The following is a 115343-nucleotide window of genomic DNA, read 5'->3' as shown; positions in this document are numbered from 1 at the left end:
TACCAGGCTTCGAGAATGTGACGCTCAGATCATGCCCCATCTGACCCGCAAAAGGCGTCGCGCCGTCGGGAATCATACCGGTGATTGACTGGGCGTTATGACCGGGATCACTGGCGATGAAATGCACCGTATCACCGGGCTGGATATGCACGATTGCAGGCTCGAACCCCCTGCTGCCGTTGGAGGCATGAGACAGCATCTTGACATCAATTGTCGCTGCCTGGGCCGCGAGGGGCATCATGGTGGCGCAGAGCGCCAGAGCGCGGATCATTCTGGACATAGGATTCTCCCTGGGCCCGCCAGCCCGCAAGGGCTGACGGTTTTTACGTATTCAGAACACTTAGTTGCGATGCAAATCGAAACGATCAAGCGTCATGACCTTGGTCCAGGCCTTGGCAAAATCATTCACGAACTTGGTCCTGGCGTCGTCCGAAGCATAGACCTCGGCTACAGCGCGCAGTTCGGCACTCGCACCGAAGACCAGATCAACCGATGAGGCCGTCCAGCGCTGCTTGTTCGTCTCGCGGTCGAAACCGTCATAGACGCCAGGCTGCGAGGCAGATTTTTCCCAGCGTGTGGACATGTCGAGCAGGTTGACGAAGAAGTCATTGCTGAGCGTGCCCGGACGCGTGGTCAGAACACCCTGTTCTGAATGAGCCGTGTTGATATCCAGCACACGCAGACCACCCAGAAGTACCGTCATTTCCGGCACGGAGAGATCAAGATTACTGGCACGATCGACCAGCATTTCAGTCGGCGATTTCTCATCCTGTTCGGCACGGTAGTAGTTGCGGAACGCATCAGCGCTCAGCTCCAGCAGGGCAAAGCTCTGCTTGTCGGTCTGCTCCGGCCCGGCATCCACACGACCGGGTGCGAAAGGCAGGTCAAGATTTACACCGGCTTTCTTTGCAGCCTGTTCAACACCGACATTACCTGCCAGCACAATCACGTCAGCCAGAGAGACCTTGCGACCATGATGATTGGCGCTGTTGAAGTGCTGCTGCACAGCTTCGAGCTTGGGCAGGACGATCTTCAGATCTGCCGGATCATTCACGGCCCAGTCATTCTCGGGGGCCAGACGGATACGGGCGCCATTGGCACCGCCGCGATGATCGGAGGTCCGGAAAGAAGCAGCTGAGGCCCAGGCCGTCTTGATCAGATCGCGTTCAGACACACCTGAAGCTGCAATGGCTTTCTTCAGCTCGCGAATATCAGCCTGGTTGATGACCGCACCCTGTGCATGGGGAAGCGGGTCCTGAAACAGGAAGTCAGCAGCCGGAACTTCAGATCCGAAATAACGCGACTTCGGTCCCATATCGCGATGGGTCAGCTTGAACCAGGCATGAGCAAAGGCATCGGCAAACTGCTCGGGATGAGCGGCCCAGCGCGTGATGATCTCGTGATAAGCCGGGTCGGTCTTGAGCGCGATATCAGTTGTGAACATCATCAACGGATGCGCCTTGTTCGGATCACTGGCATCCGGCACGATATTCTCGGCATCCTTGGGCATCCACTGGATGGCACCGGCAGGGCTCTTCGTCTTGACCCATTCATGGCCGAGCAGATTATCGAGATATTGCGACGTGAAGTGGATCGGATCAGCCGACCAGGCACCCTCAAGTCCACTGGTGATGGCGTCGGTCGCCTTCAGCTTGCCCTTGACGCAATGATTGGCCCAGCCCAGACCCTGCTGCTCAACAGGAGCGGCTGCAGGAGCATCGCCAACACATTTGGCTGCCGAGGCCGCACCATGTGCCTTGCCGAAAGTGTGACCACCAGCAATCAGTGCCACAGTTTCCTCATCATTCATGCCATACGGCCGAATGCAAGACGGATCATCTGGCTGCGGCGGCCGGATCAGGCACGCCATTCGGGCCTTCCGGATTTACATAGATCAGACCCTTGGTGGTCGAAGCCAGAGGCTTGGGCAGATGGCCACCAGGCTCGACACTGGATTTCTTGATCTGGGAATCCACGTTCGAGGCACCAAACTGCGTACCCGGACCCCAATAGACCAGCTCTGACTCCCAGTCATCGGGGCGGCCGCCTGCATAGCCAAGGGTCTTGAAGCCCATGGATTCGAGCGCAACGTTGCCTGTCAGCACCATCAGATCGCCCCATGAAAGATCGCGGCCATACTTCTTCTTGACTGGCCAGAGCAGACGGCGTGCCTTGTCCAGGCTGGCGTTATCGGGCCAGCTGTTCAGCTGTTCGAAACGCTGTTCACCACCTTCTTCACCGCCACGACCATCCATGGCACGATAGGTACCTGCCGCGTGCCAAGCCATACGCACAAAGAATGGCGCATAGGTGCCATAATCGGCAGGCCACCAGGGCTGCGACTGGGTTAGCGTCTTGCGGATATCAGCCTTGACCGCATTCAGGTCCAGCTTCTGGAAATAACGTGGATAATCGAAATCGGCACCGTAAGGATTCGATTGTGCATCGTGCAGACGAAGAGGAGCCAGACTTAAACGTGTCGGCCAGTAGAACTCGTGTGGCTTTTCAATACCATCCGCACGTGCGGAAGAAGGCATCGAGGTGAGGGTCGTAGAGGCAACCAGTGCCGCCATGCCGATCTTCAGAAGTTTCATCAATTTACTCCATGAGTATTTATAATGACCATTTCGATTGCGAAGATCACTATCGTTGTTCTGTCCTAGGGTTTTACCCGTTATTTATCAAACCGATAGTTTCTATATCTATAACAGGTAAAACCTGTCTTTTATCCGAAGAGTCCTTACCATCCGGGCTGACCGATTACGCGCTCGAACACTGCACTCGGTGTATCCCGACGCAGCATTACGCCCATTTCCACCCCCAGCCGGGCCGCATCAGCAGGGGAACCTTTGATTTTTCTTCTTACCAATACGCTGCCGTCTTCAGCCGCGATCAGACCATGGAGCACCAGATCCCCGTTCTCTATGCGAGCGAAACCACCAATCGGCGTGCGGCAGGAACCATCGAGTGTTTCCAGCAAGGTACGCTCGGCAATGGCGGCCAGGTGCGTGGTGGAGTCCGCAATCGTCTTTACCAGTGCGCGCAATCCGGTGTCGCGACGCCTCAGTGTGATGCCGATGATACCCTGGCCACAGGCGGGAAGCATTTCCTCAGGGTCGAAAATGACATCAGCACGATCAGCAAGACCAAGACGTTTCAGCCCTGCCAGAGCAAGAAATGTCGCATCACAGGCTCCCTCTTCCAGCTTGCGCAGCCGGGTCTGAACATTGCCTCGTATCAGACAGAAACGCAGATCCGGGCGACGGGCCAGAAGCTGGGCCTGCCGACGGACAGAGGCACAGCCAATCACAGCTCCCTTCGGCAAACAGTCAAGCGGCTCCCCAGTCTGGGCTACAGCATCACGATTGCGCAGTACCAGTGCATCGCGCGGATCCTCACGCTCCAGTGTGCAGTCCAGAACGAGGTCATCAGGCAGAAAGGTTTCGAGATCCTTGAGACTATGAACGGCAAAATCGATTGTTCCAGCACGCAATGACTCATGAATTTCTTTTGAAAACAGACCTTTTCCACCAATATCAGCCAGACGTCTCACCTGGTCCCGATCGCCACGTGTGGAAATCGGCGTTTCACACAGGGACCCGAACAGTTCGATAAACGGATGGGCCAGGCTGAGCTGGGTCATGAAGCTCCGTGCCTGAACCAGAGCCAGCGGAGAAGCGCGCGTACCTACACGCAACGCCTGACCGAATGCAGGGTGGTGAAGAAACTCCGGTGACAGAGAGACTGCATACGGAGCAATCGATTGGGGACGAGCGAGCGATAGGGTCATAAGGACGGGATAGCTTCGCATCCCTCTGAACTGTAACTGTTAGTTCCTCGGTCAGTGGCCGGTTTTACCTATATACAGAACTGTCAGACAACAGGCTGCCCTCCTGATTTGTGGCCTGAACGCAACAATCACATTTTCGCATCGAAATGCTTCACGAAGATACTTCCTGGATTTCTTCCATATAATAATGATAATCATTATCATATGGAAACTCCGAAGGCTTCTATTCCCATGATCCGCCGATACACCAGCCTGACCCGGGGGCGTAATGAATCTGCTACCGGATTCTTCTGCCTTGCCCTTGCAACAGGTTTTATCTGTCAGCCTGAAACCAGCTGGGCAGACGAAACCCGGAAAACCTCTCTGTCATCCATGACAACAGAGTCAAAAAAACAGATCGGGATCAGAAAGGAAAAAGAGAGCCCCAATCCGGCCGAGACAATCATTGTCGTTGGTGAGAAAATTGACCGACTGCAGAATACAAACAGCGCCACGACAATCCTGCGCCATCTCGATGCCAGCGAATATCGGTCGCTCTATGATGTAGTCAATCGGGTACCAAACATGATCGGCAATGCTGCCGATATTCCCACAATACGTGGAATGACCGGGTCGGGTGCAGCAGGCGGCATCTTCAGTCTGATGTCCGGCAGTCGACCAAGAACAGCCACCATCATTGACGGACTCCCTGAAACCTATTCCGGCCAGCGTTACGTCGATGCCGGGACCTGGGATATGGATCAGGTCAGCGTTCTCCGTGGTCCGCAAGCGACGACCCAAGGTCGAAATGCGATTGGCGGCGCCATCACTCTCAATTCGAAAGCGCCTACACAATACTGGCAGGCTGGTGTCAGAGGGGGTTATGAAAGCGCAGGCAGCAAAGGGGTCTTTGCCGGGGTACTTTCTGGCCCGATCATCAAGGACGAACTGGCATTCCGTATCACAGGCGATGGCGTACGCGGCGATAGCTATATACGCTACCCAGGCGATAACTGGCCCTTCAACCCGCATGAGGTAAGTCAGACTTCCGTACGGGGCAAACTGCTCTGGACACCGAAAATCCTGCCCGACCTCAAGGTGACTCTCATGGGCTGGCATCGCGAGCAGCATGGTGAATATCTCTATACCGCGGCAGGACCGGATCTGTTTCGATACCGGTTTGATAATCCGGATATGAATACGCGTATTTCGGATTCGAGCATTGATCAGGCAAGTCTGCGCGCCAGCTATCGGATCAGTCCCTCCCTGACCAATGAGCTGACCTATGGTCATGTCTGGTATGATGCGCTTTTCCATCAGGGTAATGCTCTTGGCAGCACCAACAGTCTTGGTCACCTCGCCCTGCGTGAAAAGAACAACACGGTTGAAGACAGAATCGTTCTTGCCCCTGCACAGGGCCGTCTGAATGGCGTTGCCGGCTTTTATTACTTCAACCGGGATCAGAATATACGGTCTGATATGGGCGTAAACGGCCCCGATGCCGAACGCACCTATGCGGGCTATCTCGATGGCACACTGCATCTGACCGGCGGACTGAGTCTGATCGCAGGCGCGCGCGTGGAGCGTGAGGAGCAAACACGCAACGTTGCCCTTTCATGGGGCAAGGTCGCGCTCGATACAGGCACAACCATGTTTCTGCCCAAGGGCGGATTGAGTTATCGTTTTACGCCAGTCACAAGCACCAGCTTCACCGTACGTCGTGGTTACAATCCGGGAGGCGGGGCTATCGACTGGGACAATGGTACCTATTACCAATACGGCAAGGAGACCGTGACGACCTACGAACTCGAAGGGCATACTGAATTGCTCAACCGGGCACTAAGTCTGAATACCAATCTCTTTTATAACGACTATCATGATTATCAGGATCTCCTGAACTACACCTTCGTCAATATTCCTCACGGGCGCAGCTGGGACTGGAGCTTGAAGCGATCTACCATGTCACGAAAAGTCTTGAGGTTTTTGGCGGTCTCGGCCTGCTGGACACAAAAATTCTCAATGCGCCAGAAGCCTATCATTCAGTTGAAGGCAAGAAATTCAGTAATGCTCCATCGGCGACACTGAATATCGGGGTGGAAAAAAGCTTTCATAATGGTCTGTTCATGGGAGCAAACTTCAACCGTGTAGGCAGCTATACCTCCCAGGTTGAAAGCGGTACCGGGGTGATCGCGGGAGATTATAATGTGCTCAACGCCCATCTGGGTTACCGGACACGCCATTATACGATCCGTTTTTATACAAAAAACCTGACGAATGAGAATATTCTTTATAGCGGCCGCACCAACTGGGCAGGTCTGCAAGCACAGATAGGGCAACCTCGCGCTTTCGGATTTACGATAGACGGGCGGCTCTGATTATCCGGTTTGCCCTGTCAGACAGGGCAGATTTTCTCATACGGTGCAAAGCGCACTGCGCAATCCTGTATGACGATTGCTGCTGGCACGATTCCTCAAGGCTCTCTCCAGATGCACCAGATGATCCTGCGTGATGCGTATGGCCTCATCCTTGTCACCACGCTCCATGGCGGTGATCAGCGCACCATGATCATCGCAGGAATGCTGGGCATCAGCCTCGGACTGGTAAAGGGCTGCAATGAGCACAGTACGTGCTGTCAGATTTTCAAGAATATCTGCTAGAATAGAATTTCCCAGCACATGTGCCATATGCACATGAAAATTTCCCAGCAGATAAGCGCGACGGGCCAGATCCTGGTCTGCAATGGCTGTTTGCTGGGCCAGATGATGCGCTCTCAGACGCGTAATGGCTTCCGCAGAGATGGCGTGATGATTCATGATCAAACCGGTCTCGACGGCTCGCCGCGCATTGATGATCTCACGCGCCTCGATTACTGAAGGTTCGATCACGAACCACCCCCGGCGTGGTGAAACATCGACCAGACCACGACTGCTGAGGCGTATCATTGCTTCGCGTACCAATGTGCGCGATACGCCAAAGATATCCCCGACTTCTTTTTCGCCAAAACGCTCGCCAGGCGCAATCCGCCCTGAAAGCACAGCGTGAATGATCCGCTCTTCGATCACATGGCCACTGGCACGTTCCGTTTCGACTTCTGGTTGCAGCATGCGTAACTTATGCGCTGATCAGATACCCAAAGCAAGCAGATCGCTTCCATAGCAGAGCGAAACGCCAGAAAATGAAATTACTGTTTTTATTGTGAATTTGTTCATGTATCATATTTTTATTGTATTTATTTCTATTTGCCTAATTAAGAGAAATTCGCCTCAATCAATAAAAATCGCTGAGCATATTTCGAAAACAAGGCGGATCTCTGACGATGGCAAACGTACAAATCAATAATAAAATCTATATTTCCTCGGGTGCTACACTGAGTAACGCTGATATTATGCGAAATGGGGGGCAGGTATATGTCAGCTCCGGAGGAACAGGGGTACGGCTTTCTGCATTCGGGATCGGCTTCGGAAATGTTTCTGAAGGATCCATTATTGTGGGTGGCGGTGGGCTTGTCACCGACTCATTTATCAGTGGCGGGTATATGTCCGTCGCTGGAGATCAGGCCACAGCCAGAAACACCACGATAACAGGACGCGGATGGCAGGACGTTGGTCTTAATTACGCTGGAGCCTCAGGAAACGGTCTGGTTATCGATACGCATATCGAAAGTGGTAGTTATCAGTTTGTCTATGGTACGGGTGTAGCAAGCAATTCCTATGTCTCATCCGGAGCCTTTCAGAATTTACAGGCTGCCGGAGCAAAAGCCTACAACACCGAGGTTTTTGCCGGTGGACTTATGACCGTCTTGAGTGGGACTTCAGCATTTAATCCTAATATTCATAGCGGCGGAACAGGATATGTCAGTGCCGGCGGGACGGTATTCGCATCAAATGGCAACGCTGCAGGGGTCACGATCAATAACGGATCCGGCGTTGCTCTGAGTGGTGGAATTCTCTCTGAGCTCACGGCCTTAAATGGTACGCGTGTGACCATATCCAGTGGGGGGACAATCGCGAATTCCGTAATGAGTGCCAATGCCTGGACGGTTGTCTCTGGCGGCGGCTTGGCCGACACGGTAAAAATTTCCGAAAATGCCAAGCTGATTATGAGTGGCGGAAGTGCCACCAATATCAGCGTCTATGGATCGGGTTTTATTCCGGCAGGAAATTCTGCCGCTGGTCGATTGGAAGTGGCCTCTGGAGCAGACGTTTCCGGCGCGCGGGTGGACGGAGGCTATATTGCTGTTCGTGGTAATTCCACAGACGTTACATTGACCAGTGCTGGCTGGATGGATGTGGGGTTGAACGTGTTCAACAGCGCATTCTCGACTGGCGCTGATACAGCCACTGCAACTCATATCGAAAACCAGTCAAAGCAGTTCGTCTATGGCACAGGAACTGCCCGGGAAACGTATATTTCTTCTGGCGGGACTCAAGACCTCCTTACGTCAGGTGCCAAGGCCTTTGACTCTACCATATTATCAGGCGGGGCTGTTCTGCTGAAGAGCGGAACCCTCCTGTCCGGCGGTACCGTGGCCTCAGGCGGTCTGCTCAGCGCCACTTCCGGCGGGTCCTATGCAGGAACAATCATTGTTTCTGGCATTGCTTCAGGCGGCACGATCCTCACTGCAGGATTGGTCGATATCGTTTCAGGTGGAACTTTTGCCGGCCCCGTCAGGGTGGGCTCAGGTGGCTCTCTCCAGATCGATAGCAGTGGAAAGTTAACCGGTGCGGCCCGACTGGATGCTGGCGCATCAGCGACAGTAAATATTCAGGCGGGAGGAACGGTCGTTTTACCTTCCGGTCAGGACTACACGGCCCTGACACTGACCGGAAGCGAAAAATCCAGTGTTGTGATATCCGGCTTCAAGGGATCTGACCCGAAACTGTCTGATCACATATTGCTCAGGGATATACCTCGCTCAAATATTATCGGTGTAGACTACCCTGATGCCGATACAGTCCGGTTCAGAATGCGCGATGGAACAGCATTGGACCTCAATATTATCGGGGTGCAGAAATATGGTTATGATCTTTCCGATAATGGCAGTGGGAGTACTGTTTTTTCAGTATGTTTCCTGTCAGGAACAATGATCAGTACCCCGTCAGGCGAGGTGGCTGTCGAAACTCTCAAAATCGGTGATTACATCACCGCATATGAAGGCGATAAGGAAAAAACCCGGAAAATCATCTGGACCGGGATGCGCAGTGTCTCGTCTGAAGAAACTGAAAATGCGGAACTGACGTCGTTTCCAATACGTATCAAGGCTGAAGCGTTTGGATTTTCCGAGCCAAGAGAAGATCTTCTGATAACACCAGAACACTGCGTCCTTATTGATGGTGCCCTGATTCCAGCGCGAATGCTCGTTAATGGAGTCAGTATTTTCCACGATACAACTCTGAGGGAATACACCTACCATCACTTCGAAACCGAGGCTCATTCCATTGTCAGATCAAACGGGATTCTGAGTGAAAGTTATCTGGATACTGGAAACCGCAGAATTTTTTCCGACAGGAGAATATCGTTCCTTCCACCGGTACAGGACGCAGCTGGGCTGAAAAAGCAGGCAGCGCCGCTGAACGTTACCCGTGCGTTTGTTGAGCCAATATGGTCTGCAATCGCCAAACGCGCAGGCATTACACCCCGGAAGGCTACAGTATCAGCAACAGACCCTGATTTTTACATTGAAACGGATCAGGAAGAAATTATTCGACCGATACGTGTATGCGGTGAGCGTTGGATATTCCAGATTCCAGCTTCAGCCAATCTGCTTTATCTTTGCTCCCGAAGCGGGCGACCAAGCGACGTCATCGGACCGTATGTGGATGATCGGCGCAAACTTGGCCTGCTGATTGGTGATATTACGATTTTTTCCTCCAGCAAAATAGAAACCGTGAATGTCGCAACATTCATGAATGAGGCTGAAGGGTGGCTGAAACCGGACAATGCTTTTTCGAGATGGACTTCCGGGCGCGCTGTATTGCCGCTTTTCACAACAGACACGGCTGATGTTTTGAGGATGTTATCCATACATGTTCTCGCATCCGGTCCTTATGCGATTGATCATGCAGAACCGTGTCAGCTGTTCCCGGAAGAAAGAATATCTATCAGAGTGTAAACATCAGTTGTCGTCGCATGAACCCAGAAAAATCATGCGGCGACGAATATGGTGATGATGCTTTCGGCACACGGCTCGCAGCCAGGCTGACAAGGTTTGCAACTGACTACTCATGTGGTCCGATGGCAGGCCAAGGCTTGTGATTGTTCGCAAGAGGTGAATGTATGCCCCGTCATCCGGACCTCAGGCAGATCTGCCCCTGCCGGGTTTTCCCAGACTGCGCCCTGCATCCCATACACGAAGCCCTTTCAGGGCCAGATCGGCAATACCCGGCAGCAAACGGGGCTGCATCAACCCCGGATCGAAGGCCGTCATGCGCCTTGCATTTTCGCGGTAGCAATCTTCGACGAAGCCGCGGAAAGAAAAGCCGTCGAGAAAGAGATTGGTCTGGGTCACGGCAAAATCACGCCCGTCATTGGGTTCCTGCCCACGGCGCACCATGCCAAGAAGGCGACTAAGCGCGCGCAGGTAGAAATGCAGCGACTTGAACGATCGCCTTGCACGCCCAAGGCCACGGCGTTTTTCGCGCCATGCCATATAGTTGATAAAGAAGACGATATGACGCGTCTCCTCGAACATCAGGATGTCGAAGATCTCGAACATCTTCTCAGGCAGAAATCTTGACTGACGCGCACTCTTGAAAGCCCCAAAGCCGAGAAAGGCATCGAGACATTCCCCGAAACCAAAATCGATGAAGGCTTTCTCGAGATCGGCAGGAAATTTTTCAATTGGCTGTTTTTCTGCCGTGAGGCCATAACGCTCGATCATGACCCGAATCAGATCGGCGTGACGGGCCTCTTCATAACCCTGGAGCCGAACAGCTTCTTTTACTTCAGGGTCAATAATCTGAGGCGTAAAAGCATCGACAATAGCCCCCGCCCGGCGTTCGGTGTGATACACTTCCTGCCAGAAAGGGACTGCACGAAGCCGGGTCAGCTCTTCTTCTGTCAGCTCGGGCCAGGGCAGGGTTTCGGGATTGAAAACCTGATGGGTGTCGATGAATTGCTGACAGAAATAGCGCTTATGTTCCTCTGACCCGGGTTCTATCATGCTCATGCAGGCGCATGCTGTGCTTTGTGACCTAGACGTGACCGCACAGCACCTGAAGCCTTTTCCCACAGACGATAGGCAAACAGACCGGTCTTCACGAGATTTGGCGTGGTGGTGGGGCGCAACAGGCGATGATCATAACCCGAAAAACGGCGGTCATTTTCATCAAGGCAAAGCTGCATGAGCTCAGGTACCTTGATGTCAATATCGGTCATTTCCTTCGCGCCGGTTACGGTGAAGTTGTTATCCTGCGTATGTTCATTACCTTCGGCATCGATCGATCGCGCCAGATCCATACGTTCATAAGCCAGAAAAGCCCATACACCGAGAACACGCGCTTCAAAGAGCGGACGTTTCCACCACGCATGGTGGCACGATGCCAGGCCAGCCAGTTGGCAAAAAGCAGGATGTGACGGCACTCTTCCTGCATGACTGGCTCGAAGGTCTCGATCAGCTCCATCGGGAACAGACCAGCGCGCTCGGCGAGTGCGAAGAGACCGAAAGCGAAGAAGCTGTCAACGCATTCCGAAAACCCGGTGACCAGATAGGCCCATTCCGTGTCTTTCGGCTCGATATAGGGCGGCTCGGGGGCCATCGGAATATTGTAGGCCTCAACCAGCTTGGAGAGCACCTCCTTGTGGCGGTTCTCCTCCCAGGCATTGCGACGCAGGGCGTCCTTCATGTCGGGATCATCGATCATGTCGGCATAGGCCGCCATGCGCAGACGCGCCTTACCCTCGGTCTGCACCGCAATGTCCCAGATTGGCAGGGACGTGATGCGATGCAGGGTATCAGGGTCCAGCCTCGGCCATTCTATGACCGAAGGCTTGTAAGGATTGAACGTCTCCCTGAACATGTCGGCCACTGCCCGCTTGTGTTCTTCCGTGCCCGGCTTGAGCGGGCCTGGAATGGCGCTGCTCCAGTGACGGGCTTCGAAATCGGCCTTGGCCAGGGTCTTGTCGGACGGCGCATCGGGAAGATGGCTATAGAGATCTTCAAGACGTGACATGAGAGAGATTTCCTCTTCTTATTCCTTGATGTCGCTCATTTTACTGATGACGCGCGAAACGAGGCCGTAAGCAATGGCTTCCTCTGCCGACATCCAGTGATTGCGGTCGGTATCCTTCGCGATCTTCTCATAGGACTGACCGGTCTCACGGGCAAAGAGACGGTTGAGGCGCTCGCGCATCTTGATGATTTCGCGGGCTTCAATGTCGATATCGGTTGCCGGGCCACGCACGCCACCCATCGGTTGGTGCAGCAGGAATCGTGTGTTCGGCAGGCACAGACGCCGTTCGGGGCGACCGGCGGCAAAAATCAGGCACCCGCAGAAGCCACCCAACCCGTACCGATCATGTTGACGGGCGCAACTGAATCCACAAAGCGGATCATGTCATGAATGGTATCGCCACTCTCGACATGACCGCCTGGCGAGTTGACATAGACATCAATCGGCTTGTCGGATGCCCCGGCAAGCGCAAGCAGACGCCCGGTCACGTCACGCGCAACCTTGTCGTTGATCCCGCCAAAAATCAGGACCTTGCGCTGCTCGAAGAGCTTACCTTCCAGCTCGGCACCAGGGAGCTTTTCAGCGGGCTCCTTCTGCTCGGGCGCGTCGGGGGATTGCGGATCGGGATCTTCATCGTCGAGACGTGGGGCGAGACGGGAGATATCCTGGGGTGTCGTTCCACGCATGCTGGGGTCCCTATATTGGTGGAGCCTGTTCATACACTCTATGTTGCGCTTGATGGGCGCCCCTCACAAGGGGCCCTCTGATTTTTGCCATGGATCAAGCATCTCGCCAGAGAAGGCGGGAACGGTTAGGGTAGTGACCGGGCAAGAGCGCCGTACAGGAAACACAAGTCGATCGGAAGAAATGCAGAAAACAGGCTGGCTGCGAGCAGGCTTTGCATGGCAGGCGTGATGACACTGGCCGGCTGCGGGCATCGGGATGCCGTCGATACGGTCGATAACTGGTACCATCAGTACCAGGGTGGTGAGATTGCCAAGCAACGTCCACCCGCACCGGGTGTACATGAGCCCTATCCGCATGTCGGCCTGACTCCCACAACAACCGTTGACCTGCCAAGCGCCCAGGCGCGACAGGCCCTGACCGATCGCCTCACGCTTCAGCGCAATCTGAGCCAGCACCTTGTCGTGGCCGACGGCCCTCTGATCATTGCGCCACCGCCGCCGCCACCGAAACCACGCCCTGCCAATGATGACAGCGGCTCTTCTATGAGCGTCGGCGCTCCTGGTCAGACGGCCCCGGCTGCCACCGTTCCACCTGCAGCATCGACCGCACCGGCAAACCAGGCACGACCGCACACAGCAGAAACCGGGTCACAGTCAAAACCCGTCAAGGCCGGAACTGATGCACAACCAGCTCCGGAAGCTTCCTTACCTGCTGTTACTGTCTTTACGCCGCCGCCCATCAAGCCAGGCGAACTACCCCAGATCAACGATCTGCCGCCCGTCGCACCCAGCTTTCCGGGCTTTGCCATTCCCCGTGATGCCTCACTGCCCGATATTGCCCCGCCCGCCTATGATCTGACAGAACCTCACGGCACCCTGATCCGCTTCAACCAGGCATCGGACCAGATGGCGAACGGGCAAGAAGGCACAATAGGCAAGATACTGGGTTCACGCCGCCCTCATGAGATCCTTTACGTAAAGGGATTCGGCGAGATTACCTCCTTCCGGCCCTCTGAACAGGTTCTGGGCATCAAGCTCGGCCTGCTGCGTGCACGGGTGCTGGCACAGAGCCTGATTCTGCGCGGCATACCGGCATCGGACATACGCATCAGCGCCGGTGCACTGGGTCATGGCGCAAGAATTGACCGCTCACCCTATTGAGGAAGGTTCCGCCGGTTCTGGAATCGGGTTAGTGAAGATTGTCGGAGTCGTGCTGACTTCGGCAATTTTATTTCAACCCTGTGCCCCCGAGCCCAAAAATGACCGAAGAGTTTCACCGTATCCGCCGTCTGCCGCCCTATGTTTTCGCCGAGGTAAACAAGGCCAAGGCCGCAGCCCGAGCGCATGGTGAAGACATTATCGATCTGGGCATGGGTAACCCCGACAGCCCGACGCCCCCCCATATCGTCAAAAAACTGGTCGAAACGGTCGCTGACCCCCGCAGCCACCGCTATTCTGTCAGCCGTGGCATTCCCGGTCTGCGCAAAGCGCTGGCAGGATATTACGAACGTCGCTTCGATGTCGGTCTGGACCCGGAAACTGAGGTCATAGCCACCCTTGGCTCGAAAGAGGGGCTGGCCAATCTGTCTGCAGCCATCACGAGCCCCGGCGACACAATTCTGGTGCCTAACCCGTCTTACCCGATCCATCAGTTCGGCTTCATCATCGCCGGAGCCTCGGTGCGTTCCATTCCTGCAACGCCGGATGAGGACATGCTCCGTGCCCTTGAGCGCGCCGTACGTCACTCCGTGCCCAAGCCGACCGCACTGATCGTGAACTTTCCCTCGAACCCGACGCATTCACAGCCTCGCTCGATTTCTACAAGGAGCTGGTTACTTTCGCCTGTCGCGAGCAGATCTGGATTCTCTCCGACCTCGCCTATTGCGAGATCTATTTTGGCAACGAGCCCCCGCCGTCAATCCTGCAGGTACCAGGTGCCAAGGATATTGCCGTCGAATTCACCTCCTTGTCCAAGACCTACTCGATGGCTGGCTGGCGCATGGGTTTTGCAGCAGGCAATCCGCGCCTGATCCAGGCACTGACCCGCATCAAATCCTATCTCGATTACGGCGCCTTTACCCCCATCCAAGTCGCTGCTGTCGCTGCCCTGAGCGGCCCTCAGGACTGTGTCACGGAAGTGCGTGAGATGTACCGCGAACGACGTGACGTGTTGATACGTGGCCTGCATGCAGCCGGTTGGGACGTACCATCACCGCAGGGTTCAATGTTCGCCTGGGCCCCCATCCCGGAACGCTTCGCTGAGATGGGCAGTGTCGATTTCAGCAAGCTGCTGCTAAAGGAGGCTGGGGTGGCCGTGGCGCCGGGACTTGGCTTTGGTGAATACGGAGAAGGTTTCGTACGTATCGGTCTTGTTGAAAACACACAGCGCCTGCGTCAGGCCACACGTGCAATCAAGACGTTTCTCAACAAACATGGTGTCAAACAGGCAGAGGCAGTTTCGTGAACGGTCACACTCTTCATCTTGGTATTGCGGGTCTTGGCACAGTCGGCGCCGGTGTCGTGCGTCTTCTGCGCGAAAATGCACAAGCCATTACAGCCCGCGCCGGGCGTCGTATCGAAGTGGTGGCTGTCTCGGCACGCGATCGAACCCGTGATCGTGGCGTCGATCTGTCTGGACTGACCTGGCATGACAATCCGGTCGCCCTTGCTTCCGACCCCGGTGTTGACGTGGTGCTTGAACTGATCGGTGGTGCAGAAGGCTCTGCACGCGCCCTGGTCGAGGCAGCACTCAAGGCGGGCAAGCCCGTGGTCACCGCCAACAAGGCTCTCCTTGCCGTCCACGGTGCCGCATTGGCGACGCTGGCAGGGGAAAACAACACCTCCCTGCTGTTTGAGGCCTCGGTGGCGGGTGGCATTCCCGCCATCAAGCTGGTGCGCGAGGGACTGGCCGCCGATCATCTGCTGCGCGTCGGCGGCATTCTGAACGGTACCTGCAATTACATTTTGACCGCGATGCGCGAAACAGGCCGCGATTTTGACGATATCCTCGCCGAGGCTCAGGAGCTCGGCTATGCCGAGGCCGATCCTTCCACCGATGTCGATGGCTGGGATGCCGCACATAAACTGGCCATTCTGGCAGGACTCGCCTTTGGCAGGCCGGTGCGTTTCGACAGCCTGCATGTCGAGGGCATCCGCAATATCGCAGCATGCGATCAGGCTTTTGCCCGCGAGATGGGCTATCGTATCAAGCTTCTGGGCAGCGCGCGCTGCGATGAAACAGGCCGGATCGAGGCTTCCATGCGCCCCTGCATGGTGCCGCAATCCGCGCCGATCGCGAATGTCGATGGCGTGTTCAATGCGGTTCTGACCGAAGGGGCCTTCAGCGGCCCCATGCTGATCGAAGGGCGAGGCGCGGGGGCAGGCCCGACCGCCAGCGCCGTCATGGCTGATGTGATCGATCTGGCCCGCGGCACGGCCTTGCCCGTCTGGGGCATGGCACCCCAGCCCGAAATCGCCTGTGCACCTCGCGAGACCCTTCGCGGTGCGTATTACCTTCGACTTTTTGTGCAGGACCGTCCCGGCGTTGTTGCTGACATCACGGCAGCCCTGCGTGACTACGGTGTCTCACTGCGCGCGCTGTCGCAGCATGGCGCCGAACCCGCAGCCCAGACCGCGAGTTCACAGACGGTTGTACCGCTTGCGCTCATTACCCATGAAACCAGTGAGGCGGCCATGCTTTCCGTCCTCACTGCCCTGAAACCCCTGGAAACCGTCGTTGGAACCCCATTGCTCATGAAAATCGAGACTGTGTGATGTGGCAAAGGCGGCACATACCGGCATAACAGGGCGTGTCGCAATTCCAGCTACGCTGGATAGAGTACAGATAGGATTTACCGGATGCCTTTCTCTCCAAAATACAAAGTGACGGATCGCAACCTCGCTCTCGAACTCGTTCGCGTGACCGAGGCCGCGGCCATCTCGTCATCGGCCTGGACTGGCCGTGGGGAAAAGAACGAGGCTGACGGTGCGGCCGTTCAGGCCATGCGGGCTGCGTTCGACACGGTAGCGATCGAGGGGACGGTCGTTATCGGTGAAGGCGAGATGGATGAAGCGCCGATGCTCTATATCGGCGAAAAGGTGGGCGCCGGTGGCCCGAAGATGGATATTGCCGTCGATCCGCTCGAAGGCACCAATCTTTGTGCGAAGGATATGCCCAATGCCATGACCATGGTGGCACTGGCTGAAAGCGGCAATTTTCTGCACGCTCCTGACATCTATATGCAGAAGCTGGTCGTCGGACCCAACCTACCACCCGATCTGATCGATATCGATGCTCCTATCGAGACCACATTGCGTGATCTCGCGAAGGCCAAGGGCAAGGATATTTCCTCGATCACCATGTGTGCGCTTGATCGCGAGCGTCATGAAGAACTCATTGCCCGTGCCCGTGAAGCCGGGGCGCGCGTCATGCTGCTGACAGATGGCGACGTGGCAGCTGCCATTGCCGCCTGCATGGATGAAAGTCGCGTTGACATCTATGCCGGCTCGGGTGGTGCTCCTGAGGGTGTTCTGGCTGCCGCTGCCGTTCGTTGTGTGGGTGGCCAGATGCAAGGTCGCCTGATGTTCGAGGACGAAAACCAGGTTGAACGCGCCCGGTCCATGGACCCAGGCAACGATCCTACACGCAAGCTGGGCCTGCATGACATGGCACGCGGTGACGTCCTGTTCTCGGCTACAGGAGTAACCACCGGTACGCTGCTGCGCGGCGTACGCTTCTATGGTCCGACCGTTGCCCGCACACATTCCATCGTGATGCGGTCGAAATCGGCACAGTGCGCTTTATCGAGGGGCGTCACGATTTCTCCACCAAGACATGGGCAGGTCACTGATCCCACACTATATGGGGGCGTATGTCTGACGCCCCCACTCTCATCATCCCGCCAGAACCGGTTCTTTCGGTCCATTCAAGTGGTAGTGGACGAAGCTGGATCTGGCGTGATGAACGTCTCGCGACCGGTGATGGCCGACTGGCTCTGGCCATGGCCCAAAGAGCCGCCATTCCGGAAATTGTGGCCCGCATACTTCATAGTCGTGACGTCGAAGTGTCGCGCGTTGCCTCATTTCTGGACCCCCGCCTGCGCGACTGGCTGCCCGACCCCTCCTGCATCCGCAGCATGGACGAAGCCTCCATGCGTCTGGCCAACGCTGTCCGGTCAAACGAGACTATCGGCATATTTGGCGATTACGATGTTGATGGCGCCTGCGGTACGACCATTCTGACCGAGACACTGCGCGAGCTCGGCTGTACCGTACATTTCCATATTCCAGACCGCCAGAAAGAGGGATACGGCCCTAACGGTCCTGCACTTGAGGCACTACGCCACCAGGGAGCCACGCTCCTGATCTGCGTTGATTGCGGAACGGCTGCGACATCGTTGCTCGATCAGTTGCGCAAGGATGGCGATATTATCGTACTGGATCATCACAAGCCTGAAGGCGCAACTCTGTCTGGCTGCATTGTGGTCAATCCCAATCGCCTCGATTGCACTTCCGGGCTCGGGCATCTCTGCGCCACGAGCGTGGCTTTCCTTGCCCTGATTGCGACCTGCCGCACGCTCAGACTGGCAGGCTGGTTCGAGACCCACGAAGAACCTGCCTTGCTGCGCAAACTCGATCTGGTCGCCCTCGCAACAATCTGCGATGTCATGCCACTGCGTGACCTGAATCGCGCCTTTGTCGCCCAGGGACTGCGAGTCATGGGAAGGGGGGAACGGCTCGGCCTGGCTACACTGGCTTCCGTTGCAGGCGTCAAGGAAACCACAAGCGCCATGGCCTGCGGCTTCGGTATCGGTCCACGTATCAATGCCGGAGGGCGCATTGCGCAGGCCGAACTGGGTGTAAAACTTCTGCTAAGCGACGATGCGTTCGAAGCGCGTGCACTGGCGGAGAAGCTCGACGAAATCAACCGACAGCGCCAGACGGTCGAGGCCGATATCCTGACCGAAGCCTATCAACAGGCCGAAGCCCAGCTTGAAGCGGGACATGCGGCCCTGTTTCTGCACGGGGAAGACTGGCACCCCGGCGTTGTCGGCATTGTTGCAAGCCGCGTGCGGGAACGAAGCAACCGTCCGGTTCTGGTAGGCGCGGTTCAGGACGGCCTGATCAAGGGCTCAGCACGCTCTGTGCCGGGCATCGATATCGGGGCGGCCATCATCGGCGCCAGTCAATCGGGTCTTTTACTGACAGGCGGTGGCCATGCCATGGCGGCGGGTTTTTCGCTCGCCGCAGACAAGGCAGAAGCCTTTCACGTCTTTCTTGACGAAACCCTCTCCGAAGCACGCCACCGCCCCCGTCATGATGCGCTGTGCATCGATGGTATTCTGAGCTTGCGAGGAGCAACGGCAGAAATTGCGACCCAGCTTGCGCGTCTCGGCCCGTTTGGTACGGGACACGAAGAACCGGTCATCGCCATCAGCCGGGTACGTGCAGTCAAGACAGAACGGATCGGTCGTGACGGCAATACACTGCGTGTCATCCTGCAGGGCGAAGATGGTGGAAGACTGCGTGGCCTCGTTTTCCGCGCCGGTGACAAGGATTATGCAGCCCTTCTCGAAGACCGCGCCATGCCTGTCCTGCATGTGGCAGGACAACTGCGCTGCGAACAGTGGCAGGGCCAGGACCAGCTCAGCTTTTTTATTTTGGATGCCGCCACGATTTAGGGTTGACCCCTCCCCCCTGCTGGGATAATCAGCCGCTCACGCCTCCAGTCCCGTTCGTCTAGAGGCCTAGGACACCGCCCTTTCACGGCGGTAACACGGGTTCGAATCCCGTACGGGACACCACAGCATTTACCGCAGTTTTCTGCGGGCTATAGTGGTTTAGGAGGAGTATCTCCTGCATAACGGAATCCCAAATCACATTCTTTTAATGGTTTTCCGTGTCGTGTATTATGATGCTTACCAAGCCTGACATACTTGTCAGGCTTACAAGACGCATGCCAGCCATTTCCTGACACCTTCCAATGTATCGAAATCCTCAAGACTTCGACTGCTCCGAAGCCTGTCTCCTGTCATGTTGGAAAGCGCCCGGCCGGGACCAAGCTCCAGAGCCACCGTTGCTCCTCTCTCGACAAGTGTATCAACACAAGCGGTCCAGTTTATTGTCTCGCTGATTTGCGCACACAGACTCTGGCAACCCGCTACGGGATGACGCACAAGACCGCCATCAAGACCAGAAAGAAGCTGGATGTTACGTGTCAGCTCGCCGGGCGGCGTAACATGCAACAAGGCCAGAAAATCCGCCGAAGCCTGTTTCAGGTAAGGCGTATGCGCCGGAACACTGACTGCCAGACGATGGGCTGACCGGGCACCATGATCGCGCACAGTCTTTGCCAGGGTATCAAGGGCCTTGTCTTTCCCTCCTGCAACAAAACCATCCTCGGAAAACTTGATTGCAAGATAATTCCCTGTTTCTGACAGGAGTCGATCAAGTATATCCCGGCGTATCCCCGAAATGGCCAGAAGGCCCGCTTTCTCCGGCGCAGCCCTGTCCATTGCCGCTGCACGCAGGGACACAAGATGCATGAACTGCTTCAGATCGAATAAACCGGCGCATCCCCAGGAGGCCAGTTCTCCAACACTGTACCCGGCAAGAAGAATATCCGGTTCCTCTGAAAGCCGGAGCGCATACCATGCAGCAAGAGCTGCCGTGCAACAGAGAATTTGCCCCGCATGGTTCGAGTAGAGTGATACCCTATCTGCTTTCTGTACAAATGAGCGCGGATCATCCCCGAGAACATGCCCGGCTTCACGAAAGACCGGCTCAGCAAGGGGAGATGAGGCCGTGAGCCGAAACATGGAGGCATGCTGCCCCCCCTGCCCGGAACACAGAATGGCAAGCGGATGGCTCATCCTGCCCCTCCAAACCAGGCAACACTCCCTGTAAGGGTCGCAATGCTCACGAGCGTGCTCAGCAATACAATAGCAGACGCCTCTCTAACATCCTGCTCATAACGCAAAGCAAAAAAGATACCGAAAAAACCTGCGGGAAGCGCCGTCAGTAGAATACTGGCTGCAAATGCCGATGGTTCCAGCCCGAACAGCAAACCCAGCCCTGCAGACAGCAATGGATGCAGAATGGTAACGCTTATAATACCAGAAACGATCGGCCAGGATACTCTTACCTGATAGGCACTCAACACCAGACCGGTAAGAAGCAGTGCGAGACCTGCTGCAGCTGCCCCCATCAGTCTGAAAATCTGTATGACTGATGAAGGTAACAGGATGCCAGCCATAACCAGAATAACTGCAAGACAGGGCAGGGCGACTAGTGGAGCTCTTGCAGCACGCGAAAAAGCCGCAACGAGACTGGCTATTCCCGATTTCTCACCAGAGGATTGATGAGTATCCAGAGCAAGGACAGTCAATGTCAGAGGAGACAGGGTAACGGCACCGACAGCAATGGCAAAACTCGCGCGCACATGACCAACAGGTCCCTGAAGAGCTTCCAGTAACGGCAGACCAGCAGCTGCAAAATTGGGTAACGCCACGGAAATTGCCGCTGTTGCGGCATTGGCTGCAGGACGCTTCAGTATTTTTCGCCAGATCAGAAATACGAGGCACCACAATATCAGCAAGCTCGCAGTCAGAGTGAGCACCAGAGGCATTTGCGTGAGAAGCTCATGACGCGTTGTCTGAACGACTGTCGTAAACATGGAAGCAGGAAGAGCAATATCCATCAGGATCTTGTTGAGCGACGTCACATTTCTGTTGTCGATCCGTCCGCTCCGACCAAGCGCGAAACCAAGAGCAATCAGGACAAATATCGGCAGAAGAGAGCGTAAAAGAATGGCTGTCATGATCTTTCCCCGGATGAAGGGTCGCTGTGCAGCGCATCCACAAACAGGGTCATGGCCAGAAGATCAGCGCAGCCCCCGGGAGAGAGGTTTTTGGCGACGAAGGCATGATGCAGCGTGACAGCGTTCTCGTACCAGTCCGGATCACGAATACCACCCCGGTCAAGAAAAAGGCGCGCCGTTCTGGCAGCCCATTGCGCCCCAGCCCTACCACCACGATGAAAAAGTGTCGTATCCTCCATTCTGCTTATGAAAGACATCAGTACCTGTAACGAACAGGCATCCTGATCGGACGTAATGGTTCTTGCCTGATGCAGTACCGGCAAACCGACAGCATAGAGGGTTGGAAAACCGGTCGCAGCCTCTTGTCGCGCACCACCAATACCGTATTTTTCCCGTACCTTTGTACCGTGACTGTCTGACACGGGAGCGTGCCGGAGTATTTCCTTACCCCAACGCATGGCAATGCAGGCCCCAAGATCAGACGCTCCGGTACCCGATGCCGCACAAAGAAGACCTACCCCGAATATTGCACCTCTATGGGTGTTGACCCCCCCAGTCGCTCGCAGCATCGCCATTTCTGCCGCAATGCCCACCTGTTGCAGTGCCCTGAAACCCTGGTCAGCAGCACCAATAGCCGCCATCTGTCTGAAAAAAGGGACAATCGCGTCGATACTGGCTGTAAAGCTCTGATAGTCCATGTCGCCATGACTACCCCCGTCAACCCGGCTTACGAGACCTGGTTTGGGATAGGAAACGACCTCCTGCAACAGGGCTTTACGTGCCAGTTCTGCAATGATGTCTGGCGACCTCGGGCTTGCGGAACTTCCAGGTACACTCACCATCATATCAGGCTCGATGTATGGCTGAAGAAGGCCTCCTGGCTCATGAGACAGACATTTGCAGCCGTTTTGACAAGAAGATCGGCCACCGGGCTTTCTTTTGCGATTTCCCGCCAATGGACTGCGCGTCCATCCGGCAGAACAATCTCGCCATCAAGAGAACAGGACAGCTGCTTTTCGACGACTATCAAACGTGCAACCAGATCAAACACGGCGTGTCTGCTCCAATCCGGCATAATCCAGAGCAGATCGAGATCGGAGGTATCTCTGAGATAGGGAAGGCCGGATATACCCTGCCACAAGACGCTCCCGAAAAGACGCGGCGTGAGTCCGGTTTCTGCCTTTATCAGCGTTGATATAGTCCAAGCCTGTTCCTGCTGGGCAGATGGAAGCCTGTGAGCAATCTGCTGAAGAGCGGGTGGCATCACAATATTTTCTATGTCGTCAGGATCGATCTGCAACCTCAGACGCGTCACCTTCCAGGAAGGAGGGAAAGCAATACAGACCGGAACAAGATCAGCACGATCCTCAGAACTCCGGCGTCTGCACATCAGGGGTAATGCCCTGTTCTGCCAGAAATACAGCGCGTTGCGTACTGCTTGCGACTTCTGGTTTTTTATCAGTTTCTGCCAGACAGAAGGCGAGAGATTGATCAGGTCATGACGCTGCCAGACGATCATTTTCTTTCTCCTGGACCAGAGCCATGACGGATCGGGTAATATCGGCGGCTTTTGTCCGACCTCCACGTTCCTTCCCCAGCTGATCGCGTCGATCACCGGGAAATTCCCTTTCCAGCAGGGCATCAAGCTGCCCCGGATACTCGGATGGTCTGGTCCATGTTTCTGTTACCGCACCTGTTGCTGCGAGAGCCTCGACACCAGGCGCAAATATCGGAGTAGTACGGGATAGCTCTTCGAGACGTTCCAGAGGAAGCTTGGTCACGCGCGCAATGGAGGGAAGATCCATGACACTGGGTTCTGCACCAGGAACCGTGATGAGCCAGTCAGTAGCCAGAGCTGTTGCAATAAATGCACCTGCTGCCGCTTTCCCGTAAAGAATGCCGATTGTCCGATGGCCTTTACCGGATGTCACGAGAATTGTTTTTGCCAGATGAGCAAGGTATTCGTTCAATCCAAGCAATTCATCCCGTCGGGTCATGCTCTGGGCAGATGTATCGACCAGTATGACAAGGGGCGCCCTGTCTTCGCGTTGGGCGAATGCCAGAACATATCGTGCCAGATCACATGCAATATCAATACTGACCGGCACACCGCCATCAATGCCAATCAGCCCCAGCTCCACCCCTTTTTCTGTTCTGGCATGGCCTGAAAAACGGCACCGCGACATTCCGTCAGAATAGCTCTGTCCGAAAACAACGCCTGCAACAGCTCATCGCGCGTCATGATGCACTCCCGTTTTTTCATGAAGAGTGATGAAGTCGCCTTCGGCAAGATCAGCGATATGTTCCGGATCAGGAATATTTCGCTTTTTCCAGATCTCAGGTGCATCGCGCGCTGATCCGTTTTCTGCCAGTCGCTGCTCAAGACGTTTCTGTTCCCGCAACAGCGTATCAGGCGTCAACTTCCTCCTTTGTGCCGATTGCAGGGCGATTGTCGTTGCGCGGAATGCCGCAATATCATCACAGACATATAAATCGGCTCCTCCGCACAGGACACGCGTCCGTCCGCCGGTTATACGCCAGACCAGTGCCTTGTCCCTTGAATCGAATTCCTCGACGCCCTTGTTCGTCTCGATAACTTCAGGTCCGGAGACGCCAATACGTCCATGTCGGGATATAACGATATGCGAGCATGTAGCCGCAATCAGACCCGCCCCGCCAAATGCCCCGGCTCTCCCACCAACCAGGGCAATGACTGAAATGCCGTGCATTCGTGCCTCGACAATAGCGCGGATGATTTCAGAAACAGCCATTTCACCTGCATTGGCTTCCTGCAGACGTACGCCGCCTGAATCCAGAGCAAGGATAATGGTTTCCGGCCCTTTACCAGCAACATTCGTGCGCGCGCCTCTCAGAAGGCCAAGAATTTTGGCGCCCGAAATTTCGGCAAAGGTTCCGCCCATAAATCGTCCCTCCTGGGCGGCAATCAGGACGTCACTCCCATCCAGCCTGCCTTTGCCAATGATAACACCATCGTCAAAAGCAGGTGGCAGATCGAACAGGGCCAGATGAGGCTCATGATGGCCTGAGAAGGACCGAGATATTCCCTGAAGGAATGCGGGTCGAGAAGCCCTGCAATTCTCTCCCGGGCAGAGGCCTCATACCAGCTTGCACCATTTCTGTGGAGTGAAGGGTTCATGATGTGCTCTCCATGAGGCGGGCTGCCTGCATAAGACGCAACATGACCGTATCAGGCCGTGCACCACCGTCATGAATGGTGAAACGCACTCCCCCCGGGGAAAGGCGATCTACAAAATCCTGAATTACGGCACGCCATATTTCCTCGTACCCTCTGACACTCGTCAGCAATTCGACAACGCACAGATCAGGTGATTCATTCCTCTGAGCCAAGACTTCGAGATTGCCGGAAGCCACAACACCGACAAGCGCCTCCTCTCTCAGCCTTGCAGGGCTGCCTGCGTCCTGAGAGAAATCGTAAGCTTTTCCATAGCAGCCCCCCTCACCAGTTGCGGAATTTCGATGGAGGCTCGTAAAGCCCTCCGGAACACGCGACGAGATCCTGAATTGAACGTGCGGCCAGAAGCTGACGCGTTGCCTCCAGAGGGTCAATCCCAAGATCCTCAGGCCTGCGGATAATGCCCCGTTCGCGGAGATTTGCGACCATGGCGCGGTCTCTCCGTCGCCCTATCTCGGTGTAACCAGCGACCCCTCTGATAGCCTGCTCACGCTCATCAGCGGAACGACACAGAAGCAGATTGGCAATGCCTTCCTCTGTGACAATATGCGTAACATCGTCGCCATAAATCATGACAGGAGCCAGATCGAGTTTGAGTTTTTCCGCAAGGGTGAGGCTATCCAGCTTTTCAACAAAGGCTGGTGCCATCCTGTCCCCGAATGTCTCGACAATCTGGACCACCAGTTTACGCCCACGCACCATATCACCCCGTGCATCGGAAGCCTGCCGACCTGCCTTGAGCCATGGGGCGCTTGGATGACGACGTCCATGCGCATCAGCCCCCATATTTGGTGCGCCGCCAAATCCGGCAATACGATCGGTTGTGATGGTGGAAGAATTACCGGCAAGATCGATCTGCAGGGTCGATCCGATAAACATGTCACAGGCATATAATCCTGCCGTCTGACACATGAGACGGTTGGATCGCAATGAACCGTCATGCCCGATAAAGTAGATATCAGGACGCGCCGACATATAGCGATCCATGCCGACTTCAGACCCGAAACAGTGGATTTGCTTGACCCATCCGTCTTCAATGGCAGGAATCAGCGTAGGATGCGGATTCAGAGCAATGTGTCGCAATCTTTCCTCTTAATCCGAGTTTTGCACCAAAACTTGGCAGAATGAGCTCAATTGCAGCCGTAGAAAAGCCAATGCCGTGGTTCAGTCTTTTTACACCATATTCGGCATAGATACCTTTGATCGCCATCATCGCCATCAGAATCTGGGTTTCGGTGACGTTTGCCGGGTCGCGTGTAAATAGAGGTTCAATATAGAAAGGCTTGGGCGACTGAACGATAAAATCCACCTGATCGCCCTGGATATCAACGCGAGGGAGGTGATCAACAATATCGTTGACCTGCGCAACCACCAGACCATTCTTGAATGCTGTGGCTTCCACGATTGTTGGCGTATCTTCCGTATTGGGGCCGGTATAGAGATTACCCTGCCTGTCTGCCTGCCGCGCAACAACGAGCGCAACATGCGGCGTCAGATCCATATAATAGCGACCAAAAAGTTCTATATAGGTATGGATAGCCCCCAGCTCGACATTGCCTTTATTGAGAAGCCGGGCGACCGCTGCGCCCTGAGGGCTGGAATAGGAAAAATCGAGTTTTTTTGCGATCCCTAGTTCAAACAGATCAAGATGTTCAGGCAGGACAATACCTGACTGCACGATATGCAAATGATTGATGACAGATGGATCGACTCTGGTAAGCGCGCGCGCCAGAAAATCTGCCTGTTTCTGATTATCCCCCTCAAGGCAGACCCTGTCACCAGCCTGAAGAACAGCTTGCAGGAAATTCGTCAGCTTCGAGGGGTCGATTACCTTGCCTCGGGAAAATCTCTCTCCGGCATCAACGCGCTTCTGTCGTGCTTTACGCTCTTTGTCCCAGGATCGGGTCACAGCAGAAGCTCCCTACAGCCAGTTTCCACAATATTAAACTGTCAGATGCCCTCATGTTTTCTTCACTAGACCGTTACCGCACACCTATCACGCATTGGTGTTTACTTTTTTGACAATAGAATTATCTTGTTTTTTATTTAAAATTATCCTGTTTTACACACATAAGAACCACCATGACATCCAATACCGAATTGACGGCACACCCTGTCTGGGGAAGCCGCAGAAAAACTGCGGAAAGACTCATTTTCACTTCCCTCAAAAAGAGAACAGGCCGTGCCTCATCTCAGGAAATTCGCAATGGCGTTGAACATGAGAGACGTCTCAAGAGGTCTGGTATCGAAAGATGGTTCTGCTTCCGGCCATGTGGACCACTGGACGATAACCAGATTTTCTTTCTGATCGACCGCGATAAACTGTCCGAAAATGCCGATTGCCCATTGCGAATTTTCATATTCGAGACCGTGAAGAGGCGCGGCGTCACGCGTTCCGGATGGTACAGAATTATTCCACCACTGATACCCATAGATACCTTCAGGGTGGCTTGCTGACACCGAATTCCTGGCCCGGACCCAATGACGCGCCTCTTCCATCCAGTGATCGGGCAGCATCTTGCGTCCATCCGGAAGAACGCCGTTGTTCAGCACGAAAAGACCGAATTTCCCCCAGTCTTCAAGGGTTGCGTTGAAGCCATGTGCACCAACATCGTGCTTTCCCTTGAGATAGCTATGCCACACACCATCCTGCGTCATACCATAAGGTTGCCAGATCATTTCCTGCAGGTTCTGCGACAGGGATTTTCCGGTTGCTTTCTCAAGGGTGTCGCCAAGCAACCATGCGCCACCGGAAGAATATGACCAGCTGCTTCCTGCTGGAGCATATGACTGACGTGCGGGATCCTCGACAAGTTTCCTGACGCACTCATAGGCGTCAGCACCCGCTTCGCACTGTGTAAGCCGGGCAAAATCGGATCCGGGTTTGGTATAATCCTCGTTCCAGGCCACACCGGAACTATGCTGCAAGAGCTGTCGGAGCGTCACGTTCTCCCATACCGTTCCTCTTACATCGGGATTGTATTTCACTATCGCATCATCGAGACTCTTTATCTTCCCCTGCTTCAGCGCAATACCGATCAGAGTCGAGACGACCGATTTTCCGACAGAGCGCGAAGTCCAGAGTGTGGTCGGGGTATTTCCCTGCCCGTAATATTCCCAGACTGTTTTTCCGTCCTTGATCACCATCATACCGGTCACGCTGTTGCGATGGAGATAATCTGACAGCCTGTAGTCATGTCGTTTATAACGATAGCTTATCCCATCCAGAGAACGCGGTGACCTGGGAATGGGATACGCCCTGCCTGCGCGAAAAACATCTCCCTCATAGGAACGATAATCATTGCGAAACCCGACGACGCGCTGTTTCTGGTCCCATGTCAGCATATCCTTTACGTCAGGAACTGTTCTATCCTCAGGACTCGGGCAGGTTTTCAACGCCAGACCATAACAGTTACTCTGTGACCAGGCGGTATTTTTCAGGAAAAAAAATCCCGTACATGCCGTTATCAGCCATAATTTTTTCGTATTGATCGGCATAATGCCTCCTCTGACAAAACGTCAGTATTTACGAGTCGACACGTTTATCTATTCACTTCCACTCTGCAAGTGCTAAATCTTCAGTTCAGTACCAGACGCGACTTTGTGATTATGACAGCAGGATATGATACTCTGTCTTTCCTTGTCCTGTCTCATGACAGCGATGAACCCTATCATCATCACTCTCACAGGCGGCCGTCGCCTGTGCCTGTTCACCGAACAGGCCCTTCAACCTGTCTCACCACTCTGACACGGTCTCGCGTTCACTACCTTGAACACGCTGTTCTTCGGGAAAAAATAATATGGAAAAAACCCCCGGTGATAAATCCGATCACCCACAGGAAATTCTGCAATCCTGACAATCCGGAGAGAAAAACCAGTGACAGGCCGAGCAGTACGGAAAGGCCTAGCGCTCCAAGAGCCCTGAAATTGATACCATTACGATACCAGTAAGGACCTTCTTGGCTCGTGCTGTAAAGCGCCCTGATGTCCAGCGGCGCTCTTTGCACGATGAGATAATCAGCAAGCAGGATACTTGTAACCGGCGCAATGAACAGCCCCAGTATATCAAGGGTCATATGGATAAGCTCGGGATGGGCATAGAGATTCCACGAGGTCAGCAGAATGGCGCCGACTGCAGCAATATTGCCTCCCTGACGCCATGAGATAAAAGAAGGAGCAATATTGGAAAAATCGAATGCCGCCGAGACAAAATTGGCCGAAATATTGATCCCGATCGTCGCTGCGACCAGTGTCAGTGTGCCAATCAGAAGAATTGTCTGGTTGTCAAAAAGGACGATCGTCTCCGCAGGATCCGTGAGCAGCCGACCCAGTGCGGGCTGCGTAAGAACGATTGTTGTCAGTACAAGCAGGACAAACGCCATGAAATTGATTGGCAGCCCCCAGAAATTACCGCGTCGCACATCGTCCATGCTCACACCATAACGGGCGAAATCACCGAAATTCGGAATAATTGCAGAGAAATAGGCCAGAGTGAGAGAAGTAACGCCCAACGTTCCCCGGATCATGCCCGACACAGAAAAATCACCGTGAGGCAAAACGGAGAAATGCCAGTCTCCATGGGTCTTTAAGAAAAGTGCCACATCGAGAAGCAGAATAACGGCATAAATGGCTGGACCAGCCCAGTCTATGAAATGACGTATTGCTTCCATACCGCGCCAGAAGACCACAAGCTGCACCAGCCAGACGAGGAGAAATGCCGCCCAGCCCAGCATCGACAACCCCAGCAGGCCATGATGATGCAGATCTGCATAAGCCCGACTATCGGGAAAGAAATGCAGAATGAACAGAACAAGGGCATTCGAAGCAAGCCATGTCTGAATACCATACCATCCGATAGCAATCAGACCGCGCACCAGTGCCTTGCGCGGACAGGGACAAGGTCTGCATTCGAAAGCGGACCTGACGGAACAATTGCCTCTAGCTGCTTCATCACGCTACGTTCCGCTTCCACAGAGTCCAATGAAAATCATGCGCTGTATTGATCATGTATTCAGGGTAATTCCATAATTTCGACAAGACAACGATATCCTGTTTCGGACCTTTCAGCGACGGAAACAAGCCTATGCTACTGATCAAGAACGGAATGATCGTAACCGCAGAGCAGCGTTTCAGATCAGACATCCTTTGCGACGACAGCGGTATAATTGCCCGGGTCGGGCCTGATATCGAAACTCCGACAGGGTGCCACGCCATTGATGCGAGTGGGTTGCTGGTCATGCCAGGGGGAATAGATCCGCATACCCATATGGAAATGCCCTTTATGGGCACCACGGCGAGCGATGACTTCTTCACCGGTACGGCAGCGGGTCTTGCTGGGGGGACAACAAGCATCATTGATTTCGTCATTCCTGGTCAGGGACAGTCGCTTTTCGAGGCCTGGTACGACTGGCGAGGCAAAGCCGAAAAGGCAGCCTCGGATTATGGCTTCCATGTCGCCGTAACGCATTGGGATGCGCAGGTTCATGAGGATATGGGACGTCTCGTCAGGGAAGGTGGGGTGAACTCCTTCAAGCATTTCATGGCCTACAAAAATGCGCTGATGATTGATGACTCAATCTTTCTGCGATCGATGCAGCGGGCGAAAGAATTGGGTGCGCTCTGTACCGTCCATGCCGAAAACGGCGATGCGATCGCTTTTCTGCAAGCGCAGCTTCTGGCGCAAGGTGAAACCGGCCCATCATCGCATCCACTTTCCCGCCCGGCTGCCATTGAGGGTGAAGCGGCGCGACGCGCCATTACTCTGGCCGAACTCGGCGACACCCCGCTTTATATCGTGCATGTCTCGACAGAAGAGGCAGTGCAGGCCATCGCCGCAGCGCGGCTAAGGGGTCTCAAGGTCTATGGAGAAGTCCTGCCGCAACATCTGGTTTTTAATGAGAGTGTCTATCATGGCAACGAATGGCTACAGGCGGCACGTCATGTCATGAGTCCGCCTTTTCGTCACAGAATCCACCAGAAGGCGCTCTGGGGTGGTCTGAGCTCAGGCCAGTTACAGACGACCGCAACGGATCATTGCTGCTTCTGTCAGGACCAGAAAATGCGTGGACGCGATGATTTCACCCGAATCCCGAATGGCGTCCCCGGCATTGAAGAACGTATGAGCGTGCTGTGGCATTATGGCGTGGTCAATGGCCGGCTGAGCGCTGAGGAATTTGTGGCCATTACCTCCACCAATACCGCACGCATTTTCAATCTCTATCCGCGAAAAGGCTGCATTGCACCGGGCTCCGATGCTGATCTCGTTCTCTGGGACCCCTCCGCCAGTCGGACAATCACTGCGGGCGCTCTGCACCAGAATGTGGATTACACGCTTTATGAAGGCATGACCCTGACAGGGCTTGCGGTAAAAACCATCAGCCAGGGCATGGTGGTATGGGATGAAGGCACCCTGCGTGCTGAACGCGGCAAGGGCCGCTATATCAGGCGTCCTGCTCTGGGCCGGGATCACCGTCTCTAGAGAGAAGAGAAGGTTTTATTCACCTGTGACCCTGGTCACGCTCATCACCTCATCGCGGAATAGAGCCGTCCTGCTTCAGCACCACACCTGCAAGATAAAGGCTGCCGCAGATCAGAACACGCGCAGGCGGTCCTTGCAGGCGAGGAAAAATAGCGGCGATGGTCGGCCCGGGCAGGGCTACACCGCCTGAAGCCGCCACGATATCATCCACGGGCAGGGCAAGATGCTGGCCCGCTTCACTCACGGCATGAAGTGTCGTCGCATGGCGCTGAACAGGGCGCAGAAAGCCCGAGGCATCCTTGCTCTGCTTCATGCCTACGATCACATGCAGGGGGCGGTCCGACCATGCGGCGAGACTGGGGGCAAGTGCTTCCCCGGCATTGGGGTTATGACCCCCATCCAGCCAGAGTTCCCAGCCTTCAGGCAGTTGCGCGGCAAGCCTGCCTTCAAGACGCTGCAGCCGTGCAGGCCATTGTGTGCGGGCAATCCCTGCCCAGGCGGTGTCAGGCACAGACAACCCGCTTGCGCGCAGCGCCGCTACAGCGAGAGTCGCATTGCCAGCCTGATGAATCCCTTTGAGGCCGGGGGCGGGCAAAGACAGAGTACCCAGAGGGTCATGATAGCAGAGGCTGCCATCGTCACGGGTTTCAAAGCCGATCTCGGATCCGACCTGCCAGAGCGGGGCGGTGCAACGCGCAGCCTGCTGCTCTATGATCTGCCTCGCCGCCTCATGCTGGGCAGCACAGACCACAGGCACTCCTGGCTTGATGATACCGGCCTTTTCGGCGGCAATAAGCGCCAGCGTGTCGCCCAGAAATGCCTGATGATCGAGATCGACCGGCGTGATCACGCAGGCAGCAGGGCGCGCCACAACATTGGTGGCATCAAGACGACCACCAAGACCGACTTCAAGAATGACCAGATCGGCCTTGTTGCGGGCAAAAAGCAGGAGACCGGCGGCCGTTAACACCTCGAACACGGTGATAGGATCGCCCCCGTTCACACGTTCGATTTCCTCGAGTGTGGCAACAAGAGCATCTTCGCTCACCAGTTTCCCGGCAATGCGGAACCGCTCGGTGACATCGACCAGATGCGGGCTGGTCATGACATGCACCGACCATCCAGCGGCCTCGGCAATGGCTCGCAGCGTCGCACAGGTGCTGCCCTTGCCATTGGTGCCCGCCACATGAATTACAGGAGGCAAGGAACGTTCCGGATTTCCCAGCTTGCCCAGCAGGGCATGAAGGCGATCAAGGGAGAGATCGATAAGCTTGGGATAAAGCGCCTGAACCCGGGCCAGAACGGCACCGGTCCGGCCCTCGTATTCATCGCTGAGCTTGGCCGGGGGTGCCTGGGTCGTCATGAATCATCCGATGGGCAGTAGCAACCCCGCTCCCTGACAGGGGCGGGGAGAGTCAATGGCTCAGGCTGCTTCCACAGGAGCAGCCACAACAGGCTTGTTCATCATCATGCCGATCAGGCTGCCAAGCTTCTCATGCAGATCGGGGCGCGCAACCACCATATCGACCATGCCGTGATCGCGCAGATATTCGGAACGCTGGAAGCCTTCCGGCAGCTTCTCGCGCACCGTATCCTGAATGACGCGCGGTCCGGTGAAGGCAATAAGCGCCTCGGGCTCGGCAATCTGCACATCGCCCAGCATGGCAAACGATGCCGAAACACCACCTGTCGTCGGGTTGGTCAGCACAACGATATAGGGCAGGCCTGCATCCTTGAGCATTTCGACACCAATGGTCGTACGAGGCATCTGCATGAGGGAGAGAACACCCTCCTGCATGCGGGCGCCGCCTGAAGCCGTATAGATTACAAGTGCGGCCTTTTGCAGCACAGCCAGACGGCAGGCGGCGATGAACGCCTCACCCAGTGCTGTACCCATGGTGCCTGCCATGAACTCATAGGCCATGACGGCCACAACCGCATCATGACCACCGATCTGGCCATGCGCAACAGCCAGCGACTCATCGAGATGGGTCTTGGCCTTGGCGTCCTTCAGACGGTCGGCGTATTTCTTCTGGTCGCGAAAGCCGAGCGGATCGCTCGGGACTTTCGGCAGCTCGATCCTGGTGTATTTGCCATCATCGAACGTCCAGTCGAGGCGCTCTGTCGCTTTCGCCTTGCCGTGATGACCGCAATGCGGGCAGACGCGCTGGGCTTTCTCCAGATCCTTGATGAGGATCATCTGTGAGCAGGATTCACAGCTGGTCCACAAATTATCCGGCACTTCACGTTGCAGAAGGCCACGGATTTTCGGTCGAACGTATTCGGTCAGCCAGCTCATATTGATCCTACTTCTCGCCTGTTCCGCATGGTTTCCCCTGGCACAAAGGCGCTGCGGTCGGATGGGCAACAGTCATTCTGAAGGGGCTTTTAGCGATATCTGACGCGCAATGCCAGATTGACGTTACGACATCGGTATTCTGGCGATCCGGGCCTTCTCGCCTCTGACCAACATGCGAAGCGATCTCAAGCAAAACTGATTGGCACTCTGGAAAAAGAAAATCCATCATGTCAGTCAGAAAAAACAAACTTACAAAACCCGAGAAAGACGCGAGAAGAAAACGCCGTCCTCCGGCATAAGAACTGACATACCAGCAAGAAACGGCAGGCGTTACGCAATCTCTGTTTCAATAGTCCTTGTTTTTCGAGCCCAGGAGTATTCTTGTCAGACGCCATGGATCGCGTTGCGCGGCTTGCGCCGGATACAGCCAGCTTTGCTGCAGCAAGAAAACTGATGAACCCTTCAAACTGGGTCACACTCGGTGAAGACGGCAACGGTCTCGTATGGGGAGAGTGTCAGGGCTCCGGAGCCAAACCTTATCGGATCTGTCTTTCAGAAACGGATGCAGGATTCAAATGCACCTGCCCGAGCCGGAAATTTCCCTGCAAGCACAGTCTGGCACTGATGGGATTTCGCGCTGAGCGAAGCGTAACATTCGTCAGCGAGACCGTTCCCGACTGGGTGCAGGAATGGCTGTCGCGTCGTCGCACTGCATCAAAAGACAAGTCAGAAGCACCCTCACAGGACAAAACAGCTCTTTCCGGGCCAGAAACTGCACAGAAACAGGCTCAGCAAGCCAAAACGCGCGCCCGTCGTGAAAGCGAAATCGCCTCGGGCATCGCCGCCATGAACCAGTGGCTGGGTGACCAGCTCGATCGCGGCCTTGCCGGGTTTGATCAACGCGCAAATGTGGATTGCGCCATTCTGGCCAAACGTCTGCATGATTCCAAAGCAGGCGGGCTGGCCAGTCGTGTCGCCCGGCTTCCCGAATCCCTCTCATCGCTGGATGCAGGGGAGCGCCCGTTCGAGGCAGCACGATGCCTCTCGACGCTATATCTCATCGGCCAGGCCTGCCTCAGGGCAGAAGGCTGGACCCTCATCTTGTGGCAGATGCCAGGCGCATGGCAGGCTGGACGTTTACAAGAGAGGAACTGTTTGCTGATACACAGACCCTGCGCCTTTCCGGACAATGGCGTGTGCTTGCCAGAACCGAGACACTCCAGCCTGACCGCCTGACTCGTGTGGATACCTGGCTTGGTTTTGAACAAGACCCGGGTGTCGTTGCTCTTCTGGTCGATTATCTGGCACCGGCGAGCCAAACAGGCTCTTTGCCTGTGCTGGTGAATGACAGACTAACAGCAGAGCTTGCCTTTTATCCATCTCCCGTTCCCCTCCGGGCGCAGATCGTCACCAGTACAGGTGTGGCTGCCTCTTCGGACCCGTGGCAATGCCCTGCGAAATCGCTCAGCTCCGCCATGACCGGTTGGCGCCAAGCCCTGGCCAGACTGCCATGCTTGGCGCGTTTCCCTTCTACGCCTCGTGCGTCAGTCTGCGGCAGGCAAAAGACAGGCTTTATCTGACAGGCGACGGTCTTGCCCTCCCCCTGAGCGAGTCCATCACCGATATCGCTTCGCCTCTCTGCCCTTTCGATGAGATAGGCATATTCGGCACATGGGATGGTCGGCATTATACCCCGCTCCTCGCCGAGACGGCTCTTGGCGCATGGACGCCGTGATGAACACTTCGCCTCTCTATCAGTCCCTGCTGCAGGGGCTGGCACGACGCCCGATCGACAGCGCCACACTGCCTGCATATTGCGTTGCTCCCCGAGAAACTCCCTCTGCCACAGAACAGGGGCACAATATCGATCCCCTGGGTGTCATGACGCTGTTCGTACAGGCAGAGTCTTTCAGGATGCCCGCCACACCAGAGCATTTCGATACGATCGCTCCCTATCATTCGTCAGGGGCCATCGTTCCGCAGGCGCTGCGTCCGGACATCATCCATCTGGTCGGCAATGCTGTCGGACGTGCCACGGACAGTGCCGCTATCGCCCTTGCCCATCACCTCTCGCGCCTCGGACGGACGCTTCACCCCTTTGATGGCCCTAAACTCAGGACATTCAGGCAACGGTTCAGAGCGGTACTCAACGAGCCGGGTCTGGAAGCACAAGATCCACTTTCCCTTTTGCTGACCGAAAACGGTGCCATCGACACGACCCTTCTTGCAGAAGCCTCTCATGCACACAGACTCTCTTTTCTGGAGGCACTCCGTCACAGGGACCCTGCACAGGCTCGCGCCCTGATTGCCGCGCAATTACCGCTGGAGAAAGCCGATGCACGTCTGGAACTGGTCTCACTCCTCTGGATCGCCCTCTCCGGTGACGACAAGCCACTACTTGAAAGCATAAGAACGGATCGATCTGGTCCTGTCAGACAGGAAAGCGAGCGAATACTGGGTCACCTGCCCGGGTCTGCCTATGCCGAGGCTCAGCTGACAGACTTCGCTTCCCGTGTCACAGTTTCAAAAAACGGTTTGCTCAGACGCAGGATCACTGTGAGCCTTCAGCTTCCGGCCGATATTGCCAGCAAACGCCTTGCGGGGGGCTTCTCCCATTTCATGCTGAACTGGGTTGCCATGGCATGCGATGTCCTGTCGATACGTACCCTGGCCGCGCAGCTCGCTCTGTCGGAGCAGGATCTGGTAACCGCGGCTTCGGACGATCTTGCCCTGATGTACTGCCTTGGCATTGCGGCCGCAAATGACAGAAACTGGACGCTTCTTTCACTGATAGCCTCCTGTGCCAGAGAGCCGATCTGGCCGTTTCTTGTCCGATACGGTTTCGACAAGCCGGGCCTCAGATCGTCTGTCGATCGTCTGAACTATGTCGCTGCCATAACAGAAAAGCCGCTACCTGTTTGGGATGAAGCCCATAGCTACCAGTTTCAGAACCTTGCGAGCGCCATCGAGACCCTGGCTGATGCGCTTGGCATGCCTCTGCCCGAAAAACAGGCCAGCATTCTGACCGACGCCGTATTGTCCGCTCCCCGGGCTCAGGAAAACACCCTTGTTGCCTGCATGGTTCTGACACCAGTCGGACAGATCGGGCCGCTCAAACGGCGCATGATCGATCTGCACCCCGACCAGAGCCGTCGCGCCGTGTTGCTGGCCGATATCCTCATCAAACTCTATCAGGAAAAGACGCCCTCATGACCGCAACCCGCCTGCGCCAGAGCGCGGAAGACCGTTATGCTGACGAGCTGGACGCCCTCAGACGTGGTGATACCCATGCCCGCCCGGCAAACTGGGCCCTGTCGCCCCGCGCCGTCGTGACTTACCTGATGGGCGGCCAGGCCGCTGATGGTACGCCGGTGAGTTCAAAATATGTCGGCAACCCCCGACTGATAGAAACCGCTGTTGCAACACTGGCCACCGACCGTGCCCTGCTTCTGCTTGGCATGCCGGGTACCGCAAAATCCTGGGTGTCCGAACATCTGACTGCCGCCATATCGGGCACCTCGAACAGGGTCATCCAGTGTACCGCCGGCACCGATGAAAGCCAGATACGTTATGGCTGGAATTATGCCATGCTTCTGGCCCACGGACCCGGACCCGATGCACTGGTGCGTACGCCCATGATGCGCGCCATGGAGGAAGGTACCCTGGTGCGTCTTGAGGAGCTGACCCGTATGGGGTCTGATGTCCAGGATACGCTCATCACCATCCTTTCGGAAAAAATGATGCCGATCCCGGAACTGGATGATGCGATCCATGCCAGACCGGGCTTCAACGTGATTGCCACCGCCAATAACCGGGACAAGGGTGTCAACGAATTGTCGTCTGCCCTCAAAAGACGCTTCAATGTCGTTGTCCTGCCAGCCCCTGCCACGATTGAGGAAGAAACCGATATCGTGACCCGTCGCATTGCAGAGACAGGCCTTTCCCTGGCGCTTCCCCCCATTGCGCCTGCGGATGCCGAGATCGCCCGCATCGTCACGATCTTTCGTGAATTGCGCAGCGAACAGACACTGGATGGCAAACTCAAGCTCAAGCCGCTTTCCGGCTCACTCTCCACCGCCGAGGCCATTTCTGTCGGGATCAATGCCTGGGCAGAGGCCGCCCATTTCGGCTCTGGCAGGATGGATGCCCAGTCTCTCGCCGCCAATATCGTGGGAGCTGTGGTCAAGGATCCGACCGCCGATGGTCAGGCCCTGCAGGAATATCTCGAAAATGTCGTGCGCAAGCGCGAGGGCTGGCGCGATCTCTACGGGGCCATCAGGGATGTGATCTGAAATCCCATGGATCCGCGCCTTCATCTTTTTGGTATCCGCCATCATGGCCCCGGTTCCGCCGCAAGCCTGGTCACAGCGCTTGATGCGCTCGACCCTGCGGTCCTTCTGATTGAAGGGCAACCCGAGGCCGATCCCCTCATCGCCTGTGCCACCTTGCCCGGCATGTCCCTGCCCCTTGCGCTTTTTCATTACCAGTCTGACAACCCGGTCAACGCCGTCTTTGCGCCTTTCGCGGAATACTCGCCCGAATGGCAGGCCCTCTGCTGGGCACGGTCACATGAACGCCCGGTACGCTTTATCGACTGGCCCGCATCCTGCCTGCTCGCCTGGGAAACAGAACAGAGCGCCGGGGACGAGGATTCTGGTACGCTCGAATCCGCTGAGCCCGCTGCCGACAAGACCATTCCCGATGAACTGGTTCCAGACGATGATGGTGCTTTGCGCCGGCAGGAAGCAGATCTCCCGTCGACGCAGCACCCCACCGATCCCATGGATGATCTGGCCCGCTCGCCGGATATGAGGATGGTGAATCCTGGTGGCACGCCATGGTCGAACATACCCCGTCCGGCCCCGAGATGTTCGAGGCTGTAGAAAACGCCATGACAGCCCTGCGGGACGCAGCAGAGCAGGAATCGTTTTTGGGCAATACACGGCAAAGGCGCGATCAGATACGCGAAGCCTTCATGCGTATCGCCCTGCGTCAGGCACTCAAGGATACCGATGGGGAGATCGCCGTCATCGTCGGGGCCTGGCATGTCCCGGCTCTGAGACGCAAGACATCCCAGACGGCCGATCGCACCCTCATACGCGACCTGAAAAAAGTCAGGACAGAAACAGCCTGGGTTCCCTGGAGTGATTCCCGTCTCGCTGCCGGATCGGGATATGGCGCCGGGGTAAAGGCGCCGGGGTGGTATCGCCATCTCTGGTCTTTGCGGGGCGCTGCAGGTGCCTCTTCCGCAGAGGATTTCACGGCGCGCTGGATGGCAAGAGTCTCCGGGTTCCTTCGTACAGAAAAGCTGGTTGCTTCTCCCGCCTCGACCATAGAGGCCGCCCGCCTCGCACTGACCCTTGCAGCGTTAAGAAACAAGCCCCTGCCTGATCTGGAGGAAATGCGTGATGCCACGCTTTCTGCCCTGTGCCATGGTGATACAGCGCCGCTCGATCTGATTGAATCCCGCCTTCTGAAAGGTGAGCAGATCGGTGCACTCGATCCGGAAGTACCTCAGATACCCCTCGCACGCGATCTGGAACGATGGCAGAAAAAATGCCGTCTCAAACCGGATGATCTGCTACGCGATATCGCCCTTGATCTCAGAACAGAGGCCGGACTTTTACGCTCGACACTCCTGCACAGACTGTCTGTGATCGACATTCCCTGGGCGACCCTGCTCGACGGCGCTGCCGGACGCGGCACCTATCGCGAGACCTGGCGTCTGACCTGGTCCCCTTCTGTCGCTCTCGCCCTCGTTCAGGCCCTGCCTTATGGTGCCACCATAGAACAGGCCGCACGCAACAAGGCCATACAGGAAGCCAGGCAGAGCCACGATGTCGGCAGGCTTGCGGCCCTCGTCCAGAAATGTCTGCTCGCCGGACTGGAGGATGCCGCGGAACAGACCATCACAAGATTGCAGCATGTCGCCGTCACGAGTCAGGCCATTTCCCCCCTGATGGAAAGCGTGACAACCCTGGTCTCGCTGTTACGCTACGGGACGTCACGCCCGTTACCAATCGATCCCCTGCGCGCGCTCGTCTCTCTGCTTTGTGTCGAGATCTGCACGGGATTTGTCATGGCAACGACAGATATCGACCCGCAGGGTGCACGGCCCATCAGCACGACCATGGCTGCGTTTGATCATGCTCTGACCCTGTTCGGCGAGACGCATCTGACTGGGCTCTGGAACCAGACCCTGGCAGAAGCCACTCGAAACGATCGCGTCGCCCCCCTGATTGGTGGCCTGGCCCTGCGTCTTCTTCATGAACGGCAGATTTTACCGGTTGAACAGGTGGTTACCTGTTTTTCGCGTGCCACTTTGCCTCCCAGCAGAGCGGTCAGTGCCGGCCAGTATATTGATGGCTTTCTCTCCGGCGGGGCCGAGATCATCGCGCAGGATCGCGCACTTCTTGACGCGCTGGATCACTGGATTGGTGTTCTGGACGAGGCTGATTTTATGGAAATTCTGCCTATGCTGCGCCGGTGTTTCAGTGCTTTTGCGCTCTCAAGTCGCAAGCGCCTTCTGACGAGCCTGGAGCAGACGCCGGATACAGAACCGGCGCAGCGACACTCTGAACAGGGTAGCCGGCAAGACGTCCTGCCTGCCGAATTCACCGATCTGGCGTTGCCGCTGCTGCATCGTATTCTGGGATTCGTCTCATGAACCAGGATCTGCGCGCCGAGAAAAACAGGCGATGGCAACTCGCACTCGGAACAGACGAGCCAAACGGTCTCTGCGAAAGGGACAGGCGTATCGACCGCGCTTTGTCCGCTCTTTATGAAACAGCTGCCGGAGGCAGCAAACGCAAGGGCGGCCTTGGCGGATCTGCGCCACAGATCGCCCGCTGGCTCGGCGATATTCGCGAATTCTTCCCTGCGCCGGTCGTGCAAATCATCCAGAAAGACGCACTGGAGCGGCTCGATCTCAAGGCAATGCTTCTTGAGCCGGAACTGCTCCAGAGCCTCGAAGGCGACGTCCATCTTGTGGCGGATCTCATGGCCCTGCGTAATGTCATGCCTGCAAAAACCCATGAGACCGCACGTATTGTCGTCAGAAAAATCGTTGCTGAACTCATGGCCAGACTGGCCAGCCGCACGGCCGAATCTGTCAGGGGGGCAGTCAATCGTCGTGAACGTACAACCAGACCGCGCCCCGCCGATATTGACTGGCCGCGTACGATCCGGGCCAATCTGCATCACTGGCAAGCTGAATATCAGACGATCATCCCGCAGAAACTGATCGGCCACGCCAGACAGCGCCGGACCAGAGCCGATCTGGATCAGATCGTGATGTGCGTCGATCAATCCGGCTCCATGGCAAGCTCGGTCGTTTATGCCTCGATCTTTTCTGCTGTCATGGCATCTTTACCGGTACTGGATATGAGGCTCGTCTGTTTCGATACGTCTGTTGTCGATCTCTCGGAACAGCTCAGCGATCCGGTCAGCGTCCTTTTCGGCATTCAGCTCGGCGGTGGCACAGATATCAATGCCGCGCTGGCCTATGGCACGTCTCTGATCGAACGCCCTGCACAGAGCCATTTCATCCTGATCAGTGACCTCTACGAGGGCGGTGATGCCAGACAGATGCTGGAGCGGGCAGCAAACCTCGTGAACCTTGGCGTCAATCTCATCGTCCTGCTTGCACTCTCTGATGATGGGCGTCCCGGCTTTGACATGGGCCACGCCCGTGCGCTCGCTGCTATGGGGTGCCCTGTCTTTGCCTGCACACCCGACCGTTTCCCTGACATGATGGCCGCAGCCCTGAAGAGGGAGGACCTTCATGCCTGGGCAGGTGGGCAGGGCATTCCACTTGTGACCGGCGGCTGATCAGGCAGCTGCTTCCTGCTGCTCGTCTTCGGAAACGATACGTGTATGACCGCGCGTGGGGCGGAAGCGTTTTTCGTGCAGGGCAAGCTCGATATCTTCGAGTGTGGCCCCCGCCGTCTCAGGGACAAAGAAGAAAATGAACAGCACTGAGGCAAGGTTCACGGCTGCATAGAACCACATCGTACCACCCAATGTGATGAGCTGCACCAGTGTCAGCGCCGTACCGGTTACCAGCAGATCCGAGCCCCAGAGCGTCGCAGCATGAAGGCTGGTGGCCTGACCGCGCATGGAGAGCGGGAACATCTCCGCACCCAGCAGCCAGCCACAGACCTGAATACCTCCTGAATTGAACGCCATGAACAGCAGAAGGAACACGATCACCAGATAGGACCCCACGCTATGCGCTGCCGGGTGCATGGCAAATACAATGCCCAGTCCGATCAGACTCACGATCGAACCCGGTCCCATGATCAGCATGAGGCGACGACGCCCCACGCGATCGACAATCAGGCATCCAATGAATGTCATGATGCAGTAGGTAATGGCCACACCGAGGGAGGCCATCAGGGCTGAGGAAGCGCCAAATCCGGCATCACGCAGAAAGGTCGGCGCATAGTAGATCATCATTTCCAGTCCGCCACACTGGGTAAAAAAGGCAACACCCAGTGCCGCGACCAGAGCCGGGCGTACCCAGGGGCGAAACAGACCTTTCCAGCCACGATTGCGTGGATCGGCCGCTTCGGCATTTTCGCGCATTTCGCGCACTTCCCTGCGGATAACCTTTTTCGAGGTACGAATACGTCCAAGCTCGATAATGGCGCGTTTCATGCCCTCGTTCTCTGCCGTCCAGCGCGGACTTTTGGGCATGAAGAACATCGAGACAAAAACGATCGCAGCCGGAATGGCAGCCAGCCCAACCATTGGACGCCATCCCCAGGCCTCACGCTCGGTGAAGCCGATGATATTGGCCAGCAGAATACCGAGCCCGATGGCCACGTTGAACATCGTCACCAGAGTACCGCGCTTTTCGGCAGGGGCCAGCTCCGAGATATACATGGGTACCACCTGGGTTGAACCACCCACAGCAAATCCCAGAAAAATGCGCGCAACGATCAGAAGCCATACATTCGGAGCAAAGGCGCATGCCAGGCTCCCAGAACAAACACGCCACTCACAAGGGTCACGCAGGCACGACGCCCGTATTTTTCAGAAAACGACCCCGCTGCCAATGCGCCGATAATGGCACCGGCAAGAATGGCGGAAGCCACCATTTCCTGCATTGTGCTGCCAAGATGAAAATCATCCGAGATCAGCAGAAGGGCACCGGAAATGATACCCGTATCATAACCATAGAGACCGCCACATATGGCAGCGACAACGGCTGCAAGAATCAGGATGTATTTCGCATAAGGCGAAACCTCGATTGGGTGTTCGTCATGATTCGTCGCTTCGCGATGACGCGTCTCTGTATTATTTTTCATGACGCTATAACCGGACACCGGCTATTTGGTTTACCCTTGTCCGGTAAAAATCGATAAGGAGACTCGCATGGCCAATCTACCCAGATCCAGATCCGATGTTCCGACGATCAACGTGCGTGAGCTGATCATCATGCATATCGTTCTTGCGATATTTATCGTCGGTATCATGCTGCTTGACTGGCACGTCAACTGAGTTCCAACCCGGCCTTCTAATGGGTTGTCGGCGCAAGAAATCGCACGGCCAGATAGCTGCATGCGGCACCGGCGCTGATCCAGAATGAGACCGGTGCATCCGTATACCAGGAGAGTACCAGCCTCCCCAGGAAAGCGCTAATGCCAGCAGGGCAGAGCCAGCCAGCCCCTGCCATGGAGCAAGGCCCAGACGCAGCATGCAGCTGCCGGGCCAATAAGCAGGCTGAAGACCAGCAATATTCCCGTGGTTTCCGAACAGATGGCTGTAACCAGCGCTACAAGACTCATGAAACCGCAGGAAACCAGACGCAGTCTGACGCCCTTCGCCGCGGCCAGATCGGGATCAAGACTCGCAAAAAGCAGAGGCCTCGTCAGAAAGCACAGACCAAACAGGCAAAGTCCCGCGAGCAGGAACAGCAAGCACAAGGTAGCGTGATTCACCCCGAGAACATTACCGAAAAGCAGGGCGGTGGTGCTGCTGACCGGAATATGCTGCCACTGCAGGAATAACAGTCCCAGCCCGAGACTCGCCGCCAGAACAAGCCCTATCACGCTGTCACGATGATTGGCAGAAGCCGGATTCGCGCGCAGATCGCCTTCTGCTTCCCAGCCCAGAACCAGTCCGGCCGCAACTGCAGAAAGCGTCATACCCATGAAGGGCGTCAGCCCTACCAGCGCTGCTCCGGTCGCACCGGCAAAACCGATATGAGACAGGGCATGACCGGCAAAGCTCTGGCCACGCAGAACAAGAAACCACCCCACCAATCCACTCAGAACAGCTACGACGCCCGATGCCAGAAAGGCATTCTGCATGAATTCATAATGCAACATCGCTCAGCTCCAGTTTACGCTGAGAAATCTGAAGAAGATGGTCGGCAAACCTGCTGACTTCCTCAAGCCCGTGACAGGACATCAGCACCGCCATGCCCGTCTCGCGACAACGCGCCCTGAGCATGGCCAAAATCCTGCGCTGCCAATCCATATCCATGCCACTCAATGGTTCATCGAGTATCAGCAGGGCAGGATTGTCGAGCAGGGCTTCGGCCAGAAAAAGTCTCTGACGTTCGCCGCCTGAAAGCTGGTTCAAAGGCTGGGCTGCCAATGCCTCTGCCCCGGTCAGCGTCAAAGCCGCTTTCAGCGCTGTTTTTGCACCCTGCCCCCATCCTGGCAGACCCAGAGATGTGCCACGCCACGAAGCACTGATAAGGGCTTTCCCCGTAAGCTGTGGCGCGGGAATCCTGCGCTCCTGGGGCATATAGCCAATCCATCGCCGGGCGGCGGACGGTTTCCGGCCGAGAGTCCGGATTTCCCCCTCATGAACGGGATGCAAACCAAGCAGGGCGCGCATCAGGGTTGTCTTGCCATGGCCATTCGCGCCCGCCAGAACTGTAAAGGTTCCGGAAGCCAGAGAAAGATCGGCCCGGTCGAGAAGCACGCGCGCGCCATGGCTCAGCGTGACCTGCCTCAGCAGGATCGCAGGAGAATTGTCAGTCATGAACGCCCAGTGCCCTGGCAAGCCGGTCAAGCCGATCCTGCATCCAGTGTTGCCAAGCATGTCCGGCTTCTGGAAATTCGTCGAAATCCACAACAGGCAGATGAGCTTTCTGCGCGATAGCCTCAATACGGCTTACAGACGGGGTCTTCATGGCAGGGTTGATGATCAGAAGACGGACAGTCTTCTGGCGCATCGCATCTTCCAGGCGGGCTATATCGCGGGGGGCCGGGTCATCGTGATTCATGGTCGCCAGAGCATATTCAGGATCAACAACTTCGATTCCAAGCGCCTGAAGCAGAGGTCCGCCTACAGGTTCGGCCACAGCAATCTTCATTCCCTGTGTCTGAAGCCGCAATGTCCTCAGCCGCCCGGAAAAGGCTCCTATGACCGACTCGAGATCCGCCTGACGCGCCTGATACCTCCAGCCTCGTCGGGAAGGCGTGCCACAAGCTCTGTCGAGAGAGCTGCAACCATGAGGCCAATAGCTGTCGGGTCGTCAAAAAGATGGGGATTTTCCTGCGGTCCAAGACCTGCCAGAGCGGCAACCGAAATTATCTGACGCGATGCACTGGATTGAGCCGCCAGCAATGGTGGCATCCAGTCATCGTAATGACCGCCCATCATCAGAACGATATTGGAATCCGCCAGCTTGCGGGCCATATCAGCCGTGACCTGAAAATCATGCGGGTCAATCCGTGGCGACGTGAGTATGCTGGTCGTAGTGACAGATTTCCCCCCCAGGGTTTCGGCCAGATCGCACCACAGGGCTTCGGCACAGAAAACCTTCACCGGCTCAGCTCTGGCAGAGCCCGGCAGGAACAGGAAGCAGATCAGCAGGAACAGGGTCTGGCGCAAAAAAGTCGCCTTTAGTTATATTATAACGACTGAGATACGCGATATAGAGGCGGAACTCTGGTCAGGACAAGCCGGAAAAGGAATTCCTTCATGCTCAGCAGCACGGCCACGACCGAACTGGACCCTTTCTCTCCCCGCACACTCGCACTGCTCGACCGTGCTGCCGCGTTCTGTACCACGCGCGCCAGCCGGTTGACTGAAACGCGTCGGCTTGTGCTCGGGCTGATTCTGGAGAGTCGCAAACCTGCCGGCGCCTATGACATTCTTGATCATCTGCGGCAGTATCAGCGCAATGCAGCGCCGCCCACGGTCTATCGTGCACTTGATTTCCTGCTGGCCCAGGGCCTGATCCACCGGATTGAGCGCATGAGTGCCTTCATCGGCTGCGCGCATCGCCTAGACTGTCATCATGGCAATGGCTGCGGTCATCGCGCGCAGTTTCTGATCTGTAGCGGCTGCGGTGCGGTCAGTGAGGTGGAAGACAGTGAGATCTCTCATGCCATAACAAGTGCCTCCCGGAAAATAGGCTTCAAGCCGCAACAATCGACCATCGAGATCGAAGGAATCTGCGCCTCGTGCCAGCAGGCTGATAGCACGTAGCCGATCTCCGTCTCATGGCCCGAACTGACAGGTTTCCCCTGACTGGTGGCACCGTTCATTCCCGCCCGGAACGGGCATCACGCGTGCCCAGACAGGAAATACTGTCACAGACACAGCCGGATCTCTTCGACTACGAGCCTCCGATCCTCAAAACGCATCTCCTGCCGGCAGAAGCCCCGCTGCTGGTGGTAACCACACGCGTCTTTGCGGAAGCAGAACGTCCGGATGGATGGCTTTATACCCTGCTCCCGGCCGAACAGGGATGGAGGTTGATTGATAACGGTCTGAAGCTCGATGCCCGCGAGCCTCTGGTTTTCTGTGAACGCCCGGCCTTGCTTCCGCTTTTTGCGGCCCAGGCCGATGAATACGACGAAAGAGACATGCTTCTTCTGCGCGTACGCAAGGCTCATATTGCTCCCTGGCTTGATAACGACCCTGATTCGAGTGCACAGCTGGGCGCATCCTGTTATCTGCTCTCGAGACAGACACCGATCGGCTGAGACCGATCCCCAATCCATCATACCTTATTGAGGATCCCGTCATGGACGATATCGCCCTAGCTGAAGTCACGCGCGGCGGACGCATCGAATCCCGTCATCTCGGCCGAATTGCCGTCATGGACGATACCGGCCGTGTCGTTCGGGCGCATGGGGCCATTGAGAGACCAGTCTTTCCACGCTCGACGGTCAAGGCGCTTCTGGCTCTCCCACTGGTCGAAACCGGTGCTGCCGATCGGCTGGGCCTGACCAATGCCGAGCTGGCTCTTGCCTGCGCCTCTCATGGCGGCGAACCACGACATACCGAGACGGCCGCCGCAATGCTGGCAAAAGCTGGCAAAACGCTGACATGTCTCGAATGCGGAGCTCATTGGCCCACCTATGACAAGGCAGCTCATGCGCTTGCCGCCTCAGGCGCCATCCCTCAGCACTTCACAACAACTGTTCAGGCAAGCATGCCGGCCTGATCTGCCTCGCGATCGACCAGTCTCTCGACCCTTCTGGCTATATCGACCCCACCCATGAAGCACAGCGTCAGGTAACCGAAGCGCTTGTCATGGCCACATCTGTCCCGCATGAGGAGACCAATCGCGGGCTCGATGGTTGTTCGATGCCAACCTACGCCATTCCCCTCTCCGCTCTGGCAACGGGTTTTGCGCGTTTTGGCACAGGAAAAAATTTTTCATCGGGCCATGCGTCGGCAGCCGCCCGCTTGCGTTCTGCTGTCGCGTCCGAGCCCTTCATGGTGGCAGGGAGCGGGCGTTTCGATACGACATTGATGGCGCATTTCGGTAACCGAATCTTTTGCAAAATGGGTGCAGAAGGGGTGATGGTGGCATCTGTGCCCGAACTCGGGCTCGGCATAGCGATCAAAACCGATGATGGCGCGAACCGGGCGGCAGAGGTGGCCCTTGCCGCACTTCTGCTCGGGTTCGATGAGGCTGGCTGGTCTGATGCAGACCGCGCCGTGCTGACCGGATTGTCGCATCAGGTAATGAAAAACTGGAATGGACGAGAAGTCGGCACGCTGCGTGCCGCCGGAAAAGGACAAGAATAATCCATGGCGATAGATACAGATGCCGGAAATACGGAAGGCGGGCTGGCGTCAGTTTTCGATGCAACGAAATTCAAGATTCTGGTTATCGGAGTGCTGGCAGCTCTTGCCGGTCTGATGTCAGGTCTGGATATCGGTGTGGTCGCAGGCGCGCTCGATTTCTTCGCCAAGCAATATAACGCCTCGACCTTTGCTCAGGAATGGGTCGTCAGCTCCATGATGGCAGGCGCTGCCGTTGGTGCCCTGGCCGCTGGCTGGATGGCCCATACACTTGGTCGCAAGCGCTCGCTTATTGCTGGGGCCTCGATTTTCGTAATTGGCTCGATCGGCTGCGCGCTGAGCTGGTCTGTCCCTTCCATGATCAGCTTTCGTGTGGTCATGGGACTGGCTGTCGGTATTTCGGCCTTCACAGCCCCACTCTATCTGTCCGAGATTGCCAGCGAGGCCACACGTGGCGCCATGGTCTCGACCTATCAGCTCATGGTGACGGTCGGCATTTTCCTGGCCTTTCTGTCGAACACCTATTTCTCCTATTCGGGGAACTGGCGCTGGATGTTCGGCGTAGCGGCTATTCCTGCTGCCCTCTTCCTGTTTGGCGTTCTGTTTCTGCCCTATAGCCCACGCTGGCTGATCATGCAGGGGCGCCATAAGGAGGCTCGCGAGGTTCTTCTCTCCCTGCGTGAAGATCCTCTTGAGGCTGCGAAGGAAATCAAGGCCATTCGCGAGCAGCTCGAGGTCAAGCAGCACGGTTTCGAGCTTCTCAGGACAAACTCGAATTTCCGTCGCTCCATCGCCCTGGGCATCATGCTGCAGGCTATGCAGCAGCTCGCAGGCATCAATATCATCATGTACTACGCGCCCAAAATTCTTTCGAGCGCCGGGTTCGATGCCACTTCGCAGATGTGGTGCACTGCCATTATCGGTCTCGTAAACATGCTGGCCACGTTCATTGCAGTGGGACTGGTCGATAAATGGGGCCGCAAACCTATTCTTTACATGGGTTTCACGGTCATGGCGCTGGGCATGGCTGCTCTGGCTGTTCTGCTTTCGACAGACATGTCGGGAGAGACTTCGAAATTCATCGCCATTTTCCTGCTTCTACTGTTCTGCACGGGTTTTGCCATGTCTGCAGGCCCGCTCATGTGGGTTCTCTGCTCCGAGATTCAGCCGATGCAAGGGCGTAATCTGGGTATTTCGCTCTCGACACTGACCAACTGGATCACCAACATGATCGTGGGCGCCAGCTTCCTGACGCTGATGAACACATTTGGTACGTCCGGCACATTCTGGCTTTTCTCAGGACTGAATGCCTCGTTCATCCTGCTGACTTTTCTCTTTATCCCTGAGACCAAGGGTATGTCGCTCGAAGTCATCGAAAAGCGTCTTATGTCAGGCGAGAAACTTCGGAAACTGGGACGATAATCGTCAGGCGGGGCCCTTCAGCCCCGCTATTCCTGCCCCTGCGACACGGCTGCCTGCGCCTCAGGCATCCTCCAGCGTGAAACACTCCCAGTCATCAGACTCAAGGCGATCGCAGCAAATCTTGCCATCTGGTGTGGCACATAGAAAGCGATGCGTCTCATCATTGTAAAACGCTACCCTTCCATCAGGGCGTTTATGGAACCGGTAGTAAATTGTTGTACCTTGGTGATTGTCCCTCTCAACCGTAAGACAGTCACCCGGGAAAGTCGTGAGCGCTGCCCAGCCTTTGTCGCCCAGATGAGCACCAGTCTGACGATGCGCTCACCCTCACCATTTCCATGGAACACGATACCTGTCTGACGATCGATCTGCATCCAGCTCTGATGATAAGTTCTGATCAGATAGGTCTTTTCCTTATCAATGCCCTCAGCATCATGCGTCTTCTCATTCTGCCAGACGCGCCTGTAAACGAGGTCAACCAGCACACGCGCCGTATGTACCGGATCATTGAGACGATAGAGGGCTGGCTGACCAAGGACAAATTTTTCGAGCGTGACCTCGGGGGCCGTTACATACTGTATACGAGCCTCATTCGCCTGATCCATAAGGGCGAAATTCGAGGAGATCAGGCCATCACAAGTCAAGGCAACCCCAACCGGTCGTCGGCAGAAAATACTGTTGTGAAAAGCTGAGCCAACAAACCCGACCGTCGGTCGATGCTCGGAAAACAGACGTAATTGCTGCCGAACCTGAAGCGTTTCGGGCGCAACAATCGAAAACCCCTCACGAGCAAGATAGGCACCAACCTCGGGTTCACCGTCGATTTGACGCATCTCGCTCTTATACTGGGCACGTGAGAGATAGATGGGCCGGCCATCAGCAATATCCTCACCGTGTTTTTCGCCGAGCTCATTGCAATATCTGGCAAATGCCTTGTGGGCAAAATGATTCTCTTCGAATGCCGAGCCGGCAACAATCAGCATCCTGATACGCGTAGGTCGCTCGAAAACCACAAAATCCTTACGTTCGAGCCCGAGCAATGAGAAAAAATCAGCAAGCCAGGGAAGTGCAAAAAGCGAATCAAGCGTTTTCTCGGCATGAACAAGAATTTTCAGACCCTCATAGAAACGGCGCCCACACCAGTAGTGGGGCAGAGTTTCAGTCATGAAATGCCCGTAGTGAGGGGTTATGTTGCCTCCGTAAAAATAGGTTGGCTCCGGCGACAGGGGGAACGCATCTGAAGGGCTGACACAACAGCTTGGAGATTGTCCCAGAGCTGCATTGGGCCATCCACGACGTGGACCTGCTGTCGGTATCAGCCGACCATAATTGTCATACAGGCCGAATTGCGAGTCATAATGTCCAGGGATCCTCGGTATATAAAGTGTGTCATGAAAGGTCTGGATCGGTGGGTCATTATCAAAGATCTGGAGACCGTAATCGACACAATGAGAAACCATGATCATAATGAATTGGCCTAGATTTTTTCATTCCTGCCCAATTATAAAATAAATTTCCACCATCTGCATTATAACAAATAGAGTATTTTATATTTTTCCGGATTTATAATACATATTCTTTATCAAATTTTGTCATGAACAAGATCTATCAGAAAATATGACCCTGACTACCAAGACATTTTCGACCGGCTGTCCCTCCGGCAAGTGTCAGTTCATTATGCCTTCGATCAAAGAGATCATCTATGTCGGTGCAACATGCCAGGCAAAAGAGCCTATGAACCGATATTCTCTTCCAATTCAGAACAGCGACCAATGATTTTGGCACCCATTACGGTGAGATGAGTCTTGCAACTCTTTGGTTCCTCCTGATTTCGTAAGATCGAGACAAGACATATACTCATGACAGGGACACCAAGTCTCTCAGACAGAAAATGGCTTCAAAAAGCCATACAGCAGCAGGATCATATGCATGCCGCACCTATCATGCGCGAATTACCAATGATTATTACAGTTAAATAATATAGAAATCAATGATGGTAATATGAACAAGCCGTCAGTTCTAAAAACAAAAGGAGAACCATGTGTAAACGATACAGTAGATCCCCTGCGTTGCAGTCAGTGTTATGCGAAGATCAAGCCATACGACTGCACCGCTTTGGAGCCTGTACTGAAAAAACTACGCGCTCATCAATATAATAGTAGATATTGAAGATAATATACTAGATCCTATAGCTCCCAGATTTTCTGATATCCCGAATAAAGCAATCGAGCGCCAACAGAATTCATAAACTGATCCACTATCAATCCTTTTCCTCCTGCTCCTAGCGGCGGGACATCGAAATCATCCACGCAAATGATAGTACCTTCCCCAATTAATCCCCTAGCTGCCATCATCTCCGTGGCATGATGTACGGCACTCGGCATAGGATTATTCAGATCAAGATCAAATGAGTCCAGATAGAGCAAAGAAGCAGGACGAGCACAGTTTTGCCCGAGAGCATGCAAGGCCGGACGTGAATCATTCAGAATTGTGTTTGTTGTCCCGCTGCAAGCACGCCGCGCGCTATCTATGCTTGCGGGATTGATATCAATTGTAAAGACGCATCCCTGGCGTTCGCGTGCATACCAGTCAAACTGGAAAGTACTCTGTCCATCTCCTTCCCAGTTGTCCGGTACACGTAGGCAACCGGTTTCAATGATGACCGGGCGACTGTGCTTATCCAGCCGATCAAAGATGATCGCAAATCCGTCTGCCCGTTTACCCAAACGGGATCTTAAATGTCTATCAAATGCTGATCTGAAATCCATGGAACGCGCCTCTGCAGGTAACCCCACATAAGCAAAATCCGCTTCCATCCTGCCACTTTCCATTATGTCGCTGGTTTGTGTCAGTTTTCTCTGCTTTTCAATACCATGACTATTGGCAATCTGCTGGATCAGAGAACCGAGATCAGACGGATTCTGTCTCAATCCATCCAGAATAATAGCACCATTTCCATCTGATACGGCATCAAGTAAGCGAGTCATTACCTCTAGCGTGATATCTGGCGTGAGTGATTGAGTCGCGGATTTTTTTCTTGATGATGATGATTTTTTCTTTGCTTCAGGACCGCTCATCTCTATTAAATCTCCATTTAAGTTAGATACAAATTACTCGTTAGAGAAAACAAAGTTATTAATACAATAAAATCAACGCAAGTCCTATTGCAGAACTATCAGTCCCCTCTCATTGTCGTTGCAAAATAAGCTTCAGGCTTATCTTGAGAGGATATAATCAATCTATTTTCTAAATGTAACATTTTTATAACCTGGAAAAATTCTGGGTATTCCCGTTTCCGGCTGTAGGTCACAGAGCAAAGGATAATTATATAAATCTTTTTGATAATGATTATCACTTGCATTATAGGCCAATGCTCATCAAACGAGGAGATGAGCGGTGAGATACGGGTTGATTATACGTGTGTTGTTAGGCTCGGCTGCGCTTTGCGATGCCAGCATCGGACGTGTAATGGCGACTGAGGGAGCTACAGCCTCCACCAACAAGAGCAGCAGCACTCTGGCCGCATCGGACGCGGAGGAGATCGTAGTCACCGGGCGCCAGCGAGCCTCAACCATTGCTTCTTCAGCCACCAAATCGGCCACCCCTCTGGTTGAAACAGCGCAATCCGTTACGGTCATCACCCGTACTGATATGGATCTGCGCGGTGTTCTGACACTGGGGCAGGCTCTACGCTACACGGCGGGCATCACCCTGATCTGCGCGGCAGCACCTCTCCACGTTACGATTTCTTCCAGTTACGTGGGTTCGCCGTCTTGCCATATCTGGACGGGCTGATCCTGCCCAAGGCACCAACAGGTTTTGCGACGCCTCAGACGGATACCTCACGCCTGGAACGGATCGAGGTTCTGAAAGGACCAGCCTCGTCGCTCTATGGGCGCTCCACTCCTGGTGGGCTGATAGCACAGACGAGCAAAATGCCGACAGATGCGCGTTCTTACGGCGCTCTCACTGCTACAGGAGGCAGCTTTGACCTCTATCGTATTGATGGAGACATAGGGGGTTACCTCACGTCAGACGGCTCTGTCCGCGGGCGGATTTACGGAACGGCCAACGGCTCACGTTCCCAGCTTGCCCGCACAAAGAACCGTCGGTTTTCGATCAGCCCGACCATGACAATCGGAGCGGGAGGACGAGACAGACTCACGCTCATCACCAATTTCAGGTCGATCCTGAAAATTCGTCCTATGGCTCGTTTCCAATGGTTGGTTCGTTGTATCCGGCAATTTACGGCAAGGTACCCCGCAATTTCTATGACGGCGACCTGAATTTCGAGCGGTTCCGAAGGACCCAGGGGGCCGGAACCTATATCTTCGATCACCGGTTCAACACCAACTGGCAGTTCTCATCCCGAGGGCGTTATGATTATGTCCGGTCAAACTACGAGGGCGTCTACAGCACTGGCGCGTATGTCGGCCCAACAACAATTTCACGAAGTGCCTTCGCCGCCAAGGACGAGCAGAATGCCATCGTATTCGACAATCAACTGCGCGGGCGTGTTGTGACAGGACCGGTCAAGCAGGCACTGACTGCCGGATTCGATTATCAGCAGATGCGTTCGGCAGAGCTTGCGCGATCCGGACGGGCGCCAGATCTGAACGTTCTTGCCCCAGATTACTGGCTGCCTGTTACAACCCCTGCCCTTTTTGCCAACTATACCGTACGTCAGCAGCAGATCGGTATTTACGGGCAGGATGAGCTACAGTGGCGGGGATTCCACATCACCGGCAGCGTACGAAATGACTGGTACCGTATGACGCAAAAGCAGCTGGTTTCCGCGACTACAACACATATCGCCCCATCACAGGTAACATGGCGCGCATCAGCTCTATCATTTCGAATTCGGTCTTTCTCCCTATATTTCATATTCCACTTCATTCCAGCCTCAGACAGGGCTTGTATCCGGCGACGGTGGCAAGACGACCCATACACCCAGCCCTTCTCTGGGCAAGCAACTCGAAGGTGGCGTCAAATACCAGATTCCAGGTACACCAATTCTGCTGAGTGCTGCCGGTTTCCACCTCATGCAGACCAATGTCATCGTAACCGCAGGCAATATGCCCTGGGGTACGCAAAGCGGGTTGGTCCATTCAGACGGCTTCGAAGTCGAAGGCCATGTGAACTCCTGGCATAATCTCCAGATTGATGCGGCAGTAGGTACACAAGACGTTCATGATGACTCCACAGGGCATCCTCTGGTTCAGTCGAACAAGGGAAGTGCGACATTCTTCGCCATGTATACCCTGCCCCATGGGTCACTGGCAGGTGTCGGACTTGGTGCCGGTGTGCGCTATGTCATGTCAGGCTATGGAGGACAGGGCGCTGCCAGAACGACAATCGTGCAGGGCATGAGTATACCAGGCGGCTCTGTCACTGTACCCGGCTATACCCTGTTTGATGGCTCGCTGCGTTATGATCTGGGCAAATCTTCGCCTGGATTACGTGGCTGGGTCTTGCAGGCAAGTGTCCGGAATATTTTCGACCGGAAATTCATTTCAAGCTGTTTCTCTTTCGGATCACCGAGCGGATGGTGCTGGTATGGAGAGCGCCGGAATGCACAAGGCAGTATCGGCTTTTCCTGGTAAAATCAGGTTTTCGACCGGTGTGCACGACCCAAGCTCAGGGCTTTCTGCAACAACCTGATAAAACAAGAAGGTGCGGATTCCAGACCGCACCCTTCTGTCAGATTCAGGCCGTACCACCGACCGTCAGACCTGCCAGTTTCAGGGTCGGCTGTCCCACACCGACAGGCACACCCTGGCCCGCTTTGCCACAGGTCCCAATACCAGGATCGAGCGCGACATCCTGCCCGATCATCGAGATCTTGTTCATGGCATCAAAGCCATTGCCGATCAGTGTTGCCCCTTTGACCGGACGTGTAACCTTGCCGTCCTCGATTAGGTAGGCTTCGGACATCGCAAACACGAATTTTCCTGACGTGATGTCCACCTGACCACCGCCGAAATCAACCGCATAAAGCCCGCGCTTTGTAGAGCTGATCATCTCTTCTGTTGTTGCTTCCCCGGCCAGCATCAGGGTGTTGGTCATCCGCGGCAAAGGTACGTGGGCATAGGATTGGCGACGCCCGTTCCCAGTCGGGGAAACCCCCATAAGGCGCGCATTCAGCCTGTCCTGAATGAAGCCACGCAAAATACCATCTTCGATCATGACGGTACGACCCGATGGTGTGCCCTCGTCATCGATGGTCAGCGAACCACGTCCTTCAGCGAGTGTGCCATCATCGACAACCGTGACCCCGGGAGCCGCCACACGCTTGCCAATCATATCAGCAAAACTGGATGTGCCCTTGCGGTTGAAATCGCCTTCCAGCCCATGACCAACGGCTTCATGCAGCAGAATACCAGGCCAGCCCGGACCAAGTACCACATCCATCTCGCCCGCAGGAGCAGGGCTGGCGTCAAGGCTTACCCTGGCGCGACGCACGGCTTCATCAACCGCATCCTGCCATGTTTCGCGCCCCAGAAGGCGTGACAGGGCATAGCGTCCGCCCATGCCCCGGCTGCCACTCTCACGTCGCCCATCGCGTTCAAGAACGACCGAAATATTGAGACGTACGAGAGGACGTAGATCTGCCGTGCGGAACCCTGAGTCACGCATGATCTGAACAGCCTGCCACTCCGTGGCAATACTGGCCGAAACCTGAACCACTTCCGGCCCGAGCCCACGCGCATAGGCATCGATCTCGCCCAGAACTGCGGCACGCGCAGCAAAATCCGTATCGCTCAACGGGCTTTCCGGCACATAAAGACGCCGGTTGGTGGCCTGAGGTGGCGAAGAAAGTGTCCCGCTACGCCCCTGCCGCACGACAGATACAGCACCTGCGGCACGTTCAAGTGCATCTTTGCTGATTTCGTCCGAATGGGCAAAGCCGGTTTCAGGACCGATAACAGAGCGAAGACCGAAGCCGGATGAAGTATCGAAACTGGCCGAGCGAATCACACCGTCATCAAGCAGAATGGATTCACTCTCACGATACTCGAGAAAAAGCTCACCATCCTCTATTCCGTCGAGCGAACGGGTGACGATTTTTTCTGCTTCATCGCGCGTCAGCGTACTATCGGCCCGTTCAAAGAACAGACGATCCGTGACAGCGAGAGCAGAGAGGGGGGCCTCTTCGACATAGGATGGCATGGGTACGAACAGCTCCTTCTTGATCCTCGACACATGGCGCGTCCTGCCGATGAATGCGAGGGGAAAGCCATGTTTTGCCCAAAAAAGACACGTCTCAGCGGGCAAGACGCGCATTCAGGGCAATAAATCCCATAAGCGCGGCAAGAAGCATAAAGGCCGTGGAAAGGCTGCTGATATGGGCCACAGCGCCAACCAGAGCAGGCCCTGCCAGAATGCCTGTGTAACCCATGGTGGTAATGGCAGCGACGGCGGCACTGCTTTTCATGACCGTCTGCTTGCCACTGGCAGCATAGAGAACCGGCACAATATTGGCGCAGCCAAGCCCCACCAGAACAAAACCGCCAAGGAGTGTGATCCGGTCAGGGCCTAGTACAACAAGAGCGAAGCCCAGAGCCGCGCAGAGGCCACCGCCGATCATGATCAGGACCGGACCGGCTTTCGCGACAGCATAGTCACCCGTGAGACGTCCGAACGTCATGGCGGTCGCGAAAAACGCATAACCCAGTCCCGGTGCGATGCTGAAAGCAGCGCGTTCACCAGAGAGATAGACCCCTCCCCAGTCGAGCACAGCGCCTTCGGCCAGAAAGGCGATACTGGTCAACAGCCCGATAAGCCAGACCACACCGCGCGGCATGGCAAAACCCGAGCCGCCATCGGGTTCGGGACTATTGAGCAAAGAAGGCCAGACAGCACAAAACAGAACGACGATACCAATCTCGCCAATCAGGATACTGACCCATGGCGCTGCCTGAACCAGAGTCAGGGCTTGTGGTCCAGCTGCGCCAATGGCGCCTCCAATGCTGAAAAAGGCATGAAACCCGGAAAGCATGGGTTTGCCACTCAGCTTTTCGACATCCACCGCCTGTATATTAAGTGCCGTCTCGACAGCTCCAAGCCCCATACCCAGACCAAATACCGAGACCGCAAGAAGCGGTACAGCATGAAGAAGAGCCAGAGGCATCAGGAGTGAACCTGCAATGCTGATTCCTCCTGTCGCCACCACACGGCATCCCCAGCGCCCTACCCAGTGCCCCGCCAGAGGCATGCCGATAATCGATCCGATGCCAAGGCAGAGTAACAACAGTCCCAGTTCACCATCATTCAGACCGGCATGATGTTTGATCACAGGAACAAGACACGACCACAGCGCCGAGATAACACCGACGAGAAAAAAGACGGTACGAGTACTGTTTTGCAACCTCTTCAGCGCTGTCCTGTTCATCTGGCATCTCCTTCTCTGGCATGACTGGCGTACGGGGGAGAGCAGAGCGCCACAAAACGGAGCAGGGCTCGAGTCACATCTGTGACAGGACACTGCTTTAAAAAAATCAGGAACGGTCGGCAATGTAATGCCGGACCCAAGTTCAGGGAGACAGCATGACCAGCCAACGCCTTTCCTTCTCTCATCTCCTGCTTCTTGGCACTTCGCTGGTTGTTCTGAATGTTTCTGCCATGAGCACCGGAGCCCGTGCAGCTGATCAGAGACAAGACGTCGCGCAGAAAGCTCCCGAACCTGCCATCACCTCTTCTTCTGTCCCGGCAGCAGCAGATACCCCCCCCCATCCATCGACCGGTCCACGCGAGACTGTTGCAAGTGAAGCCGCGCACTCCCTGCATGTCGCATCCGTACCACAGGATCTGCGCTCGCCGTCTATTGCTCTGGGTGGATTGTTTGCAGCCATTGGTGGTGCGCATCTGGCGCCTGACTTCAAGACGATTGCCGATTCACGCCCTAACGAGGCACCTGCACAACTTCTCCAGAGCTGGGAGGAGCAACGCAAGAATCCTGATTTCAGCCTCAAGGCTTTCTACACTGCACATTTCACGCCACCACAGCGGCACGAAATTACATACCAGCGCAAGGCTGATGAAAATATCTACGACTATATTCAGGGTATGTGGAGCGTCCTGACCCGTCAGCCTGACAAGCCGATGGCCTACTCGTCGCTTCTGCCGCTTCCCCATGCCTATGTCGTACCAGGTGGCCGTTTTTCAGAACTCTATTACTGGGACACCTATTTCACCATGATCGGCCTCTACGAGACCGGGACAATGGGATCTGCTACGCGGCATGATCCGGGACATGGCCTCACTTGTTGATCGTTATGGTCATATTCCCAACGGCACCCGCACCTATTATCTCAGCCGATCCGAACCACCTTTCTTCTCGCTGATGGTCGATCTTCTTGCCCAGCATGATGGCCAGGACAGTTATCGTGAATTCCTGCCTCAGTTGCAGAAGGAATACGATTACTGGATGGATGGTGCGGACACGCTGAAACCCGGTCAGGCCCATCGTCATCTCGTCCGCCTCTCAGATGGCACGCTATTGATGCGCCATTGGGATGATCTCGATACGCCACGTGATGAAAGCTACCCCGAAGACGTTGCTACAGCAGCCAAGGCAAGCATGCGTGCGCCATCGGATGTGTATCGCGATCTGCGCGCCGGATCCGAGACAGGATGGGATTTTTCATCGCGCTGGCTTGCTGACGGGCATACCCTGTCGACCATTCACACGACCGACCTTGCTCCTATCGAAGTAAACTGTCTGATGGTCCACCTCGAGCAGACCCTGGAGCATGGCTATGCCCTGACAGGGCAGCACAAGCTTGCAGCGCTCTACGGTCAGCGCGCGGATGAGCATACTGCTGTTGTCAGGCGGATTTTCTGGAATGAAGAGAAAGGGGCTTTCTACGATTACGACTGGCGTAAAGGCCAGACAACCGACGTGCTCTCTTCCGCCACAGCCGTGCCGCTTTTCCTGCGCCTTGCCTCACAGGCTCAGGCCATGTCGGTAGCCGATACAATCCGGACACGGCTCCTGCGGGCCGGTGGGATCATGGCGACCGATCATGAAAGCGGACAGCAATGGGACGCCCCGAATGGCTGGGCGCCAGAGCAATGGATGGCGATCAAGGGCCTCAATAACTACGGAGCGAGCGATCTCGGTGAGACAATTGCCAGACGATGGATGGCACGTGTAATCGGCACTTATGAGAAATCAGGCGTACTGCTTGAAAAATACGATGTGGAAGCACCCGGTATCAGCGCTTCAGGCGGCAAAGGCGGCGGCGAATACCCGATGCAGATCGGTTTTGGCTGGACCAACGGCACTCTTCTGGCTGATGCGTCGCTACCCCGACGAGACGGCACAAATCCTCAAGCACAACCCGCTTGCCAGTCAGGCTCCGATCGACGTGTTGCCGCCCAGTGATCCCTATAGCGCGGTCGGTCCACAGGTCTCTCCTGCGGCACCGGCGAAACCAGCGGGTGATGTCGAAACGGGCGCCCAACCAGAAAGCGCCGGACAGACCCCCACTTCCGGAAAAGCCGCGACGCAGCAACAAGGTATGCGACAAGAGGCGCCGCTCGAGCCGCGCGTACCAACCGACAAGATGACCGCGTTTCAACCCTCCTGAGGCTGAAACGCCGTTCCAGATGACCTAGCGCTTCGCGGAGAACAGCTTCAGTCTTGCAGAAAGCAAAACGGACAAGATGCCGCGGCGGCTCCGCTCCATGCGGATCATAAAAGGCAGAAACCGGAATGGCCGCGACCCCGGCTTCTGTCACCAGATCACGACAGAACGCCACATCATCCCGGCCTTCTGCATGAGCACTGATATCGGCCACAACGAAGTAACTGCCATCGGCAGGCAGGGTCGGAAAGCCAAGTCTGTTCAGGCCATTGGCAAACAGATCACGCCGGGCGCGCAGACTCTCTGAAAGCTCTGCAAAAAATGCTTCACCAAGATCAAGCCCTTTGGCCACAGCCCGTTGCAGATTGGGTGCGCTTGAAAAGGCAATGATCTGATGGGCCTTGGCAATCACCGACGCCAAAGCAGGGCAGGCCGTGATATAGCCGATTTTCCACCCGGTCACGGAGAAGCTTTTGCCCGCGCTGCCAATGCGGATGGCGCGGTCACGCATGCCCGGGCGCGTCATGAGCGGGATATGCTTCACGCCAAAGGTCAGATGCTCGTAAACCTCATCGCAAATCGCATAGCAGTCATGGGCCAGAACGAGGGACGCAATCAGGTCCAGCTCCTGCGCGGTAAAGACCTTTCCGCTCGGATTCATGGGGGAGTTTAGCAGGATCAGCTTGGTTCTGTCCGAAAAGGCATCCCGTAATGTCTCTTCCGACAGATGCCAGTCAGGCGCCTCCACCCGCACACAACGGGGCACGGCACCGAGAAGACGCAGTACCGGCAGATAGGTGTCATAGAGCGGCTCGATAAGCACGACCTCGTCGCCCGGTTCGATGAGCGCCATCAGGCTGACAGCCAGCGCCTCTGTAGCGCCTGAAGTCACGATCACCTCTTGGGCGGGGTCGATATCAAGGTCGTAATCGCGCTTGCTGGCACGGGCAACCGCCTCACGCAGCTCTGGCAGTCCAGTAAGCGGTGCATACTGATTACGTCCGTCCCGCAAGGCATTTGCGGCTTCATCAATCAGTGTTGCCGGGCCTTCGGTGTCAGGAAAGCCCTGTCCCAGATTGATGGCCCCATGTGTCATGGCAAGCTGGGACATCGTCGTGAAGATAGTGGTCGGCAAGGAGCCGAGAAAGGCGTTTGGAGATTTCATGCCAGACCTGCGCTGCGAAGGGACGAGGACATGATACCGGCATAATACAGGCTGTAAAACGCCGTTTGCTCACAGCCAGCCAGAACCCTCCGCAATTTTCACCGGTCAGGAGCCAGGATCGGGACTCCGGATTCTGAATCTCCGCCCCATGCCTGCAAGCTTCACAGTCACGTGCTCTGCGAAAAAAAACTGCACCTGAGGAACCGGCCATGCCGATATGCGTTTTTCGTAGACCTGTCATGCATCATTTTGGTTTCAGAATATTTTCAGGGGCCTCAACAGGAGAGAAAGAAGGCCGTTTTTCCCTCGTTTGGCGCTGCAAAAAGCCTTTGGAATACTCGACAGTTCGCGAATCCTGTCCTAATCGTTTTGCAGCCGATCAGTGCGGCCCCTTGAGGCAGATACAGGTATTTGACAAATGGCGAAAAAAGCTCCAGCCGCGGCGTCCAAGGCTGCGTCTTTCACTTCAGCGGCCCATGCAAAGCCGGGTAAGCCCGACAGCGCCGCTGTAAAGCGCGTCTTCGAGCTGATGCAGGAACACTCGGTCGAACTGGTCGATCTGCGCTTCACCGACCCGAAGGGCAAGTGGCACCATACGACGCAGTGGCACACCACCATTGAAGAAGATACCTTCGTTGAAGGCTTCATGTTCGACGGCTCGTCGATCGCCGGCTGGAAAGCCATCAATGAATCCGACATGGTGCTTCTGCCCGACCCGACCACGGCCGTCATGGACCCGTTCTCGGCCAAGCCGCAGCTGATCCTGATCTGCGATATCGTCGAGCCCCGCACCGGCACCTACTATGCCCGTGACCCGCGCTCGACCGCCAAGCTGCCGAAGCCTATCTGAAGACGACAGGTCTGGGTGATACGGCCTTCTTTGGCCCCGAAGCCGAATTCTTCATCTTCGACAACGTCAAGTTTGGTACGGGCCCGAATTACGGCACCTACCAGCTCGACAGCATCGAAGGCCCTGACGCTTCGATGAAAGACTATCCGGAAGGCAATATGGGCCATCGTCCGGTGGTCAAGGGCGGCTACTTCCCGGTTGCTCCGGTCGACAGCGAAGGCGATCTGCGCGCCGAGATGCTCTCGACCATGGGTGAGATGGGCCTGCCGATCGAAAAGCATCACCATGAAGTGGCACAGTCGCAGCACGAGCTGGGCACCAAGTTCGCCACGCTGGTCCAGTCGGCCGACTTCATGCAGATCTACAAATACTGCGTGCACAACGTCGCCCATTCCTACGGCAAGACGGCCACATTCATGCCGAAGCCCATCGCCGGTGATAACGGCTCGGGCATGCACGTGCATCAGTCGATCTGGCGCGACGGCAAGCCGCTTTTTGCGGGCGACCAGTATGCAGGCCTGTCAGAAGACGCACTGTACTACATCGGCGGAATCATCAAGCACGCCAAGGCACTGAACGCCTTCACGAACCCGTCGACCAACTCCTACAAGCGTCTGATCCCGGGCTTCGAGGCGCCGGTTCTGCTTGCTTACTCGGCAGCCAATCGTTCGGCTTCGTGTCGTATCCCGTATTCGGTCGGCCCGAAAGCAAAGCGTATCGAAGTCCGTTTCCCGGATCCGACCGCCAACCCTTACCTTGCTTTCGCCGCCATGCTGATGGCCGGCCTCGACGGCATCCGTAACAAGATCCATCCGGGCGAAGCTATGGACAAGGATCTGTATGAGCTGCCCAAGGAAGAGCTGCTGCAGATCCCGACGGTCTGCGGTTCGCTCCGTGAGGCTCTTCAGGCCCTCGAAGCAGATTTCTCGTTCCTTCTGGAAGGTGATGTCTTCACCAAGGACCAGATCGACAGCTATATCGAGCTGAAGTGGAAAGAAGTCTACAAATTCGAACACACGCCGCACCCGGCCGAATTCGAAATGTACTACTCGGTCTGATCCGAGACAGAGCCCGGCTTTCGAGCCGGGCTTTTTTTATTGAGGAAGCCCGGAAAGGGCATCATATCCGGCCAAGACAAGGCGCTCGCAATTATCCTTGCCAAAAGACCTTGACGGATTTGCGTTTAACGACGAAAAGCAATCCGTTCCTGCGTTTGCCGGGTTAGCACAGTGGTAGTGCAGCGGTTTTGTAAACCGAAGGTCGGGGGTTCAAATCCCTCACCCGGCACCAGAAATCCTCATAAATCAAGCATTCTGGAAGAGGCCGCCGTGCGAACGAATCGAGCACAGCGCATGGCATGTCGGACAGAAAGCCGGATACGAATCTTAACGTGTTTTAAACTTTAGCTGGGCCGCGAATAGTCCTAGGCGGAACGAACTTTTTACCCTAACGAATCGAGAGATTGGCCTGAGTGCGAGCAGCAACATTCTGCAGATAGGTTGAAGGCCCTGGACATTCCGATAGGGACCCGAAATACTTCAAACATGACATTCACTTGCATTGATCTTTTCGCCGGCTGCGGCGGTTTGTCGCTCGGTCTGGGTAAGGCGGGATTTTCAACGCTGTTTAGCGTAGAAGCTCATCCAGATGCGTTTGCTACTTACAAGCATAACTTGCTTGATCGCCATGCGGGTCGACACGGCTGGCCGGCATGGCTGGAGCAGCGTGCCTGGCTTGCGGAAGAGTTGCTGGCGAAACACGACTCACAGTTGCAGGACTTGTGCGGAAAGGTAGACCTGATCGCAGGGGGGCCACCTTGCCAAGGTTTTAGCATGAACGGATTACGGCGGCCCGATGATCCGCGGAGTAAAATGGTCGATGTCTACCTTCAGTATGTTGCAATTTTACGCCCACGCTTAGTTCTTCTCGAAAATGTTGTCGGCTTTCGCTCGATGAAGCATCGAACTGGCGGCACCTACAGCGAGTACGTGGTTCGCGAGTTAGACCGTTTTGGCTATCAAGTGTGGACGGGTATTGTTAGGGCTGCTGATTGGGGCGTACCGCAGCGTCGACCTCGTTTTATTCTCGTGGCTGCGCCTAAAGCTGCTTTAGCAGGTATAGATCCTTTAGAAAGATTGCGTGTCGCCCGAAAAGCCTTCCTTTCCACGCGTGAGCTTGGTCCAGGCCCGACAGGAACCAGAGCAGCGCTATCCGATCTTGCGGAAACGAGCGATGATTTGATTCTAGATAGTGAGTGGGGCCATAAAGGGTTCAAAACACTGCGCCGAACCAGTGAGCCGCAACATCCCTATCAAAAGTTGATGAGGGACATAAATAACGGTCAGCCAAGTGATATGCGTCTACCACGACATAGCCCAGCCTCGATCGAGAGGATGCGAGATATATTGGAGAACTGTAAGCGTGGAGTGTGTCTTAGTATGGAAGATAGGGCTCGCTTAGGCATCAAGAAACGTTCTACTACCCCGCTCGATCCGAATTCTCCTGCTCCGACAATCAGTACGCTGCCTGATGACTTCGTGCATTATTCGAGACCAAGATCCATGACTGTGCGCGAACATGCGCGCTTACAGTCTTTCCCGGACTGGTTTGAATTCAAAGGGCCTTATACTTCGGGGGGGCATCGAAGAAAGAGCGCTTGCCCGCGTTTTACGCAAGTTGGAAACGCAGTTCCGCCCTTGCTCGCAGAAGCGTTAGGGGAAACACTCATCAGTCTACTTATCGCTCGAAGTGATCAATTTTCTTATGCTTTCGAAAGCCTCTTTGTAGACGGCGAAGTCGCGTCTAATCATTGGGAAGTCTGAAATTTTGATGCCACTATTACCGTCTAGTTTCCAGCCCTCAGCAGTGCGCATTTCTTTGGCATGACCAAGTGCATTACGCCTATTGAGAACGGCGACAACATAATTGCTGGTCTTTCTATTCAGATTTCTCAGCTCATCGATCTGTGCGGTAGAAAGTCGTATACTATTCGGATTACTTAAAATTTTCTTGGATAATCTCCTGAAATGCGCAAATAACTTTGCACTATCGACGGCAAACGTATCTAGGCGCGCTTGTACACTGTTCCCCATGGAGGCCTGATACCTTTTCTTGACCTCATCAATATGTTCAAAGACATCATTATCCATCTCGGTCAATATTGCCGCACAGCTGTCATCTGTCGCACTGAGATAGATGACAGCTTCTTTCATGATTGCGTCGCACTCAGCAACGACGCGCATTGCTAGACCGCGCATGCCAGACAGCCGATCCAGCGTTCGAGCAGTTTGTTCGATAAGTATTCCCGCGCGTTCGATGAAGCGATCACGAGTGCAGCAGTAGACGCCTTCCACCTTTTTTTCCGCAATTTTCAGTAGGAGAGTTTCTTTCTCAAAATTTCCAGAATAGAAAAGAATGGTTGTCGATGGGAATAAATCTCTAATTTTTGGGGCCAAATCATCGCCATTTACTCCTTTAAGGGCAAAATCCAAAAGAATTAAATCGTAGCAATGAAATAGGTTATTCTGTTTTGCAAGTGTTTCTATTTCTTCTCCATTAACAATGTTTTTTATTTCCGCTAGGAAACCGACTTCTTGAATGCATCGCTTAAGATTGGTTTCTTCTTCTGGGCTAAAAGAGTCTTCGATCCACAAGATGCCTAATTCAAGATTCATGATAACTCTCCTGAAATTGTAATCTCAAAATCGGCGCGGCTACCATCGCCAACAAGCTCAATGCTACCATCCATCAACTGAAGAATTTGTTTCGCACTGTAAAGACCTAGTCCTGTTCCATTCGCGGACTCGGTGTACCCGCGTTCGAATATTTTGGTAGGATCGACTCTATCAAGGTTTATACCACGACCATCATCTGTAACTTTGATTACAACCTTTCCTGTTCCTTTGCGAATAGCCTTGAAAGTAATCTCGTTAGCTTTAGCCTTGCGAGCGTTATCTTGCAGATTGTCAATGAGGACAGATATGTCTACCGGCGAAAAGTCTCGCTTTAGGGATATACCGGACGCGTCAAAAATAGCGCGAGGCATACCCGGAACCCCATCAAGGCGAAATTGGAAATACTCGCTAAGAAATCCCAACAAGTCACCATTAATAAGATCTGTCTTAAGATCAACGCGGATGTTAGGTGCGAAAGACAGGACGGCGCTCAGGCGATCACCAGAGAGTGTTGCGTTTGCGATCGATGAGGAAGCGCTTCTTGCAGATTGCCGCACAGAAGCGAGGATGTCTTCGAGATCGTCAAGATCCTCCAACATCTGCGGCATAACTGCTAATTCTAAAATTTCATTAAGCTTGTGTGCCGCGTTTCCCACTGCAGACCGTATATGTCCAGCATGAATGATCGCCTGATGCATGAGTAGTTGGGCGCGCTCTACATCAACCCTCTTGCTGCTACCGAGAAATGCAGCTTGCCGCTCTAAGCTTTCGATGCGAGCATCAGCCCGTGCCCGTTCGGCTATCGCCAGATTGGCAGCCATTTGAGCCTCTCGTCGCTGACTACGAAGCTCTTCGATCCGAGCACGAGCTTGCTCGATTTGGGCAAGAAGGTTCGCGTCTCCTCTACTCTCTGCCGCCGAAACTATCGATTTGAGCGTCTCATCTGTAATTCTATCTGGATCGTCAGAAACCCGAACAATATCCTCATCGTAATAGATGATCTCAATGTCCCGTGAACGAGCCAGATTACCAATTACCCTTAAGATGCGGTCACGCGATTCATCGGTCGCTAGCCCATCGGCTGTATCTCGGTTTTTGTCCAGAGCGTCGGCCCAGTTTACTCCTACGACATATCGTTCGAGCCGAAATACCATTTGTCGTCGGATTGCATCGAACAATGCGCGGCGATTTGCATCATCAACGAGGCCAGCATCGCGGCTCGATACCTCGCGAAATTTTCTGGGCGGAGCGACAACGTCAATACGGCCGAGAAGGTCGCGTGTACCGAGATAACGGCGTTGGCCTTGCTGCTTCCTTCGGTTAAGGCCAAGAGTGTCATCGAATTCTTCGCCTATTGGAAAAATTCGAAACCCATTTAAAAATAGAAATATACTCCCAAATGCGACAGATGTTACCCCCATACGTCTAGCAAAAGTTTTCTTTGCAGAGTTGTTCAGAAAGAAAACACTTCCTTGGACATGGATATTATGAAGCTCCTCATATGGGGACGGCTCCCGAATGGCGTAGATCTTACGCCCTCGATCGAAAAGAATAGTCTCTATGAGGTCATTTTCGATAACAACCTCAATCCGGCTCGTCTTGTCTCGTAGTAGATCTGATATTTCATTTCCAACAGGGCCATTAACACCGTCAATGGTGACGTCATCACTGACTAACCAGGTGGAAACTGTAACGCTTTTTGTCGTACCGAAAGGATCTATCAGCTTGGCAAGATCACGACGTAGTCGCTTGATCTTTTCGATATCCCAAGTCTCATGGGTATCGCTAATGATCAGTACAGTTCCACTGTCTTTTGGAGGACTTGCGTGGATAAGATCAGGAAACTTCGAGACTTGCCCTAAAGCTACACTGATTTGTTGGAATTCGTCTGTAGCATTTTTGTCGAAATCGGACCAGTCAATTTCCAGTTTAGAAACAATATTATCATTTACGGTTTTGCTATATAAATGTAAATTTTCACCTAAAGTGTCGCACGCAAATCGACCTATTCCCTTACTTCCGGCAAACTGACCTGCTGTTTTTATCCGATCTCGGTAATCATTGGGAATATGGATGGATTTTTCAGAATAGGCTACAAACAACCACTTTTCTTTGATGTCTTTGGACGACATACCCCTGCCGTCGTCGACGATCGCAATTATCCCTTTATCGGATGGAATTCGATATCAACGGACGTTGCTCTTGCGTCGAATGAGTTTTTTACCAGCTCGAAAATCGCCACGTACTCGTTTGTGACAAGGTCGCGCCCGATGATATCTTTCAGACGAGAACTAATCCGGAATGACTCAGAGCTTTGCATTTTCCCACGCTATCATATCGAAAAATCGTCACAAAACGTCTTTGACAGATGATACGTGATCGTTCTCCACGACAAGTCAAAACATTGACTATCAATGTCGTATGTCTACGGAGAACAAGGATATCTATGCTCGCGCTGTCCCTACCTCCCCTCACCTCACCGTATTCGGTGTGACAACCAGGCCACGTAGATCTCGGTCGTTTTGACCGAGCTTTGGCCGAGTTGTTGGGACACATCATAGATCGAGGCGCCTTGTTGCAGGGCGCGGATGGCGTAGGTGTGTCTCAGGTCGTGGCAGCGGAAGTGGCAGGCTTTATCCGGTATGGCGCTGGCCAGAAGCACGCGGAAGCGGCCTGGGACGTTGGTGTAGCACTGCCCTGACAGGTTGCGGAAGACGTAGCCGCTCGCGTTTTCCGGGCGGCTGCGTTACAGCTCTCTGGCCAGCCTGGGCGAGAGCCTGACCACGCGGGGCGATCTCGTCTTCGTTATGGCAAAGGTCACGGTGGGGCAGGGGGCTTTGAGGTCCAGCTGCTCCCAGGAGAGCGAGGCGGCTTCTTCCTGCCGGCAGCCGGTCCGGGCCAGAAAGCGGATCATGTCGCGCATGCCGGGTGGGGCGCGGCGCGTCAGGCGTGCAAGGTCGCACAAGACCACAGGCCGAATGGGTTCGCGACGCTCCTTGATCTCCTCCATCTCGTCCGGCACCGGGTTGGCGGTAATCCAGCCAGCACGACGCGCCACGCGCATGATGCGGCCCATCACCAGGTCGCGGCGTATGGTGGCGCCAGAAGTCCTGGTGCGCCGTCTGGCCGCCACAAACTCATGCACATTGCGGGAGGCAATCAGGCTGATATCCCGCCCCGCGAAACAGGGATGAAGCTGCCGCAGGCTCGTTCGATATCGCGTCTGTGTGCTGGGGCGCAGATCAGCAAATTACAGCTCCTCCCACCGCACCACGCGTTTTCCCAGCTCCTGATCTCAGGAAGCTTTATGCCGACGCGCTGGTCCTCCGCCTTTTCGAGCAGCTCTTTGAGGCGCTGCCGGGCTGTACGCCGATCAGTCGTGCGTAGCGATCGGTGGATGTCGCGCCCCCTGATCTGGATCCGAGCGTAATAGGTGCCGTTTGCGGCCTGGTAGAGATTGCTGGACACGACGGCCTGCTGGCCTCCTGATCGAGATAGTCGTCAATCGCTGACGTCGTTATGCGCCAGACGGAACCGACTTTGGCGACGCGCAGGGCGCCTGTGGCGCAAAGCTTCTGAATGAGGCGCGGCGACACGCGCAGCTCGGTTGCCACCTCTGCCGCCGTCTTGCGGGTAGGGGTCATTTCCGGTCTTCCTCGTGGCTACTATTTCTCAGAGCATTGAGCGTTCGAAACTGCGTTTTCAGATCGCGGCAGCGCAGCCAGATACGGGCAGAACTCAGGATCTGATGCAGAAGAAACAGGATCAGGCATGCCATGATCGAATTTCGCGCGATCGCGCTCCAGAGCATTCTGATCATGACCGTCCCAGACGCCCGTGTCGGGCCAGTAGGGCAAGGACGGGATTGGTGTTGGGGGCTTCAGAAATGACGCTGCGCCCTTGGGCGGCGCGTTCCACCTGCTCGGCCTCGTGGCGTTTGTTGGCTGCGGCGTTCTGCCACAAGCGCACGGCCTCGCTGCGTCCGGCAAAGGACGCCTGTTCGGCAAGGCTATCCATATACGCTGCCATGGCACGCATGGACTTCATGGTGTCACGCAAAAGCAGCGCCGGGCGGATTGTCTCTGAGCTTGCCATCTAGCTTCCTCATCGGTGGTGATGAGAAGGATGTAAGCGCCGATTGCTTACATATTAATGAAAACAGTAAGTGAACGATGGATAAATGTAAGAGAAACTTGCTCTACAACCTGCGAGAGAACCACACTACCCGTCCGAGAATCTGGCATCGCTCCGCCTGTACGTCATAGGAAGGGAAGCGGTCGTTCTCAGATTTGATACGTAGTGTAGGCGCGTCCAGGCCACGCACCATTTCAACCCATTTGCAGACGACGCCGTCACCATCGAAAACGACGAAAATTCCCTCCATGGCTACGTTCTTCTTGCGCATATCAACAAGAACGGTGTCACCGCTCCGAAGAAGCGGTTCCATAGACTGACCTTCAATTTCCACCACGCATAAATCTTCAGGCCGCGCGCGAAGGTCTCGTGTCACGAATCCTTCTTCGAACAACTGGGGGTAGCCAAGCAGCCCATCTTCTATCAGTCCGCCGCCTCCAGCACCCGCACTGGCATTGAGCGATCGGACTGGCACGTAGCCAGGAACAGACGACTTAGTAAGAGGGGGAAGATCAGCGGCGACCTGATGGCCACCCTCCAAGGCTGCGACACGCGATTGCAGATAAGCAATCACATCCTGCACCCGGTCAGGAGATGGCAGAGACGAGCCTGCTTTCCATTGGCTTACAGCTTGGCTTGTTACGCCAAACCGCTTGGCTAGTTCTTTGTTCTTCACGCCAGAACGGCGGATTGCGTCAGAAAGGGAGTCGATTGGAGCCATCCTCTCTTTTTATATATGACCCCACTTACAATCCACGTAAGTTATCCTTGCGATTATTGTAAGAGACTCTTACATTTCTTACACGAACGAAGAAGCACTCGAGCAGGTGATAGCCAAGGCAGGGGGTACATCCGCCTTAGCTAAGAAATTGGGCGTCACCTCCCAAGCTGTTAGCCAGTGGAAAAGCGTCCCTGCGCGCCACGCAGCTATCGTCGCAGATATGTTGGATTGTCCGGTGCGAGCATTGCTGTCTGCCCGCCGTACTCCCAACGAAGGCTCGGCCATGAGCACGCCAAGCGAGCTCGTATGAAAATCCGTCATGCCCTGCACGCTATCGGGCGTGTGCTGCGCCGTCAGCCGGAGGAAGTCCGGGCTTTGTGTGCCCTATTGCCCGCTCCTCCGGTTCTATCTCCCGACGTGCGTTATCCCTTTGCACTACCGGATCGTAACGGCTGGATGGCTATCCCTCGCGTCTCTCATCTCGTCCGTACAGAGGCGAACGGATCTCCAGTCAATACAGGCTGGGCGTACTGCAAATGGCGGCATTTCATGGCGCATGTGCTTGTCGCCGGGTGGCCGCAATTCAGCAAGGCGCTGAGCATCCGGAAGTCTGGCGTTGCTGTTACTGGGTGCGAGACAGTGCCTCTCGAATGCCCCTCTGAGGGCAGCAGTAAGGCCGGAAATGACGCCCTGCTCGCCTTTGTCGCGGCGCTCGACAAATACACCGACGAGCTTGATGTTCCGGCCATGATCGCCAGGGCGCACGAGCATTCGTGGATGGATAGCGTGGAGTTCAAGTGTCCGGATCAACCCCGGAATGGCGAGACGCCATGATGCTTTGCAATGTTTCATACCAAAGCCTGCTTGAGCGGAGAGAGATGTCGCCAAATGCATGCATTGTTTCTTCCGAACCCAAGCGTTGGGCGATTTCTTCAAGCGTGTCGTCGGGTGCATTTCTCATCAGAGGAATGATGACTTCACGCAGCACAGCGATCTACCCGTCGAAAATTCTGGCCACGCCCGGCTGACGGATCGAAATGGCTCTTCGTCTATCTGCTGGTCAATCGTATCGGGATGAACAGCAAGCACGCGTCCAACGCTGATGACGCTCAAAAACCGAAATCGCGTTTTGCGCGAGAGCGCAGTAAGCAGAACAATGGTGGACAAGCCGACTAGGTGTGCTCAGCCCAAACGAGACATACTCGGAATCATAGGTTTTTATACGCGTCAATCAGGCGCCTCGCATTGGGCTAGGATTTTTGCTTCAGCATCATACCGGATAAAAAGCCGGATAGGGTATGCCCCATATAGGTTAGAAAACCGCAGTTTTCCGCTATAAAAAGGGGATATTCTAACGGTTTTGTAAACCGAAGGTCGGGGGTTCAGATCCCTCACCCGGCACCAGAATTTCCTGAAAAGATTACCTGCTCTCAGCAGGACGCTCTGCGCGTCTGGCACCGAATGCCATACCAGCGACCATGGCCGCATAGACCAGTCCCATTTCCTTTCTGGAAAACACCAGTTCCCAACCAGGGGTAAAACGCCTGGGGGTGACCTTGTAATCGACAAGAGCAGCAACCGGGCCAAGGGCAAGCGTCACGAGAACGGCTCTGGGCTTTCCGGGATTTTTGCCCAGTGCCAGTTCGTACAGAACGGCCCAGAACAGAAGAGCCGCGTAGTTTGTCGCAAGCCCCGTAACGCTGTGTCTGAGATCCACAGTGTCTCTTTCAGCTGCTTCAGAACCAGCCAGCCAATGGGCCGTACAATTGATCCCCTGGACCGCACGCAATCCGCGCCAGCGAGCAAGAGCAAGAAGCGCGACCGTACAGGTCAGGGTACCGAACAGGCAGATGAGGCAATCCGTGTACGCATGAAGCAGATCCTTGAACAGCGTTAATAAAGGATAAGACAGATGGCACCGCCGATGAGGCCCATCACCCAGAAGATCGACACCATAATACGGTGACGTATGGCGCGCAGTGCCAGCAATCTCATCAGCGGATCGAGAAATCTCTCCCTCGCATCACTGCCCTCCGTATCAGGGTCCAGTCGCTTTTCCAGGCGGTCCTCTCCCCTGACCTGGACCGCCGCACACCAATCCTGGCGCAGCTTTTCGAGTTCGATGCGACGATAGAACGGTTTGCCACGCAGCATCAGCCGTGTCGGACCACAGCGAAAGAAACGCAGAGCCTGAAGAGAGCGGGGGCCAGACCAAGATAGGCAGCAGCCTGAACCGGGCTGAGCAGTTGCTGGACAGGCAGATGTCTGATTCTGGTGCTCCCTGTGTCTTCATCCGACTGCATCATACACCCTGCCTCCCTTTCGCGTGAACGAAAGCAAGGCTCAAGGGTTCAGCCTGCGATCGTATTGCGGCTGAAAATCCCTCTACTCCCGGACCTGATTAGTGATGTGCAGGACTTTTATCCCTCATTTTACATCACATATCTGAAGAGTGTCACCGAGAACGGGAGGATGTGCTTATGGCAACCGGCTGGGCTCCTGATGGGGCCGTTCAGGATCAGATAGACGACACGATTGCTGATGCCGTAAATCGCGCGCGTCACGCCATGCCAAAGGGTGAAAGCGCAGAAGAATGCATTGAATGTGATGAGTCTATTCCTGATGCCCGTCGCAAGGCCGTACCGGGAGTGAAGCTCTGTATCAGCTGTCAGAATATGCGTGACAAGCAGCCGGTCTTTACCGGCATCAATCGTCGCGGCAGCAAGGACAGCCAGTTGAGATGAGCAGAACGCGGCGGATAGGCACTTTTATCGCTGCTTTCGTCGCTCTTGGCCTGCCCCAAGCACAGGCACAGGATACATCTGATTGTATTGATGGTGCTGTAACCCTGCCGCTTCTGGGAGGAAGAGGCGACTCTCCCATTCTGCCAGCAACACTGGATGGGAAAGAAATTGCCCTATATTTCTCCAGTGCTTTTGATGCTCTTTATGTTGGAGATATGGAAGGGTTCGAGACAGAAGATACACACAAGACACTGACCATCACGACAAACCGCGCCCATACGCGAACCCGTCCCGTCATCAGGCGGGACATCTCAGATTAGGCAGCCTCGATCTGCAGACGCCGGATATGATCCGACTGGATGACTATCCGATACAGCATATCGGTTCACGACCCCTGATTGGCACCATAGGCAGCACTTTCTTCGACCGCCTGACCCTTCTGCTCGATATGCCTCATGGCGTCTTTGCGCTCATCCATTTTCGACAGGACCGGTCTGTTCCAGAGCCCCTTCCGATTTTATTGGCGCCGGTGCACAGGTAATGTCGCTATCTGGCAATGATTCCATCACGGCAAAAATCGAGGGCAGGGATCGCGAGATGACACTCGATTCGGATGTGCCTGTCACCACACTCCCTGCGCGATGGCTGTCCGGATCAGAACGTAACGATACCAACCCGACTATTGCCCTTTACGGCGCGCTGCGTACACGGCTTTTCCGGACAACGGTCTCATCCTTCAGGATTGGCGACATCACCCTTGATGGTATGTCTGCCTATGCCCAGCAGGATCTTGGCGTCGGATTGCTTGGTGTCGATTTCTTTCAGTCTCATATGGTTCTGTTCGATTACCCGAACCGCAAAGTCTATCTGCTCTCCGCCCGGTCCCAGATAGCAAGAGTCGGGACGGGGCTGCATTTCGATCGTATTCGTGAAGGGCAGACCCATGTAAGCGAAAGGCCCTGACCCTTCTCTACGAAATGATTCAGATGACCGGGGTCAGCAGGGGTTTGCCCTGGAAAAAGGCCGCAAGATTGTCAAATACCAGACGACCCATTGCATGACGGGTTTCAAATGTCGCAGAGGCACGATGGGGCTGCAGTACGACATTGTCGAGACTGTAGAATGCCTCGGGCACATGAGGCTCTTCAGCAAAGACATCAAGCCCCGCCCCGCGTATCGTATGGCCTTGCAAAGCCGCGATCAACGCCGCTTCATCCACAACCGACCCACGGGCAACATTGATCAGGAAGCCTTCTGCCCCCAGTGCCTCAAGAATACTCTGATCGACCATATGATAGGAACGTGCACCGCCCGAAACGCAAAGCACCAGCACATCCGCCCATTCGGCCAGAACGCGCAAATCGGGATAGAAGGGATATTCCGGCGTATCAGTCTGCTGACGCGAGCTGAAATACGCTACAGCCATATCAAAGGCCAAAGCCCGTTTGGCCACCGCCTTGCCAATAGCGCCAAATCCGGCAATGCCGAGCTTCTTGCCTTTGATGGTCCAGGAATTCGCCACCGGCTCATGGCTCCATTTTCCGGCGCGCACGAAGCGATCATTGCATGAAATACCCCGTACAACATCCAGCATCAGCCGATGGCCATATCGGCGACATCCTCAGTGAGCACGCCCTGAGCTGTGGCAAGACGGATATTCCGGCGCCGGCATTCATCCAGATCGATCTTGTCGATTCCCACCCCGTTGACGGAAATGATTTTCAGGTTGGGCAATCTGTCCATAATCGGTCGTGGCAGGCCGCTTCCCCCTCCTGTGGTCACCCCTTCAATCCGTTCAGCCAGAGTTCCCAGCGTTTCAACAGAAGTAAACTGGTGCAGGCGAAAAGGCGTGCCGAGCTGCTCGTTGAAGCTCTCTGGCATGGGGTCGATCATGAGAATATCGGTCTTGCTGGCCATAACACGTCCATCTTGCGGGTTGTTACCGGGTTTTCGACCCTAGAAAGAACATGGTCGAGACGCTCATCACCTTGGCGTTACGTCGCATGGTAACGCGCCTCATCACCACCGCAAACAATGTTATTTTCAGAGCCGGAAAGGCGCTCCCAGGCGGGTTTCCACAGGGAACAATCCCTCAAATGACACACAGATTTCGGCAGGATCATCCAGAAACAACGTCCCCATGGTCGATCCCGTGGTCACGACATCACCCGCGCGTAGCGGGCGACCGCGCTCTACTGCGTGATTGGCCAGCCAGGTAAGGAGGCGCAGCGGATCGCCGGCCTTGTTACCCCCCTGCTGGTCATAGCTCTTTTCACCATTGACCAGCATGGTCATGGGCAAGGTAGTCGGGGTGAAATCGCGCCAGGACGTCACACCGCGCCCGATAATCAGCGCACCATGGCTCCCCTGATCGGCCAGATGAGACAGATTATGCTGAGAGTCCGGCGTTACGAAACGCGTGTCGAGCAGCTCGATTGCGCCATGAATGGCCCCGATTGCTGTGGCTACTTCTTCAGTTGTCCAGGGTTCAGCCCGTGCCGGAAGGTCACTCCCGAATGAATAGGCGATTTCGGCCTCGACACCATGAAACCGGCAGAAAGACGGTGAAAGCTCATGCCCGCTTTCGAAAACGGTCGCCCGATGCAAAGGTGCGCAGGACGGCGTTGCTGTAGGTGTCGCCGCGCCGACCTTCCAGCCGATGATTTCCCCCTTACCGGACTCGCTCAGCACGCGGGCAACGACGTCCTGCACAGCATAGGCTGCTTTCGGATTGATCGGGACAATCGTCTCGGGAACGACGCGAAGCGGTTTGTTGCTGCGCCGGGCTTCCAGAAACATTGAGGCAAGAAGGACATCGGGAGCAGTCTCGGCTGCTGTCTCAAGCGTGGTCGTGGACATGGGAGCATTCATGAAATCGGTCGTTTCCGTATAATGAGGCGTCAACGAAATATCTCGATCAGGCAGATCTGCACTCCATTCAGCGGACAAAAGCGGAATCGCCCCGATCAGTCAAAAAAACATGACACGGCAGTAAGAATTTGGCCATCTTTCCTTTGTGTTTCATAACTCACCGCAAGAGAGCTCTGGCTCTGCGAAGGCCGACATACCAAGGCCAAGAGCACGAAAGAACTGCAGATCAAAGTTTTGCGACAGGATGCGCGTCGCAGCATGGGTAAGAATCAAGCAGATCACCGCGCCACCCATCCAGAGAGATTTTTTCGTCTGTATTGATATGAAAACAAGATAATATTTTTACATCAATACTTGTATATCAATAATACTGTGATATATTTTCTCTGCATATGTGTGCCATATAAGATATTCCTACTCCTGTGGCAGGACCATGGAACGGGGGCGGGGCTTGCGAGCCTTGTTGACCAAGGTATCGAGCGCGGAAAGAAACCGGGAGCGATCGGCCTTGCCAAAAGCCGCACCACCCGGCGTCATCATGCCTGCCGAACGCAGATCGGTCATAAGGTTACGCATGGCCAGCGCCATGCCGATGGCATCGCCATCGAGAATGCGCCCCTTGGGGTCCAGCACATGCACACCTTTCCCGACACATCGGGCGGCAAGCGGAATATCCGCAGTGATCACAATGTCATTCTCAGCCGCATGTTCGGCTATCCAATCATCGGCCACATCAGGCCCGGCCTCGACAACCACACGCTCGATAAGAGAGGAATCAGGCAAGGCGATCATGCGATTGGACACCACAAAACTGTGCAGTCCATAACGCCCGGCCACGCGATAAACCTCATCCTTGACCGGACAGGCATCAGAATCAATGAAGATACGGGTCATGGCCGCATTGTGCCGCAGCGGGGACGGAGCCGCAAATTCCGCATGTGATCTTCCCTATATCACAGCACATGCAGGCCTGAAAAAGGGCGGGGTCCAAAGACCCCACCCTTCAAACTCAATCGGATCAGAAAGCCTCGTGAGAGCTAGCTCTCAATTACTGTCATCGCTTCCATCGTCATCCGCGTCACTTCCGCTCGGCGCAATAGCAATAAAGATCTGCTGTCCGTCGCGCAGCACGCGCAACAGAATCGGCTGCTTGTTCTTGAGCACACCACGCACAGCAGTCAGAACCGCACGAGGATTATCGACCGCTGTATTACCCACAGCCTGAATGATGTCGCCGGGACGCACACCAGCCTGCTCGGCAGGAGAGCCTGCGGCGATCTGATTGACCACAGCACCCTTGACACTGTCATCAACGCCGAGCTGCTGGCGCATGTCACGAGACAGGGGAGCCAGAGAAATACCGATCTTGCCGCTACCGGATTGCGTGCTGTCATCTCCAGAGGCCGTATCCTGGCCTTCACCATCCTTGGGCATATTGCCGATCTTGGCTTGAATGGTCTGGGTCTTGCCGTCGCGCAGGATGCTCAGCGTGGCATCGCTGCCTGGCTTCATTGAGACAGTATGGACCACCAGATCATGCACACTCTTGATCTTGGCACCATTGAGCGCGATCACCACGTCACCACTCTTCAGGCCAGCCTTGTCAGCAGGGCCACCCGGTGTGACCTGGGCCACCAATGCGCCCTCAGGTGGTGCACCCGGCTCGCTTGGCTTGAGATTCAATGCCTGAGCCAGAGTCGGAGAAATGCGCTGCATCAGCACACCCAGATAGCCTCGCGTGACATGACCTGAGGTACGAAGCTGGTCCACCACACTTCTGACCGTGTTGGACGGAATGGCAAAACCGATGCCGATCGACCCACCTGAAGGCGAAATGATAGCGGCATTCATACCGATCACCTTGCCATTCTGGCTGAAGAGCGGGCCACCCGAATTACCGTGATTGATCGGCGCATCAATCTGGATGAAATCGTCATACGGGCCTGCATTCAGATCGCGCCCACGTGCCGAAACGATACCGGCCGTGACCGTACCGCCAAGACCAAAGGGGTTACCAACAGCCACCACCCATTCACCGGGCTGCACATTGTCGGAGTCGCCCAGCTCGATGAAAGGCAGCTTGCCGTTCGGCTTGATCTTGAGCAGAGCCACATCGGTCTTTGGATCACGTCCCACGATCTTTGCGGGAAGGGTCGTGCCATCATCGAGCGTGACGGTCACCTTGGTTGCGCCATTCACCACATGGTTGTTGGTGACGATGTAGCCATCATTGGAAATGATGAAACCCGAACCACGTGCCTCAACGGTGCGTCGTGGCTGCTGCTGCTGCGGGGCCATCTGGAACGGGAAAGGAAACGGGAACGGCATGCCCTGCGGCATCTGTTGCCCGCCACCTTCTTCCTGCTCGGCAACATCCGCGCGGATACGTGAGGTGATGGAAACGACAGCAGGTTTCACCTGCTTCACCAGATTGACGAAATTCGGCAGGGTCTGAAGCTGGGTCTGGGGCGTGATCAGCCCTTCTGCCCATGCGGGGGAGGAGATACCGGCGCCTATGGACAGCGCAGTGGCCGCGACCAGAGCCAGTGAACGGAATTTCCGTGAAGGCATCGAACGTACAGGCATGGCGTCAGTCATGATCTTTCCAGCTTTGGCACCCGTATGGTGCGTGTGGTTAGTCAAACTTATGAAGCTGCTTCCGGTTCGTCCAGAATAGACAGGTGTAAAAACGTGGTAATCCGTTTCAGAAATCACGCGTTTCCCGCAATGTTATGAAAAACTTCTTCAGCAAGAGGGCATTTTCCTGCTCCTGAACGCCTCCGATGACTTCCGGACGATGCAGACATCCATGCTGCTCAAAAATACGTGGCCCATGATCAACCCCGCCGCCTTTCGGGTCATAGGCGCCGTAAATTACCCGTCCCAGGCGAAAATGTACCATGGCTGAAGCACACATCGGGCATGGTTCGAGCGTGACCACCAATGTGCAATCAGCCAGCGAACGTGTACCCAGTACGGCTGTGGCAGCACGCATGGCCAGAATCTCAGCATGGGCGCTGGGGTCCCGGCGCTGTTCAACCTCATTGCCTGCCCGGGCAATCACGCCCCCTTCCGGTCCGAGCACGACCGCCCCTACAGGCACCTCACCGCGTTCAGCCGCCTCACGGGCAGCTTCCAGCGCTGCGGTCATACCCACGCCTCTTTCTGAAGATTCATTCTTGTGGGTAACGGACTTGCCCCGTCGGGAACTGTCAGACACAGGATCTCCAGCCCGGCTGATACGGGCGCTTTCTGTTTGCCTCAAAACCCTGTTTACATGGTCGGCATGACACGCGCACCTCTCATCGGCCTTACGCTTGATATCGAGCCGGGCGGCCCACGGGCCTTTTCGCGCTTCCCCTACCATGCGCTACGCCAGAACTATTTCAGCGCCCTTGCTACCGCTGGCGCCCTGCCCGTCGGTCTGCCCCACGAGCCTGCTCTGGCCGCTCCGCTGATAGAGCGTCTTGACGGTCTGGTCGTAACAGGCGGAGCCTTTGACCCGGATCCGGCTCTCTACGGTGAGGCCCTTCACCCCCGCACCACACTCAAGCCCGGCCGTACTGATGCCGAGCTTGCCTTTCTGGCCGCCGCCCGAGACCGTGGCCTTCCTGTTCTTGGTATTTGCGGCGGTATGCAGCTCATGGCCATTGCCTGGGGCGGAGCCTTGTTCCAGCATCTGCCTGAACACGCCCCTGGCCCGATTGCCCACGAACAGCCCAACCCGCGTGACGAGGCCGGTCATGACGTGACGATCCTGCCCGGCACACTGCTTTCACGCTGCACCTGCGCGACGAAAATGCGCGTCAATTCGTCGCATCATCAGGGGGTGCGCGACGCAGGCAGCCTGATAATAAGCGCCCGCGCACCCGATGGATTGATCGAGGCCATCGAAACCGATGACGGAATTTTTCGTCTGGGGGTGCAGTGGCACCCGGAATTCGCTATCGATCCGGGCGATGCGCGTCTATTGGCTGGATTCATCGACGCGGCCCGACACGCGACACCACAGGACAGACGAACATGACCGAAGAGAACAAGGGCGAACGCATCGCCAAATGGATGGCCCGCGCTGGCGTAGGCAGCCGACGCGACATCGAACGCATGATCGAGGCCGGGCGCATCCGCATGAACGGATCTTCGGTCGAGCATCCCGCCACTTTCGTGCAGGATGGCGATATCATCCAGCTCGATGGCAAGGTAATCGGCAACAAGGAACACACACGCGTCTGGCGCTATCACAAGCCTGACGGGCTGATGACCACCCATCGCGACCCCCAGGGGCGACCCACCGTATTCGATTCCCTGCCCGAGGGCATGCCACGCGTCGTGAGCGTCGGGCGTCTGGATATCAATTCCGAGGGGTTGCTGCTTCTTACCAATGACGGCGAACTGGCCCGCCGTCTCGAATTGCCGTCAAATGCCTGGATCCGCCGCTACCGCGTGCGCGTGTTCGGCGTGGTGGACGAGCGCAAACTGGCCGCCCTTGCCCATGGATCGGAGTTCGACGGCGTGCGCTACGGCCCCATAGAGGCCGGTCTGGATTCCCAGAAAGGTGATAATGCCTGGCTGACCGTCAGTCTTCAGGAAGGCAAGAATCGCGAAATCCGTCGTGTCATGATGGGGCTCAACCTGCATGTCAGCCGTCTGATCCGCGTCTCATATGGCCCGTTCCAGCTTGGTACCCTGCAGAAACGGGAGATCGAAGAGGTTCAGGGCAAGATCCTGCGCGAGCAGGTGCCCGGTCTCGCCGCCGCTCCGCGTCGCGTCCGCCGCATCGTGAAAGACAAGACTGCCGACATTGTCAGCCCGGAAGCCGAAGAAGAATAATGCGTATCGTCGGCGGTGAACGCAAAGGCGTCGCCCTTCAGTCGCCCCGGGGCGAAACCACCCGCCCCACCTCCGATCGAGCCCGTCAGGCCGTGTTCGACATGCTTGCCCACGCCCCCTGGGCCGGCATGGACTTTCTGCGCGGGGCCCATGTGCTCGACGCCTTTGCCGGCACAGGCGCGCTTGGCCTCGAAGCCCTCTCGCGTGGTGCGGCCTCTGCCATCTTCATGGAACAGGATCGCAGCGCCCGCGCCGTGATCTCGGCCAATATCCGTGCCTGCCGCTTCGACGATCGCGATCTTTCGGTGCTGACATGCGACGTAACGCGCGCGCCACGTGCGTCACGCGCCTGCACGCTCGTCTTTCTCGACCCGCCTTATGGCAAGGATCTGGTACCCGCCGCCCTCAAGGCTCTGACCCGCTCTGGCTGGATCGCACCTGACGCGATCATCGTGGCCGAAACCGCCGTAAAAGACGAACTTGCCATCGAACTGCCTCTGTTGACAGAACGTCGCTTCGGCGTGGCACAAGTCAGGATCTGGCAAGCCTCGTGACACTGGCAGAGCGCACCGATCAAAGTCTCTCAGTGCCGGATCCTGACCCGCAAAGGCCGCAAGTCTCTTCGATCCCCGCTTCTGTCCGCCATATCTCTCTGGGTCTATCATCCTCTTGAGGCAGATCAGCTCCATGCAGACCGCACAATTGGCGGAATTTGGTCCTTTTTTACTCTCGTCTCACCGTGTTGTTCCGCTATAGTTCTGCCGCACGACAGGTATAGTTTCAGACGATGCTCGACGCCCCATGCGCGGGGTGCAACGTATTGCGCAAGCACAGGAAGATGTGAATTTGGCTTTGCTCAGCCGCTGGTTCTCTCCCGCAAACGCCTCGCCCAGACTACGCAGCCAGTTTCATGACCGGCTGACAGAACTTGGCGGGTTTATTCTTCTCGCCCTCGCCCTCGCTCTTGCTGTGGCGTTGTGGAGCTACAATCCCCAGGACCCGTCTTTCGATACCGCCACCACAGCTGTGCCGACCAATCTGCTCGGCCAGCCCGGTGCAACCCTGGCTGACGGACTGGTGCAGTGGCTGGGTCTGGCCAGTGCCATGCCGATTATCGTCATGCTGTGTTGGGCGTGGCAGATCGTGCGCCACCATACGCTCAGTGTGCCAATCCTGCGCTTTATCGCTTTTCTGTGTCTGCTTCCTGTCTCTGCGGCACTGATTGCCACATTGCAGGTTCTGATGCCTGTTCTGACCACAAGCTGGCCTTCACGGGCCGGACTTGGCGGACAGCTCGGACTTGTTCTGGCTGATCATCTGGTCTCGACGGGACGTGCCACGCTCGGCAGCGCGGGCGGTGTCCTCTTTTCGTTTCTTGGCCTGCTGCTTACCATTCTGCTCATTCCACTTGCATTTGGTCTGCGGCGCAGCGAATGGCGCGCGCTCTTTCGGGGAGCCCGCTCGATCGGAAGAAGCTCGGAGCATCTGGCACGTCGCATGGGCAATCGCGCCCGCCAGACAACGCCCCCCGACTGGAGCAGTTACGAGCCGGTCGAGGCGAATGCCTATCGCCATGAGCATCCTTACCCGTCGCCCAGACAGACCGGTGACACCGCTCGACAGCCCTTTATCCCGGCAAATACCGGATGGCTTCAGCCACCGGAAAAAACCGAAGAAATGCTTCCGGTGCTCCAGCACTCGCAGACCCAGCCAGCCTCCACGCAGAGCGCACAACCCGGAAAGAATGCAGCTCCAGCAGCCGAATCATCTGCCCCGGCTAACCCCTATGCCATGCAGCTGGCACAAATTGCCCGCGATCAGGAAAGCGCACCGCGACCGGCTGCCGTAACGCGTTACGCTGAAATCGAGGATGCACCGCCTTATCAGGACGAGCCAGCGCCTGCCCCGCAAGCGCAGGAAGAACCCAAACGTGGATTTTTCGGCTTCGGTCGTACCCGGTCGGAACGCCCGCATCAGGAACAATCCATTCCCGCAGCCCGTCAGGGATGGGAAAGTACAGGCTGGCAGCCGCCATCGCTCGGACTGCTTCGCAAGGCGCCCGCCCATGGAGGCAACGGTCCTTCCAATGAGGTGTTGCAAGCCAATGCGCGTCTGCTGGAACAGGTGCTCTCAGATTATGGCGTCCAGGGACAGATCGGTGATATCCACGCCGGGCCCGTCGTCACACTCTACGAGCTGGAACCGGCACCGGGTATCCGCTCGGCACGCGTCATCGGTCTGGCTGATGATATTGCGCGCTCGCTTTCTGTACTGAGCGTGCGTATCGCCACTGTACCCGGCCGCAACGTGATCGGCATTGAAGTGCCAAACGCGTCACGTGAAACGGTCTATTTCTCGGAATTGCTTGATACTCCCGAGTTTCATGAACCGGGGGCGCAGCTTCGTCTTGCGTTAGGCAAGGATATCGCAGGCAATCCGGTCTATGCCGATTTAGCCAAGATGCCGCATCTGCTGATCGCAGGTACCACGGGCTCCGGTAAATCGGTAGGCGTGAACGCCATGATCCTGTCGCTGCTCTACCGGCTGACACCGGAAGAGTGCCGTCTGATCATGATCGATCCGAAAATTCTCGAACTTTCGATCTATGATGGTATTCCTCACCTGCTGACGCCGGTGGTCACCGAGCCGAACAAGGCCGTTGCCGCGCTCAAATGGACCGTACGCGAGATGGACAAGCGCTACCGCTCCATGGCGCATCTGCAGGTCCGCAACATCACCGGCTATAACCAGCGCGTACGTCAGGTACGCTCCACGGGCGAACTCGTCACACGGCGCGTACAGACGGGCTTCGACCCGGAAACAGGCCAGCCTGTTTTTGACGAGCAACAGCTTGCGCTCGAAACCATGCCTCATATTGTCGTTGTCATCGACGAAATGGCTGATCTGATGATGGTGGCTGGCAAGGAAATCGAAGCCGCCGTGCAGCGCCTGGCGCAAAAGGCCCGTGCGGCAGGTATCCATGTTATCATGGCAACACAGCGCCCTTCCGTGGATGTGATCACCGGCACCATCAAGGCCAATTTTCCGACGCGTATCTCCTTTCAGGTCATCAGCAAATTCGACAGCCGCACCATCCTTGGCGAACAGGGTGCCGAACAGCTCCTCGGCCAGGGTGACATGCTCTACATGCAAGGCGCGGCGCGCATTACCCGTGTGCACGGCCCCTTCGTGACCGACAGCGAAGTCGAGGATGTGGTGGCCGATCTGCGCAGCAAGGGCGAGCCGGTCTATAATGACGAGGTGATCTCCAATCTCGAAGATGAAGCGGCAAGCGCTTCTTCCGGTGGTAATGGTGTGGGTGGCGGCAATTTCGACGCAGAGACGAGTCTGTTTGATCAGGCGGTCGATCTCGTGACCCGTGAAGGCAAGGCCTCGACCTCGTTCATCCAGCGCCATCTCTCCATTGGATATAACCGCGCTGCCAAGATTATCGAGCAGATGGAAAAGGAAGGGATTGTGAGTTCGGCCAATCATGTCGGCAAACGAGAGGTTCTTGCCCGTCGTCAGCGCGACGAGGATTGATCCTTCCCCTCCCCCGATGAATCATTTTCCCTATCCGATCCTGTATCAGAGCCCGCGTCTTGTCGTGATCGACAAGCCTGCGGGATTGCCTGTTCATCCTGGCCCGAAGACGACGCATTCGGTCGAAGCGCTCTTTCCCCTCCTGTCGCGCCGGAAGGATGGTCCCTGGCTGGTTCATCGCCTTGATACCGATACGTCGGGATGCCTCATGATTGCGCTGCGCAAGCAGGCCCTCGTTGAAGCGCAGAAGCTTTTTTCTGCAGGACAGGCTCGCAAAACCTATTGGGCAGTAGTTGAGAATGCGCCTCGTGGCGATGACGGCGTGATCAATACCCCCTTGCGAAAAGTAACGACAAAAGAAGGCTGGCACATGACGGCCGATCCCTCAGGGCAGTCCGCCCGCACCGGCTGGCGTGTTCTGTCGCGCCGTGCGAACCGGGCTTTGCTGGAACTGACATTGTTCACCGGGCGCACCCACCAGGCTCGTGTGCATTGCGCCATTCTGGGATGCCCTATCATCGGTGACGAGCGCTATGGAGGCAAAACCGGAGCGTTGCACCTCATGAGCCGATCACTTGAGCTAACGCTCTCGACCGAGCAGGTTTCGGCTCATGCGCTTCCGTCAGAAACCCTGCGTCGTACCTGTCATGAATTCGGTTTGGTTCTGCCGTAAAACAGAAACCAGAACCGGAATATCCAGGTCTCGGCTGGACGCTGGCGGATAAAGTCAGCTTCCTCACGCAAAAAGACCAATCGCGTCATGAAGCTGTCTTCGAGTACATCTTGCAAACGCGACAGGAACTGACGCTCTTCCGGCTCGATCAGGGTCTGACAATCGGGTTCCTGCAGACGGGAAACAAGGGCCGCAAGTAACGTCATGAATGCTCTCGGACCACGACGCAAAGCGCGTATTCCCCTGATAGCAAGAGAACGTTCAACACCGACAGCATTGCGTCGGTGCTGACGATAGAAACTCACACAACGATCATCAAAAACGACCTGCCCTCCTGCCCCCAGCACCAGAATATAACTCCACCAATCGTGCAGTACCCCTTGTGGCGGCAGAACCGGACGGATCAGAGCTGCAGCCTCCGGTTGAGCAGAACCGTATGACCTGTTGCGATATTCTGAATCAGAGCCGAATGAAAGTCAGGGGTGCGTCTGAGCGCAAGAGAAGGTCCCAGCACCGTCAGCGCCTCATCGGTCAGAAACTGGCGGGCACAATACAGGCTGGTCCTTGCAATGGGACAATCTTCTCTCTTGCCCAGGCGAGCTTCTGAGGCACCCAGACATCGTCCTGGTCAGCAAAGGCAACAAGCGACTCAGACGGAGCGGCATTGAGCAACACAGCATAGGAGCGTGCCACACCAATATTTCCTGGTTCAGGATCAATTTCTATGCAGCGCCCCTGGCCGCGATACTCCTGAAAGGAAAGCATGATGGCACGAGAAGCATCGTGAGAACCATCATCACGCCAGTACAGGCACCAGTCAGTGTCGGACTGGGCCAGAAAACTGTCAAGTTGCTGGTTGAGAAAAGCCTCGCCATTATAGACCGAGAGCAGAATCGTAACGGGCGGCCTCGATGCCGCCCGCTCCGTATCTCTTCCACCCACCGTATACAGATGCGGCGCTGAGGAAATTGTTCTGTTCTGGTCAGTCACCTTCAGGCTGGCTTGGTCGCAAAATGCTCATCGACCGCACGCGCGACGCCATCGCGCCATTCCGGCAGACGAATACCGAAAACCCGTTCGAGCTTGCTGCAATCAAGACGGGAATCCTGAGGACGCTTAGCAGGAGTAGGCCAGTCCTGGGTACGAATGGCCGCCACTTCAACGGGCATGGACTGGCCATGACGGCTGGCTTCCTCAAGAGCTGCGACAGCAAGGCCATGCCAGCTCGTCTCACCCGTGCCACTGGCATGGTAGATACCGGCAAATCTATCCTGCCAGCCCGCTTCGACCTGATCGGCGATCGACAGGATCGCTTTTGCCAGGTCATCAGCACTAGTCGGATTGCCATATTGATCACCCACCACCTTGAGATGGGTATTCTTGGCACCAGCATTGACCATGGTACGCACGAAATTCTTGCAGTGCCCCGAATAGACCCAGGAGGTGCGAAGAACGATGCTGCGCGGATGGGCTTTCAGAACAGCCTGTTCGCCTGCTGCCTTGGTGCGTCCATAAACAGTCTGCGGGGTGACCGGATCAGTCTCTACGTAAGGCGCGCCTTTGTCACCGGCATAGACATAATCGGTCGACACATGAACCAGCGGCACATCGCGCGCAGCGCAAAGACGCGCCAGCTCTGCCGGACCCGTCTCATTGGCGGCCGTCGCACCCTCGATTTCGCTCTCGGCCAGATCGACCGCTGTCCAGGCTGCCGCGTTGACAACCAGAGAAGGGTTGACCCGCTTCAACGTAGCCGCCAGCGTTTCTGGCTGAGCCAGATCGAATTCAGGGCGGCCCACCACCACGACGCGATCGCCTCCGAGCATTTTCAGAGAGGTGGCAAGCTGACCCTGACCACCCGTAACAAGAATGCGTTTTTCCGTTGCCGTGCTCATGAGTAATGGAACCATCCCTTGGCTTCGGTGAAATGCGGAGCGATCTTGTCTTTATCGGACAAAACCACTTCACTTTCGCTGATCGGCCAGTCAATCGCCAGGTGTGGACAGTTCCAGATCACGGCGCGCTCGGATGCCTTGTCATAAAGCGAGGTGCATTTGTACTGCACTTCGGTATTTTCCTGCAGCGTCACAAAGCCATGCAAGAAGCCAGGCGGCACCCAGAGCTGAGACCAGTTTTCTTCCGACAGTTCCGCCGCAACCCATTTACCATAGGTCGGCGAGCCTGTGCGCGCATCAACAGCGACATCCCAGATCGCGCCCTTGGTGCAACGTACGAGCTTGCCCTGAACGAAAGGGGCCACCTGCGAATGCAGACCGCGCAGGACGCCCTTCTGCACCGACAGGCTCTGATTATCCTGAACGAAGGTCAGATCGATGCCCGCATCCACCATCTTCTGATGGTTGTAGGTTTCAGAAAAAAAACCGCGTGAGTCGCTGAAACGCTGCGGCGTAACGAGGATGACGTCAGGAATGGCGAGACGTTCGACTTTCATGGACTGGCTCCTAGTTCCTGCCTGAATGGGTTTGATGAGCAAGCTCAAGCAGCATGCGGCCCAGTTCGGTTTTCTTCTTGGCTTTACCCTGCATAATAAGCTGATCGCGATCGATAAAGCCCATGCGGTAGGCAACTTCTGTGGGCGACCCTACCAGCATTCCCTGACGTGACTGAATGGTCTGCACGAAAAGTCCTGCCTGCATGAGACTATCGGGCATACCGGCATCAAGCCAGGCGCAACCGCGCCCCAGACGATCAACCTGAAGGGATCCCTCTTCCAGGTACATCTGGTTCAGATCGGTAATTTCGAGTTCGCCACGTGGGCTTGGTTTGACCTTCTTGGCGAACTCCACAACACGATGGTCATAGAAATAAAGACCGGTCACGGCCCAGTTGGACTCGGGCTCTGTAGGCTTCTCGACAATGCCGAGGGCTCGACCGCTCTCATCGAAACTAACCACACCGTAACGTTCGGGGTCGCGCACCTGATAGGCGAAAACTGTCGCCCCCTCGGGACGGGAAGCCGCCGCACGCAGCAGCACTCCGAGGTGATCGGCAAAAATCAGATTATCGCCCAGAGCCAGTGCACAGGGTGCACCATCGATCCAGTCTTCTGCAATCAGAAATGCCTGAGCCAGACCATCCGGAGAAGGTTGCTCACGATATTCGAAGCGCACGCCGAACTGTGATCCATCACCAAGAAGACGCCTGAACTGCGGCAGATCATGCGGAGTGGTAATGATCATGATATCCTGAATCCCCGCCAGCATGAGCGTGGTAAGCGGATAGTAGATCATCGGCTTGTCATAGACCGGAAGCAGTTGCTTCGAGGTCGCCAGTGTCATGGGATGCAGGCGCGTGCCCGACCCGCCCGCCAGAAGAATGCCCTTCATCGGTTTGGTCTTTTCAGCGCTCATGCTTTTGTTCCCAGTCTCTGTCCGGTGTAACGACGGGCACGAATGCCTTCCCACCAATGACGGTTGTCGAGATACCATTGAACGGTGCGACGGATGCCCGTTTCGAAATCGTGCTTCGCCTTCCAGTCCAGCGCCTTTTCGGCATGGCTGGGATCGATCTCGTAACGGAAATCATGGCCCGGGCGGTCGGTAACGAAACGGATCAGGCGCTCGCGAGGCCCTGCCGGATCAGGCGACAACTCATCAAGTACGGTGCAGATCGTCTTGACCACATCAAGATTGGTACGTGGCTGACGTGCACCAATCGCATAGGTCTCACCCGGCTGGCCGCGTTCAACTGCTTTTACCAATGCCTCAGCATGATCCTCGACGAACAGCCAGTCACGGATATTCTCGCCCTTGCCGTAAACCGGCAATTCCTTGCCCTCCAGTGCGTTGATCGTTACCAGCGGGATAAGCTTTTCGGGAAAATGCCAGACACCATAATTATTGGTCGTGTTGGTCACGAAAGTAGGCAAGCCATAGGTATGGTACCAGGCACGGACGAGATGATCCGAAGCCGCCTTTGATGCCGAATACGGGCTTCTTGGATCATAAGGGGTTGTCTCGGTGAATGGCGGATCATCGAGTTCGAGATGACCGAACACTTCATCGGTCGAGATATGATGGAAGCGAAATGCCTTCTGGGCTTCTGCGCCAAGCGTCTGCCAGTAGCGGCGGGCAGCCTCGAGAAGCGCATAGGTACCAGTGACATTCGTCTCGACAAACACACCAGGACCATCGATCGAGCGATCAACATGACTCTCTGCTGCAAGATGCATCACGGCATCCGGGCGATATTCGTCAAACAGCTTCTGAAGTTCAACACCATTGACAATATTGACGGCAGCATGGCGATAACGCCTGTCTGCCGACACATCTCCAACTGTTTCTTCCGAGGCTGCATACGTCATGCAATCCACATTGAGAACTTCGTGAGTGGTCTGACGGATCAGATGCCTGACCACAGCAGAACCGATAAACCCGCAACCACCTGTCAACAATATTCGCATCGCCACTCTCAGTCACAGCATTTTCAAAAACGATAAATTCAGATTTCATACCATTTTATTATCCCTCACTACAATCTGTAAGGGAAGAACGAAAAGACGATATACACGACAAAATACAATACCATCATTCACCGCGTTGAAAATGAGGAGAAAAGAAGTTTTTATTCTTTCAGATAAACAAAAATTTGAAATAAATTATTAAAAAATATATGTTTGTATAAAAATAATAATAATTTGTTTTATACGTTTCCTATATAAATTTTAATACACCAAACGCAAACATTTATTAAGTTATTTTATTTTTTAACAATTATTATTTGTTTTTAGCTTAATTTCTATTGAAATATTGTTTTATTATTTCAATATAATTATTGCTGCTTCATATGTTCTATAAATGAAAACATTTACGATATACCTGTGAAATTATATTGATAAACTGCCTATAGTGCCCACTTCCTTAAGTCATATCCGCCTGATGACCCTGAAGGCCGTCAAGGCTGCCAGGCTACCGAAAATCACCACACCCAGAGACTGTCCCACCAATATGCCAATCGGCCCATAGAAAGAGCCAATCCAGACAAAAGGAATTGTACCCAGAGTCGCCCGTCCCCAATTGAAGCCTGTGGAATAGAAAGGATGGCCCAGATTGTTGAACGCTGTATTTGACACGAACAGCAATCCAACAAAAAAATAACTCGCCACCAGCCAACAGCAAAACAATGTGACGATACGGACAGCAACACCTTTCGATGCAAACAGATGCAGGATAGGTGTATGGAATGCGGCCAGAATAGCCCAGGTCAGTATAACACAGAGTGCCGTCAGCTTGAGCGAGGCATAAAGTGTCTCACGCACACGGTCTTTTTTCCCGGCGCCCAGATTTTGCGACATAATCGGCCCGACTGAACCGGTCAGGGCAAACACAAAGGCAAAGGCTACTGGCACAATACGCTCGATCGTTGCCTGACCTGTAATTGCCTCCAGCCCGAAATGTGACATGAAATGCGTGGTAAACAACCCACCTACCGGAGTGGCCAGATTGGTTGCTATGGCAGGCAGAGCAACCGCACCAATTTGCCGCGTTGCCGGAGCGACGGCCCAGAGGCGTGGCCATTCCAGCATCCGATGATCACGCAAACTGAAGAACCCGAAGGCAACAACCGTACCACGGGAGATAATCGTGCTGACAGCTGCACCCGTCAGTCCCAGATTGAAACCAAAAATCAGGATCGGATCCAGAATAGCCGAGACAATGGCGCCCACCACCGTTACCTGCATTGAACGTCGCGCATCTCCCACACAGCGCAGCAACGCCGATTGAGCCATGCCATAACAGACCATCGGCAAGAACGGCGAGACCATATGCAGAAAATGGGCTGCCTGAACGAGGGCTTCTCCTCTGGCACCGAGCAGACTGAGCAAAAACGACGCCAGAACGGCCGTCAGACAGCCTAGAACGGTTGTCACACCGACCATCACCACCATGAAGGCTGATGCAAAACGCCGTGCCCGGATAATCCGTCGCGCCCCGATCAGGCGACCGATAATGGCACCGAGCCCGATCGTCATCCCGATGGATACAGCCACCTGAACATACCCAAGTGCTGCAGCAAACCCGATGGCCGCCGTGAGTGCCGGATCATGCAGATGAGAAATGTACCAGAAATTGAGCAGATCGACCGCAAAAACGGCCATCAGCCCAATCGCCCCCGTCCCTGCCATGACCACGACATGACGCATGATACTGCCATGAACGAATCGTGCAGGTCGGGTCGCCTTGAGATCGACCTCAGGCGCCATAGCCTGTGGTGTCAGGTCATCGGAAGAGGTCTTGTCGGGGGAAGGCGAAGTCAAAGACATGTCCATCCGATCCTGCCCTGTTCGCGAGGCTGTGGGAACGACAGAAATCCGGAATGGAGATTTTTTTATCACTTCCCTTCCGTATTTACAGCACAGCCTCTTGGGGCTCTGTCCTGAGCCCGCAAAGGAGCAGACCTCTGATCCCCTTTTAAAATCAGTCGGCTTTTCAGGAGACAACAGCCCTTTGCCGGGGAGCGGGGCAGAGCCCGCCTCTCCCGGGCCGGAGCGAAATTCCGGCCTATTTACCTGCCTTCACGTCCCTGATCCAGGCATCAACCCGATCGGCCAGCAGGTTCAGCGGCAAAGCCCCACCAGAAAGCACAACATCGTGGAATTTGCGGATATCGAACCAGGCGCCGAGTTCGGTCTTTGCCTTTTCGCGCAGGCGCAGGATCGTCTGCTGACCCAGCATATAACCCAGAGCCTGACCGGGCCAGACGATGTAACGGTCGGTTTCTGCCTGCATGTCAGGCTCGCTGGTGGGCGGATGAGCGTGGAAGAACTCCAGCATCTGGGCGCGGGTCCAGTGCAGATCATGCACGCCTGTATCCAGAACCAGACGGTCGGCACGCAGAAGTTCACCATTCAGGCGGCCATAATCGCTGTAGAGGTCCTTGTAGAAACCCAGTTCCTTGCCAAGGCCTTCGGCATAGAGTGCCCAGCCTTCGATATAGGCATTATAGAAACCCTGCTGGCGGAAAGGCGGCAGGGGCAGCGACTGGGCTGTCGAAATCTGGAAATGATGGCCCGGCACACCTTCATGATAGGCAGTGTCTTCGATCGTGTAGAGATCACGCTTGGCGTAATCGCCGGTATTGACGAATACGATGCCCGGACGTGAGCCGTCGGGCGTACCCTGATGATATTCAGCACCCGCAGCTTCAGCCTCGCGATAGCGCTCGACGGGGCGTACCTCCAGTTTAGTGGTCGGGATCTTGTCAAAATAACGCGTAAGAGCTGGCTCCATCTGCGCGATATATTTACGATAGAGATCAATGATCTGTTCACGTGAGGTCGCATAGAGCTTGGGATCCTTGGCCACAGAAGCACGCAGAGCGGCCAGATCGGCAAAACCAAGCTTGTGGGCAATCTCGGCCATTTCGCCCTCGATCTTCGCAACCTGATCGAGGCCGAGCTGATGGATTTCCTTCGGCGTCATGGTAGTGGTGGTCAGGGTGCGAATATCGTAGCGATAGAGTTCATCGCCACCAGGCAGAGCCCAGACCCCTTCCTGAGCACGACCATGAGCGGCGTAGCCCTGCTTCATGAAAGCCGCCAGACGCTGATAGGCTGGACGCACATCGTGATCGATGGAGGCGAGAATCGCCTTGCGCAGACGCAGCTGATCGGCAGCAGGAACACTGGCAGGAAATTTCGTGACAGGCTCACCAAACGGGCTCTTCTCACCCTCGGGGGCAGCAATCTGCTCGACCTGCTGTTCGGCTTTTTCGAGCAGGAAGCGCGGCGGCATGAGGCCGTCTTTCTCACCCAGTCGGGCCAGGGCGATCACCTGATCAATGGCCTTGGGGATGGCACGCAGACGGGCGAGGTAATCCTCGTAATGCTTCGTGGTATCAAAGGGGATACTGGAGACGAAACCCGGATATTCAAGCTGCGCACCGTTCATCTGGTCGATGGGCATCTCGTAGGTCTTGAGACGGATGCCTTCGAGCGAGTCCTGCAATTGCTGGATGATCATCGCGCGGCTGATCTGGCGCTGGTCATCGAGCGATGAAGGCTTAATAGCCTTGAAGCGCTTGAGATAGCCGGTCAGGACAGGTACCGAACCCTTGATATGGGCGAGAGAAAGATCGCTCCAGCGGTCGTTGTAACGATAATCGCCAATGGAGGTGGCAAGCTCCGGCGCATTCCTGAGCTGATACTGCCATTCCTCGTCGAGCAGCTTGTCAAAGGCCGTCGCCACCTTGCTGTCCGGCGTGGCTACCGGGGCCGGAGAAGCGAGCGCGGTCGTCGCGCCAAGAAGGCAACCGAACCCAAGAAGGGTCAGACGGGATAGACGGGGGGACTTCATCAGCGATGGTTCTCCTGTGCGCGCCGGTTACGCGGCGCGCCAGGAAGGTCAGAACGCCGCGTGCCAGTCTGTCGAGGGAACCTTCATAGCGGTATCGTTACGATGCCACCACCCGCCACCAAGCGCCTGAAACAGGGCGACGCTATCGGTAAAGCGCGTTGCCTTGGCCTGAATGAGGTTGAGGCGTGCCTCGAGTTCGATCTGCACCGCAGCCTGAAGCAGAATCGGGCTGATATCGCCGTAGGACATCTGGCTTTGGGAAATGCGCAGGCTGCGAACGGCAGCATCTTCATTCGCAGCACTGATTGTCAGGGCGTCTGAATCGTCCTGCAGGGCATGAAGCGTATCGGCAACGTTCTGCATCGAGGTCAGCACGGTGTTTTTATATTGTTCGGTGGCCGCCAGAAGATTGTCACGCGCCTGGCGTTCAAGATGCATCAGCTCGAAACCCTGAAAAATAGGCTGTGCCACCATGGCGCCAATCGACCAATTGCCATAACCCGGGGTGAAGAACTGGCTCATGGCATTGATGGCCTGACCCGGCGTGGCTGAAAGCTGCACATTAGGCAGGCGATTGGCAATGGCTACACCAACTTGCGCACTGGCGCTGTGCATCTGTGACTCAGCCGCGCGTATGTCAGGGCGCTGTGCCAGAAGGGCACTTGGCAAGCTGACCGGCAAAGTGGCAGGCAGGCGATAGGTTTCCAGAGGAATCTCGGGCAGAACCTCATTCGGGGTCGTCCCGACAAGGGCAGCAATCTGGTCATGGGCCTGTTCAGCCTGAAGATGCAGCGGCGGCAGGGTGGCCTGTGCCTGAGCGAGAGCGGCCTTCTGGGCCAGAACCTGTGCTTCAGCAATATCGCCAAGTCGGTACTGCTTCTCCATGACATCAAGCAGCTTCTTCTGGGTCGCGATGATGTTGCTGGTAGCCTCGATCTGGGCATTAACACTCGACTGGGTAATGAGCGTGACGATCAGCGTATTGATCAGTGTGTTAGTCGTGGCGATCAGCTGAAAACGCTGCATTTCTGCCTGCGCCGCCTGGTTCTCCACCTGACGACGCAACCCACCCCACAGATCAGGCTGATAGGAAATATTCAGCTGGAGCGTATGAAGATTATAGAGATAGCTGTTGTTTGCAGGAACGGGTGACAAGGCCTGAGATGTCTTGTTGCGTGTTGGATTGAACGAAGCCGATATACTCGGCAGAAGCGGAGCCCCAGCCACCTTGGTCTGTTCATAGGCTGCCTTGAGCGAGGCCTGTGCTGATTTGAGAGACGGGTTGTTCTGCAAGGCACGGACAACAAGAGCATCAAGCTGGGGAGCGCCGAGCGCTTTCCACCATTCCCCGGTCAGATCCGCTCCGACAGTCAGGGTCTGGGCTGCACCAGCCGCACCACTATCTGCCGTACCGTGAATCGAGGCGGGCAAGGCATTACTCTGATACCCTGCATTCCTGAGCATTTCCGGTCGATGGAAGTCGGGACCGATAGCACAACCCGACAGGGCCAAAGCCCCGGCGCAGCCCAGCAAAAGCGATCGTCTCATGATACGCCTCCCGAACGACGCGCCTTGCGACGCTCGATATAATGTTCCATCTCGAAAAAGAAGACGGGCAGCACAAACAGGGTCAGCAGGGTAGCAATGCCCAGCCCTCCCACGACCACAGTCGCCAGACCACGCTGGACATCTGTACCGACACCGGTAGCCAGTGCCGCTGGTAACATGCCAGCGCTGGCTACCGTCGCCGTCATGAGCACAGGCCGAAAACGCTCGCCTGCACCAGCCAGAACAGAGTCGTGAATGCTCAGGCCGGAACGATGATGACGGTTGATGGCCGCAATCATGATGATGCCGTTCTGCACGGCCACACCAAACAACGCGATAAAGCCCACGGCAGTCGCGATATTGAGAGTTTCACCACGCAGATGCAGCGCGATAAGCCCCCCCAATGTGGCAAGGGGCACGACACTCAGAACCAGCACAGCATGACGGAACGTGCCGAATTCCATGAACAGCAGCAACAGCATGATCGAGAACATGACGAGTAGTGCCACACCGAGGCGGGCCTGGGCGCGCTGCTCCTGCTCGAAACTGCCAGCCCATTGCAGGCGATATTTGCGCGGATCGAAATGAACCTGCGAAGCAATGCGTTTCTGGGCGTCTTCCAGATATTGCGAGAGCGGTCTTTGCCCGTTATCGACACGAATGGTGATCTGACGCTCACCCATTTCATGCGCAATATTGCTTTCGCCCATATGCAAGCCAACATTGGCGACCTCTGCCAGAGGTATTGGCGCCCCATCGGTTGAACGCAAAGGCAAAGAACGGATCGAGGCAAGATTGTTCAGATCCTTGCTGCCTACATGAAGCGTCGCATTATAGACCCGATCTTCCACATAGACCTGAGTGATGGCGCCATCGCCGATGGCGTTCTGCACGACCGTACTGATATCAGACACATTGATGCCATAACGTGCCGCCTGCTCACGACGAGGCGTGATCATCAGCTGAGGAATCTGCGGTTCCTGAAAGATCGAGCATCAGCCGTGCCGGGAACATCGTGCAGAATGGCCACGATTTCACGCCCGATACGCCGCAGCTCATGGAAGTCATTGCCATAAACACGCAAAACGAGCGGTGAATGAGCGCCACCGACAAGATCGTTCATGCCGTCCTGAATAGGCTGGCTGATCCCAAAGCTGATCCCGGGAATCTGATAGAGTCGCTCGCGCAGACGCGCGATAAACTGCGCCTTGGTCTCGCCGGTCGCCCATTGATCATAGGGTTTGAGCCCAACAGGCATTTCGATATGCGAGAATGTCCAAGGATCTGTACCGTCATCGTTACGCCCGAGCTGGGTAATGGCGTAGGACGTCTCCGGAAACTCCCTGATGGCCGAGCGTACTTCGCTTGCAATGCGGCTGCCCTCGTCGAGCGAGATACCCGTCGGCAGCTGAACCTGAAGCCAGAGCGCCCCCTCATCAAGATCGGGCAGGAATTCGCGTCCTACCGTTGCGCCCAGAATAAGAACAGCCAGCAGCGCACCACCACCGCCAATATAGGTGACAAGCGGGCGAGCCAGCATGTGGTTCAGGCCACGCTCATAGGCGCGATGCAGCGCCTCAAGAGGGCGATTGTGCCAGATGCGACGGGGCTTGTACAAGGCAAGATAACTGAGCGTCGGAATAAGACAGAGCGCGCAGGCCAATGCACCGATCAGCGCAAAACTGACCGTATAGGCCATGGGACGGAAGAGCTTGCCCTCACTGCCCTCGAACGCAAAGAGCGGGCTATAGGCAACAATAATGATCAGCGTGGAAGAAAAGATCGAACGTCCGGCAATACGGGCAACGCTTAACACCTCGGTGCTGGTCAGTGTCGCTTTTGGCGATTCCTCACGCAGGCGCAGAATGGCCTCGGTGATGACGATGGCCCCATCCACGATCACGCCGAAATCGATGGCGCCGAGCGAGAACAGATTGGCAGCCATACCGAAGAAATGCATCAGCACAAAGACGGTCGAGAGCGCGAGTGGAATGGTAACAGCCGTCACCACGGCACTGCGCGGGCTACCGAGGAAGAGTGTGAGAATAACCAGAACGAGGCCGATACCCTCAACCATGGTCTCGCCGACCTTGTGGGTCGTGGCTTTCACCAGATTATCGCGGTCGATATAGGGCACAAGACGCACATCGAGCGGCTTGAGACGTTCCTGCAACTGGTCAACCACATTATGCACGTTGTCCAGCACCAGAGACGGATTGGCCCCTGACAGCATGGTGACGATACCTTCGATGGTATCGGGGTTGTTGTCCTTGCCCAGAATACCTTCACGAATCTGATGGCCGAACTGCACCTGTCCCAGATCGCTCAGCAGAATGGGTGTGCCATTATGCTGGGCAACCACGATCCGCTTCATGTCATCAAGTGTATGGATCATGCCGACACCGCGCACAATGTAGGATTGCTCACCACGTGTGACACGCCCACCCGCCGCGTTGGCATTGTTGTTCTTGATCGCGTTTACCACGTCATCAGTGCTGAGCCCGTAACGCAGAAGAGCCTCGGGCTTGAGAACAAGCTGGTATTCGCGTGTTAATCCACCGAAATTATTGACGTTCACGATCCCCGGCACCCGCTGGAGCGTCGGGATGACTATCCAGCGCTGCACATCGGAAAGCTGCATCAGATCCATCGAATCCGATTCCAGCGTGTACCGGAAGATCTCACCTGCAGGTCCGGTAATCGGACCGAGCTGGGGCGTCACACCATCAGGCATGCTCGCCGTACCCAGCAATTCAAGCACGAGCTGACGCGCCGTGAAAACATCGACCCCGTCATGAAAGATCAGGGTAATGAGCGAAAGGCCGAAAGTGCTGCTGGAACGGCTTTCGGTTACGCCCGGAACAGCAGCAAGAGCCCGTTCGAGCGGCACCGTGACCTGCTGTTCCATTTCTTCGGCAGCAAGACCTGAAACCTGGGTGGTAACCTGAACGTTGACAGCTCCGAGATCAGGATAGGCTTCAACCGGCAGAACACGCCAGGCATAGCCTCCAGCCAGAGCCAGAAACACGGCACAGATAAAAACGATATGACGGCGCGCAAAGCACCACGAAATCAGGGTCGCGATCACGGATTATAGGACTCTCATCTGCGGCGCTGACAAATCAGTCATTATCATTGAGAAGAATGGCACCACGGGTCACAATCGTCTCACCCGCCTCCAGTCCGGACAGGACACGTACCGTCTCGCCCTCGTCATAACTCACTGTCACAGCGCGCCGACGGAAATGCATGGGTGCTCTGTCCTGCACGAAGACGGTCAGGCGATCATTGTTCATGAGCAGAGCCGTTTTGGGAATAATAACCATTTCCGGCTGTTTTACGGCGATCTCGATATCGGCAAACATGTTCGGGCGAAGCTGACCATCGGTATTGTCGCAACTGATATGAGCAATCACGCGCCGCGTATCGCTGTGCAGGGCCGGTTCAATCGACTGGATTGGCGCCGAGCAATGCCGCCCCGGCAACGCGGTAATCCGGGCTGTCATCTGCTGACCGAGCGAAACAATCCCGACGGAGTCTTCGGGGATTTCAGCATCGATCTGCACCTGCGATATATCGAGTACTACAGTCTGAACTGCGGTCGCATCGGTGACATTGACACCCGGAGCAAGCGTTGTACTGGCGATCAGACCATCGACCGGGGCAATCAGTCGCACCAGACCTTCACCATCCTGATCTGTACGGCTGTTCAGGGATTCAAGACGACGTTCGGCACGCTGACGTTCCGCCTTGGCCTGGGCCAGATCATTAAGGGCGGAATCAAGATCCTTGCGGGCATTACCGCCTATAGCAAGAACATCCTGGGCGCGTTTGACCACACGCTCCTCATAGGTCTGCTGCGCACGGGATTTCATCAGATCGGCATAGGCCTGATCGAGATCGCCCGAGGCCAGCACAGCCAGAACATCTCCTTTATGTACGATCTGTCCGGGTTGCAGATCAGCCTTGATCACATGACCGGTCACAGGCGTCAGGATATTGAAGCTGCGCCTTGGCTCCGCTTCAACCATGCCAGGGATACGCAACCCGTGAGCCAGAATACTGGCTTTGACCGGCTCGACATGAAGTCGTTTCATCAACGGCGAGTCATCCGTGACAATTACCAGACCATTTTCGCGGGTCAGCTGCGCCAGAGGGCGACCGGGACGAGGGCCACCATGCTCGTGAATAATCGTGATAACGATCCCAAGCAGAACGATAGCGATGAACGCTGCCAGACCAAGGCGGCGGATAAGAGGTGCCTGCATTGATCAGACAAGACCATCATAGGAGCGCATGGAAACCTCGGCTCGGGAATTAGAAATATTTTGTTGCATTTGATAGCCGTTCACCCCAGCTTCGCCAAGCGATCTCCAGCCTCAGACCGGTGTTCTAATAGGATAAGCCGACGCAACACGCATGATAATTTCATGTCATATGCGACGCGATCGCTCATTTTGTCGGAACAATGAATTTCAGGGCGTCTTTTCGGGGGCAACCTCGGGACCAAGTGTACGCAGCGACCGTGGCCTTACAGGGCCGCCAAGCACATGGCCAATCGGTGTGAGCGCCCCGATATGATCACAGAAAATCTTGAACACAGCGAGCATGGGAACGGAAAGAAATGCACCGCCAATCCCCCACATCCAGTCCCAGAACAGGAGCGATGCCATGACCAGAACCGGGTTCAGCGTGAAGCGCTTGGCCAGAAGCATGGGGGTGATGGTCTCACCCTCAAGAATGTGAATACAGAGATAGATTGCAGGAGGCAGGAGCGCGAGAAGGAAAGACGGAAAACTGATCAGTGCCACGCAGAAATAGACTACCACGCCTGTTAACGGACCAATGATCGGCACATAATTGAGCAGAAAGGCCAGAACGCCCCAGAGCAGGGGGTTAGGCATGCCGGTAAGCCAGCATTGCAGCAGATTGAGCGCCCCCACGAGAATATTCATGATGGTAATGGTTGCCAGATAAAGCGAGACGTTGCGTTCAATCTGAGTGGTAATCTGGACGATGCGCCGCTTGTCAGAATAAGTCGGCATGATCTCGACAATGCGCCTCAGCAGACTGTCCCCCTCGGTCATGAGGAAGAAGAGCATGAGCAGCATGGTGAACAACTCACCCATGAAAGCCCGTGTCCCGATCAGGAAAGATGACCCCCATATTCGCAGTGTCTCTGCTCCGTTGGAGGCAGAAGACGCTGCGGCGCTCGCCGCGCTGACATGATGGTGACCATTACCGGACATAAGGGCGACCACGCGCAGGTAACCCCGTTGCAGGGAATCGATCGGTCCTTGCAGGAAAGCCAGTTTCTGCTGAAGGGCTGGCAGGCTTTGCGGCACTTTCGTCAACCATGCCGCGGCGGGTACCGAAATGGCTGTCCCGATACATACCACGATCAGAAACATGGCAATGATCAGAAGCAGCGCTGCAATGGGCTTGGGAAGACGCAGCCGCCCATGCACGAAACGCATGGGTCCTATCATGAGCAGATTGACGACCATCGCAAAGACGAAGGGCAGAACGATATCCGCAGCAAAATACAGTGTATAGAACACGGCAAGCAGGGACAGGATCAGAACCCCGACATCGCGTAACCCGAGGCTGTGACGCATCATCGCCTTGCGGATAATACCCGCCTGATGAACATCGCTCTCGATCTCATCGGTTTCACCCGATGCAGGCATGACCTGGGGTGCATCGCGAGAAGGCATATTCCCCTGCTCCGTTTCAGGCAGAGGCGTATCCGAAGTCAGAAGCGGGTCTGACATGGCGGGCGGTTCTTTCCTGAAAGACGGGTTGGAGCGCGTAGCCGGCGCGATCGTCAACGCCGATCAGCTGCCCGGGGTCACAATCGTTGCCATCAACGTGAAGCAGGTTACATTTTATTGGGTTGAATCGCGTTGGCTTGCAACCCATTTTCAGGTTCTATCTTATAGCTATCCCAGCACCCGAACATATTTTGCAAAAGGATATCATCATGGCCTGGAACACCCCGAAGGTTACCGAAATTCCGCTCGGCGCCGAAATCAACTCCTATGTCTGCGGCCAGAAGAAGTAAGTTCTTCATCTGATCGTCGATAAACAACAGCCGCACCCCTCGTGCGGCTGTTGTCGTTTCTGGCCTGTGACTGACTGACCAACCCCGACCATGCTCGATATCATCGTTCTCGGCAGCGGCGCCGGAGGCGGTTTTCCCCAATGGAATTCCAATGCCCCCGCCTGTCGTGCCGCCCGCGAGGGTAAAATTCCGTCCCGTAGCCAGGCGTCCCTCGCTGTCAGCAGTGATGGCCAGAACTGGTTTGTTCTCAATGCCTCGCCTGATCTGCGAGCCCAGATCCTGGCAACGCCTGAATTACAGGCACAGACCGGACTGCGCTCGACCCCGATACAGGGCGTCATTCTGACCAACGGCGAGGTCGATTCCATAACCGGACTGCTGACTCTTCGCGAGCGTGAGCCTTTCAGGCTCTATGCCACACAGGCCACACATACCCAGCTTGATGCCAACCCGATCTTCGAGGCCGTCAATCGCGGGATCGTTCCACGACTGGTGCTGGAAGACCTCTGCCCTGTTGCCCTGCCCAACAAGGATGACACAGAATCCGGATTGATCGTGACGCCCTTCGACGTTCCGGGCAAGGCACCACTCTATGCCGAGCATCTGCCAGTCAGAAAGGCGAGACAATCGGACTCGACATTACTGACGGGCAGCATCGACTGATTTTTCTGCCTGCCTGTGCCGATCTTACCCCGGACATACGCGCCCGTATCCGCAGCGCGGATGCCTCTTCATGGAGGGCACATTATGGCGGGATGACGAGATGATCCACGCCGGGCTCAGTCCCAAGACAGGGCTGCGCATGGGTCATATTTCCATGTCCGGCCCGGAAGGTATCATTGCAACGCTGCATGATGCCCCAGCGCATCGCGTATTCATTCACATCAATAACTCGAACCCCGTCCTCATTCCGGGTTCACCGGAACGCCAGACGGCAGAAGAAGCAGGATGGACCATCGGTGAAGATGGTCTGCGCCTGACATTGGGAGCATCAACATGACGGTTCTTACCCCCGACGCCCTTGAGACCCGCCTGCGTGAAATCGGCGCTGAACGCTATCATAACCGCCACGCCTTTCACCGCGCTTTGCATGATGGCAAGCTCAGCCGCACCCAGGTGCAGGCCTGGGCGCTGAACCGCTATTATTATCAGGCGTCCATTCCCGTGAAGGATGCAACCCTGCTTGCCCGCCTGCCCACTGCTGAACTGCGTCGCGAATGGCGCCGCCGCCTGGAAGACCACGATGGTAACGAACCCGGCTCGGGTGGTATTGCGCGCTGGCTGAAACTGACGGACGGGCTCGGCCTGTCACGCCCCTATGTCGAGAGCCTACAGGGTATGCTACCCGCTACGGGCTTTGCCGTTGAAGCCTATGTGCATTACGTGCGTGATCGCTCCGTTCTGGCCGCCATTGCCTCGTCGCTGACCGAACTCTTCTCACCGACCATCATCAGTGAACGCGTTTCGGGCATGCTGCGTCATTATGATTTCATTTCTGAAGAAACACTGGCCTATTTTGCGCCACGCCTTACCCAGGCACCACGCGATTCAGATTTTGCTCTGGCCTATGTCAAGGAACATGCCCGCACCGCCGAGCAGCAGAAGGAAGTCATCGATGCGCTGATTTTCAAATGCAATGTGCTCTGGACAATGCTCGATGCCCTCGAGCATGTGTATATGGAAGGCCATCCCGCCCCAGGTGCCTTTGCCGGGCTCATACGCCAGAGGCTTTCAGCGATTGAGCATTTCCGAAGACAGCATTCTGAAATTCACACGTGGTCATCGCCTTCAGCATGATCGCGTGCGTGATGTCTGGCTTATCCAGGCACCCGAGAAAGCCTTCATTGCCGATCCGATCGCCGCTGCCATTCTGCAGCTCGTTGATAGTGACCAACCGCTTGGCGTTCTGATCGACACGCTGGCCAAGACCTATCAGGCGCCACGTGAGATCATTGCAGCCGATGTGCAGACCCTGCTCGCGTCGCTCATCGAGCAGAAAGTGCTGGGCGCATGAGTTTCGCGCCGCCTCCGATGAGCCTTCTTGCCGAGTTGACCCATCGCTGCCCGCTCGCCTGCCCCTATTGCTCCAACCCAATCGCCCTCGATCGCCGGGCGTCGGAAATGGAAACGGCGGACTGGCTGCGCGTACTCGACGAAGCGGCTTCTCTGGGTGTGTTGCAGGTTCATTTTTCCGGCGGCGAGCCAATGGCGCGCAACGATCTGCCCGAGCTTGTGCGTCACGCCAGCAAACTCAATCTCTACACCAATCTCATCACGTCGGGCGTGCTCATCAACGACACCACACTCGAGGCTCTAGACACTGCCGGGCTCGACCATATCCAGCTCTCGTTTCAGGATGTTGATGAGGCTGGTGCCGAACGCATTGGCGGTCTGCGCGGCGCTCAGGAAAAGAAACTTAATGCCGCCCGCCTCATCAAGGCACGTGGCATTCCGCTCACCCTCAATTTTGTCGTGCATCGCGAAAATGTAGCGCGTGTGCCCGAAATGCTGGATCTCGCCCATGACCTTGGCGCGGGCCGCGTCGAGATTGCCCACACCCAGTATTATGGCTGGGGCCTGAAGAACCGCGCTCTGCTGATGCCTTCAGCCGAGCAGCTTGAAGCCTCGACCGAAGCAGTCGTGAAAGCACGCGCCCGCTTTGGCAACAGCCTTGCCATCGATTATGTCACCCCTGACTACCACGCCGATCAACCCAAACCCTGCATGGGCGGTTGGGGACAGCGTTTCGTTAACATCACCCCCTCGGGCAAGGTGTTGCCCTGCCATGCCGCCGAGACCATTCCGAATGTGGTCTTTCCCAATGTGGCGACGGAATCGCTCGGTGCGATCTGGCAGGATTCTCCCCTGTTCAATCTGTTTCGTGGCACTGACTGGATGCCCGAACCCTGCCGCAGTTGCAGCCTCAAGGAGGTGGATTGGGGCGGTTGTCGTTGTCAGGCCCTCGCCCTGACCGGCGATGCCTCAGCGACCGACCCCGTCTGTGCCCGTTCAAACCAGCACGCACTGGTTATGGAGGCCTCAACCGCCGGTCACGATGGCGAGTTTCTCTACCGGCGGTTCGGAGCAATCTGAAAAACAGGCGGGGCTCTGCCCCGTTCCCCGCCAAAGGATAATTATCCTTTGGAAACCTGTTTGATCCGAAGCGGGAATCGAAGGGGCTTGTCCTTTAGCGGGTTCAGGGCAGAGCTGAATACCTCTCACCCCGAAAAAGGCCGGGCTACGATCATGATAACGATCACGACCATCAGGAGCGTCGGCACCTCATTGGCGATGCGATAAAACCGCTCCTGATGCAGCCGTTGCTCTGCGGCGAATTCGCGACGCCAGCGGGCGCAGAAACCGTGAAAGCCACAAAGCAGCAGCACGGTAACGAGCTTGATCCACCACCAGGGAGCAGACCAGTCAATCAAGCCCGGGATTGAGGCGAGCATTCCCCCCGAGAGAAGTGTCGCGATCATGGCAGGCGTCATGATGGCACGCAGAAGGCGACGTTCCATGATCTGGAAGCGGGCGCTCTCATCCGTGCCGGGGGCAACCTGGGAATGATAGACGAAAAGGCGGGGCAGATAGAAATTACCCGCCATCCAGGAGGTAAAAGCCAGGATATGCAGCACTTTGAGCCAGGGAAACCAGGGCATGAGGGCACTCATCTCGCCTGCTCCTTCAGTACATCGGCAAGAACGGGCACGAGCTCGTCCAAGTGGGCAATGCGCCTCAATCCGGTCCAGTCATGGGCAGGAGGCGGACCTTCGGCCCTGAGCAGGATACAGGCCATACCCGCATCATGCGCAGCCTGAACGCCGGTATCGGAATCCTCGATCACCACACAGCATGACGGGTCGATGTTTTCCTCTGCTGCAGCATGAAGGAAGACATAAGGATCCGGCTTGGGCCGCATCATGTCGCGTGCTGAATGGACCCTGTGACGTGGAAAGAGAGGAGAGAAACCGACGCGGTCGAATTTCACTTCCATTTCCGGCCAGGAGGAGTTCGAACCAACCCGGAAAGGAAGACCAAGTGCAGTAACGCCCTCAAGCATGGTGGCAGCCCCATCAATGGGCACCGCCTCGTCGCGCATCAGCTCGACCAGCTTGTCCTGCATGATAGCCACATAATCAGCACCGAGATCATGCCCTGTTTCGGCTTCAAGCTCGTGTTTGACTTGAGCCAGCGCCTTGCCGGCAAAACGCTCGATTGACTCTTCATCGCTGACGCCAATGCCATGCTCGCGGGCCACACGCGCCACAAGACGGCAGGAGGGTCCCTCGCTGTCGATCAGCACGCCATCGCAATCAAAGATCACAAGGCGCAATGCACCCGAGGGAGACAGGGCATGGGCCATGGTTCTCAGCCGATATCACGTACGGCGTTGACAAGGGCCCCGACATGCTCCGGCGGCGTCTCGGGCATTACGCCATGACCGAGATTGAACACATGCGGACGGCCCTTGAGAGCATTTCTGATCGTATGCGCCTCATCAATGAGCGCCTGACCGCCGTTTTTGAGAATGATCGGATCGAGATTGCCTTGCAGCGCCAGCGTGTCGGGGCAGAGCGTGGCCATCTGGGTCATATCGACGGAGGTGTCACAGGCCAGGGCATCCACGCCGGTTTCACGGGCATATTCAATCGCCATCAGACCGGCGAGACGCGGAAAGCCTATGATTTTCACGCCAGGTCGAGCCGCACGGATGCCCTGCACGATGGCGCGTGTGGGAGCGATCACATGCTGGCGGAACTGCGACGGTGGCAACAGACCGGCCCAGCTGTCGAACAGCATGACGGCTTCGGCGCCCGCATCGATCTGACCGATCAGCATGTCGGTGGTGGCCTGTGTCAGCAGATCGATGAGATCGCCATACAGGGCAGGGTCCTGCAGGGCCATGGCGCGTGTCACGCCGAACTCACGCGAGCTGCCGCCATCGACCATGTAGCAGGAAACTGTGAAGGGACTGCCCGCAAAACCGAGAAGCGTCGTAGGCTTGGGAAGCTCACGGGCCAGAATGCGCAACGTCTCCTGGATAGGCGCGACGATTTCGGCTACGCGTGACGGAGAAAGCGCATCGAGAGCGGCGCGATTGCGGATCGGCTCCATGACCGGGCCTCGGCCTTCGATGAATTTCAGGTCCTGACCCATGGCCCAGGGCAGGACCAGAATGTCGGAGAACAGAATGGCGCCATCCATGGCGTAACGGCGAATAGGCTGAAGGGTCAGCTCTGCCGCGATGTCGGGTGTGGTACAGCGCGTCAGGAAATCGGCCTTGGCGCGCTCTGCACGAAATTCCGGCAGATAGCGTCCAGCCTGACGCATCAGCCAGATCGGGGGAGGCCAGACAGCCTCTCCCTGGAGGACACGCAGAAGCGGTTTTACAGGCTTTGGCAGAGGTGAGATTTCGCTATCCATACCGATCAATAATCATAAAAGAAAAAAGAAAGATATCCTGTCGGATAGGTTGATCCCTGTGGATGACGGGGTACCCATCTTTCCGAAAACGTACACCAAGTTACCAACACTGTGTACAAACGATTAAGCCTTTGGTTTGAGGCATTTGCGGAGGTTATCCCGAAATACCCACAGAAGGGCTGTGTACAACCCACTGCTACAGCGGGAAACCGTACAATCCACGGTACTCGGTACGCCTTCCGCAGAATGCTCGTACAATCCCCATGTACCCCAGTACTGACGGTACTCATTCACCCCTGTGACACAAGGAGACTCGCCATGGAGTCGAATAGCCCGAATCCGGGTGTACAGCGCCTGTTTCTTGCCAGTGGATCCAAGGCACGTCTTGCTTTGCTCCAGGATGCAGGACTTGAAGTGACGGCCTGCCCCGTTGCGGTGGATGAGGTCATACTACGTGAGGAAATGAGGGCTCGGGGAACAGATCACGGCACTGTCGCTCTGGCGCTCGCAAATGCCAAAGCTCTAGGTTTCTTCAGGAATCATGGTTTTATGAGCGCCGATTTTGTTATTGCGGCAGACCAGATTCTCGAGTGCGAAAACACCGGTTTCGACAAGCCGGAGTCACTCGAAATGGCGCGTGATCAGCTTTGCCGTCTGAGGGGGCGTACACACAGGCTTCAGACAGCCCTTGTCCTGTACAGAAACGGAGAAAAGCTGTGGGAGCATCTTGCGACGCCGGAACTGACGATGCGTGCATTCAGCGATGCATTCCTGGATGCTTATCTGCAGCGTGAAGGTGAAGCCCTTCTGGCCTGTGTAGGGGCGTACAGACTCGAAGGGATGGGTGTACAGCTTTTTGAGTCGATCCATGGTGATCATGACGCGATACTGGGTCTGCCCCGATTGCCGCTGCTGGATGTACTGCGTAATCACGGACTGGCAAAAAAATAGTCCTGCGGGGGGCTTGTCAGGGCACAAGCCCCCCGCTATACCCGCGCCACTGGCCTGACCCAAGGGGCCGGTTCTGATACGGCGGGGCCATAGCTCAGTTGGGAGAGCGCCTGAATGGCATTCAGGAGGTCGTCGGTTCGATTCCGATTGGCTCCACCATCAAAATTCCAGAAAATAGAGCACAGACGAGCAACGCGCCGGTAATGACACGGCGCTTTCTGGCGTTTTCCGGATCAAAAAAGCGTATCTTTCTGCCTTCCCAGTATCGACCGTTTCATATCGGGTTCATCATCTACCTGAGCCGGATAATGCCTTTTCAGAAAATGGTTGATATATAAACCATATTGGTGTTCTTCCGTCTGACCGAGGAAACGAAATCAGATGATACAGCCATGATCCCTTTACGTTCTATTCCTTCATGCAAGGTTACCGCGTTGTGGCGTCTTGTCCCGTTGCCTGTCCTGACGCTTAGTGGCTGTACACGGGCACCTTTGCAGGATGTACTCGGCTCCTTTTTTCCGTCGTGGATGCTTTGCGCTACGCTGGGTGCTGTCGGCGCTGCGCTTTTGCGTGCCTTGCTGGGGGTATTCAACCTCCAGCAATCTGTTCCGGCGCCGATGTTGACCTATCTTGCCTTCATGGTAGCCGTCACCTTTCTGGTGTGGCTGGTTTTTTTCGGTCATTGAGCCGATGCCTGCCCCCTGTGGATCGGCCGATACTGTCAATCTCTCGTTGAGCGGTCGTCTTTTCCTGATCGGCCGGCACCTGCCGATCGCCAAGAGTTTGCGAGCGGTGCACTCATGAGTTCCTTACTTCACGTATCGGGGGTATTGCGCTCCTGGTTTTGTCTCTGGCTGCCTGTGTCGTCACCGGCTTTATGGTTCTGGAACGTCTTCATTCCCGCCCAAGAACAGAAGATGCCTATATTGCCGCCAATATTGTGCATCTGGCACCGGAGGTGAGCGGTCGTATCGTGTCTTTGCCGGTTCATGACAATGACAAGGTCAGGCGTGGACAGATACTCTATGTAATCGATCCCGAGCTATACCTATCGCGTGCAGCAGGCACAGGCGCAGGTTGACGGGCTTCAGGCGCAGATCGATGTTCAGACCAGTCAGGTCAGCTCACAGATTTCTCATGCCGGCGCGGAAGCCAGTGCTGTGCAGAGCGCTCGTGCCAGACTGGCACTTGCCCAGGCAACCCAGAACCGCCTGACTCCCCTTGCAGCACAGGGTTTTGTAACCCGTGAGGCGCTTGATCAGGCCCGAACAGAGACCCGGAGTGCCGAGCATCGCTGCAACAGGCCTTGCAATCGGCTGTTGCAGCGCGTCAGGCCGTACGTAGCGTGGCGCCTCTGCGTGCAGATCTGGCGGCTGCAAAAGCCCAGCTTCGTGAAGCGGAGCGCGATTTGCGCCTGACGACGGTGCGTGCGCCCTGCGATGGCATCGTGACGGATCTTAATATCAGCGCAGGTGAATATGCCACGACCGGTAAACCGGTCTTCACCCTGGTTGACAGCGAAGTCTGGTGGGCCATTGCGAATTTTCGTGAGACACAGCTTGTGGGACTGCTGCCAGGACAGAAGGTCAAGGTCTATGCCATGGCTCAGCCTGGTATGCCTATTACAGGCACGCTGGAAAGCCTGAATGCCGGTGTCGTGCCAGATGAAGGAACGAGTGCCAATGGCCTGCCCAAGGTGCCTCGTACACTGAACTGGGTGCGTATTGCCCAGCGTTTTCCGGTTCGTATCCGGCTTGATAACCCGCCTTCGGACCTGATGCGTATCGGAGCAACTGTTGTTGTGGTTGTCATGCGATGAGCGCGAGCCAGCTGGGCGCTGCAGGGGGGCACAGCCGGAAATGGCATGCAGATCCTCCTTCCACCTTTGCCTTTCTGAAAAAGGAGATGGCCCCGACGCCCGGTCGTGCCCGTAATACGGTGCTGCTGGTTGTGCAGGTCATTGTCACGATCCTGATCGGTGAAACCTTCCGGGTGCCCGATCTGCCCGTGCTGGTTTTCATCTGCTTTTTTCTTTCAGGGAATGACGCTGCGTCCAATACAAGCACTGCCCTTATGGGCGGTGCCGTGATTGTGGCAGGGACAGCCCTGACGATCCTGCTGATGATGGCAAGTCTGTCAGAGCCGGGACTCAGACTGCCTCTCATGCTGCTTCTGACGCTGGCTGCCGGTTTTCTGTCCCAGGCGATGACCATGGGATCACTCGCCAATATCCTGCTCTTCTGGATCGTCTACATGTCCATGAGCGCGGATATGCTTGAAACGGTCGGTTATTCTCTTGATGGCTTTATAGGCAATACGACCGATAGCGCTGTTCCCGATGCAGCCTTCATGCCTCCCGAGGAGGCAATGCTTCACACACTCCTCTGGGTAGGGGCTGTTTTCATCATCGCCCTTGCGATTATTGCAGTCGTCAATCGTCTTGCCGGTCATGATCCGCTGACAATGCTGCGAGAAGGTCTGGCACAGCGTTTTGAGGCCGTTGCACGCGCCTGCGAGACCGGTGCGGAGCCTCAGACGAAGGAAATGGGTGCAATCAGGGGGCTGGCAGCGCAGGGCGTGGCGACACTGCGCCATTTTCATGATCTGAGCGTAAAAATTCACCCTGAGATGTCAAGCCATCATGTTGGTCTAGCCATGATCCGCACGACGGCGCGTCTTGTCATGATCACACTGGCCTGGAGCCAGCTGGGGGCCGGAAGAGGTACAAGATTTCTCAATCGTACGGGTCAGATCATTGCACAATGCGGGCAAGTCCATACTCACGGGCGTGAACGGGCGCCTGCTATCGATTTTGATGAAGCGGAGCTTGAAAGCCTTGCTGCCGAGTTTCACGATGATCCGACGCTTTATCCTCTGGCCATCGAGTTCATACGCAGTCTGACCATTATTCATGGTCTGCTCATGCGTCCGGAGACGACGGCATCAAGTTTTGCGCCGGAAATCAGAGCGGCAGCACAGGGATTTTTCAGACCGGATGCTTTCACAAATCCGGCTTATCCCCGTTCTGCCATACGGATCGCGATCAGCGTCGTCATCTGCTACGCCATTACGCGTTTCACCTCATGGCCAGGTATCCAGACCTGCGTCGTCACCTGTTTTCTCGTTTCTCTCGGGACGGTTGGCGACACGGTGCACAAGATGCTGCTTCGCGTGATTGGCGCCATGATTGGTGCCGTGTTTGGTATAGGGACGATCCTGACCCTTATGCCGTCGCTTACTGATTGCCTTGATCTGATTCTGGTCGTGATTCCTGTGGCAATGTTTGCTGGCTGGGTCAAAAGCGGAAGCGAACGCATTTCCTATGCAGGGGTGCAGATTGCCATGGCCTATTTTATGACAATTCTGCAGGGATATGGTCCGACACTTGATATGGAGACGGCGCGAAATCGTGTCGTTGGCATTATTATCGGCAATATCGTGGTCTACCTTGTTTCGGCAGCCCTATGGCCAGTCAGCGCAACAAATGTCGCGCGCAAGCATCTGGTAAGCGCTGTCAGGAAACTGGGTGATCTGATCGTGATGCGTCGCGAGCGTGGTGACATTGCCGTTGATATCCGACAGGAGTTCGAACGAGAGAAATTCGGCAGCGCCATCGCAGCAACGCGGACCTCGCTACGCAATGCACCTTTTGAGGAAGAACGTCTCAAGGGAAATGCGTCCATTCCCGATGTCACGCAATCCCTGGTGACAGATATCCAGCTGCTTTCCATTCCTGTTGCGGTCATTTCTGATGTCAGACGCGAGCCTGATGAGAGGGCACAGCATTACATCGAGACAATACGCCTCTGGCTGGATGAGCTGGCTCAATGGCTTGAGGATGGTCGTGATGGTCTTGCCCTGCAGACGAGGCTTCCTGTCCTTCCCCATATGGAAGACGATCCCCAGCGCATGGTCTGGTTTGGTCTGCTTGATGAACGCCTGCGCGGCATCGTGCTGAATTACGATCCCGATGCGCGTGGACAGGTCGAAGCCGCATGATGAACTGTTCTGCTTCCCGGATTTTTCTGATGACACGCCATATTCTTCCTCTTTTCGTCGTCGCGTCGCTGCTTTCCGGGTGCAACGATACGCGTGATCTTGCACCGGAAACGGCAGACCATGCGTGGCATCCGAAGACCAGCACAGGACTCGTTCTGCCTCCGGATATACGCAATCCGCCGGTGTCAGCCGGGATTGAGCCAGATCACGCAATGGCACCCCATTCTGGTCCGGTCTTGCCTGAAGCAATCGACAAGGCAGTTTCCCTCCCTCAGCTGATCGATCTTGCAGAGCGTAACAATCCGCGCACCCGTATCGCCTGGGAATCTGCCAGACAGGCTGCAATCAATGTCGGTATGTCACGCGCGGCCATGCTGCCACAGCTGACTTTTTCTGCCATGGGCGGGTTTCAGCGTATGGCCCTGCCCTTGCCTAACTACCTGTCGAGCCGTGGCTATCTGACATCGAATGGGGCAGCCGCCTTCCCCAAGCTTGAACTCGATTACCTTCTGCTCGATTTCGGGCGGACACGTGCGCAGATACAGGAAGCGAAGTTCGAAACCCTGGCGGCCAATTTCGGCTTCTCAGCCGTGCATCAGCAGCTCATTCTGGATGTGATCAGCGCTTATCACCAATATCAGGCAGCACAGGCCATCGTGGTGGCCTCGCATCATGCTGTGGATAACATGGCCCTGCTTCTGCGTGCAGCGCAGTCACGCCACGATAATGGTGAGGCTACAATCGTGGATGTGGCGACAGCCCAGCGTAATCTGGCTCAGGCGCGTTTCGATCTCGACAAGGCTGATGATGCCGAACATGCTGCGCGCCATGCTCTGCTGGAGGTAACAGGTCTGCCTGCAACGCTTACCATGCAGATTGAACCTGTTCCGGCGCGTGATCTGCCGCATAGTTCGCCCGACCAGATCAAACAGCTCGTTAACCAGGCGCTTGCCTCTCGTCCCGATCTTCTGGCTGATATTGCCAAATTACGGGCTTCGGACCAGGCTGTTCTGGCGTCAAAAGCGGCGCTTCGTCCGCGTATCTCTTTTGCAGGTTCCGCTTCGGGCTATCTGGGTGCGCTAAAAACCTATGGCACGGGGCGTTCTGCTCCCGCTTCAGCCATTGCCCAGCCAGAAGCGACTGCTCTTCTGCAGATCAGCTGGCCGATCTACCAGGGCGGATTGCGGGCCAATGCCATTCATATGGCTGAATCCCGTCGCGATGCGGCAGAAGCAACCCTTCTGAAGGATCGTCTGAGCGTCGAGCGTCAGGTAGCAGACAGTCAGGACGCGCTAGAGACTGCACTGGCTCAGGTCAAATCGGCTCAGGTGCTCAATGACGCTGCAAGAACGGCCAATGAGGGCGCAAGTCAGGCTTATGCGAATGGTGTCGGAACCATGACAGACGCCTCGACTGCCGCTGCAGCCCTGTTCGAAGCTCAGGCGTCGCTCGCAGTCAGTATTGCCCAGGCCTTTACCAAGGCGGCCTCTCTCGCTCATGCCACAGGACAGCTCGATCTGGTGAACAATGTGCCGGATGGTCTGTCCGAGGCGACTCCATGAGAGGGATGACAGCCGATACGCCGACTATGGGGCGTATGATGGCTCTGATTGCCCGGCGATGGCGACAGATACTGGATACAGAGCTCAGACCCCATGATCTGACGGATGCTACTTGGCAACCTCTGCTGGAACTCAAACGTCATGGCAGGCCGCTTCACCCGAAGGAAATCGCCGACGCATTACTGCTCGACAAATCCTCAATGGTGCGCATTCTGCGCACGCTTGAGGAAAAGGGCTTTGTTACCAGAGAACCGGATGAAGCGGATCGCCGGGCATTTTTCGTCACTCTGACCAGAGAGGGCGAAGCCCGTCTCCAGGAAGTCATGCGTCTGTCACGCGAGATCGAGATGCGCGCGATCTCAGGCGTAGCGGAGGAGGATCTGGCCGCTACGCGCCGCGTGCTGAAAGCCATTCATGACGAAATCCAGTCAGTGGAGACGCTTCCGTAGGCTCCGCTGTATAGCGGGTCATGTCTCGCTCTGAAGCACGGCTTTGAGCGCAGCCAGTGTCAGGCGCACCTTGTGCAGCTCGGCATTATAGCCCATCGCGCCAAGACGCCAGATTCTGCCTGCCAGCGGGCCAAAGGCCGTGCCAATCTCGATCTGGTATTCTTCGCGCATGCGGCTACGCACACGCTCGCCATTGATTCCTTCGGGGATATACACGCCGGTTACGTTGCTCATCCGGTAAGAATCCTGACCGTAGAGCGTAAGGCCGAGGTCGCGTAGCCCTTCCGACATGGCCTTGCCAGCCGCAATATGGCGGGCAAAACGGTTTTCCAGCCCTTCTTCCAGAACCAGACGGGCGCATTCACGCGCTGCATACAGCATCGACGTGGCTTCGGTGTGATGGTTCAGGCGTTTCTCAGACCAGTAATCCATCACCATCGCCAGATCGAAATAATTCGAACGGATAAAAGGGCGTATGCCGTCGCTGATATCGTCGCGACGAATGCCGCTTTCGACTTTGCGTCGTGAGAAAATGAATTCTGCAGCCCTGTCGGAGACGGTTATGGGGGCGCTACCCGGCGGGCCACCCATGCATTTCTGAAGCCCGGCGGAAATCACATCGATTTCCCACTCATCGGTGCGCACCGGCATGCCACCCAGTGTTGCCGTGGCATCGATATAGGAAAGGGCACCGTATTTGTGACAGAGCGCGCCAACCCCTTCGAGGGGCTGGGCTGTGGTCGTGGAGGTGTCGCCATGAATGGCAGCGAAGACAGCAGGGCGATGTTCGGCAAGTGCAGCTTCGATCTGCTCTAGCGTCGCAACCTGCCCCCATTCGAGATCGATGGTGGCGATGTCGGCACCCAGACGTTCGGCGATTTCACCCAGCAACATGCCAAACCGGCCCGAGCGGATGAGCAGCACTTTAGCACCAGGTTCGATCAGCGAGGTGAGTGCGGCTTCGATCCCGGCACGCGCCGAGCCGTCGATCAGGAATGTCCAGCGGTTTGTGGTCATGAAGACCTGACGATACAGATCCATCGTCTGGTTCATGTATTCCGTCATCTCGGGGTCAAACTGGCCGAGCATATCGGCGCCCATGGCTCGTAATACGCGCGGATGCACATTTATGGGGCCTGGTCCCATCAGCAGGCGCTGGGGGGGATCGATCTCACCATAGAAGTTGCTCATCGTTCTTCTCCAACGCGTGTGATGAAACTGACCAGCGTGCGATGCGCCGCCTCGACATCGTCATTCTCGACGGATTCCGCTGGGTTGTGGCTGATACCGCCTGCACAGCGGATGAACAGCATGGTCATGGGCGCCAGATGGGCCATGATCATCGCATCATGCCCGGCCTGGCTCAGCAGGACTGGCGGGGTGTAACCCATGGTGTCGATAATGGCCTTACGCAGGATCGCATTCAGCGCCTCGTCGCACAGGGCGCCTTGTAGATCCTGCACCTGTTCGACTGAAAGTGTGATGTTACGTTTGAGGCTGATGGCCTCCAGTGCTTCAAGAATTTGCCTTGCGGCGTTTTCACGCACACCCGGTGTGACTGCACGGATATCGACCGTCATGATGACATGACCCGGCACCACATTGGGCGCGCCGTTTTCGACGGTGAGAAAGCCGACAGTCGTGACCAGATCGTCAGGCCCGGCCGCGCCAATAGCTTCTATGGCTGTAATGGATTCGGCCGCAGCAGCAAGTGCGTCCCGCCGTTCATGCATGGCCGTGCCGGCATGGGCTGCCTGTCCCTCCAGCGTGATACGATAGCGATATTGGGAAGCAATACCGCGCACCAGACCGAGAGGGAGAGCGGCCCGCTCGAGATGGGGTGCCTGCTCGATATGCGCCTCGACATAGGCCAGCACGTTTTCGCGTCGCGCCGTCTTGAAACGCGTTGTGGAAAGCCCCCAATCGGCCAGAGCCTTGCGTAGCGTAATGCCGTCGCGATCAGTCACGCTGTCATCAATGGTCTGGGCCAGGCCGGCAGCCGAGCGCGACCCCATCATATAGGTTGAAAAACGCGAGCCTTCTTCATCGCCAAAGCCGATCACCTCAAGCGCGAAGGGAAAACGCCGGTTGTGCCGATGGAAATGGGCGACAGCCTCGATGCCAAGCGTGACGCCAAGTATGCCGTCATAACGTCCGCCATCGCGCACGCTATCGACATGCGAACCGATAAGGAGAACCGGCGCATCTGGCGTCGTTCCTGCATAATGACCAATGATAGTGCCGACCGCATCCGTCTCGACGCTCATGCCGGCTTCGTCCATCCACCCGGCCAGACGCCCGAGTGTCGCCCGATGGGCGGGGCCGAGATAGGGGCGAAACAGCCCATCAGCCTGATCGCTATAGGGGATCCCCGAG

At 55.8% G+C, this 115343-nt stretch carries 105 protein-coding genes, 3 tRNA genes and 13 pseudogenes (1 of these 121 running past the window's edge); 55 read left to right on the top strand and 66 right to left on the bottom strand.

Features of this window, described 5'->3' with window-relative positions; all coding sequences use genetic code 11:
* From JCM25354_RS11385 to hemC, 3 genes and pseudogenes are all read right to left on the bottom strand, one after another.
* Positions 1-280, bottom strand: the 5' portion of a protein-coding gene (locus JCM25354_RS11385; RefSeq protein ID WP_025886112.1) for a pseudoazurin. 158 nt of this gene lie to the left of the window's left edge; 280 of the gene's 438 nt are visible here — the first part of the coding sequence; the start codon lies at positions 278-280; its stop codon lies off the left edge, out of view.
* Positions 281-340: 60 nt separating this feature from the next.
* A pseudogene (gene katG / locus JCM25354_RS18435) lies at positions 341-2573 on the bottom strand (catalase/peroxidase HPI).
* Positions 2574-2740: 167 nt separating this feature from the next.
* On the bottom strand, positions 2741-3790 hold the full coding sequence (gene hemC / locus JCM25354_RS11375) for a hydroxymethylbilane synthase (RefSeq protein ID WP_243444036.1): 1050 nt from the start codon (positions 3788-3790) through the stop codon (positions 2741-2743).
* A 231-nt stretch (positions 3791-4021) separates the two neighbouring features.
* Between hemC and JCM25354_RS11370 the strand changes: the two genes are divergently transcribed.
* Both JCM25354_RS11370 and JCM25354_RS23075 read left to right on the top strand, forming a co-directional pair.
* A complete protein-coding gene (locus tag JCM25354_RS11370; RefSeq protein ID WP_159103490.1) occupies positions 4022-5854 on the top strand; it encodes a TonB-dependent receptor in 1833 nt (610 codons plus the stop codon).
* Between the two features lie 8 nt (positions 5855-5862).
* Positions 5863-6144, top strand: coding sequence for a TonB-dependent receptor (locus JCM25354_RS23075; protein WP_025886109.1), 282 nt, complete (start codon positions 5863-5865; stop codon positions 6142-6144).
* Between the two features lie 36 nt (positions 6145-6180).
* Here the strand turns inward: JCM25354_RS23075 and JCM25354_RS11360 are convergent, their stop codons facing one another.
* Positions 6181-6873, bottom strand: coding sequence for a GntR family transcriptional regulator (locus tag JCM25354_RS11360; protein ID WP_025886108.1), 693 nt, complete (start codon positions 6871-6873; stop codon positions 6181-6183).
* A 212-nt stretch (positions 6874-7085) separates the two neighbouring features.
* Here JCM25354_RS11360 and JCM25354_RS11355 point away from each other — a divergent pair, with 212 nt between their 5' ends.
* Positions 7086-9881, top strand: a complete 2796-nt coding sequence (locus JCM25354_RS11355; protein ID WP_025886107.1) for a Hint domain-containing protein — start codon at positions 7086-7088, stop codon at positions 9879-9881.
* A 183-nt stretch (positions 9882-10064) separates the two neighbouring features.
* Here JCM25354_RS11355 and JCM25354_RS11350 read toward each other — a convergent pair whose 3' ends face one another.
* The 3 genes and pseudogenes from JCM25354_RS11350 to JCM25354_RS18425 form a co-directional block, all read right to left on the bottom strand.
* Positions 10065-10937: a hypothetical protein gene (locus JCM25354_RS11350; RefSeq protein ID WP_025886106.1), complete on the bottom strand. Its 873-nt coding sequence runs from the start codon at positions 10935-10937 to the stop codon at positions 10065-10067.
* Positions 10934-11940: pseudogene (locus JCM25354_RS18430) on the bottom strand (ferritin-like domain-containing protein). The gene JCM25354_RS11350 and the pseudogene JCM25354_RS18430 overlap by 4 nt, the downstream one beginning before the upstream one ends.
* An 18-nt stretch (positions 11941-11958) precedes the next feature.
* Positions 11959-12626: pseudogene (locus JCM25354_RS18425) on the bottom strand (ATP-dependent Clp protease proteolytic subunit).
* Between the two features lie 216 nt (positions 12627-12842).
* Between JCM25354_RS18425 and JCM25354_RS11335 the strand changes: the two are divergent.
* The 6 genes and pseudogenes from JCM25354_RS11335 (at position 12843) to JCM25354_RS11310 (ending at position 19429) form a co-directional block, all read left to right on the top strand.
* The gene (locus JCM25354_RS11335; protein WP_025886105.1) at positions 12843-13787 is read left to right on the top strand and encodes a hypothetical protein; all 945 of its coding nucleotides are present in this window, start codon (positions 12843-12845) and stop codon (positions 13785-13787) included.
* Positions 13788-13885: 98 nt separating this feature from the next.
* Positions 13886-15090, top strand: a pseudogene (locus JCM25354_RS18420) (LL-diaminopimelate aminotransferase).
* Positions 15087-16400, top strand: a complete 1314-nt coding sequence (locus tag JCM25354_RS11325) for a homoserine dehydrogenase (protein WP_025886104.1) — start codon at positions 15087-15089, stop codon at positions 16398-16400. The pseudogene JCM25354_RS18420 and the gene JCM25354_RS11325 overlap by 4 nt, the downstream one beginning before the upstream one ends.
* Positions 16401-16484: 84 nt before the next feature.
* Positions 16485-17476: pseudogene (gene glpX, locus JCM25354_RS18415) on the top strand (class II fructose-bisphosphatase).
* Between the two features lie 21 nt (positions 17477-17497).
* Complete coding sequence (gene recJ, locus JCM25354_RS11315; protein ID WP_025886103.1) at positions 17498-19306, top strand: single-stranded-DNA-specific exonuclease RecJ; 1809 nt, start codon at positions 17498-17500, stop codon at positions 19304-19306.
* A 47-nt stretch (positions 19307-19353) separates the two neighbouring features.
* Positions 19354-19429: transfer RNA gene (locus JCM25354_RS11310), tRNA-Glu, on the top strand.
* Between the two features lie 141 nt (positions 19430-19570).
* On the opposite strand, the gene JCM25354_RS11305 is transcribed toward JCM25354_RS11310, so the two are convergent.
* From JCM25354_RS11305 to JCM25354_RS11260, 11 genes and pseudogenes are all read right to left on the bottom strand, one after another.
* A complete protein-coding gene (locus JCM25354_RS11305; RefSeq protein ID WP_025886102.1) occupies positions 19571-20497 on the bottom strand; it encodes an ACP S-malonyltransferase in 927 nt (308 codons plus the stop codon).
* Positions 20494-21444 (bottom strand): AEC family transporter, encoded by a 951-nt coding sequence (locus JCM25354_RS11300; protein ID WP_025886101.1) that lies wholly within the window; start codon positions 21442-21444, stop codon positions 20494-20496. Before JCM25354_RS11300 ends, JCM25354_RS11305 begins: the two co-directional genes overlap by 4 nt.
* Positions 21441-22289 carry a triphosphoribosyl-dephospho-CoA synthase MdcB gene (gene mdcB, locus JCM25354_RS11295; protein WP_025886100.1) on the bottom strand — a complete coding sequence of 283 codons (849 nt, stop codon included), beginning with the start codon at positions 22287-22289 and terminating at the stop codon, positions 21441-21443. The genes JCM25354_RS11300 and mdcB overlap by 4 nt, the downstream gene beginning before the upstream one ends.
* On the bottom strand, positions 22286-22963 hold the full coding sequence (mdcG, locus tag JCM25354_RS11290; RefSeq protein ID WP_025886099.1) for a malonate decarboxylase holo-[acyl-carrier-protein] synthase: 678 nt from the start codon (positions 22961-22963) through the stop codon (positions 22286-22288). The genes mdcB and mdcG overlap by 4 nt, the downstream gene beginning before the upstream one ends.
* Complete coding sequence (locus JCM25354_RS18410) at positions 22941-23630, bottom strand: biotin-independent malonate decarboxylase subunit gamma (RefSeq protein WP_199899947.1); 690 nt, start codon at positions 23628-23630, stop codon at positions 22941-22943. Before JCM25354_RS18410 ends, mdcG begins: the two co-directional genes overlap by 23 nt.
* Before the next feature lie 42 nt (positions 23631-23672).
* Entirely contained in the window at positions 23673-24455 is a 783-nt protein-coding gene (locus JCM25354_RS18405; RefSeq protein WP_243444040.1) for a biotin-independent malonate decarboxylase subunit beta, read from the bottom strand.
* Positions 24389-24601: a hypothetical protein gene (locus tag JCM25354_RS22630; protein ID WP_243444035.1), complete on the bottom strand. Its 213-nt coding sequence runs from the start codon at positions 24599-24601 to the stop codon at positions 24389-24391. The genes JCM25354_RS18405 and JCM25354_RS22630 overlap by 67 nt, the downstream gene beginning before the upstream one ends.
* Positions 24598-25032, bottom strand: a complete 435-nt coding sequence (mdcC, locus tag JCM25354_RS18400; RefSeq protein WP_243444034.1) for a malonate decarboxylase acyl carrier protein — start codon at positions 25030-25032, stop codon at positions 24598-24600. The genes JCM25354_RS22630 and mdcC overlap by 4 nt, the downstream gene beginning before the upstream one ends.
* Positions 24923-26567 (bottom strand): annotated as a pseudogene (gene mdcA, locus JCM25354_RS18395) (malonate decarboxylase subunit alpha). The gene mdcC and the pseudogene mdcA overlap by 110 nt, the downstream one beginning before the upstream one ends.
* A gap of 278 nt (positions 26568-26845) precedes the next feature.
* Positions 26846-28003: a serine hydrolase domain-containing protein gene (locus JCM25354_RS11265; protein WP_199899946.1), complete on the bottom strand. Its 1158-nt coding sequence runs from the start codon at positions 28001-28003 to the stop codon at positions 26846-26848.
* A gap of 419 nt (positions 28004-28422) precedes the next feature.
* Positions 28423-29532, bottom strand: coding sequence for a cytosine permease (locus tag JCM25354_RS11260; protein WP_025886097.1), 1110 nt, complete (start codon positions 29530-29532; stop codon positions 28423-28425).
* A 209-nt stretch (positions 29533-29741) separates the two neighbouring features.
* Here JCM25354_RS11260 and hydA point away from each other — a divergent pair, with 209 nt between their 5' ends.
* Positions 29742-31136 carry a dihydropyrimidinase gene (gene hydA, locus JCM25354_RS11255; protein WP_025886096.1) on the top strand — a complete coding sequence of 465 codons (1395 nt, stop codon included), beginning with the start codon at positions 29742-29744 and terminating at the stop codon, positions 31134-31136.
* Between the two features lie 49 nt (positions 31137-31185).
* Here hydA and JCM25354_RS11250 read toward each other — a convergent pair whose 3' ends face one another.
* Both JCM25354_RS11250 and accD read right to left on the bottom strand, forming a co-directional pair.
* Positions 31186-32499 (bottom strand): bifunctional folylpolyglutamate synthase/dihydrofolate synthase, encoded by a 1314-nt coding sequence (locus JCM25354_RS11250; RefSeq protein ID WP_025886095.1) that lies wholly within the window; start codon positions 32497-32499, stop codon positions 31186-31188.
* Between the two features lie 60 nt (positions 32500-32559).
* Positions 32560-33435 (bottom strand): acetyl-CoA carboxylase, carboxyltransferase subunit beta, encoded by an 876-nt coding sequence (accD, locus tag JCM25354_RS11245; RefSeq protein WP_025886094.1) that lies wholly within the window; start codon positions 33433-33435, stop codon positions 32560-32562.
* Positions 33436-33816: 381 nt separating this feature from the next.
* On the opposite strand from accD, the gene JCM25354_RS11240 reads away from it, so the two are divergent.
* The 7 genes from JCM25354_RS11240 to JCM25354_RS11215 all read left to right on the top strand — a co-directional run bounded on the left by JCM25354_RS11240 (position 33817) and on the right by JCM25354_RS11215 (position 41265).
* Complete coding sequence (locus JCM25354_RS11240) at positions 33817-34671, top strand: SWIM zinc finger family protein (protein ID WP_148301494.1); 855 nt, start codon at positions 33817-33819, stop codon at positions 34669-34671.
* Between the two features lie 211 nt (positions 34672-34882).
* Positions 34883-35170, top strand: a complete 288-nt coding sequence (locus JCM25354_RS11235) for a hypothetical protein (protein ID WP_159103489.1) — start codon at positions 34883-34885, stop codon at positions 35168-35170.
* Positions 35170-36648 (top strand): DUF5691 domain-containing protein, encoded by a 1479-nt coding sequence (locus tag JCM25354_RS11230; RefSeq protein WP_025886091.1) that lies wholly within the window; start codon positions 35170-35172, stop codon positions 36646-36648. The genes JCM25354_RS11235 and JCM25354_RS11230 overlap by 1 nt, the downstream gene beginning before the upstream one ends.
* Positions 36645-37727, top strand: coding sequence for an ATP-binding protein (locus JCM25354_RS11225; protein ID WP_025886090.1), 1083 nt, complete (start codon positions 36645-36647; stop codon positions 37725-37727). The genes JCM25354_RS11230 and JCM25354_RS11225 overlap by 4 nt, the downstream gene beginning before the upstream one ends.
* 6 nt (positions 37728-37733) lie before the next feature.
* On the top strand, positions 37734-38318 hold the full coding sequence (locus JCM25354_RS23070) for a DUF5682 family protein (RefSeq protein WP_051537370.1): 585 nt from the start codon (positions 37734-37736) through the stop codon (positions 38316-38318).
* Complete coding sequence (locus JCM25354_RS18390; RefSeq protein WP_051537369.1) at positions 38273-40102, top strand: DUF5682 family protein; 1830 nt, start codon at positions 38273-38275, stop codon at positions 40100-40102. The genes JCM25354_RS23070 and JCM25354_RS18390 overlap by 46 nt, the downstream gene beginning before the upstream one ends.
* A complete protein-coding gene (locus JCM25354_RS11215) occupies positions 40099-41265 on the top strand; it encodes a VWA domain-containing protein (protein ID WP_025886089.1) in 1167 nt (388 codons plus the stop codon). Before JCM25354_RS18390 ends, JCM25354_RS11215 begins: the two co-directional genes overlap by 4 nt.
* Here JCM25354_RS11215 and JCM25354_RS18385 read toward each other — a convergent pair.
* Positions 41266-42746 (bottom strand): annotated as a pseudogene (locus JCM25354_RS18385) (sugar porter family MFS transporter). It lies immediately after the preceding gene.
* A 67-nt stretch (positions 42747-42813) separates the two neighbouring features.
* Between JCM25354_RS18385 and JCM25354_RS23065 the strand changes: the two are divergent.
* Positions 42814-42939 carry a hypothetical protein gene (locus JCM25354_RS23065; protein ID WP_279379569.1) on the top strand — a complete coding sequence of 42 codons (126 nt, stop codon included), beginning with the start codon at positions 42814-42816 and terminating at the stop codon, positions 42937-42939.
* 137 nt (positions 42940-43076) lie between these two features.
* Here the strand turns inward: JCM25354_RS23065 and JCM25354_RS18380 are convergent, their stop codons facing one another.
* The 4 genes from JCM25354_RS18380 to JCM25354_RS11185 are packed head-to-tail and all read right to left on the bottom strand — an operon-like array spanning position 43077 to position 45288.
* On the bottom strand, positions 43077-43769 hold the full coding sequence (locus tag JCM25354_RS18380) for a metal ABC transporter permease (RefSeq protein WP_243444033.1): 693 nt from the start codon (positions 43767-43769) through the stop codon (positions 43077-43079).
* A complete protein-coding gene (locus tag JCM25354_RS11195) occupies positions 43756-44433 on the bottom strand; it encodes a metal ABC transporter ATP-binding protein (RefSeq protein ID WP_025886088.1) in 678 nt (225 codons plus the stop codon). Before JCM25354_RS11195 ends, JCM25354_RS18380 begins: the two co-directional genes overlap by 14 nt.
* Positions 44426-44797, bottom strand: a complete 372-nt coding sequence (locus tag JCM25354_RS11190; protein ID WP_369345771.1) for a metal ABC transporter solute-binding protein, Zn/Mn family — start codon at positions 44795-44797, stop codon at positions 44426-44428. Before JCM25354_RS11190 ends, JCM25354_RS11195 begins: the two co-directional genes overlap by 8 nt.
* A gap of 17 nt (positions 44798-44814) precedes the next feature.
* Positions 44815-45288 carry a metal ABC transporter solute-binding protein, Zn/Mn family gene (locus JCM25354_RS11185; protein ID WP_025886086.1) on the bottom strand — a complete coding sequence of 158 codons (474 nt, stop codon included), beginning with the start codon at positions 45286-45288 and terminating at the stop codon, positions 44815-44817.
* A gap of 90 nt (positions 45289-45378) precedes the next feature.
* Between JCM25354_RS11185 and JCM25354_RS11180 the strand changes: the two genes are divergently transcribed.
* The 4 genes and pseudogenes from JCM25354_RS11180 (at position 45379) to JCM25354_RS11165 (ending at position 48861) form a co-directional block, all read left to right on the top strand.
* Complete coding sequence (locus JCM25354_RS11180; protein ID WP_025886085.1) at positions 45379-45888, top strand: Fur family transcriptional regulator; 510 nt, start codon at positions 45379-45381, stop codon at positions 45886-45888.
* 14 nt (positions 45889-45902) lie between these two features.
* Complete coding sequence (locus JCM25354_RS11175; protein WP_148301491.1) at positions 45903-46388, top strand: hypothetical protein; 486 nt, start codon at positions 45903-45905, stop codon at positions 46386-46388.
* A gap of 41 nt (positions 46389-46429) precedes the next feature.
* Positions 46430-47442, top strand: a pseudogene (locus JCM25354_RS18375) (asparaginase).
* Positions 47443-47445: 3 nt separating this feature from the next.
* The gene (locus tag JCM25354_RS11165; RefSeq protein ID WP_025886083.1) at positions 47446-48861 is read left to right on the top strand and encodes a sugar porter family MFS transporter; all 1416 of its coding nucleotides are present in this window, start codon (positions 47446-47448) and stop codon (positions 48859-48861) included.
* Positions 48862-48887: 26 nt separating this feature from the next.
* Here JCM25354_RS11165 and JCM25354_RS21390 read toward each other — a convergent pair whose 3' ends face one another.
* The 3 genes from JCM25354_RS21390 to JCM25354_RS11145 form a co-directional block, all read right to left on the bottom strand.
* The gene (locus JCM25354_RS21390) at positions 48888-49025 is read right to left on the bottom strand and encodes a hypothetical protein (RefSeq protein WP_159103488.1); all 138 of its coding nucleotides are present in this window, start codon (positions 49023-49025) and stop codon (positions 48888-48890) included.
* 9 nt (positions 49026-49034) lie between these two features.
* Positions 49035-50327, bottom strand: coding sequence for a glycosyltransferase family 61 protein (locus JCM25354_RS11155; protein WP_025886082.1), 1293 nt, complete (start codon positions 50325-50327; stop codon positions 49035-49037).
* A gap of 720 nt (positions 50328-51047) precedes the next feature.
* Positions 51048-51938 (bottom strand): hypothetical protein, encoded by an 891-nt coding sequence (locus JCM25354_RS11145; protein ID WP_025886081.1) that lies wholly within the window; start codon positions 51936-51938, stop codon positions 51048-51050.
* A 319-nt stretch (positions 51939-52257) separates the two neighbouring features.
* On the opposite strand from JCM25354_RS11145, the gene JCM25354_RS22625 reads away from it, so the two are divergent.
* From JCM25354_RS22625 to JCM25354_RS22615, 3 genes are all read left to right on the top strand, one after another.
* Positions 52258-52656, top strand: a complete 399-nt coding sequence (locus tag JCM25354_RS22625) for a TonB-dependent receptor plug domain-containing protein (RefSeq protein WP_243444032.1) — start codon at positions 52258-52260, stop codon at positions 52654-52656.
* Positions 52635-53147, top strand: coding sequence for a TonB-dependent receptor plug domain-containing protein (locus JCM25354_RS22620; protein WP_025886078.1), 513 nt, complete (start codon positions 52635-52637; stop codon positions 53145-53147). Before JCM25354_RS22625 ends, JCM25354_RS22620 begins: the two co-directional genes overlap by 22 nt.
* A 591-nt stretch (positions 53148-53738) precedes the next feature.
* Positions 53739-54464 carry a TonB-dependent siderophore receptor gene (locus JCM25354_RS22615; protein WP_243444039.1) on the top strand — a complete coding sequence of 242 codons (726 nt, stop codon included), beginning with the start codon at positions 53739-53741 and terminating at the stop codon, positions 54462-54464.
* A 103-nt stretch (positions 54465-54567) separates the two neighbouring features.
* Here the strand turns inward: JCM25354_RS22615 and tldD are convergent, their stop codons facing one another.
* Positions 54568-56031 carry a metalloprotease TldD gene (gene tldD / locus JCM25354_RS11120; protein WP_025886076.1) on the bottom strand — a complete coding sequence of 488 codons (1464 nt, stop codon included), beginning with the start codon at positions 56029-56031 and terminating at the stop codon, positions 54568-54570.
* 94 nt (positions 56032-56125) lie between these two features.
* Positions 56126-57253 carry an MFS transporter gene (locus tag JCM25354_RS11115; protein ID WP_025886075.1) on the bottom strand — a complete coding sequence of 376 codons (1128 nt, stop codon included), beginning with the start codon at positions 57251-57253 and terminating at the stop codon, positions 56126-56128.
* 155 nt (positions 57254-57408) lie between these two features.
* On the opposite strand from JCM25354_RS11115, the gene JCM25354_RS23780 reads away from it, so the two are divergent.
* Positions 57409-58131, top strand: a complete 723-nt coding sequence (locus tag JCM25354_RS23780; protein WP_051537368.1) for a trehalase family glycosidase — start codon at positions 57409-57411, stop codon at positions 58129-58131.
* Entirely contained in the window at positions 58115-59248 is a 1134-nt protein-coding gene (locus tag JCM25354_RS23775) for a trehalase family glycosidase (RefSeq protein ID WP_051537367.1), read from the top strand. Before JCM25354_RS23780 ends, JCM25354_RS23775 begins: the two co-directional genes overlap by 17 nt.
* 206 nt (positions 59249-59454) lie before the next feature.
* Here JCM25354_RS23775 and JCM25354_RS11105 read toward each other — a convergent pair.
* A pseudogene (locus JCM25354_RS11105) lies at positions 59455-60615 on the bottom strand (aminotransferase); the annotation flags it as partial.
* A gap of 529 nt (positions 60616-61144) precedes the next feature.
* Here JCM25354_RS11105 and glnA point away from each other — a divergent pair.
* The 3 genes and pseudogenes from glnA (at position 61145) to JCM25354_RS20745 (ending at position 64287) form a co-directional block, all read left to right on the top strand.
* Positions 61145-62523: pseudogene (glnA, locus tag JCM25354_RS18360) on the top strand (type I glutamate--ammonia ligase).
* A 157-nt stretch (positions 62524-62680) separates the two neighbouring features.
* Positions 62681-62755: transfer RNA gene (locus JCM25354_RS11095), tRNA-Thr, on the top strand.
* A gap of 254 nt (positions 62756-63009) precedes the next feature.
* Positions 63010-64287 (top strand): DNA cytosine methyltransferase, encoded by a 1278-nt coding sequence (locus tag JCM25354_RS20745; protein ID WP_084294743.1) that lies wholly within the window; start codon positions 63010-63012, stop codon positions 64285-64287.
* Here the strand turns inward: JCM25354_RS20745 and JCM25354_RS11090 are convergent.
* From JCM25354_RS11090 to JCM25354_RS11055, 9 genes are all read right to left on the bottom strand, one after another.
* Entirely contained in the window at positions 64198-65139 is a 942-nt protein-coding gene (locus tag JCM25354_RS11090) for a response regulator (RefSeq protein ID WP_025886073.1), read from the bottom strand. The two genes, JCM25354_RS20745 and JCM25354_RS11090, sit on opposite strands and share 90 nt — an antisense overlap.
* The gene (locus JCM25354_RS23490) at positions 65136-67271 is read right to left on the bottom strand and encodes a sensor histidine kinase (protein ID WP_369345769.1); all 2136 of its coding nucleotides are present in this window, start codon (positions 67269-67271) and stop codon (positions 65136-65138) included. Before JCM25354_RS23490 ends, JCM25354_RS11090 begins: the two co-directional genes overlap by 4 nt.
* Positions 67272-67297: 26 nt before the next feature.
* A complete protein-coding gene (locus tag JCM25354_RS23485) occupies positions 67298-67459 on the bottom strand; it encodes an ATP-binding protein (RefSeq protein WP_369345768.1) in 162 nt (53 codons plus the stop codon).
* Positions 67460-67615: 156 nt separating this feature from the next.
* The gene (locus JCM25354_RS23770) at positions 67616-67801 is read right to left on the bottom strand and encodes a tyrosine-type recombinase/integrase (RefSeq protein WP_159103487.1); all 186 of its coding nucleotides are present in this window, start codon (positions 67799-67801) and stop codon (positions 67616-67618) included.
* Positions 67802-67885: 84 nt separating this feature from the next.
* A complete protein-coding gene (locus tag JCM25354_RS23765; protein WP_159103486.1) occupies positions 67886-68284 on the bottom strand; it encodes a tyrosine-type recombinase/integrase in 399 nt (132 codons plus the stop codon).
* Between the two features lie 160 nt (positions 68285-68444).
* A complete protein-coding gene (locus JCM25354_RS11070) occupies positions 68445-68783 on the bottom strand; it encodes a helix-turn-helix domain-containing protein (protein WP_025886071.1) in 339 nt (112 codons plus the stop codon).
* The gene (locus JCM25354_RS11065; RefSeq protein WP_025886070.1) at positions 68780-68959 is read right to left on the bottom strand and encodes a hypothetical protein; all 180 of its coding nucleotides are present in this window, start codon (positions 68957-68959) and stop codon (positions 68780-68782) included. Before JCM25354_RS11065 ends, JCM25354_RS11070 begins: the two co-directional genes overlap by 4 nt.
* Positions 68956-69234 carry a hypothetical protein gene (locus JCM25354_RS11060; RefSeq protein ID WP_025886069.1) on the bottom strand — a complete coding sequence of 93 codons (279 nt, stop codon included), beginning with the start codon at positions 69232-69234 and terminating at the stop codon, positions 68956-68958. Before JCM25354_RS11060 ends, JCM25354_RS11065 begins: the two co-directional genes overlap by 4 nt.
* A 103-nt stretch (positions 69235-69337) precedes the next feature.
* Positions 69338-69994 carry a S24 family peptidase gene (locus JCM25354_RS11055; RefSeq protein WP_084294741.1) on the bottom strand — a complete coding sequence of 219 codons (657 nt, stop codon included), beginning with the start codon at positions 69992-69994 and terminating at the stop codon, positions 69338-69340.
* Between the two features lie 106 nt (positions 69995-70100).
* Here JCM25354_RS11055 and JCM25354_RS23480 point away from each other — a divergent pair, with 106 nt between their 5' ends.
* Both JCM25354_RS23480 and JCM25354_RS11050 read left to right on the top strand, forming a co-directional pair.
* Complete coding sequence (locus JCM25354_RS23480) at positions 70101-70304, top strand: Cro/CI family transcriptional regulator (RefSeq protein ID WP_148301489.1); 204 nt, start codon at positions 70101-70103, stop codon at positions 70302-70304.
* Positions 70301-70828 carry a hypothetical protein gene (locus JCM25354_RS11050; RefSeq protein ID WP_084294739.1) on the top strand — a complete coding sequence of 176 codons (528 nt, stop codon included), beginning with the start codon at positions 70301-70303 and terminating at the stop codon, positions 70826-70828. The genes JCM25354_RS23480 and JCM25354_RS11050 overlap by 4 nt, the downstream gene beginning before the upstream one ends.
* A 586-nt stretch (positions 70829-71414) precedes the next feature.
* Here the strand turns inward: JCM25354_RS11050 and JCM25354_RS11035 are convergent.
* Positions 71415-71711: a hypothetical protein gene (locus JCM25354_RS11035; protein ID WP_025886065.1), complete on the bottom strand. Its 297-nt coding sequence runs from the start codon at positions 71709-71711 to the stop codon at positions 71415-71417.
* Positions 71712-71747: 36 nt separating this feature from the next.
* Here JCM25354_RS11035 and JCM25354_RS21705 point away from each other — a divergent pair, with 36 nt between their 5' ends.
* Positions 71748-71891 carry a hypothetical protein gene (locus JCM25354_RS21705; RefSeq protein ID WP_199899951.1) on the top strand — a complete coding sequence of 48 codons (144 nt, stop codon included), beginning with the start codon at positions 71748-71750 and terminating at the stop codon, positions 71889-71891.
* Here the strand turns inward: JCM25354_RS21705 and JCM25354_RS11025 are convergent.
* On the bottom strand, positions 71888-72148 hold the full coding sequence (locus tag JCM25354_RS11025) for a hypothetical protein (protein WP_025886064.1): 261 nt from the start codon (positions 72146-72148) through the stop codon (positions 71888-71890). The genes JCM25354_RS21705 and JCM25354_RS11025 overlap by 4 nt on opposite strands.
* The gene (locus JCM25354_RS21385) at positions 72148-72300 is read right to left on the bottom strand and encodes a hypothetical protein (protein WP_159103485.1); all 153 of its coding nucleotides are present in this window, start codon (positions 72298-72300) and stop codon (positions 72148-72150) included. Before JCM25354_RS21385 ends, JCM25354_RS11025 begins: the two co-directional genes overlap by 1 nt.
* A gap of 174 nt (positions 72301-72474) precedes the next feature.
* Here JCM25354_RS21385 and JCM25354_RS11015 point away from each other — a divergent pair, with 174 nt between their 5' ends.
* From JCM25354_RS11015 to JCM25354_RS11000, 3 genes are all read left to right on the top strand, one after another.
* The gene (locus tag JCM25354_RS11015) at positions 72475-72738 is read left to right on the top strand and encodes a DksA/TraR family C4-type zinc finger protein (protein WP_025886063.1); all 264 of its coding nucleotides are present in this window, start codon (positions 72475-72477) and stop codon (positions 72736-72738) included.
* On the top strand, positions 72735-73058 hold the full coding sequence (locus tag JCM25354_RS11010) for a hypothetical protein (RefSeq protein ID WP_025886062.1): 324 nt from the start codon (positions 72735-72737) through the stop codon (positions 73056-73058). The genes JCM25354_RS11015 and JCM25354_RS11010 overlap by 4 nt, the downstream gene beginning before the upstream one ends.
* Before the next feature lie 220 nt (positions 73059-73278).
* Positions 73279-73701, top strand: a complete 423-nt coding sequence (locus JCM25354_RS11000; RefSeq protein WP_025886061.1) for an aspartyl protease family protein — start codon at positions 73279-73281, stop codon at positions 73699-73701.
* A 19-nt stretch (positions 73702-73720) separates the two neighbouring features.
* Here the strand turns inward: JCM25354_RS11000 and JCM25354_RS18350 are convergent, their stop codons facing one another.
* The 6 genes from JCM25354_RS18350 to JCM25354_RS10970 form a co-directional block, all read right to left on the bottom strand.
* Positions 73721-74332, bottom strand: a complete 612-nt coding sequence (locus JCM25354_RS18350) for an NAD(P)-dependent oxidoreductase (RefSeq protein ID WP_369345767.1) — start codon at positions 74330-74332, stop codon at positions 73721-73723.
* The gene (locus JCM25354_RS23475) at positions 74332-74655 is read right to left on the bottom strand and encodes a Rossmann-fold NAD(P)-binding domain-containing protein (RefSeq protein ID WP_369345766.1); all 324 of its coding nucleotides are present in this window, start codon (positions 74653-74655) and stop codon (positions 74332-74334) included. Before JCM25354_RS23475 ends, JCM25354_RS18350 begins: the two co-directional genes overlap by 1 nt.
* Positions 74656-74781: 126 nt before the next feature.
* Positions 74782-75597 (bottom strand): 2-keto-4-pentenoate hydratase, encoded by an 816-nt coding sequence (locus JCM25354_RS18345; RefSeq protein ID WP_159103484.1) that lies wholly within the window; start codon positions 75595-75597, stop codon positions 74782-74784.
* Between the two features lie 426 nt (positions 75598-76023).
* Positions 76024-76503 (bottom strand): YaiI/YqxD family protein, encoded by a 480-nt coding sequence (locus JCM25354_RS10980; RefSeq protein ID WP_025886059.1) that lies wholly within the window; start codon positions 76501-76503, stop codon positions 76024-76026.
* 150 nt (positions 76504-76653) lie between these two features.
* On the bottom strand, positions 76654-78180 hold the full coding sequence (locus tag JCM25354_RS10975; protein ID WP_025886058.1) for a DegQ family serine endoprotease: 1527 nt from the start codon (positions 78178-78180) through the stop codon (positions 76654-76656).
* A gap of 133 nt (positions 78181-78313) precedes the next feature.
* Positions 78314-78760, bottom strand: a complete 447-nt coding sequence (locus tag JCM25354_RS10970) for a nucleoside deaminase (RefSeq protein ID WP_025886057.1) — start codon at positions 78758-78760, stop codon at positions 78314-78316.
* A gap of 135 nt (positions 78761-78895) precedes the next feature.
* On the opposite strand from JCM25354_RS10970, the gene JCM25354_RS10965 reads away from it, so the two are divergent.
* The 5 genes from JCM25354_RS10965 to JCM25354_RS10945 all read left to right on the top strand — a co-directional run bounded on the left by JCM25354_RS10965 (position 78896) and on the right by JCM25354_RS10945 (position 84655).
* A complete protein-coding gene (locus tag JCM25354_RS10965) occupies positions 78896-79636 on the top strand; it encodes a gamma-glutamyl-gamma-aminobutyrate hydrolase family protein (protein ID WP_025886056.1) in 741 nt (246 codons plus the stop codon).
* Positions 79633-80439 carry a pseudouridine synthase gene (locus JCM25354_RS10960; protein ID WP_025886055.1) on the top strand — a complete coding sequence of 269 codons (807 nt, stop codon included), beginning with the start codon at positions 79633-79635 and terminating at the stop codon, positions 80437-80439. The genes JCM25354_RS10965 and JCM25354_RS10960 overlap by 4 nt, the downstream gene beginning before the upstream one ends.
* Positions 80439-80993 (top strand): 16S rRNA (guanine(966)-N(2))-methyltransferase RsmD, encoded by a 555-nt coding sequence (gene rsmD, locus JCM25354_RS10955; protein ID WP_025886054.1) that lies wholly within the window; start codon positions 80439-80441, stop codon positions 80991-80993. The genes JCM25354_RS10960 and rsmD overlap by 1 nt, the downstream gene beginning before the upstream one ends.
* 292 nt (positions 80994-81285) lie before the next feature.
* Entirely contained in the window at positions 81286-83982 is a 2697-nt protein-coding gene (locus tag JCM25354_RS10950; RefSeq protein ID WP_025886053.1) for an FtsK/SpoIIIE family DNA translocase, read from the top strand.
* 16 nt (positions 83983-83998) lie between these two features.
* Positions 83999-84655, top strand: coding sequence for an RluA family pseudouridine synthase (locus JCM25354_RS10945; protein WP_025886052.1), 657 nt, complete (start codon positions 83999-84001; stop codon positions 84653-84655).
* Here JCM25354_RS10945 and JCM25354_RS21120 read toward each other — a convergent pair.
* The 12 genes and pseudogenes from JCM25354_RS21120 to JCM25354_RS10890 all read right to left on the bottom strand — a co-directional run bounded on the left by JCM25354_RS21120 (position 84628) and on the right by JCM25354_RS10890 (position 100136).
* Entirely contained in the window at positions 84628-85002 is a 375-nt protein-coding gene (locus JCM25354_RS21120) for a hypothetical protein (protein WP_148301488.1), read from the bottom strand. The genes JCM25354_RS10945 and JCM25354_RS21120 overlap by 28 nt on opposite strands.
* A 184-nt stretch (positions 85003-85186) precedes the next feature.
* Complete coding sequence (locus tag JCM25354_RS21115) at positions 85187-85645, bottom strand: glycosyltransferase (protein WP_159103483.1); 459 nt, start codon at positions 85643-85645, stop codon at positions 85187-85189.
* A gap of 2 nt (positions 85646-85647) precedes the next feature.
* Positions 85648-86550: a dTDP-4-dehydrorhamnose reductase gene (gene rfbD / locus JCM25354_RS10935; RefSeq protein WP_025886051.1), complete on the bottom strand. Its 903-nt coding sequence runs from the start codon at positions 86548-86550 to the stop codon at positions 85648-85650.
* Positions 86547-87107, bottom strand: a complete 561-nt coding sequence (gene rfbC, locus JCM25354_RS10930) for a dTDP-4-dehydrorhamnose 3,5-epimerase (RefSeq protein ID WP_025886050.1) — start codon at positions 87105-87107, stop codon at positions 86547-86549. Before rfbC ends, rfbD begins: the two co-directional genes overlap by 4 nt.
* A 10-nt stretch (positions 87108-87117) precedes the next feature.
* Positions 87118-88026: a glucose-1-phosphate thymidylyltransferase RfbA gene (rfbA, locus tag JCM25354_RS10925; protein WP_025886049.1), complete on the bottom strand. Its 909-nt coding sequence runs from the start codon at positions 88024-88026 to the stop codon at positions 87118-87120.
* A complete protein-coding gene (gene rfbB, locus JCM25354_RS10920) occupies positions 88023-89078 on the bottom strand; it encodes a dTDP-glucose 4,6-dehydratase (protein ID WP_025886048.1) in 1056 nt (351 codons plus the stop codon). Before rfbB ends, rfbA begins: the two co-directional genes overlap by 4 nt.
* 462 nt (positions 89079-89540) lie before the next feature.
* A complete protein-coding gene (locus tag JCM25354_RS10915) occupies positions 89541-90878 on the bottom strand; it encodes an MATE family efflux transporter (RefSeq protein ID WP_025886047.1) in 1338 nt (445 codons plus the stop codon).
* Between the two features lie 298 nt (positions 90879-91176).
* Positions 91177-92970, bottom strand: a complete 1794-nt coding sequence (locus JCM25354_RS10910; protein WP_025886046.1) for a DUF885 domain-containing protein — start codon at positions 92968-92970, stop codon at positions 91177-91179.
* A gap of 48 nt (positions 92971-93018) precedes the next feature.
* Positions 93019-94518, bottom strand: a complete 1500-nt coding sequence (locus JCM25354_RS10905) for an efflux transporter outer membrane subunit (RefSeq protein WP_025886045.1) — start codon at positions 94516-94518, stop codon at positions 93019-93021.
* Positions 94515-97606 (bottom strand): annotated as a pseudogene (locus JCM25354_RS18335) (efflux RND transporter permease subunit). Before JCM25354_RS18335 ends, JCM25354_RS10905 begins: the two are co-directional and overlap by 4 nt.
* A 34-nt stretch (positions 97607-97640) precedes the next feature.
* The gene (locus JCM25354_RS10895; RefSeq protein WP_025886044.1) at positions 97641-98786 is read right to left on the bottom strand and encodes an efflux RND transporter periplasmic adaptor subunit; all 1146 of its coding nucleotides are present in this window, start codon (positions 98784-98786) and stop codon (positions 97641-97643) included.
* 207 nt (positions 98787-98993) lie between these two features.
* Positions 98994-100136 (bottom strand): AI-2E family transporter, encoded by a 1143-nt coding sequence (locus JCM25354_RS10890; RefSeq protein ID WP_035447541.1) that lies wholly within the window; start codon positions 100134-100136, stop codon positions 98994-98996.
* Positions 100137-100501: 365 nt separating this feature from the next.
* Here JCM25354_RS10890 and pqqA point away from each other — a divergent pair, with 365 nt between their 5' ends.
* The 5 genes and pseudogenes from pqqA (at position 100502) to pqqE (ending at position 103675) form a co-directional block, all read left to right on the top strand.
* On the top strand, positions 100502-100582 hold the full coding sequence (pqqA, locus tag JCM25354_RS20730; RefSeq protein WP_023978294.1) for a pyrroloquinoline quinone precursor peptide PqqA: 81 nt from the start codon (positions 100502-100504) through the stop codon (positions 100580-100582).
* Between the two features lie 90 nt (positions 100583-100672).
* Positions 100673-101582: pseudogene (gene pqqB, locus JCM25354_RS18330) on the top strand (pyrroloquinoline quinone biosynthesis protein PqqB).
* Positions 101579-102289: pseudogene (gene pqqC / locus JCM25354_RS10875) on the top strand (pyrroloquinoline-quinone synthase PqqC); the annotation flags it as partial. The pseudogenes pqqB and pqqC, both read left to right, overlap by 4 nt.
* 31 nt (positions 102290-102320) lie before the next feature.
* Complete coding sequence (gene pqqD / locus JCM25354_RS10870; RefSeq protein WP_025886040.1) at positions 102321-102596, top strand: pyrroloquinoline quinone biosynthesis peptide chaperone PqqD; 276 nt, start codon at positions 102321-102323, stop codon at positions 102594-102596.
* Positions 102593-103675: a pyrroloquinoline quinone biosynthesis protein PqqE gene (gene pqqE, locus JCM25354_RS10865; RefSeq protein WP_025886039.1), complete on the top strand. Its 1083-nt coding sequence runs from the start codon at positions 102593-102595 to the stop codon at positions 103673-103675. The genes pqqD and pqqE overlap by 4 nt, the downstream gene beginning before the upstream one ends.
* 125 nt (positions 103676-103800) lie before the next feature.
* Here the strand turns inward: pqqE and hemJ are convergent, their stop codons facing one another.
* Genes hemJ through hemE form a run of 3 tightly spaced genes read right to left on the bottom strand, consistent with a single transcriptional unit; the run spans position 103801 to position 106006 of the window.
* Positions 103801-104253: a protoporphyrinogen oxidase HemJ gene (gene hemJ / locus JCM25354_RS10860; protein ID WP_025886038.1), complete on the bottom strand. Its 453-nt coding sequence runs from the start codon at positions 104251-104253 to the stop codon at positions 103801-103803.
* Entirely contained in the window at positions 104250-104945 is a 696-nt protein-coding gene (locus tag JCM25354_RS10855) for an HAD family hydrolase (RefSeq protein ID WP_025886037.1), read from the bottom strand. Before JCM25354_RS10855 ends, hemJ begins: the two co-directional genes overlap by 4 nt.
* Positions 104946-104950: 5 nt before the next feature.
* Entirely contained in the window at positions 104951-106006 is a 1056-nt protein-coding gene (gene hemE, locus JCM25354_RS10850) for a uroporphyrinogen decarboxylase (protein ID WP_025886036.1), read from the bottom strand.
* Positions 106007-106324: 318 nt separating this feature from the next.
* Here hemE and JCM25354_RS10845 point away from each other — a divergent pair, with 318 nt between their 5' ends.
* The 9 genes from JCM25354_RS10845 to JCM25354_RS10800 all read left to right on the top strand — a co-directional run bounded on the left by JCM25354_RS10845 (position 106325) and on the right by JCM25354_RS10800 (position 112967).
* Positions 106325-106957 carry a Maf family protein gene (locus tag JCM25354_RS10845; RefSeq protein ID WP_025886035.1) on the top strand — a complete coding sequence of 211 codons (633 nt, stop codon included), beginning with the start codon at positions 106325-106327 and terminating at the stop codon, positions 106955-106957.
* A gap of 83 nt (positions 106958-107040) precedes the next feature.
* Positions 107041-107116 (top strand) — tRNA-Ala (locus tag JCM25354_RS10840).
* 233 nt (positions 107117-107349) lie between these two features.
* Positions 107350-107643, top strand: coding sequence for a YtcA family lipoprotein (locus JCM25354_RS10830; protein WP_148301485.1), 294 nt, complete (start codon positions 107350-107352; stop codon positions 107641-107643).
* A 158-nt stretch (positions 107644-107801) separates the two neighbouring features.
* Positions 107802-108038 (top strand): biotin/lipoyl-binding protein, encoded by a 237-nt coding sequence (locus tag JCM25354_RS10825; RefSeq protein ID WP_148301484.1) that lies wholly within the window; start codon positions 107802-107804, stop codon positions 108036-108038.
* Complete coding sequence (locus JCM25354_RS21380) at positions 108013-108375, top strand: hypothetical protein (protein ID WP_025886032.1); 363 nt, start codon at positions 108013-108015, stop codon at positions 108373-108375. Before JCM25354_RS10825 ends, JCM25354_RS21380 begins: the two co-directional genes overlap by 26 nt.
* Positions 108303-108776 (top strand): HlyD family efflux transporter periplasmic adaptor subunit, encoded by a 474-nt coding sequence (locus JCM25354_RS18325; protein ID WP_159103482.1) that lies wholly within the window; start codon positions 108303-108305, stop codon positions 108774-108776. Before JCM25354_RS21380 ends, JCM25354_RS18325 begins: the two co-directional genes overlap by 73 nt.
* On the top strand, positions 108773-110956 hold the full coding sequence (locus JCM25354_RS10810; RefSeq protein ID WP_025886030.1) for an FUSC family protein: 2184 nt from the start codon (positions 108773-108775) through the stop codon (positions 110954-110956). Before JCM25354_RS18325 ends, JCM25354_RS10810 begins: the two co-directional genes overlap by 4 nt.
* A 29-nt stretch (positions 110957-110985) precedes the next feature.
* Positions 110986-112518: a TolC family protein gene (locus JCM25354_RS10805; protein WP_025886029.1), complete on the top strand. Its 1533-nt coding sequence runs from the start codon at positions 110986-110988 to the stop codon at positions 112516-112518.
* Positions 112515-112967 carry a MarR family winged helix-turn-helix transcriptional regulator gene (locus tag JCM25354_RS10800; RefSeq protein ID WP_025886028.1) on the top strand — a complete coding sequence of 151 codons (453 nt, stop codon included), beginning with the start codon at positions 112515-112517 and terminating at the stop codon, positions 112965-112967. Before JCM25354_RS10805 ends, JCM25354_RS10800 begins: the two co-directional genes overlap by 4 nt.
* A gap of 18 nt (positions 112968-112985) precedes the next feature.
* Here JCM25354_RS10800 and JCM25354_RS18320 read toward each other — a convergent pair whose 3' ends face one another.
* The gene (locus JCM25354_RS18320; protein WP_051537364.1) at positions 112986-114158 is read right to left on the bottom strand and encodes a pyridoxal-phosphate-dependent aminotransferase family protein; all 1173 of its coding nucleotides are present in this window, start codon (positions 114156-114158) and stop codon (positions 112986-112988) included.
* Positions 114155-115343, bottom strand: a 1189-nt coding sequence (locus JCM25354_RS10790) for an allantoate amidohydrolase (protein ID WP_025886027.1), incomplete at its 5' end; no start/stop codon positions are given. The genes JCM25354_RS18320 and JCM25354_RS10790, both read right to left, overlap by 4 nt.

Source organism: Asaia prunellae JCM 25354 (assembly GCF_000613885.1).
Taxonomy (GTDB): Bacteria; Pseudomonadota; Alphaproteobacteria; order Acetobacterales; family Acetobacteraceae; genus Asaia; species Asaia prunellae.
The sequence above is the reverse complement of the archived record's forward strand: the minus strand, read 5'-3'. Positions and strand labels throughout refer to the sequence as shown.

Bases quoted from the DNA above. Each gene is read 5' to 3' on its own strand.
- JCM25354_RS10890 (WP_035447541.1), bottom strand. From the start codon at position 100,136: ATGCGTCACAGCCTCGGGTTACGCGATGTCGGGGTTCTGATCCTGTCC.
- JCM25354_RS10915 (WP_025886047.1), bottom strand. From the start codon at position 90,878: ATGGCGCCTGAGGTCGATCTCAAGGCGACCCGACCTGCACGATTCGTT.
- JCM25354_RS10970 (WP_025886057.1), bottom strand. From the start codon at position 78,760: ATGACCGCAGCGCTGGAAGCTGCCCGTGAGGCGGCTGAACGCGGTGAG.
- JCM25354_RS11335 (WP_025886105.1), top strand. From the start codon at position 12,843: ATGGCAGGCGTGATGACACTGGCCGGCTGCGGGCATCGGGATGCCGTC.
- JCM25354_RS11055 (WP_084294741.1), bottom strand. From the start codon at position 69,994: ATGGCTCCAATCGACTCCCTTTCTGACGCAATCCGCCGTTCTGGCGTG.
- JCM25354_RS11050 (WP_084294739.1), top strand. From the start codon at position 70,301: ATGAAAATCCGTCATGCCCTGCACGCTATCGGGCGTGTGCTGCGCCGT.
- tldD (WP_025886076.1), bottom strand. From the start codon at position 56,031: ATGCCATCCTATGTCGAAGAGGCCCCCCTCTCTGCTCTCGCTGTCACG.
- JCM25354_RS18345 (WP_159103484.1), bottom strand. From the start codon at position 75,597: ATGTCCACGACCACGCTTGAGACAGCAGCCGAGACTGCTCCCGATGTC.
- JCM25354_RS11115 (WP_025886075.1), bottom strand. From the start codon at position 57,253: ATGAACAGGACAGCGCTGAAGAGGTTGCAAAACAGTACTCGTACCGTC.
- hemE (WP_025886036.1), bottom strand. From the start codon at position 106,006: ATGGATAGCGAAATCTCACCTCTGCCAAAGCCTGTAAAACCGCTTCTG.
- JCM25354_RS23065 (WP_279379569.1), top strand. From the start codon at position 42,814: ATGGCCAATCTACCCAGATCCAGATCCGATGTTCCGACGATCAACGTG.
- JCM25354_RS11195 (WP_025886088.1), bottom strand. From the start codon at position 44,433: ATGACTGACAATTCTCCTGCGATCCTGCTGAGGCAGGTCACGCTGAGC.
- JCM25354_RS11225 (WP_025886090.1), top strand. From the start codon at position 36,645: ATGACCGCAACCCGCCTGCGCCAGAGCGCGGAAGACCGTTATGCTGAC.
- pqqA (WP_023978294.1), top strand. From the start codon at position 100,502: ATGGCCTGGAACACCCCGAAGGTTACCGAAATTCCGCTCGGCGCCGAA.
- JCM25354_RS10895 (WP_025886044.1), bottom strand. From the start codon at position 98,786: ATGCAGGCACCTCTTATCCGCCGCCTTGGTCTGGCAGCGTTCATCGCT.
- JCM25354_RS11360 (WP_025886108.1), bottom strand. From the start codon at position 6,873: ATGCTGCAACCAGAAGTCGAAACGGAACGTGCCAGTGGCCATGTGATC.
- JCM25354_RS10965 (WP_025886056.1), top strand. From the start codon at position 78,896: ATGACACGCGCACCTCTCATCGGCCTTACGCTTGATATCGAGCCGGGC.
- JCM25354_RS11230 (WP_025886091.1), top strand. From the start codon at position 35,170: ATGAACACTTCGCCTCTCTATCAGTCCCTGCTGCAGGGGCTGGCACGA.
- mdcG (WP_025886099.1), bottom strand. From the start codon at position 22,963: ATGATCGTCTGGCAGCGTCATGACCTGATCAATCTCTCGCCTTCTGTC.
- JCM25354_RS10855 (WP_025886037.1), bottom strand. From the start codon at position 104,945: ATGGCCCATGCCCTGTCTCCCTCGGGTGCATTGCGCCTTGTGATCTTT.
- JCM25354_RS10905 (WP_025886045.1), bottom strand. From the start codon at position 94,518: ATGAGACGATCGCTTTTGCTGGGCTGCGCCGGGGCTTTGGCCCTGTCG.
- JCM25354_RS23490 (WP_369345769.1), bottom strand. From the start codon at position 67,271: ATGTCGTCCAAAGACATCAAAGAAAAGTGGTTGTTTGTAGCCTATTCT.
- JCM25354_RS11355 (WP_025886107.1), top strand. From the start codon at position 7,086: ATGGCAAACGTACAAATCAATAATAAAATCTATATTTCCTCGGGTGCT.
- JCM25354_RS11065 (WP_025886070.1), bottom strand. From the start codon at position 68,959: ATGATCAGAATGCTCTGGAGCGCGATCGCGCGAAATTCGATCATGGCA.
- JCM25354_RS11090 (WP_025886073.1), bottom strand. From the start codon at position 65,139: ATGAATCTTGAATTAGGCATCTTGTGGATCGAAGACTCTTTTAGCCCA.
- JCM25354_RS11000 (WP_025886061.1), top strand. From the start codon at position 73,279: ATGTCGCTATCTGGCAATGATTCCATCACGGCAAAAATCGAGGGCAGG.
- JCM25354_RS11155 (WP_025886082.1), bottom strand. From the start codon at position 50,327: ATGATCATGGTTTCTCATTGTGTCGATTACGGTCTCCAGATCTTTGAT.
- rfbD (WP_025886051.1), bottom strand. From the start codon at position 86,550: ATGAGCACGGCAACGGAAAAACGCATTCTTGTTACGGGTGGTCAGGGT.
- JCM25354_RS11235 (WP_159103489.1), top strand. From the start codon at position 34,883: ATGCCCTGCGAAATCGCTCAGCTCCGCCATGACCGGTTGGCGCCAAGC.
- JCM25354_RS10960 (WP_025886055.1), top strand. From the start codon at position 79,633: ATGACCGAAGAGAACAAGGGCGAACGCATCGCCAAATGGATGGCCCGC.
- JCM25354_RS10805 (WP_025886029.1), top strand. From the start codon at position 110,986: ATGACACGCCATATTCTTCCTCTTTTCGTCGTCGCGTCGCTGCTTTCC.
- JCM25354_RS18380 (WP_243444033.1), bottom strand. From the start codon at position 43,769: ATGTTGCATTATGAATTCATGCAGAATGCCTTTCTGGCATCGGGCGTC.
- JCM25354_RS10910 (WP_025886046.1), bottom strand. From the start codon at position 92,970: ATGAAGTCCCCCCGTCTATCCCGTCTGACCCTTCTTGGGTTCGGTTGC.
- JCM25354_RS11370 (WP_159103490.1), top strand. From the start codon at position 4,022: ATGATCCGCCGATACACCAGCCTGACCCGGGGGCGTAATGAATCTGCT.
- JCM25354_RS10810 (WP_025886030.1), top strand. From the start codon at position 108,773: ATGAGCGCGAGCCAGCTGGGCGCTGCAGGGGGGCACAGCCGGAAATGG.
- rfbC (WP_025886050.1), bottom strand. From the start codon at position 87,107: ATGAAAGTCGAACGTCTCGCCATTCCTGACGTCATCCTCGTTACGCCG.
- JCM25354_RS10975 (WP_025886058.1), bottom strand. From the start codon at position 78,180: ATGCCTTCACGGAAATTCCGTTCACTGGCTCTGGTCGCGGCCACTGCG.
- JCM25354_RS18390 (WP_051537369.1), top strand. From the start codon at position 38,273: ATGGTCGAACATACCCCGTCCGGCCCCGAGATGTTCGAGGCTGTAGAA.
- JCM25354_RS22630 (WP_243444035.1), bottom strand. From the start codon at position 24,601: ATGAACCCTTCACTCCACAGAAATGGTGCAAGCTGGTATGAGGCCTCT.
- JCM25354_RS23780 (WP_051537368.1), top strand. From the start codon at position 57,409: ATGACCAGCCAACGCCTTTCCTTCTCTCATCTCCTGCTTCTTGGCACT.
- JCM25354_RS21390 (WP_159103488.1), bottom strand. From the start codon at position 49,025: ATGATGAGACGCATCGCTTTCTATGTGCCACACCAGATGGCAAGATTT.
- JCM25354_RS10945 (WP_025886052.1), top strand. From the start codon at position 83,999: ATGAATCATTTTCCCTATCCGATCCTGTATCAGAGCCCGCGTCTTGTC.
- JCM25354_RS10800 (WP_025886028.1), top strand. From the start codon at position 112,515: ATGAGAGGGATGACAGCCGATACGCCGACTATGGGGCGTATGATGGCT.
- rfbB (WP_025886048.1), bottom strand. From the start codon at position 89,078: ATGCGAATATTGTTGACAGGTGGTTGCGGGTTTATCGGTTCTGCTGTG.
- JCM25354_RS11165 (WP_025886083.1), top strand. From the start codon at position 47,446: ATGGCGATAGATACAGATGCCGGAAATACGGAAGGCGGGCTGGCGTCA.
- rsmD (WP_025886054.1), top strand. From the start codon at position 80,439: ATGCGTATCGTCGGCGGTGAACGCAAAGGCGTCGCCCTTCAGTCGCCC.
- JCM25354_RS11265 (WP_199899946.1), bottom strand. From the start codon at position 28,003: ATGCTGACATGGGACCAGAAACAGCGCGTCGTCGGGTTTCGCAATGAT.
- JCM25354_RS23475 (WP_369345766.1), bottom strand. From the start codon at position 74,655: ATGGCCAGCAAGACCGATATTCTCATGATCGACCCCATGCCAGAGAGC.
- JCM25354_RS11175 (WP_148301491.1), top strand. From the start codon at position 45,903: ATGGCCCGAACTGACAGGTTTCCCCTGACTGGTGGCACCGTTCATTCC.
- JCM25354_RS10845 (WP_025886035.1), top strand. From the start codon at position 106,325: ATGGAGTCGAATAGCCCGAATCCGGGTGTACAGCGCCTGTTTCTTGCC.
- recJ (WP_025886103.1), top strand. From the start codon at position 17,498: ATGTCTGACGCCCCCACTCTCATCATCCCGCCAGAACCGGTTCTTTCG.
- JCM25354_RS23485 (WP_369345768.1), bottom strand. From the start codon at position 67,459: ATGCAAAGCTCTGAGTCATTCCGGATTAGTTCTCGTCTGAAAGATATC.
- JCM25354_RS11025 (WP_025886064.1), bottom strand. From the start codon at position 72,148: ATGCTGCGTGGCAAACCGTTCTATCGTCGCATCGAACTCGAAAAGCTG.
- JCM25354_RS18410 (WP_199899947.1), bottom strand. From the start codon at position 23,630: ATGTCGCGGTGCCGTTTTTCAGGCCATGCCAGAACAGAAAAAGGGGTG.
- JCM25354_RS11180 (WP_025886085.1), top strand. From the start codon at position 45,379: ATGCTCAGCAGCACGGCCACGACCGAACTGGACCCTTTCTCTCCCCGC.
- JCM25354_RS23775 (WP_051537367.1), top strand. From the start codon at position 58,115: ATGGCCTCACTTGTTGATCGTTATGGTCATATTCCCAACGGCACCCGC.
- hydA (WP_025886096.1), top strand. From the start codon at position 29,742: ATGCTACTGATCAAGAACGGAATGATCGTAACCGCAGAGCAGCGTTTC.
- JCM25354_RS10830 (WP_148301485.1), top strand. From the start codon at position 107,350: ATGATCCCTTTACGTTCTATTCCTTCATGCAAGGTTACCGCGTTGTGG.
- hemJ (WP_025886038.1), bottom strand. From the start codon at position 104,253: ATGAGTGCCCTCATGCCCTGGTTTCCCTGGCTCAAAGTGCTGCATATC.
- mdcB (WP_025886100.1), bottom strand. From the start codon at position 22,289: ATGATGGTGAGTGTACCTGGAAGTTCCGCAAGCCCGAGGTCGCCAGAC.
- JCM25354_RS11215 (WP_025886089.1), top strand. From the start codon at position 40,099: ATGAACCAGGATCTGCGCGCCGAGAAAAACAGGCGATGGCAACTCGCA.
- JCM25354_RS11070 (WP_025886071.1), bottom strand. From the start codon at position 68,783: ATGACCCCTACCCGCAAGACGGCGGCAGAGGTGGCAACCGAGCTGCGC.
- JCM25354_RS11305 (WP_025886102.1), bottom strand. From the start codon at position 20,497: ATGAGCCATCCGCTTGCCATTCTGTGTTCCGGGCAGGGGGGGCAGCAT.
- JCM25354_RS11010 (WP_025886062.1), top strand. From the start codon at position 72,735: ATGAGCAGAACGCGGCGGATAGGCACTTTTATCGCTGCTTTCGTCGCT.
- rfbA (WP_025886049.1), bottom strand. From the start codon at position 88,026: ATGAGCGCTGAAAAGACCAAACCGATGAAGGGCATTCTTCTGGCGGGC.
- JCM25354_RS18350 (WP_369345767.1), bottom strand. From the start codon at position 74,332: ATGCTGGATGTTGTACGGGGTATTTCATGCAATGATCGCTTCGTGCGC.
- JCM25354_RS21385 (WP_159103485.1), bottom strand. From the start codon at position 72,300: ATGATGCAGTCGGATGAAGACACAGGGAGCACCAGAATCAGACATCTG.
- JCM25354_RS11350 (WP_025886106.1), bottom strand. From the start codon at position 10,937: ATGAGCATGATAGAACCCGGGTCAGAGGAACATAAGCGCTATTTCTGT.
- accD (WP_025886094.1), bottom strand. From the start codon at position 33,435: ATGAGCTGGCTGACCGAATACGTTCGACCGAAAATCCGTGGCCTTCTG.
- JCM25354_RS23070 (WP_051537370.1), top strand. From the start codon at position 37,734: ATGGATCCGCGCCTTCATCTTTTTGGTATCCGCCATCATGGCCCCGGT.
- JCM25354_RS10980 (WP_025886059.1), bottom strand. From the start codon at position 76,503: ATGACCCGTATCTTCATTGATTCTGATGCCTGTCCGGTCAAGGATGAG.
- JCM25354_RS18320 (WP_051537364.1), bottom strand. From the start codon at position 114,158: ATGAGCAACTTCTATGGTGAGATCGATCCCCCCCAGCGCCTGCTGATG.
- JCM25354_RS11015 (WP_025886063.1), top strand. From the start codon at position 72,475: ATGGCAACCGGCTGGGCTCCTGATGGGGCCGTTCAGGATCAGATAGAC.
- JCM25354_RS11250 (WP_025886095.1), bottom strand. From the start codon at position 32,499: ATGACGACCCAGGCACCCCCGGCCAAGCTCAGCGATGAATACGAGGGC.
- JCM25354_RS20745 (WP_084294743.1), top strand. From the start codon at position 63,010: ATGACATTCACTTGCATTGATCTTTTCGCCGGCTGCGGCGGTTTGTCG.
- hemC (WP_243444036.1), bottom strand. From the start codon at position 3,790: ATGACCCTATCGCTCGCTCGTCCCCAATCGATTGCTCCGTATGCAGTC.
- JCM25354_RS21705 (WP_199899951.1), top strand. From the start codon at position 71,748: ATGGGCCGTACAATTGATCCCCTGGACCGCACGCAATCCGCGCCAGCG.
- JCM25354_RS11300 (WP_025886101.1), bottom strand. From the start codon at position 21,444: ATGACAGCCATTCTTTTACGCTCTCTTCTGCCGATATTTGTCCTGATT.
- JCM25354_RS11060 (WP_025886069.1), bottom strand. From the start codon at position 69,234: ATGGCAAGCTCAGAGACAATCCGCCCGGCGCTGCTTTTGCGTGACACC.
- JCM25354_RS11145 (WP_025886081.1), bottom strand. From the start codon at position 51,938: ATGAGCGGTCCTGAAGCAAAGAAAAAATCATCATCATCAAGAAAAAAA.
- pqqE (WP_025886039.1), top strand. From the start codon at position 102,593: ATGAGTTTCGCGCCGCCTCCGATGAGCCTTCTTGCCGAGTTGACCCAT.